Source organism: Streptomyces lacrimifluminis, assembly GCF_014646095.1.
Taxonomy (GTDB): domain Bacteria; phylum Actinomycetota; class Actinomycetes; order Streptomycetales; family Streptomycetaceae; genus Streptomyces; species Streptomyces lacrimifluminis.
The window spans coordinates 56,274-137,245 of record NZ_BMMU01000022.1; the positions used below are offsets into that span (position 1 = coordinate 56,274).

71 protein-coding genes and 1 pseudogene (1 of these 72 only partly in view) are annotated in these 80,972 nt (G+C 70.5%); 34 read left to right on the plus strand and 38 right to left on the minus strand.

Annotated elements, in window-relative coordinates; translation table 11 throughout:
* Together IEY89_RS28130 and IEY89_RS28135 are read right to left on the minus strand one after the other, a co-directional pair.
* Positions 1 to 654, minus strand: partial view of an MBL fold metallo-hydrolase gene (locus IEY89_RS28130; protein WP_189150309.1) — the 5' portion only. Its footprint begins 183 nt before the window's first position; the window shows 654 of its 837 coding nt (coding positions 1-654); the start codon lies at positions 652 to 654; its stop codon lies beyond the left edge, outside the window.
* Positions 655 to 981: 327 nt separating this feature from the next.
* Entirely contained in the window at positions 982 to 1,533 is a 552-nt protein-coding gene (locus IEY89_RS28135) for a DUF3455 domain-containing protein (RefSeq protein ID WP_189150310.1), read from the minus strand.
* Positions 1,534 to 2,191: 658 nt separating this feature from the next.
* Here IEY89_RS28135 and IEY89_RS28140 point away from each other — a divergent pair.
* From IEY89_RS28140 to IEY89_RS28155, 4 genes are all read left to right on the plus strand, one after another.
* Positions 2,192 to 3,127 carry a DUF5829 family protein gene (locus IEY89_RS28140; RefSeq protein ID WP_189150376.1) on the plus strand — a complete coding sequence of 312 codons (936 nt, stop codon included), beginning with the start codon at positions 2,192 to 2,194 and terminating at the stop codon, positions 3,125 to 3,127.
* Between the two features lie 325 nt (positions 3,128 to 3,452).
* The gene (locus IEY89_RS28145) at positions 3,453 to 4,511 is read left to right on the plus strand and encodes an ABC transporter substrate-binding protein (protein ID WP_189150377.1); all 1,059 of its coding nucleotides are present in this window, start codon (positions 3,453 to 3,455) and stop codon (positions 4,509 to 4,511) included.
* Positions 4,508 to 5,539 carry a FecCD family ABC transporter permease gene (locus IEY89_RS28150; RefSeq protein WP_189150311.1) on the plus strand — a complete coding sequence of 344 codons (1,032 nt, stop codon included), beginning with the start codon at positions 4,508 to 4,510 and terminating at the stop codon, positions 5,537 to 5,539. Before IEY89_RS28145 ends, IEY89_RS28150 begins: the two co-directional genes overlap by 4 nt.
* A complete protein-coding gene (locus tag IEY89_RS28155) occupies positions 5,536 to 6,627 on the plus strand; it encodes a FecCD family ABC transporter permease (protein ID WP_189150312.1) in 1,092 nt (363 codons plus the stop codon). Before IEY89_RS28150 ends, IEY89_RS28155 begins: the two co-directional genes overlap by 4 nt.
* 125 nt (positions 6,628 to 6,752) lie before the next feature.
* On the opposite strand, the gene IEY89_RS28160 is transcribed toward IEY89_RS28155, so the two are convergent.
* Positions 6,753 to 7,793, minus strand: coding sequence for an NAD(P)-dependent alcohol dehydrogenase (locus IEY89_RS28160; RefSeq protein WP_189150313.1), 1,041 nt, complete (start codon positions 7,791 to 7,793; stop codon positions 6,753 to 6,755).
* Between the two features lie 170 nt (positions 7,794 to 7,963).
* Here IEY89_RS28160 and IEY89_RS28165 point away from each other — a divergent pair, with 170 nt between their 5' ends.
* Positions 7,964 to 8,902, plus strand: coding sequence for a helix-turn-helix transcriptional regulator (locus tag IEY89_RS28165; RefSeq protein ID WP_229695449.1), 939 nt, complete (start codon positions 7,964 to 7,966; stop codon positions 8,900 to 8,902).
* 76 nt (positions 8,903 to 8,978) lie between these two features.
* Here IEY89_RS28165 and IEY89_RS28170 read toward each other — a convergent pair whose 3' ends face one another.
* From IEY89_RS28170 to IEY89_RS28190, 5 genes are all read right to left on the minus strand, one after another.
* Positions 8,979 to 12,242, minus strand: a complete 3,264-nt coding sequence (locus IEY89_RS28170) for a S8 family peptidase (protein WP_189150314.1) — start codon at positions 12,240 to 12,242, stop codon at positions 8,979 to 8,981.
* A 271-nt stretch (positions 12,243 to 12,513) separates the two neighbouring features.
* Complete coding sequence (locus IEY89_RS28175; protein ID WP_189150315.1) at positions 12,514 to 13,197, minus strand: ABC transporter ATP-binding protein; 684 nt, start codon at positions 13,195 to 13,197, stop codon at positions 12,514 to 12,516.
* A 194-nt stretch (positions 13,198 to 13,391) separates the two neighbouring features.
* A complete protein-coding gene (locus IEY89_RS28180; RefSeq protein WP_189150316.1) occupies positions 13,392 to 14,879 on the minus strand; it encodes an ABC transporter permease in 1,488 nt (495 codons plus the stop codon).
* 182 nt (positions 14,880 to 15,061) lie between these two features.
* Positions 15,062 to 16,333, minus strand: a complete 1,272-nt coding sequence (locus IEY89_RS28185; RefSeq protein ID WP_189150317.1) for a L,D-transpeptidase — start codon at positions 16,331 to 16,333, stop codon at positions 15,062 to 15,064.
* A 268-nt stretch (positions 16,334 to 16,601) separates the two neighbouring features.
* On the minus strand, positions 16,602 to 16,955 hold the full coding sequence (locus tag IEY89_RS28190) for a hypothetical protein (RefSeq protein ID WP_189150318.1): 354 nt from the start codon (positions 16,953 to 16,955) through the stop codon (positions 16,602 to 16,604).
* Between the two features lie 110 nt (positions 16,956 to 17,065).
* Between IEY89_RS28190 and IEY89_RS28195 the strand changes: the two genes are divergently transcribed.
* Positions 17,066 to 17,476, plus strand: coding sequence for a cell wall protein (locus IEY89_RS28195; protein ID WP_189150319.1), 411 nt, complete (start codon positions 17,066 to 17,068; stop codon positions 17,474 to 17,476).
* Between the two features lie 59 nt (positions 17,477 to 17,535).
* On the opposite strand, the gene hutH is transcribed toward IEY89_RS28195, so the two are convergent.
* The 3 genes from hutH to IEY89_RS28210 all read right to left on the minus strand — a co-directional run bounded on the left by hutH (position 17,536) and on the right by IEY89_RS28210 (position 21,305).
* A complete protein-coding gene (gene hutH, locus IEY89_RS28200; RefSeq protein WP_189150379.1) occupies positions 17,536 to 19,074 on the minus strand; it encodes a histidine ammonia-lyase in 1,539 nt (512 codons plus the stop codon).
* Between the two features lie 170 nt (positions 19,075 to 19,244).
* Complete coding sequence (locus tag IEY89_RS28205) at positions 19,245 to 20,402, minus strand: GGDEF domain-containing protein (RefSeq protein WP_189150320.1); 1,158 nt, start codon at positions 20,400 to 20,402, stop codon at positions 19,245 to 19,247.
* A gap of 84 nt (positions 20,403 to 20,486) precedes the next feature.
* Positions 20,487 to 21,305, minus strand: coding sequence for an enoyl-CoA hydratase/isomerase family protein (locus IEY89_RS28210; RefSeq protein ID WP_189150321.1), 819 nt, complete (start codon positions 21,303 to 21,305; stop codon positions 20,487 to 20,489).
* Positions 21,306 to 21,511: 206 nt separating this feature from the next.
* Between IEY89_RS28210 and IEY89_RS28215 the strand changes: the two genes are divergently transcribed.
* Positions 21,512 to 22,345 carry an MSCRAMM family adhesin SdrC gene (locus IEY89_RS28215; protein ID WP_229695458.1) on the plus strand — a complete coding sequence of 278 codons (834 nt, stop codon included), beginning with the start codon at positions 21,512 to 21,514 and terminating at the stop codon, positions 22,343 to 22,345.
* Positions 22,346 to 22,371: 26 nt separating this feature from the next.
* Here the strand turns inward: IEY89_RS28215 and IEY89_RS28220 are convergent, their stop codons facing one another.
* On the minus strand, positions 22,372 to 23,532 hold the full coding sequence (locus IEY89_RS28220; protein WP_189150322.1) for an adenylate/guanylate cyclase domain-containing protein: 1,161 nt from the start codon (positions 23,530 to 23,532) through the stop codon (positions 22,372 to 22,374).
* 214 nt (positions 23,533 to 23,746) lie between these two features.
* Positions 23,747 to 24,661 (minus strand): biotin--[acetyl-CoA-carboxylase] ligase, encoded by a 915-nt coding sequence (locus IEY89_RS28225; protein ID WP_229695450.1) that lies wholly within the window; start codon positions 24,659 to 24,661, stop codon positions 23,747 to 23,749.
* A gap of 121 nt (positions 24,662 to 24,782) precedes the next feature.
* Between IEY89_RS28225 and IEY89_RS28230 the strand changes: the two genes are divergently transcribed.
* The 4 genes from IEY89_RS28230 (at position 24,783) to IEY89_RS28240 (ending at position 27,630) form a co-directional block, all read left to right on the plus strand.
* Positions 24,783 to 26,387, plus strand: a complete 1,605-nt coding sequence (locus IEY89_RS28230) for an acyl-CoA carboxylase subunit beta (protein WP_189150323.1) — start codon at positions 24,783 to 24,785, stop codon at positions 26,385 to 26,387.
* Between the two features lie 39 nt (positions 26,388 to 26,426).
* Positions 26,427 to 26,636 carry an acyl-CoA carboxylase subunit epsilon gene (locus IEY89_RS28235; protein ID WP_189150324.1) on the plus strand — a complete coding sequence of 70 codons (210 nt, stop codon included), beginning with the start codon at positions 26,427 to 26,429 and terminating at the stop codon, positions 26,634 to 26,636.
* 201 nt (positions 26,637 to 26,837) lie between these two features.
* Positions 26,838 to 26,966, plus strand: a complete 129-nt coding sequence (mmpB, locus tag IEY89_RS41550) for a morphogenic membrane protein MmpB (protein ID WP_268240764.1) — start codon at positions 26,838 to 26,840, stop codon at positions 26,964 to 26,966.
* Between the two features lie 40 nt (positions 26,967 to 27,006).
* Complete coding sequence (locus IEY89_RS28240; protein ID WP_189150325.1) at positions 27,007 to 27,630, plus strand: nucleoside triphosphate pyrophosphatase; 624 nt, start codon at positions 27,007 to 27,009, stop codon at positions 27,628 to 27,630.
* Positions 27,631 to 27,649: 19 nt separating this feature from the next.
* Here IEY89_RS28240 and IEY89_RS28245 read toward each other — a convergent pair whose 3' ends face one another.
* Positions 27,650 to 28,111 (minus strand): hypothetical protein, encoded by a 462-nt coding sequence (locus tag IEY89_RS28245; protein WP_189150326.1) that lies wholly within the window; start codon positions 28,109 to 28,111, stop codon positions 27,650 to 27,652.
* A 423-nt stretch (positions 28,112 to 28,534) separates the two neighbouring features.
* Here IEY89_RS28245 and IEY89_RS28250 point away from each other — a divergent pair, with 423 nt between their 5' ends.
* Together IEY89_RS28250 and IEY89_RS28255 are read left to right on the plus strand one after the other, a co-directional pair.
* On the plus strand, positions 28,535 to 30,307 hold the full coding sequence (locus IEY89_RS28250; protein ID WP_189150327.1) for an acetyl/propionyl/methylcrotonyl-CoA carboxylase subunit alpha: 1,773 nt from the start codon (positions 28,535 to 28,537) through the stop codon (positions 30,305 to 30,307).
* Between the two features lie 224 nt (positions 30,308 to 30,531).
* On the plus strand, positions 30,532 to 31,107 hold the full coding sequence (locus tag IEY89_RS28255) for a TetR/AcrR family transcriptional regulator (RefSeq protein ID WP_189150328.1): 576 nt from the start codon (positions 30,532 to 30,534) through the stop codon (positions 31,105 to 31,107).
* A 57-nt stretch (positions 31,108 to 31,164) separates the two neighbouring features.
* On the opposite strand, the gene IEY89_RS28260 is transcribed toward IEY89_RS28255, so the two are convergent.
* Complete coding sequence (locus IEY89_RS28260; RefSeq protein ID WP_189150329.1) at positions 31,165 to 32,169, minus strand: DeoR/GlpR family DNA-binding transcription regulator; 1,005 nt, start codon at positions 32,167 to 32,169, stop codon at positions 31,165 to 31,167.
* 180 nt (positions 32,170 to 32,349) lie between these two features.
* Positions 32,350 to 33,798, minus strand: coding sequence for an NAD(P)H-quinone dehydrogenase (locus IEY89_RS28265; RefSeq protein ID WP_189150330.1), 1,449 nt, complete (start codon positions 33,796 to 33,798; stop codon positions 32,350 to 32,352).
* Positions 33,799 to 33,970: 172 nt separating this feature from the next.
* Here IEY89_RS28265 and IEY89_RS28270 point away from each other — a divergent pair, with 172 nt between their 5' ends.
* The 4 genes from IEY89_RS28270 to IEY89_RS28285 all read left to right on the plus strand — a co-directional run bounded on the left by IEY89_RS28270 (position 33,971) and on the right by IEY89_RS28285 (position 38,589).
* On the plus strand, positions 33,971 to 34,408 hold the full coding sequence (locus IEY89_RS28270) for a gamma-glutamylcyclotransferase family protein (RefSeq protein WP_189150331.1): 438 nt from the start codon (positions 33,971 to 33,973) through the stop codon (positions 34,406 to 34,408).
* 102 nt (positions 34,409 to 34,510) lie between these two features.
* The gene (locus tag IEY89_RS28275) at positions 34,511 to 35,335 is read left to right on the plus strand and encodes a purine-nucleoside phosphorylase (protein ID WP_189150332.1); all 825 of its coding nucleotides are present in this window, start codon (positions 34,511 to 34,513) and stop codon (positions 35,333 to 35,335) included.
* 154 nt (positions 35,336 to 35,489) lie between these two features.
* Positions 35,490 to 37,184 carry a phospho-sugar mutase gene (locus IEY89_RS28280; RefSeq protein WP_229695451.1) on the plus strand — a complete coding sequence of 565 codons (1,695 nt, stop codon included), beginning with the start codon at positions 35,490 to 35,492 and terminating at the stop codon, positions 37,182 to 37,184.
* Between the two features lie 187 nt (positions 37,185 to 37,371).
* Positions 37,372 to 38,589, plus strand: coding sequence for a putative hexosyltransferase (locus IEY89_RS28285; protein ID WP_189150334.1), 1,218 nt, complete (start codon positions 37,372 to 37,374; stop codon positions 38,587 to 38,589).
* A 58-nt stretch (positions 38,590 to 38,647) separates the two neighbouring features.
* On the opposite strand, the gene IEY89_RS28290 is transcribed toward IEY89_RS28285, so the two are convergent.
* Together IEY89_RS28290 and IEY89_RS28295 are read right to left on the minus strand one after the other, a co-directional pair.
* On the minus strand, positions 38,648 to 40,324 hold the full coding sequence (locus IEY89_RS28290) for a hypothetical protein (RefSeq protein ID WP_189150335.1): 1,677 nt from the start codon (positions 40,322 to 40,324) through the stop codon (positions 38,648 to 38,650).
* Between the two features lie 5 nt (positions 40,325 to 40,329).
* Complete coding sequence (locus IEY89_RS28295) at positions 40,330 to 40,977, minus strand: PH domain-containing protein (protein WP_189150336.1); 648 nt, start codon at positions 40,975 to 40,977, stop codon at positions 40,330 to 40,332.
* A gap of 336 nt (positions 40,978 to 41,313) precedes the next feature.
* On the opposite strand from IEY89_RS28295, the gene deoC reads away from it, so the two are divergent.
* The 3 genes from deoC to IEY89_RS28310 are packed head-to-tail and all read left to right on the plus strand — an operon-like array spanning position 41,314 to position 44,640.
* Complete coding sequence (gene deoC, locus IEY89_RS28300) at positions 41,314 to 42,273, plus strand: deoxyribose-phosphate aldolase (protein ID WP_189150337.1); 960 nt, start codon at positions 41,314 to 41,316, stop codon at positions 42,271 to 42,273.
* A gap of 5 nt (positions 42,274 to 42,278) precedes the next feature.
* Complete coding sequence (locus IEY89_RS28305; protein ID WP_189150338.1) at positions 42,279 to 43,715, plus strand: aldehyde dehydrogenase family protein; 1,437 nt, start codon at positions 42,279 to 42,281, stop codon at positions 43,713 to 43,715.
* Positions 43,708 to 44,640: an aldehyde dehydrogenase family protein gene (locus IEY89_RS28310; RefSeq protein WP_189150339.1), complete on the plus strand. Its 933-nt coding sequence runs from the start codon at positions 43,708 to 43,710 to the stop codon at positions 44,638 to 44,640. Before IEY89_RS28305 ends, IEY89_RS28310 begins: the two co-directional genes overlap by 8 nt.
* A gap of 128 nt (positions 44,641 to 44,768) precedes the next feature.
* Here the strand turns inward: IEY89_RS28310 and IEY89_RS28315 are convergent, their stop codons facing one another.
* Positions 44,769 to 45,176 carry a hypothetical protein gene (locus IEY89_RS28315; protein ID WP_189150340.1) on the minus strand — a complete coding sequence of 136 codons (408 nt, stop codon included), beginning with the start codon at positions 45,174 to 45,176 and terminating at the stop codon, positions 44,769 to 44,771.
* Between the two features lie 351 nt (positions 45,177 to 45,527).
* Here IEY89_RS28315 and IEY89_RS28320 point away from each other — a divergent pair, with 351 nt between their 5' ends.
* Positions 45,528 to 46,166 carry a uridine kinase family protein gene (locus IEY89_RS28320; RefSeq protein WP_189150341.1) on the plus strand — a complete coding sequence of 213 codons (639 nt, stop codon included), beginning with the start codon at positions 45,528 to 45,530 and terminating at the stop codon, positions 46,164 to 46,166.
* Positions 46,167 to 46,397: 231 nt separating this feature from the next.
* On the opposite strand, the gene IEY89_RS28325 is transcribed toward IEY89_RS28320, so the two are convergent.
* A complete protein-coding gene (locus IEY89_RS28325; protein ID WP_189150342.1) occupies positions 46,398 to 47,153 on the minus strand; it encodes a SigE family RNA polymerase sigma factor in 756 nt (251 codons plus the stop codon).
* Positions 47,154 to 47,417: 264 nt separating this feature from the next.
* Here IEY89_RS28325 and afsQ1 point away from each other — a divergent pair, with 264 nt between their 5' ends.
* The 5 genes from afsQ1 to IEY89_RS28350 all read left to right on the plus strand — a co-directional run bounded on the left by afsQ1 (position 47,418) and on the right by IEY89_RS28350 (position 51,374).
* Positions 47,418 to 48,095, plus strand: coding sequence for a two-component system response regulator AfsQ1 (afsQ1, locus tag IEY89_RS28330; RefSeq protein ID WP_189150343.1), 678 nt, complete (start codon positions 47,418 to 47,420; stop codon positions 48,093 to 48,095).
* Positions 48,092 to 49,681: an ATP-binding protein gene (locus IEY89_RS28335; protein ID WP_189150344.1), complete on the plus strand. Its 1,590-nt coding sequence runs from the start codon at positions 48,092 to 48,094 to the stop codon at positions 49,679 to 49,681. The genes afsQ1 and IEY89_RS28335 overlap by 4 nt, the downstream gene beginning before the upstream one ends.
* Positions 49,678 to 50,346: a hypothetical protein gene (locus tag IEY89_RS28340; RefSeq protein ID WP_189150345.1), complete on the plus strand. Its 669-nt coding sequence runs from the start codon at positions 49,678 to 49,680 to the stop codon at positions 50,344 to 50,346. Before IEY89_RS28335 ends, IEY89_RS28340 begins: the two co-directional genes overlap by 4 nt.
* 172 nt (positions 50,347 to 50,518) lie before the next feature.
* On the plus strand, positions 50,519 to 51,070 hold the full coding sequence (locus IEY89_RS28345) for a VanZ family protein (protein WP_189150346.1): 552 nt from the start codon (positions 50,519 to 50,521) through the stop codon (positions 51,068 to 51,070).
* A 94-nt stretch (positions 51,071 to 51,164) separates the two neighbouring features.
* Positions 51,165 to 51,374, plus strand: coding sequence for a PspC domain-containing protein (locus IEY89_RS28350; protein ID WP_189150347.1), 210 nt, complete (start codon positions 51,165 to 51,167; stop codon positions 51,372 to 51,374).
* Positions 51,375 to 51,457: 83 nt separating this feature from the next.
* On the opposite strand, the gene IEY89_RS28355 is transcribed toward IEY89_RS28350, so the two are convergent.
* Together IEY89_RS28355 and IEY89_RS28360 are read right to left on the minus strand one after the other, a co-directional pair.
* Positions 51,458 to 51,817, minus strand: coding sequence for an ATP-binding protein (locus tag IEY89_RS28355; RefSeq protein WP_189150348.1), 360 nt, complete (start codon positions 51,815 to 51,817; stop codon positions 51,458 to 51,460).
* A 129-nt stretch (positions 51,818 to 51,946) separates the two neighbouring features.
* Complete coding sequence (locus IEY89_RS28360; protein WP_189150349.1) at positions 51,947 to 53,167, minus strand: adenosine deaminase; 1,221 nt, start codon at positions 53,165 to 53,167, stop codon at positions 51,947 to 51,949.
* Between the two features lie 144 nt (positions 53,168 to 53,311).
* On the opposite strand from IEY89_RS28360, the gene IEY89_RS28365 reads away from it, so the two are divergent.
* Positions 53,312 to 54,073, plus strand: coding sequence for a dienelactone hydrolase family protein (locus tag IEY89_RS28365; RefSeq protein WP_189150350.1), 762 nt, complete (start codon positions 53,312 to 53,314; stop codon positions 54,071 to 54,073).
* 138 nt (positions 54,074 to 54,211) lie between these two features.
* Here IEY89_RS28365 and IEY89_RS28370 read toward each other — a convergent pair whose 3' ends face one another.
* Positions 54,212 to 55,162 (minus strand): LysR family transcriptional regulator, encoded by a 951-nt coding sequence (locus IEY89_RS28370; protein WP_189150351.1) that lies wholly within the window; start codon positions 55,160 to 55,162, stop codon positions 54,212 to 54,214.
* Positions 55,163 to 55,225: 63 nt separating this feature from the next.
* On the opposite strand from IEY89_RS28370, the gene IEY89_RS28375 reads away from it, so the two are divergent.
* Both IEY89_RS28375 and IEY89_RS28380 read left to right on the plus strand, forming a co-directional pair.
* Entirely contained in the window at positions 55,226 to 56,515 is a 1,290-nt protein-coding gene (locus IEY89_RS28375) for an MFS transporter (protein ID WP_189150352.1), read from the plus strand.
* A gap of 427 nt (positions 56,516 to 56,942) precedes the next feature.
* A complete protein-coding gene (locus IEY89_RS28380; protein ID WP_189150353.1) occupies positions 56,943 to 57,977 on the plus strand; it encodes a sigma-70 family RNA polymerase sigma factor in 1,035 nt (344 codons plus the stop codon).
* Between the two features lie 30 nt (positions 57,978 to 58,007).
* On the opposite strand, the pseudogene IEY89_RS40985 reads toward IEY89_RS28380, so the two are convergent.
* A pseudogene (locus tag IEY89_RS40985) lies at positions 58,008 to 58,259 on the minus strand (STAS domain-containing protein); the annotation flags it as partial.
* Between the two features lie 151 nt (positions 58,260 to 58,410).
* Here IEY89_RS40985 and IEY89_RS28385 point away from each other — a divergent pair.
* On the plus strand, positions 58,411 to 59,331 hold the full coding sequence (locus IEY89_RS28385) for an AEC family transporter (protein WP_189150354.1): 921 nt from the start codon (positions 58,411 to 58,413) through the stop codon (positions 59,329 to 59,331).
* Positions 59,332 to 59,386: 55 nt separating this feature from the next.
* On the opposite strand, the gene IEY89_RS28390 is transcribed toward IEY89_RS28385, so the two are convergent.
* From IEY89_RS28390 to IEY89_RS28425, 8 genes are all read right to left on the minus strand, one after another.
* On the minus strand, positions 59,387 to 60,670 hold the full coding sequence (locus IEY89_RS28390; protein ID WP_189150382.1) for a thymidine phosphorylase: 1,284 nt from the start codon (positions 60,668 to 60,670) through the stop codon (positions 59,387 to 59,389).
* 90 nt (positions 60,671 to 60,760) lie between these two features.
* Complete coding sequence (locus IEY89_RS28395) at positions 60,761 to 61,177, minus strand: cytidine deaminase (RefSeq protein WP_189150355.1); 417 nt, start codon at positions 61,175 to 61,177, stop codon at positions 60,761 to 60,763.
* Positions 61,174 to 62,436 (minus strand): ABC transporter permease, encoded by a 1,263-nt coding sequence (locus IEY89_RS28400; RefSeq protein ID WP_189150356.1) that lies wholly within the window; start codon positions 62,434 to 62,436, stop codon positions 61,174 to 61,176. Before IEY89_RS28400 ends, IEY89_RS28395 begins: the two co-directional genes overlap by 4 nt.
* Positions 62,433 to 63,563 (minus strand): ABC transporter permease, encoded by a 1,131-nt coding sequence (locus IEY89_RS28405; RefSeq protein WP_189150357.1) that lies wholly within the window; start codon positions 63,561 to 63,563, stop codon positions 62,433 to 62,435. Before IEY89_RS28405 ends, IEY89_RS28400 begins: the two co-directional genes overlap by 4 nt.
* Complete coding sequence (locus IEY89_RS28410) at positions 63,560 to 65,209, minus strand: ABC transporter ATP-binding protein (RefSeq protein ID WP_189150383.1); 1,650 nt, start codon at positions 65,207 to 65,209, stop codon at positions 63,560 to 63,562. Before IEY89_RS28410 ends, IEY89_RS28405 begins: the two co-directional genes overlap by 4 nt.
* Positions 65,210 to 65,446: 237 nt before the next feature.
* Positions 65,447 to 66,496: a BMP family lipoprotein gene (locus tag IEY89_RS28415; protein ID WP_189150358.1), complete on the minus strand. Its 1,050-nt coding sequence runs from the start codon at positions 66,494 to 66,496 to the stop codon at positions 65,447 to 65,449.
* Positions 66,497 to 67,206: 710 nt separating this feature from the next.
* Positions 67,207 to 68,235 (minus strand): BMP family lipoprotein, encoded by a 1,029-nt coding sequence (locus tag IEY89_RS28420; RefSeq protein WP_189150359.1) that lies wholly within the window; start codon positions 68,233 to 68,235, stop codon positions 67,207 to 67,209.
* 329 nt (positions 68,236 to 68,564) lie between these two features.
* Positions 68,565 to 69,821, minus strand: a complete 1,257-nt coding sequence (locus tag IEY89_RS28425) for an amidohydrolase (protein WP_189150384.1) — start codon at positions 69,819 to 69,821, stop codon at positions 68,565 to 68,567.
* Positions 69,822 to 70,136: 315 nt separating this feature from the next.
* Between IEY89_RS28425 and IEY89_RS28430 the strand changes: the two genes are divergently transcribed.
* Complete coding sequence (locus IEY89_RS28430) at positions 70,137 to 70,841, plus strand: class I SAM-dependent DNA methyltransferase (protein ID WP_229695452.1); 705 nt, start codon at positions 70,137 to 70,139, stop codon at positions 70,839 to 70,841.
* A 365-nt stretch (positions 70,842 to 71,206) separates the two neighbouring features.
* Here IEY89_RS28430 and IEY89_RS28435 read toward each other — a convergent pair whose 3' ends face one another.
* From IEY89_RS28435 to IEY89_RS28450, 4 genes are all read right to left on the minus strand, one after another.
* Complete coding sequence (locus tag IEY89_RS28435; protein WP_189150360.1) at positions 71,207 to 72,442, minus strand: hypothetical protein; 1,236 nt, start codon at positions 72,440 to 72,442, stop codon at positions 71,207 to 71,209.
* 98 nt (positions 72,443 to 72,540) lie between these two features.
* Complete coding sequence (locus tag IEY89_RS28440; protein WP_053745842.1) at positions 72,541 to 73,476, minus strand: N-acetylneuraminate synthase family protein; 936 nt, start codon at positions 73,474 to 73,476, stop codon at positions 72,541 to 72,543.
* 12 nt (positions 73,477 to 73,488) lie between these two features.
* Complete coding sequence (locus IEY89_RS28445) at positions 73,489 to 74,805, minus strand: acylneuraminate cytidylyltransferase (RefSeq protein ID WP_189150361.1); 1,317 nt, start codon at positions 74,803 to 74,805, stop codon at positions 73,489 to 73,491.
* 50 nt (positions 74,806 to 74,855) lie between these two features.
* A complete protein-coding gene (locus tag IEY89_RS28450) occupies positions 74,856 to 76,148 on the minus strand; it encodes a DUF6716 putative glycosyltransferase (RefSeq protein ID WP_373287303.1) in 1,293 nt (430 codons plus the stop codon).
* A gap of 222 nt (positions 76,149 to 76,370) precedes the next feature.
* Between IEY89_RS28450 and IEY89_RS28455 the strand changes: the two genes are divergently transcribed.
* The 3 genes from IEY89_RS28455 to IEY89_RS28465 all read left to right on the plus strand — a co-directional run bounded on the left by IEY89_RS28455 (position 76,371) and on the right by IEY89_RS28465 (position 80,218).
* Entirely contained in the window at positions 76,371 to 77,357 is a 987-nt protein-coding gene (locus IEY89_RS28455) for a glycosyltransferase family 2 protein (RefSeq protein ID WP_189150363.1), read from the plus strand.
* Positions 77,357 to 78,766, plus strand: a complete 1,410-nt coding sequence (locus tag IEY89_RS28460) for a polysialyltransferase family glycosyltransferase (protein WP_189150364.1) — start codon at positions 77,357 to 77,359, stop codon at positions 78,764 to 78,766. Before IEY89_RS28455 ends, IEY89_RS28460 begins: the two co-directional genes overlap by 1 nt.
* A 255-nt stretch (positions 78,767 to 79,021) precedes the next feature.
* Positions 79,022 to 80,218: an acyltransferase family protein gene (locus IEY89_RS28465; RefSeq protein ID WP_189150365.1), complete on the plus strand. Its 1,197-nt coding sequence runs from the start codon at positions 79,022 to 79,024 to the stop codon at positions 80,216 to 80,218.
* 89 nt (positions 80,219 to 80,307) lie between these two features.
* On the opposite strand, the gene IEY89_RS28470 is transcribed toward IEY89_RS28465, so the two are convergent.
* Both IEY89_RS28470 and IEY89_RS28475 read right to left on the minus strand, forming a co-directional pair.
* Positions 80,308 to 80,730 (minus strand): DUF7674 family protein, encoded by a 423-nt coding sequence (locus IEY89_RS28470; protein WP_189150366.1) that lies wholly within the window; start codon positions 80,728 to 80,730, stop codon positions 80,308 to 80,310.
* Positions 80,727 to 80,930, minus strand: a complete 204-nt coding sequence (locus IEY89_RS28475; RefSeq protein WP_189150367.1) for a DUF397 domain-containing protein — start codon at positions 80,928 to 80,930, stop codon at positions 80,727 to 80,729. The genes IEY89_RS28470 and IEY89_RS28475 overlap by 4 nt, the downstream gene beginning before the upstream one ends.
* Positions 80,931 to 80,972: the final 42 nt, after the last annotated feature.

The window sequence follows — 80,972 nt, forward strand, 5'->3', positions numbered from 1 at the left end:
CTCCGGGTCCCTGTCCCGCAGGAGCCGGAAGGTACCGAGGAACTTCTGGACATCCACGGTGTGCACCCACGGGCTGTCGATCGTGGCCCACAGCAGCTGTGCGGCCCGCAGGTCATCCACGGCGACCGCGCGGACGTCGTCAGCGTGTGCCAGTTCCGCGCTGGACATCGGCCCACCGAAGCAGTCGGAGCTGAAGCAGACGCCCGACCGGTCGTCGAAGAGGCCGACGGTGGCCGGGTTGTCGAACAACGGCGGTCTGAACCCCGTGAGGGTACGGTCGCCGACATCGAGACTCTGACCCGGATTGAGCAGATACAGACGGTCGAGCGGCAGCGGCCGCTCGCAGGACATGATCCCGGCGGAGAGAAACGTGGTCACGACACGTGCCTCGGGCGCCGCGGCGAGCAGGTCGAAGATGCCACCCGTGTGATCACGATCCGGGTGCGTGAGCCAGATCCAGCGCACATCCGCCGGATCCACCACGGAACCGACCGCCTCCAGGAAGTTCCGGTCGGGCAGCCCGAGTCCCGTGTCGATGACGACGGGCTGCGCAGCGAGCAGTACGAAGGCATTCACCGGCAGGTGTCCGATCCCCGGCACCTCAAGGCTGTCATTCAGAACTCTGATGTCCGGGCGAACCTTGTGAACCGACATATCGCATCTCCACATCCCCCCCGGGGAGTGATCGCGCCGCGGCCTGCTTTTCCATCGTCACCCTTTCCCCCAGGCATCGCATCCCGGCCACGACACCAGGGCGGACGCGGGACCGAAGGGCCACATGGCCAGCCAGTCGCTGCCGGTGGACAGGGACAGGGACTGCGCGGGATCTCGTTGCCGAGCGAGGATACGAAGGGCTTGCGGTGGGACTGGGACCGTCGCGGAGACGCGACGGTCCCCGGCGTCTGACGCTACCGGGGACCGCCGCCCTACGTTCCTTGCGTTCCTTCTGGCCGTGGAATCAAGGAAGTTGACGAGCCGTGACTACTTGGCGGGCTTGTAGAACGTGTACGTCGCGGAGTAGTGAACGCTCGTCTGGTCGGCCCCGGTGCAGGCGGTGGCGGGGGCGACGCCGCCGCGGGTGTTGAGACGCTGGATGTAGGAGACACCGGCGAAGACGCCGGTGCCGCGCGTGGCGGTGGACTGCAGGAGGAGTTCCGGGATCGTGCCGGTCTTGGGGGAGTTGGCGATGGCCGCGGCGTTGACCGCGCTGCCGTCCACCGTGGACACCCAGACGGGGCCGCGGGAGTGGAGGGCCACGGTGCGGCGGGAGTGGTCGTTCTTGGCCCAGAGGGTGGCGGCGGGTTCCAGCAGCTTCCAGGCGCCGTCGGTGCAGGTGTAGGTCTGGACGCCCTCGGCGGAGAAAACGCCGGTCAGCCTGGTGCCGTCGGGAACCTTCAGCGCGGCGGGAGCGTCGACGCCGGGGCGGGCGGACTGCGAGGGTGCGGCCTGGCCGGCGGTCGCGCTCAGGAGCGTGCCGGCGGATACGGCGACGAGAGCCGTGGTGGTGAGGATGAGACGCTTGGCGAGTTTCATCGGGTTTGTCTCCAGAACGTTTTCTGAACTCTGAACTCGGAAATCTGAACCAGGTCGTGGGTGCGGCACGGATGTCACGCATGCCCCTGTGCCGGGACTGTGCGGTTCGCCGACCTTCCGGGCACGGTAATCGGTCCTGCGGCCTCAGTTCCGCGCCGCCGTGTGAGGATCAGCTACGGGAAGATGAACAACTCGTGTGTACCACGGCCTAGTTGAGCGTGCTGACCGCAGGGTCCCCGGTTGGCGGGACTGCCCGGCGGAGATCATCACGTCTCACGAGTAGGGAGTATCGCCGTGCGGGTTTCTGCCGACGAGGGCCTGTGGGGCATGCGGACGGGCAGGCCGCCGCGCACTCCGGGCGTCCGACGTACCGTCAGGGCAACCTGGCACGGCCGGTTGCGGAGCCCGAAAGGACGGCGAGCGAGGCTTGGTGTGACGGGGAATCATCCGCCGTGTGCGTCACCGTCGATCGCGTGACGCCGCCGCGGGGCGAAGGCGATGACGGCCGCGATCAACGCGGACGTGGACGCGATGCGAACCGGTGACGGCCGCGACCGGCATCGCGACGGCTGAAAACAGCGCGCCCAGCGGTCACGAAAGTCAGACGCAAATCCTCCGCCCTACCATCGCTGACATGCTGCTTCGACGAACATTGCGGATGATCATGGTCATCATTGTGGCCCTCGCGGCGGGGGTGCAAGGTGGGGCCGCGAGCGCGATACCCGCTCGGGAGAAGCAACCCCCTTCGTCCGGACGGCAGTTGCTCTACTACAACCACGCCTACGGGGTGTTCGACCGGCAGACCGCCGACGCGATCGAGCATTCCGCGTACCTTCGGAAGTTCGCCGACTTCCAGGTCCGCACCACGACCGGGGCCAACGGCGAGACCTGGACCGGCCGGTATCTGATGGGCCGCGAGACCTACCTCGAACTGTTCGGCATCGGTGACGCACCGGGTCAGGACGGCACCCTCGGCTGCACCGGGGTGGGCCTGTCGACCGAGCGGGCCGGCGATCTGGCCACCGTCGTCCAGCGGTTGCGGGCAGCAGGAGTCAGCGACCCGGTCCTGTTCCGCCAGACGCGGGACTTCGGCGACGGCGTCCCGGTGCCGTGGTTCGACGCGGTCTCCCCCACCCTCCAGTACGACGCCTACGGCGCCTGGGCGATGGAGTACACGTCCGAGTACTTCGCCGACCCGCGCAGCAACACCGAGCCGGCCGCCTCCCCCGGTGACGTCGGCCGGGAACGCTATCTGCCCGACCTCTACCGCCACCACCTGATGCGGGACGTCACCTCGGTCCGCCTCGCGGTCACCGCCCGCGACCTCGCCAGTACCGTGCCACTGCTGCGGGCCGGGCGCTTCTCCGTCCGGTCGCTGGCGGACGGCGGCATCGTCGCGAAGGGCGGCGGCACCACGATCCGCTACGACGTCGTCGCGCGCGAACACGCGAGGATGCGCCGGGTCGAGATGTCCCTCAACCGGCCCGTGCCCTACCGGCACATGGAACGGCTCGGCCGTTCGACCCTCGTCGTCGGCCCGGGCGCCCACGCCGTGTGGACGTTCGACGACACCTACGGGACCGGACGACCGTAGGTCTCTTCCCGACGGGATCCCAGGGGTCCCGTCGGGAAGATTCGCACCCCGGCCAGGCCCCGCTGCCCCCGTTGTCCCCGCCGCCCCCGCTCCCGCACGGCCGCGTAAGGATCTCCAGACCGCGGCCGTGCGGATCCTCGGAGTACGCTCCCCGCCCGCCGTCGTTCGTGTTGACCTCGCGAGGGCGGCAGTAAGACGGGTCCGCCCAGTACGTGCCCCTCCACGTCACCACCCCCGGTCGGTACCGCACAGGAGACAAAGTTAAGGTAAGCCTTGCCTTAGCAATGCCCGAGTGACCGAACAGCAAATCAGCGGAGTGAACCCAGTGCGCACGTCGTCGAAGTGGCAGCCCCTCGTGGTCGCGATCCTCGCCGGAGGGCTGCTGACCAGCTGCTCCTCGGCCTCCGACAACGATGCCAAGGCGGCCGGCGCCGAAGCCCGCAACCCCGTCATCGGGGCCTCCGCAGGCACCGCCGACGGGCCCTCCGCAGCCCCCTCCGCCCTCGCCTCCGGCATGGGCTCCGACGTAGACACGGACGGCACCTTCCCTCGTACGGTCACGCACTTCAAGGGCTCCACCACCCTCAAGGCCGCGCCCACCCGGGTCGCCGTCCTCAGCACCGGGCAGCTCGACGACCTGCTCTCCCTCGGGCTCGTCCCCGCGGCCACCACCCGCGCCGGCAACGCCGGGATCGTCCCCGACTACCTCGCCGACGCCTTCCCGCAGGACAAGGCGAAGCTCGCCGCGATGACCGACGCGGGAACCCGCCAGGCGCCGAACCTCGAAACCCTCGCCGCCGTAAAGCCCGATCTCATCCTCGCCAACGACTCCCTCGGCGACCTCTATCCCAAGCTCTCCAAGATCGCCCCGACCGTCGTCACCGCCGGCAACGGCATCAACTGGAAGCGCGATCTGCTGCTCGTCGGGGAGGCGGTCGGCAAGGGACAGCAGGCCCGGAAGATGGTCGAGGACATCGCCGCCGACGCGGCGGAAGAAGGCAGCGGACTCGGCGCCACCACCGTCTCCATGGTCCGCTTCACCCCCGACCGCACCCGTATGTTCGGCGTCTCCTCCTTCACCGGGTCCATCGCCGTGGACATGGGGCTCGGGCGGCCCAAGTCCCAGCAGTTCAAGGCCATTTCGGAGGACATCGGGGCCGAGAGCATCGATGTCGCCGACGCCGACTGGATCTTCTACTCCGTGCAGGGCGACGCCGGCAAGACAGACGCCGAGAGTGTCGTCGCCGGGCCGCTGTGGAAGTCGATGAAGGCCGTCACCGCCGGGCACGCCGTCAAGGTCGACGACGACCCCTGGTACCTCAACGCCGGCCCGACCGCCGCCCGTCTCGTCGTACGGCAGCTCGCCGAGCGCCTCGGCAAGTGACCGCACGTACCGGACGTGCGGTACGTACCGCACGTGCAACGGCCACCGCCGTCCTCGTCCTCCTCCTCGCCCTCCTGGTTGTCGCCGGTGTCGCGCTGCTCAGCCTGGCCGTCGGTACCCGTGCCGTGCCGCCGGGTGCCGTTCTCGACGCGTTGCTGAACGGCGGGAACACCCCGGACGCGCTGGTCGTACGTTCGCTGCGGGTGCCCCGGACCGAGATCGGGCTCACCGCCGGGGCCGCCCTCGGGCTCGCCGGGGCCGCGCTGCAGGCCGTCACCCGTAATCCGCTCGCCGACCCGGGCATCCTCGGGCTCAGTCAGGGCGCGGCGGCCGGTGTCGTGATCGCCATCGCGCTCGGGCTCGCCAACGGCTTCGGCGGGTACGTCTGGTACGCCTTCGCCGGGGCCGTCGCCGCCGCCTGTCTCGTGTACGCCATCGCCGCGCGCGGCCGAGGCGGCGCCTCGCCCGTGAAACTCGCACTGGCCGGTACCGCCCTGTCCGCGATGACCGCCGGGGCCACCACCGTCGTACTGACCTCCTCCTCCGCCACACTCGACCAGTTCCGCTTCTGGCAGGTGGGCGCGCTCAGCGGGCGGGACGCCGACACCGTGGGGCGCATGCTGCCGTTCCTGCTCTGCGGGGCGCTGCTCGTGCTGGGCTGCGCCCGTGGTCTCGACGCCCTCGCGCTCGGCGACGACACGGCCCGGGCGCTCGGGCACCGGGTGCATGCCGTGCGGGTGTCCGCGGCGCTCGGCGCCACCCTGCTGACGGCCGCCGCGGTCGCCGCCGCCGGGCCGATCGCGTTCATCGGCCTCGCCGTGCCCCACCTGGCCCGACGCCTCGTCTCGGGCGGCCATCGCCATGTCCTCCCGCTGTCCGCCCTGCTCGGTGCCGCGCTGCTGCTGGCCGCCGACGTGGCCGGACGGGTCGTACGGGCCCCGGCCGAGGTCCCCGCAGGCGTCATGACGGCGCTGGTGGGCGTGCCGGTGCTGGTGGTGCTCGTACGGCGGAAGGTGGCGAGCACGTGACCGGCACGCAGGTACGGCAGCCCGCCCGGGGCAGCTCCCTGCCATCCGGGGTCACCGTGCTGCGGACCCGGCCGCACCTCTCCCTCCTCCTGCACCGGCGGTCCGCCGCCGTCTCCGTCGGACTTCTCGCGCTGCTCGCCCTGGTGATGGGGGTGTCGGCGTGCGTCGGGCAGACGTTCGTCCCGCCCGGGGAGGTGTGGGCGACCGTGCGGAGCGGGGGCGGGGCGCACGACCTCGTCGTCAACGAGCTGCGGGTGCCGCGGATCGTGCTCGGGGCGCTCGTCGGGGCCGCCCTCGGGCTCGCCGGGTCGCTCGTGCAGAGCGTGACCCGCAATCCGCTGGCCAGCCCGGACGTCATCGGGGTCGGGCACGGGGCAGCCGCCGCGACCGTGCTGGCGCTCACCACCGGGACGGTCGCCTCCCCAGGTGCCATGCCCGCCGTGTCCGTCGCGGGCGGGCTCGCTGCTGCCGCGCTGGTGTACGTGCTCGCCTGGCGCCGGGGGATGCAGGCGAGCCGGTTCGTGCTCACGGGGGTGGGGATCGGCGTCGCGCTCTCGGCGGTGGTGCAGCTCTACCTCGCCGACAGTGAGCTGGAGGCCGCCGAGCAGGTCAAGCTGTGGCTCACGGGGAGTCTCAACGGGCGGGGGTGGGAGCAGGCGGGGCCGCTGGGCGTCGTACTGCTGCTGTGTCTGCCCGCGCTGGTGTGGGCGAGCCGGGCGCTGCGACCGCTCGGGCTCGACGCCGACACCGCCGCCGCGCTCGGGGTACGGGTGCAGCGGACACAGCTCGGGCTGACCGTTCTCGGGGTCGTCCTCGCCGCCACCGCGACCGGCGCCGCCGGGCCGATCGGGTTCGTCGCGCTCACCGCGCCCCAGCTGGCCCGGCGCCTCACCCGCGCACCTCAACTACCGCTGCTGGGCTCGGCGTTGACGGGGGCGGTGGTGCTGGTCGGGGCGGATCTGGTGGCCCGTACGCTGCTGCCCCCACTGGAGATCCCAGTGGGGGCACTCACGGCGCTGGTGGGCGGCCCGTACCTGCTGTGGCTCCTGGCAGCCCCTGGAGGACAGGGGCGCAGCCCCGTCCTCTAGGGGCGCTGGGCTGTGTCGATATACGGCTCCGCCGCGACGGGGGTCCCCCCGCTCGAGCGAAGCCGAGAGTGAGGGAGCGACAAGCCACGAAGCACCCGCAGCCGAGTACGCGCACCCCGACGGAGTCAGATCGTCGCAGTGTCGATCACGAAGCGGTAGCGGACGTCGCTCGCGAGGACCCGCTCGTACGCCTCGTTGATCTCCGAGGCACTGATCAGCTCGATCTCGGAGCCCAGGCCGTGCTCGGCGCAGAAGTCCAGCATCTCCTGGGTCTCCTGGATGCCACCGATGCCGGAGCCGGCGAGGGTCTTGCGGCCGGCGATCACCGAGAAGAGGTTCAGCGCGACGGGCTCCTCGGGGGCGCCGACGTTCACGAACGCGCCGTCCGTCTTGAGGAGGGACAGATAGCTGTCCAGGTTCAGCGGGGCCGAGACCGTCGACAGGATGATGTCGAAGGTGCCGCGCAGCTCCTTGAAGGTGGCCTCGTCGCTGGTCGCGTAGTAGTGGGCGGCGCCCAGCTTCAGGCCGTCCTCCTTCTTGCGGAGGGACTGCGAGAGGACGGTGACCTCGGCGCCTAGCGCGTTCGCGATCTTGACACCCATGTGGCCGAGGCCGCCCATGCCGAGGATCGCGACCTTCTTGCCGGGGCCGGCGTTCCAGTGCTTCAGCGGGGAGTACGTGGTGATGCCGGCGCAGAGCAGCGGCGCGGCCACGTCGAGGGCCAGGCCGTCGGGGATGCGGACGGTGTAGCTCTCGTCCACGACGATCTTCTGGGAGTAGCCGCCGTACGTCGGCTCACCGTTCTTGTCGAGGGCGTTGTATGTGCCGACCATGCCCTTGAGGCAGTACTGCTCCAGGCCGGCCACGCAGTTCTCGCACTCGCGGCACGAGTCGACCATGCAGCCGACACCCACGTGGTCGCCGACCGCGAACTTGGTGACACCGGAACCGACCGCCTCGACGACACCGGCGATCTCGTGGCCCGGGACCATCGGGAAGATGGCCTCGCCCCAGCCCTCGCGGGCCTGGTGGATGTCGGAGTGGCAGATACCGGCGAACTTGATGTCGATCAGGACGTCGAACTCGCGGACCTCGCGACGCTCGATGGTGGTGCGCTCCAGGGGAGCCTTGGCGGAGGGGGCGGCGTATGCAGCGACAGTGGTCATGCCGGAGTTCTCCTAGGGGGATTTCGCACCCGGCCGCCTTCTGACCGGGTGCGACGTTCAGTCTGCCCAAGGTTTCCGCGTTCACCCAGTCCACGGTTCTGCGTACGTCCAGCGGTCCTACCACTGGCGGGGTCAGGCTCGTGTTCGTACGACCGGGAATACTGGACCCTATGGACGAACATCCCGATCGCGCCGATCGCACGTATCCGGCGGACGCCTCCGGGAACGGGCGGAGCACCGGTGGGGCTCTGGACCGGCGTGCCGAGCTCAGCGAGTTCCTGCGCACCCGGCGGGCCCGGCTCAAGCCGGAGGACGTGGGGCTGCCGGACTTCGGGCGGCACCGCCGGGTGCCGGGGCTGCGCCGCGAGGAGCTGGCCCAGCTGGCCGGGGTGTCCGTCGCCTACTACACGCGGCTCGAACAGGGCAACGGGCGGAACGTCTCCGCGGAGGTCCTCGACGCCATCGCCCGTGCCCTGCGGCTGACGGGCGCCGAGCACGCCCACCTCACGCACCTCGCCAAGCCGAAGCAGCACAAGAAGAAGCCGTCGGTGCGGGCCCAGGTCGTACGCGGGACGCTGCGGCAACTGCTCGACACGATGGACGGGGTCCCGGCGTACGTCGCGGGGCGGCGTACGGACATCCTGGCGTGGAACGCGATGACCGCCTCCCTCTTCGGGGACTGGGCCGAGCTGCCGCCGCAGGACCGCAACTGGGCGCGGCTGGTGTTCCTGCGGCCCGAGTACCACGACCTGTTCATGGACTGGGAGCAGAAGGCGATCGACATCGTCTGCCATCTGCGGATGGACGCCGGCTGCTATCCGGAGGACCCGAGGCTGTCCGCGCTGGTGGGCGAGCTGTCGGTGAAGAGCGAGGAGTTCCGGCGGCTGTGGGCGACCCACGACGTCAAGGAGAAGACCTACGGGGTGAAGCGGTTCCGGCATCCCCTGGTGGGTGAACTGACCCTGAACTTCGAGTCGTTCAGGCTCCCGGACGACAGCGACCAGACCCTGATCGTCTACCACGCGGAACCGGGTTCCCCCTCGGCGGAGGCGCTGCGGCTGCTGGCGAGCTGGGGCCGTGACGCGACGAGGGCGGGCGCGGGCGCCTGACCGGGCCGAAACGCACGGACGGCCGGCCGGGGATTTCCCCGGCCGGCCGTCCGCCAACACCTACGTCAACGGCGACCTACTTGCCGTAGTACGCGTTGTAGATCGAGATCGTCGACTTGTTGCCCTTCTTGTCGCTGATCTTCGCGTGGAAGGAGATCGCCGCCCCCTTCGCCGGGTTCACGACGGTGACCTTCCCGTTCTTCACGGTCAGCTTCTTCCAGGTCTTGCCGTAGTCGTACGACGCGTACACCGACAGCGACTTCAGGTTGCTGCCGCGCGCCGCGCCCTCGACGATGACCGGGAACGTCGCCTTCTTGCCCGCCGCGACCTTGTTGTCCAGGCCGACAGCAGCGTTGAAGCGGGCCGAGGAGACCGGGAGCTGGGCCCCGTCCTCCCCCGGCTTCTTGGAGCGGAACGTCCAGCTCGCGTCGACCCGCGTGGACGCCTGGGCGACCTTGACGCTGCGCTTGACCGACGTCGTCAGCTTGTACGCGGCGTCGCCCGCCGGAACCGTGAACGCCTTACCGCCGAACAGCGGGTCGTCGTTCGTGCCGACCTTCTGGCCGTTGCGGTAGAGCGTCGTCGTCACCGAGGTGAAGTCGGACGAGCCGGGGTGGCCCGCGCCGTCGGAGAACAGCGGCACCAGACCGTAGATGTCGTTGCCGTCACGGAAAACGCCGTACTCCGGAAGCAGACGCGGCCCGAAGACCGCGTTGTTGAAGGTGCGCGCGTATGTGCCGCCCGGCTTCACCGTCTGCGGGATCCCGAGCGTGTAGTAGGCCTCGGGGATCGAGAAGCCCTGTGCGTCCTTGCCCTTGAACTGGGTGAAGTCGAAGAGCCACTGGACCTTCTCACCGGTGGACACGTGCACCGTACGGGTGGCCGGCAGGGCCTGCTCGACGAGCGTGCCGAAGCCGACATCCTCGGGCAGGAGGGCGATCGCGCCGAGCCCACCGGTCTTGTCGGGTGATCCGGCACCGAGCCGGTTCGACACCGTGGCGAACTCGCTCGCCTTGAAGTGGCGGACCTTGTCGCCCTGGATCTTCTTGACCTTGGCGGTGGTGATCACGTCGTACTCCGCGCCCGCACCCTTGCTGAACTGGCCGAACCACTTCTGCGAGAGGCCGGTGACCTCCGGGCCAAGGTGGGCCATCCGCACGTTCGCGAAGGAGTCGAGGTTCACCTCGATACCGATGCCCGGCACGTCGTACAGGTAGCTGACCGTCACGCTCAGCGGCTTGGCGGCGGCGTCCGGCACCGTGATGTCCGCCGCCTTGGTGGTGCGGGCGTCGATCGTCACCGAGGTGTTCCTGGTGACCGCCAGCTTCGGCTGGACCACCCAGTCGAGGCCCGCACCGCCCATGTCGGGCCTGGTGAAGTCCTTCGCGATCCATCCGTCGAGGAGGTAGGTGCCCTTGGGCAGCCGCATGGTCGTGGTGCCGGTGGCGGCCGTCGGGACCTGGTAACCGCGGCCAGTGCCCAGGCCGGCGTAGCCGAGGAGGACCGTGTAGTACTCGCCCGTCGGCTGACCGGCCTTGTCGATGTGCTTGACGGTGACGTCGTACGACTCGACCTCACGGTTGACCGCAGCCGCCGTACGGACGCTCTGGGCGCCGGCCGTCGCCGTCACGTACGAGGAGTACGCGCCGTCGAGGGTGCCGCCCAGCTTGGTGTTGACGGTGTAGCCGACCGAGGCCGTGCCGCCCGCCGGGACCTTCAGGGTCGTCGCGGCCAGCTTGAAGAAGCCGGCCGGAGCGGCCTGGCCCTTCGGGTTGGTCGCGGTCGCCGTCAGCTTCAGCGTGACGTCGGTCGTGCCGAGGTTGCGGTACGTCAGCGGCTTGGTGACCGGGATGTCGTCGGTGTGCGGCCACGTCTGCGTGCCGAAGCTCACCGCGCCGGGGTCGGCGATCACGGTCTGCTTGATGGCCTTGTCGACCTGGATACGGCCCGAACCCTGCTGGAACGGCGTGTACTTGCCGCCCTTCGCGGACCCGGTGAGCGCGCCCTTGATCTCGGCATACGTCCAGTCCGGGTGCTCCTGCTTGAGGATCGCCGCCGCGCCCGCCACATGCGGCGTCGCCATCGACGTACCCGAGATGGAGACGTAACCGGCCGGGTTCTCGCCGACCTCCGCCTCGATGAGGCTGCCCTTGGCGGAGGCGGCCGATATGTCCACGCCGGGCGCGGTCACGTCCGGCTTGATGGCGCCGTCGCCGACGCGCGGGCCGGTGCTGGAGAAGTCGGCCAGCAGGTCCTTGTCGTCGACCGCGCCGACGGTGAGCGCCCTGTCGGCGCTGCCCGGCGAACCGATCGACTCAGGACCGGAGTTGCCCGCCGCGATCGCGAAGAGGATGCCCTTCTCGGCGGACAGCTTGTTGACCGTCGCCTCCAGCGGGTCCACCTCGGGGGTGTCCTGGCCGCCGAGGCTGAGGTTGACGACCTGGGCGCCCTGCTCGGCGGCCCACTCCATACCGGCGACGATGCCCGAGTCGTCACCGGAGCCGTTGTCGTCCAGGACCTTGCCGTTGAGGATCTTGGCGCCGGGTGCGACGCCCTTGTACTTGCCGCCCGACTTGGCCCCGGTGCCCGCCGCGATGGACGCGACGTGCGTTCCGTGACCGTACTTGTCGGTGGTGGTCGTGGCCATGGAGAAGTTCTTGGCCGCGATCACCTGGTTCTTGAGGTCCGGGTGGGTGGCGTCGACACCCGTGTCCAGGACCGCGATCTTGACACCCTTGCCGTCGTAGCCGGCCGCCCACGCCTTCGGCGCGCCGATCTGCGGTACGGACTTGTCGAGGCTGGCCTTGCGGGTGCCGTCGAGCCAGACGTGCGCGATCCCGGCGGCCGTTTTGTCGCCGTTGGTCACCGCGTCCCAGAGCTCGGGAGTGTCCTTCTGCGACGTCTGCACGGCGTCCGCGTTCAGGGACCTCAGCGTCTGGCGGAGGGTGCCCGCGTCACGGACATCGGCCCTGGTGGCGGTCGCCGCCCCCGAGTAGCCGACGATGACCTTCAGTCCCTTCTGCTGGGACTTGCGGGTCGCCTCCTTGTTCAACTCCGTGACGTCGAACAGCCGTTGGTCCAGCTTGCCGCCCGAGATCAGCCGGGCCGCGTCGGCCGGGATGACGAGCGTGTGGCCGTCGACCTTGCGGATCTGTACGGGTATCTTCTCGCGGCCGGCCGCCCGCTCCAGGCCGACGACGCGGCCCTTCGCGTCGACGGCGACACGGTCACCGGTGATCAGTGTGATGCGGTGCGTGGGCTTGAGCTTCTGGGCGGCGGCGCTGGTCACACGCTGCTGCTCGGCCTTCACATCGGCCTTCGCGGACGCCGGGCCGGTCATGCCCGCCGCGAGGGCAACTGCGGCCGCCGTGGCTACGGTTGCCGCACATGCTCTTTTTACTTCTGTGCGCAAGTCTCCCCCTGGAGCGCTGGCTGAAGTGCCGGGCAGTTCCCCGTTCACCCGGCTGGGGGAGTCCTGTACGCATGCGCGCACACCCCCCGACCGTGAATTATGCCGAGGGGTGATCAAGCGCTCAATAGTCTGGACGATTACGCATTGGCTGTTACGAGGCAGTTACGAAACCCTGCGGACTTTGCGGACCATGCGGGCTTTACGAACCGGCGTTCTCCTTCACAGTGATCTTCCCCTTACGGATGGTCGCCAGCCGCGGGGCCTTCTTCGCGATCGCCGAATCGTGCGTGACCATGATGAAAGTGAGCCCGAGCTCCTTCCACATGGTTTCGAGTACGTCCATGATCTCGTCGCGCATCGACTCGTCGAGGTTCCCGGTGGGTTCGTCGGCGAGCAGCACCTTCGGCTGCTTGACCAGCGCACGGGCGATGGCGACGCGCTGCTGCTGGCCGCCGGACATCTCCCCCGGCAGATGCCCGAGCCGCTCCCCGAGCCCCACCGACTTCAGCGCCTCGGCGGCCCGTTCACGCCGCTCCCGGCCTTTCACGCCGAGGGGTACGAGAGCGGTCTCGACGTTTTCCTGGGCCGACAGCGTCGGAATGAGATTGAAACTCTGGAAGACGAAGCCGATGTTCTCGCTGCGGACTTTGGTGAGGCGACTCTCGGACAGTTTGGCGAGATCTGTTCCGTCGAGGTCGATGCTGCCGTCGGTGGGGCGGTCCAGGCCGCCGAGCATTTGGAGGAGTGTCGACTTGCCGCCGCCGGTGGGGCCCTGGATGACGAGGCGGTCGCCGTCGGCGATGGTGAGGTCGATGCCGGCGAGGGCGTCCACGGTTTCCTTGCCTCGGGTGTAGCGCTTGGTTACGCCCTTGAGTTCGTACATGTGGGTGGCTCCTGGGTGAGGTTCGGGGTGGTGCGTCGTCGTTTGTCGGCTGCGGGCCGGTGGGGGCTGGTCGCTCCCCCACTCTCGGCTTCGCTCTGGCGGGGGGACCCCCATCGCGGCGGAGCCGCATATGAATGCAGCCCCGCGCCCCTGGGTGGGTCCAGCCCCCGTCGGTCGTAGCCGAACCCCGCGTCCTACTCCACTCGCCTCAGCGCGTCCGCAGGGCGCAGCCTGGACGCGCGCCAGCCGCCGAAGGCCCCGGCGATCAGGCCGCCCGCGACGGCCAGGCCGACCGCGAGGACGATGGTGGAGAGCGCGACGGGCGCGGTGAGCGCGACCGTCAGGGCCTGGGACGCGGCCTGCCGGCCGAAGCCGCCACCGCCACCGCCGGGGAAGCCGCCGGCTCCGCCGGGACCGCCGTTGCCGCCCGAACTGCCCACCTCCGCCTGGAGTTCCGGGCTGATCGCGGTGACGGCATACGCACCGGCGAGGCCGAGCGCGATACCGAGGGCGCCGCCCACCAGCCCGTTGACGACGGCCTCGCCGACGACCTGCCGGGTGACCCGGCCCGACTTCCAGCCGAGCGCCTTCAGCGTGCCGAACTCGCGCACCCGGCGGGAGACCGCCGAGGAGGTGAGCAGGCCCGCGACCAGGAAGGCGGCGACGAGCACCGCGATGGACAGCCACTTGCCGACGTTGGAGGCCAGGTCGGAGGCGGTGGACAGGGACCCGGAGACGGTGTCGGCGAGATCGGCGGACGTCGTGACGGTCGTACCCGAGATGTTCTTCTGGATCGTCGACTTGACCGCGCTGATCTGCTGGGAGTCGGTCGCCTGGACGTAGATCGTGGTGACCTTGTCCTTGGAGTCGCTGAGGGTCTGGGCCTGCTTCAGCGGGATGTAGAGGTTGGCCGCCGCGTCGCCGCTCTCGGGGGTGGCGATACCGATGGCCTTGTACTTGACGCCCTTGATGGTGACCGTGCTGCCGACCTTGAGCTTCTTCTCCTTGGCGTAGGAGGCGTCGACGACCACCACCTTGGCGTCGGTCTCGGAGGTCGTGAAGGTACGGCCGCTGGTGATCTTCGAGGAGGTCAGCGGGCCGAGGGCCGGCTTGGTGACGTCGGCGCCGTACACCGAGTAGTTGTTGACGTCGAACTCGGCGCCGCCGCCCTCGACACGCCCCTGCGGAGACCCTGTTGAGCCGCCGCCGGGGAATCCGCCGCCCTGGTTGCCGCCGTTGCCCTGCTGGTCCTGCTGGAACTGGCCCTGGCGGAACTGGCCGCTGACCTTGATGACCTGGAGGCTCAGTCCGCCGACGGCGTCCGAGACGCCCTTCTGTGTACCGACCTTGGAGACCGTGGAGGCGGCCAGGGTCTGGAAGCCCTGGACCATCACCCGGTCGCTGCTCTGCTCCGCGTCGGAGTCGTTGTCCTGCGCGTCGAACTGGAAGCGCGGGCGCTGGGCGTCGCCGCTGCCGGTCTGGGCCGCGGCGGCCTTGGTGACGGTCATGTCGGTGCCGAGTCCGTACAGCGACTCGAGAACCTTGTCCTGCGCCTTCGACATGCCCGAGGACACGGAGGTGACCACGATGACCAGGGCGATGCCGAGCGCTAGCCCGGAGGCGACGACGAGTGCCGCTTTACGGCGGCGGCGCAGTTCGCGCCTCAGGTAGGTGAAGAACATGGCCGCAAGCTAGGTACACCGCGTGATGACGGGATAAGTCCTGCATAAGAGATGCATGAGAAGCTTGTGATCGGCATCGGAAACCGGCGTCAACAGCCTTGGGAAACGCAGAGGGTGGCCGCTCGCAGGAGCGGCCACCCTCGTCACACGGGGAGTTGGTGGTCAGGTCGGATCAGACCGGATCAGACCGCCGAACCCGCCTTCCAGTCCGCCCAGTTCATGTTCCAGCCGTTGAGTCCGTTGGCCGGGTCGACGGTCTTGTCGCCGGTGTTCCGGACGTCGACGACGTCACCGATGATCGAGTTGTTGTAGAACCAGGCGCCCTCGGACTTCGAGTCGTTGGCACCCTTGGTGTCGTTCAGGCCGACGCAGCCGTGGCTGACGTTGGCGCTGCCGAAGGTCCCGTCGGAGCTCCAGTAGTTGCCGTGCACGAAGGTGCCGGAGGTGGTCAGCCGGATGGCGTGCGGCACGTCCTTGATGTCGTACTCGCCCTTGCCGTCGTCGTCGGTGAAGCCCACGGTCGCGCCGTTCATGCGCGTCTCCTTGAACATCTCCGACATCACCATCTTGCCCTCGTACGTCTTGTTCTCGGGCGAACCGGCGGAGATCGGGATGGTCCTGACGACCTTGCCGTCCTGGGTGACCTTCATCGTCTTCGTCTTGGCGTCGACGATGGAGACCTGGTTACGGCCGATCTTGAAGGTGACCGTCTTCTGCTGCACGCCGAAGACACCGCTCGCGCCCTCCACGCCGTCGAGCGCCAGCTTCAGCGTGACGGTGGAGTTCTCCTGCCAGTAGTCGTCGGGCCGGCAGTCCATGCGGGTGTCGTTGAACCAGTGGCAGACGATCTCCTGCCCACTGGTCGAGGAGACCGTGACGGCCTTCTGGACGGCCGCCTTCTCGGTGATCGCCTTGTCGAAGTTGATCGACACGGGCATGCCCACACCGACGGTCGAGCCGTCCTCGGGAGTGAAGTAGCCGACGAAGCTGTTCGCGGCGGCGACCGTGGTGAACGAGGCGTTCTCGTGGGCGGCACGGCCCTTCGCGTCCGTCGCCTCCGCCGTCACCTTGTAGGTGGTGGCGCGCTCCAGCTGGGCGCTCGGCTTCCAACTGGTCTTGTCCGCCGATATCTCACCGGCGACAGCGGTACCGTCCGCCGTCGTCATCTCCACGGACGTGAGGGTGCCCTTGGTCACCGCCACCCGGGCGGCGTTGTTGATGGAGGCGTTGTTCGAGCCGTCCCCTGGCGTGATCTTGATCTGGGCCTCGGAGGTCTTCTCGGCCGCCGCCTCGTCGGCCTTGGCCTGAGAGGTGTCGGTGCCGCTGTCGCCCTTGGAGGCACTGTTGCTGTCGCCTCCGCTGCACGCAGAGAGCACCAGCACGCCACCGAGCAGGGCGGACGCGGCCATCAGACCCTTGCGCCGCCTACTGTCCGTCTTCACACGCTTCTCCATCGTTGCCGAATCCCCAACCAAAACCAGCGAGGGTCCCCGTGCGGAACCCGCAAATCCCCGTAACACGCTTCAACGCTACGACCGGTTCGTCCCGTTCCACATTCACTCGATGTGTGGGGCACACCACGTCGCCTGGGTCACAGGGAGCTGTCCGCTCATCCCGTACTCCACCGGGTCGCGTGGTGCCACTGCCGGTCACTGCTTCTCCTGAGACGACGAAACCCCGGTCGGCGGTTGCCGTCCGGGGTCAGGTTTTTCCCCAGCCGTGTCAGCCGCCTACCCGCTCCCCGACCACTTCATCGCCGTCCGCCTCATCATCCTCGTCCAGATCCCAATCCGGCGAATCCGGGTCGTAGTCGATCTCCTCGCTGCTCCAGGAAGCCTGCGCCAGTTCGGTCCCGGGCACCTCACCGACCAGGTCGAACGGGTCCACGAGGTACGCGAGCGCCTCCGCGGTGTCTTCCGTCACAGTGTCCTCGGCGTGCACCCGCTCGTCGGCCGGCATCTCGGTGTCGGCGGCGATCCGCTGCAAAGCGGCCTTCGTCAGGGCGTCCACGTCGTCGACCTCGACGACCAGTTCCACGCGAAGTCGTACAAAACGTGATGTCTCTGATGTGCTCATGGTCGGAGAGCGTACGGCTCTCGGCTCCCGCAACTTTCCCACGACCCGCGCCTTTCATTAGCATCGGGGTCACGGCCAATTCGCCAGCGCCACAAGGGGATCGATATTCCGTGTCATCCGCACGTCGATCGTTGTTGACCGCCACCGCCGCGGGCACCCTCCTGGGTGCCCTGTGGTTCGTCCCGTCCGCCAACGCGACGGCCGAGAAGTCGGTGGAGCAGCGGCACAGAGCGGACACGTCCATGTCCACGATGTCGGAGCACTCCCGGCAGATCTCCATGACGAGCACCACCAGGGCCGTCGGCGCGAACGCGAGGACGAGTACCCGTACCAGCACGAGTACGACGGCCACCACGGCCACCGCCACGACGACCTCGGACTCGGGCGTCGACGACGGCACCCGGCTCGCCGACACCGGCAGCTTCAACACCACGCCGTACGTCGTCGGCGGCACGTTCTGCCTCGGTATGGGCGCCGGGTTCGTGGTGTATTCGCTGCGGCGGGAGCGCCTGGGCTTCTGAGCGGGCCGGGGCCCTGTCCGGCAGCACCGGCAGGGCCCCGGCCCGCTGACCGCGAACGCCTACCGCAGCGGCCCGGTCACCGGCTCCACCGCCGCGACCAGGTGCCCGCCCCGCACGAACGCGTCCGCCGCGGCGAGGTCGGGCGCCAGGAACCGGTCCGGCCCCGGCCCCTCGACGCCCGCCGCCCGTACGGCGTCGATGACGGCCCGGGACGCGGGCGCGGGCGCGAGCCCCTCCCGCAGCTCGATGGCACGCGTGGCCGCGTACAGCTCGACGGCGATGATCCGGGCGAGGTTGTCGACGGCGGTACGGAGCTTGCGCGCCGCCGACCAGCCCATCGACACATGGTCCTCCTGCATCGCGGAGGACGGGATCGAGTCGGCCGAGGCGGGTACGGCGAGCCGCTTCAGCTCGCTGACCAGGGCGGCCTGCGTGTACTGGGCGATCATCAGTCCGCTGTCCACACCGGCGTCGTCCGCGAGGAACGGCGGCAGCCCGTGCGAGCGGTTCTTGTCGAGGAGCCGGTCCGTGCGCCGCTCGGCGATGGATCCCAGGTCGGCCGCGGCGATGGCGAGGAAGTCGAGGACGTACGCCACCGGAGCCCCGTGGAAGTTCCCGTTGGACTCGACCCGCCCGTCGGGCAGGACGACGGGGTTGTCGACGGACGAGGCCAGCTCCCGCTCGGCGACGAGCCGCGCATGCGCCATGGTGTCGCGTCCGGCGCCGGCGACCTGCGGGGCGCAGCGCACGGAGTAGGCGTCCTGGACGCGCGGCGCGCCGTCCTGGTGATGCCCGGTGAGTTCCGAACCCTTCAGCACGGCAAGCATGTTGGCGGCGCTGGCCCCCTGACCGGGGTGCGGCCGGATGGCGTGCAGTTCGGGTGCGAGCACCTTCTCGGTGCCGAGGAGGGCCTCCAGCGAGAGGGCGGCGGTGACGTCGGCGGACTTGTAGAGGGTGTCGAGGTCGGCGAGGGCCATGATCAGCATGCCGAGCATGCCGTCGGTGCCGTTGAGGAGGGCGAGGCCCTCCTTCTCGCGCAGCTCGACGGGCTCGATGCCGTGCGCGGCGAGGAGTTCGGCGGCCGGCTTCACGACCCCGTCCGGCCCGTCCGCGTCGCCCTCGCCCATGAGCGTGAGGGCGCAGTGGGAGAGGGGTGCCAGGTCGCCGGAGCAGCCGAGGGAGCCGTACTCGTGCACGACCGGGGTGATCCCGGCGTTGAGCAGGTCGGCCATGGTCTGCGCGACCTCGGGCCGCACGCCCGTGTGCCCCGAGCAGACGGTCTTGAGCCGCAGGAACATCAGCGCCCGTACGACCTCGCGCTCGACCCGCGGTCCCATGCCGGCGGCGTGCGAGCGGACGATGTTGCGCTGGAGCCGGCCCCGCAGTTCGGGGCTGATGTGCCGGCTCGCGAGGGCACCGAACCCGGTGCTCACGCCGTACACGGGCTCGGGCTTGGCGGCCAGCGCGTCGATGATCCCGCGGGCCTTCGAGAGAGCGGCGACGGCCTCCCCGGACAACTCGATCCGGGCCCCGCCACGCGCCACGGCCAGCACGTCGGCCGCGGTCGCCCCGGACGTCCCCACCACCACAGTGTGCATATCCATATTCAGGAGCGTACGCAGTGAATTCCAGGATGTCACTACCGGGTGGCCGGTACACCCCTTACCTATCCAGCCCGCCCGGCGATCGAGGACAAGGCCCGTTCAGGGCCGGAGCGGGGGTCTGGGGGCGGCAGCCCCCAGTGACGCCCACACGAACACCCCGAACCTCACGCCCGACGCCCACGGAACCGCCGCCGCTCGACGACCGCCTCGCCGGAGGGCTCCTCGGCGAGCCGGACGACCGGGTCGTCGGGGCCCTCGCGCCCCGCGACCACCGGCCGGTCCGCGTGGACCGCCTTCGCCCGGTACTGCGCCGCGTCGGCGAGCCGGAACAACCGCCGAGCCGTCCGCACCGGCCCGATCGCGTCGGCGGTCGACGCGATCCCGCACGCGACCCCTTCCCCCAGCTCCAACTCGGCCGCGCGACGGCACAGTTCGTCCGCCGCCCGGACCACGTCGTCGACAGGCGCACCGACCACCAGCAGACAGAACTCGTCACCCCCGAGCCGCGCGGCGAGGGCGCCGGGCAGCATGGCCCCGCACAGCGACAGCACCGACCCGAACCGTTCGAGGAGCCGGTCGCCGACCGCGTGCCCCAGGGTGTCGTTGACGCGTTTGAGCCCGTTCAGATCGCAGACGACGAGGCTGACCACCGCGCCGTCCCGCCGGTGCCGCTCGATCGCCTCGTCGAGGTGGGCGTCCACGGCACGCCGGTTGGCGAGCCCGGTGAGCGCGTCGGTGAACGCGAGCCGCCGGGCCTCCTCCAACCGCTCGGTCTGGGCGATCCCGGCCGCGACGACGGAGGCCAGGACGGTGGCGAAGTCGGCGTCGGCACGGCCGAAGACGGGGGCACCGACGGGCCGGGCGACATACAGCTCACCCCAGGCCCGGCCGTGCAGCACCACGGGGGCGACGACACAGCAGCCGCGCCCCCGGCGCCGCAGGGCGGCGACACGCTGATGGCAGTACCCGGGGCGGCCGGCCGACGACTCGTGCGCGGGCCCCTCGGCGGTCTCGACCCAGGCGTTGGGCTCACCACCGCCCGCCCACCGCTCGTGCAGGAACTCGGTGATCTCCGGGAACTGGTGCACGGGGTAGGCCTCCGCCTCCGGGAACTCCTCCTCGTCGGCGGCCCGCTCCCCCACGTTCACCAGAACCCGCAGCCGCCCCAGCTCCCGTTCCCAGACCGACAGCGCGGCGAAGTTCCCGGCCAGGGCATGACAGGCGCCGAGCGCGGCGGCACGCCAGGACTCGCGGGAACTCTGCGCCGCGGCCATGCCCTGCGCGAGCGTCACGACGGCATGGAGCCGGCTTTCCTCACCCATTGATCCAGATTAGGAAGGTTTGGGCGGAATGAGACATCGAGAAAGCGAGCAGAGTCCCTTTCAAGGTCGCCGGAGGCGGGAAAGCTACTCCCCCGGCCAGACGGGCGCCCTCTTCTCGGCGAACGCCGCGACCCCCTCCGCCCGATCGCCCGAGAAGGCGACGGAACGCCACGCGGCGTCCTCCACCTCAAGCCCCGCCCGCAGATCCAGCCCGAACCCCAGCCGCAACGCCCGCTTGGCCGCCCGCACCCCCACCGGGGAGTTCGCCGCGATCCGGGACGCCAGTGCCAGCGCCTCCTCCCGGTCGCGCCCCGTCTCCACGAGTACGTCCAGCAGCCCCAGCTCCCGCGCCTCGCCCGACTCCACCCGCCGCGCGGTGAAGATCAGCTCGGCGGCCCGCGCCGCGCCCACCCGCCGGGGCAGCAACTGCGTACCGCCACCCCCCGGAATCACGCCCACGGACACCTCCGGCAACCCCACCACCGCCGTGGAGTCCGCGACGATCAGATCGCAGGACAGCGCCAGCTCGAACCCACCCCCCAGCGCGAACCCGTGCACCGCGGCGACCGTCGGCATCGGCAGCTCCAGTACGCCGGTGTAGGCACCCCGCGCCACCGGCCGCTGCCGGACCAGTTCGGCGTCGGACATCGAGTTCCGTTCCTTGAGGTCGGCGCCGACGCAGAACGCCCGCTCATGGGTGGAGGTCAGCACCACCGCGCGTACGTCACCGTCGGCGGCCAGGGCGGCACACGCGCCGGCGATGGACCGGGCCATGGCGGAGGAGACCGCGTTCATGGCCTTCGGCCGATCGAGGACCAGCTCGGCGACGAACCCGTGCCGCCGCACCACGACGAACTCCCCGAACCGCTCCTCCGACCGCCCCTCGACCCGTTCCTCACCCATGACACCCTCCTGGTTAACGCAGGTTAACTACGGCCGCCCCGATCATCGCAGCCCGCCCACGCCCGGGGGAAGAACGGACGGAGAAGGGACCCTCTCCTCGTTCGGGTGACATGGCACCGATCTCCTGAAATCTCCCTCCCGGGAGCGCATAACGTGCGCACCGCCACGGCGCACCCGGGGCGCGAGCGCAACGGGGAGGGATCGCGATGACGGACACGACGACAAGGCCGGTCGGGACAGGCACACCAAGGCACGCGCAGGTCCCGCCACAGGCCCCGTCCCGCATCCCAGCGCAGTACCAGGCCCCCGCCCGGCCATGGACCCCTCCCCCGCCTCCTTCCGCGCCTCCGGCGTCCGAGGCCCCGCCGACGCCCCTCCTCAACCGCCCCCGGGGCCGGCACCGCAAGCCCCGCCCCCGCAAGGTCCTGCTGGCGGCGGGCGGCTTCGCGCTGGCCGCCGGGGTCCTGAGCCTCGTACGGATGGCGCCCGACGGCGGAATGGGCGTCGGCAGGGCCCAGGCCCAGTCCGACCTGGACACCGACATGAGCGCGGACTCGAACGCTGACTCGAATTCGGACGGGGGCGCCTCGGCCGACCGCACCGGCGACACGGCGTCCGACGTCGGTGGCATCCCCACGGCGAACCCGTCGGCGAGCGCCCCGATGGGCGGCGCGACCTCCGTCCCGACCACGCCCTCGACCGCGCTTCCGACGGCTCTCCCGAGCACGACCGGCCCCTTGCGGCCCTTGCCCCTCGGCGCGCTCCCCACGGCCCTCGGGCCCGCCGCCGACGCCACCACGATCCCGCAGCACCCCAGCACGCCGGCGCCCGTCACCCCGCCCGGCCAGGTGCGGCCGGCGGCCCCGGCACCAGTGGCGCCTCAGCCCCAGCCACAGCCCCCGCAGCAAGGGGCACCGGCCCCCGCGCCGACGCCCGAGCCCCCGCAGGCCCCCGCACCGGCCCCGCAGCCCTCGGCGCCCGGCGGAGTGTGCGTACCGCTCATCGGCCTGTGCGTGGACGCGCTGAACCACCGCCACTGAGCGGAGGGGAACGCGCGCGGCCGGTCCTACGCGACGGGACCGGCCCGCCGGGTCAGCAGCCAGGGCTCGACCACGCCGAGCCCGCGCACGGGCCGCTGCCACATCGGCTGGAGCGCGAAGCGGTACACCGGCGGCTCCTCGCCCTCCTTCTCCGCGGTGGCGGCGGCCTCGGCCGCCTCCGCCTCGGAGGCGGGCGCGTCCCCGGTACGGATCAGCTCCTCCGCGAACGCCGCGTCGACGAGCACGGCGTCCCGCGGCGCTATCGACGTCAACCGCGAGGCCAGATTCACCGTCGACCCGAACACATCACCCATACGGGTGGTCACCGTGCCGAAGGCCATCCCGACCCGCAGCTCGGGCATCGTCTCGTCGTGCGCCATCGTCTCGATCAGCCGCAGCGCGATCTCGGCGGCCACGCCCGGCTCGTCCGCCGCGTACAGCACCTCGTCGCCGAGCGTCTTGACGAGCCGCCCGCCGTTCGCCGCCACCAGGTCGGCGGCCGTGGTCTCGAAGGCCTCGACGAGTTCGCCGAGCTCCTCCTCCTCCATACGCCGGGTCAGCCGCGTGAACCCGACCAGGTCGGCGAAGCAGACGGCGAGCCGCCGGTCGACCATCTCCTCGTCGTCGGCGGCCTGCACGACCCGCCCGGTCGCGGCGGCGAGCTGGCGCCGCCAGACGTACACGATGAACTCCTCCAGCTCGGGCAGGAGCAGCTCGATCAGCGGGTACGTCACCTCGGTGCGTGTCATTCCGGGCTCGGGCGGCTCGGTCAGTCCCTCCAGGAAGGAGTCGATCTGCCACTCGGCCAAACGGGCGGTGGTCTGCCCGGTGGAGCGCGCCACCTGCACGGCCATCGCCTCGCTCAGCAGCCCCGCCTCGACGAGACCGGCGAGCCGGCGCAGCGCGAGGACGTCCGCCTCGGTCAGCGCCTTGGCCTGCCCGATGTCGGCGAAACCCATCGCCCGCCAGAAGCGGGACGCCAGCTCCATGGAGACACCGGCACTGCGGGCGGCCTGAAAGGGCGTGTAGCGCCGCTCGGCGCCGAGGATGAGCTGTTCGAGGCGCAGGGCGAGCGGGTCTCCGCCGGTGTCGGCGTCATGGGGGACCCCCCGGTCGAGCGAAGCCGAGAGTGGGGGACCGTCCACCCGGCTGCCCGCCGTGTCGGAGCCCGTGTCGTCGACGGTCACGCCTGCTGCCCTTCCGATCTGTCACGGTCAGATATCGACCGCCCTCAACGATACGGCCTCGCTCCGCCAGGTCCAGCAGGGACGACCTACCCGGTGTTGGTGTGACCGTCACTGGGGGCTGCGCCCCCGGACGGGCTGAAAATGCCGCCCGGCACCGAGAACTTCGAGGGCGCCCGTAAACGGACGGGATAACGGGTGGGCGGGGGGAAATTCCTTAGGCCGGCCGCAGGTGCACCACATCCCCCGCCCCCACCGGCTCCTGCACCCCCTCCTCCGTGGCGAGCACCAGCCTTCCGTCCCCGTCCACGGCAACCGCCTCGCCCACGATGGACCGGTCCCCCGGCAACTCCGCCCGCACCGTCCGCCCCAATGTCGCGCACCCCGCCGCATACGTCTCCTGCAGCCCCGACAACACGGGATCCCCCTCCACCGACCGCCACCGCACGTACCACTGCTCCAGCGACCGCAGCACCGCCCTCAGCAGCGGATCCCGGTCCGTCCCCACCGCCCCGGCCAGCGCCAGCGACCCCGCCGTCGGCACCGGCAGCTCGTCCTCGCGCAGGGTGACGTTGACGCCGATGCCGATCACCACCCCGTCCGCGCCGGACCGCTCCGCGAGGATCCCGCCCGCCTTGCGCTCCGCGCCGCCCACGTTCACCAGCAGGTCGTTGGGCCACTTGAGGGACGTATCGACGCCCGCGGCGCGTGACAGTCCCGTGGCCACCGCGACCCCGGTGAGCAGCGGCAGCCAGCCCCAGCGGGCCACCGGGACCTGCGTCGGCTTCAGCAGTACGGAGAAGAACAGCCCGGAACGGGCGGGCGCCGTCCACTGCCGGTCCAGCCGGCCGCGTCCGGCGGTCTGCTCCTCGGCGAGCAGGATCAGACCCTCCTCCGCCTTGCCCGCGCCCGCGAGGGCGACGAGATCGGCGTTCGTGGACCCCGTACTGCGGACGACCTCCACCCCCGACCAGAGCCCGCCCTCCCGGACCAGGGCCCGGCGCAGCGCGACGGCGTTGAGCGGCGGCCGGTCCAGGTCGGACCAGCGCCCGTCGCTTCCCGCCGCACCCTCCGGTCCTGCTGCGCCCTCGGTGTTGTCTGCGTCGTTGTCTGCGTCATCTCGCGGCGTCATGCAAGCCACACTAGATGTGGTAAACGCCGCACTGCCGATGGGTAGGCCCGCCACTACGCTACGGATGAGTAGCCAACCCCCCCTTCTGAGCACGTCACTCTTTGCAGGGAGCCGCATCCCGATGGCCGAGCCGGTACAGCCGCAACAGATCGACATCCACACCACCGCGGGCAAGCTCGCCGACCTGCAACGCCGCGTCGAGGCGGCGACGCACGCCGGATCGGGACGGGCTGTCGAGAAGCAGCACGCCAAGGGCAAACTGACGGCCCGTGAGCGGATCGAACTGCTCCTCGACGAGGACTCGTTCGTGGAGCTGGACGAGTTCGCCACGCACCGCTCGACCAACTTCGGGCTGGAGAACAACCGCCCGTACGGAGACGGTGTGGTGACCGGTTACGGCACCGTCGACGGCCGTCCGATCGCCGTGTTCTCGCAGGACTTCACCGTGTTCGGCGGCGCGCTGGGCGAGGTGTACGGCCAGAAGATCGTCAAGGTCATGGACTTCGCGCTGAAGACCGGCTGTCCGGTCATCGGCATCAACGACTCGGGCGGCGCCCGTATCCAGGAGGGCGTGGCGTCCCTGGGCGCGTACGGCGAGATCTTCCGCCGCAACACCCATGCGTCCGGGGTCATCCCGCAGATCAGCCTGGTCGTGGGCCCCTGCGCGGGCGGAGCCGTGTACTCCCCGGCCATCACCGACTTCACGGTCATGGTCGACCAGACCTCGCACATGTTCATCACCGGCCCGGACGTCATCAAGACGGTCACCGGCGAGGACGTCGGCTTCGAGGAACTGGGCGGCGCCCGCACCCACAACTCCGCCTCGGGCGTGGCCCACCACATGGCCGGCGACGAGAAGGACGCCATCGAGTACGTCAAGCAGCTGCTGTCGTACCTGCCGTCCAACAACCTCAGCGAGCCCCCGCTGTTCCCGGAGGAGGCGGACCTCGCCGTCACGGACGAGGACCGCGAGCTGGACGTCCTGATCCCGGACAGCGCGAACCAGCCGTACGACATGCACACGGTGATCGAACACGTCCTGGACGACGCCGAGTTCTTCGAGACCCAGTCCCTTTTCGCGCCCAACATCCTCACCGGGTTCGGCCGGGTGGAGGGCCGGCCGGTCGGGATCGTCGCCAACCAGCCGATGCAGTTCGCGGGCTGCCTCGACATCGACGCCTCGGAGAAGGCGGCCCGCTTCGTCCGTACGTGCGACGCCTTCAACGTCCCGGTCATCACCTTCGTGGACGTCCCCGGCTTCCTGCCGGGCGTCGACCAGGAGCACACGGGCATCATCCGCAGGGGCGCGAAGCTGATCTACGCCTACGCCGAGGCGACCGTCCCCCTCATCACGGTCATCACCCGCAAGGCCTTCGGCGGCGCCTACGACGTCATGGGCTCCAAGCACCTGGGTGCCGATCTCAACCTCGCCTGGCCGACCGCCCAGATCGCCGTGATGGGCGCCCAGGGCGCGGTCAACATCCTCCACCGCCGCACGATCGCCGAGGCGGAGGCGAACGGGGAGGACCTGGAGGCCGTCCGCGCCCGCCTGATCCAGGAGTACGAGGACCACCTCCTCAACCCCTACATCGCGGCCGAACGCGGCTACGTGGACGCGGTGATCCTGCCGTCCGACACCCGCCGCCAGGTCGTACGGGGCCTGCGCCAGCTCCGTACGAAGCGCGAGTCCCTGCCGCCGAAGAAGCACGGCAACATCCCCCTCTAGACCGTCCGGACCGACCGCTCAGACAGTTCAGGAGCCGTTGTGAACATCAAGGTCGTACGGGGCAATCCGACCCCCGAGGAGCTCGCCGCCGCCCTGGCGGTGGTCCGAGCCCGCGCCGTGGCGGCGTCCTCCACGGCACCTGGCACCCCCGGCACGAAGGACGCGTGGTCGGATCCGGCAAGGATCACCACCCAGCACCTGCCCCACCCAGGTCCGTCGTCCTGGGGCCGGACCTACTGGCCAGGCTGAGCAACCGCGCCCCCGACAGGGGCGCGGGGCTGTATCGATATGCGGCTCCGCCGCGATGGGGGTCCCCCCGCTCGAGCGAAGCCGAGACTGGGGAGGGAGCGACCAGCCCCCGCCGGCCCGCAGCAAACGATGCGCATAGCGGGGGCAAGTTGAGTACGCGTACTCAGGCGCCCCCCACCCGCCAAGCCCCACGCTAGTGGAATGCTGTGGTCCGACCCCGAGAACGAGCCGCCGAAGGAACTGCGCGACGCGCAGCAGATGCTTCGGCGGCTCGGGTTTCTCATGGCGCTGGCGATGCTGCTCGCGATGATCGTCCTCGGCGTGCTGTAGGACCTGTCCGGGCCCCGTACCCCGCCGATACCCTGGCCGCATGACCGATGATCAGCCGCGCCGCCGTCTCGTGCTCGCCTCCCAGTCCCCCGCCCGGCTCAACCTGCTCAGGCAGGCCGGACTCGACCCCGAGGTGATCGTCAGCGGGTTCGACGAGGACGCCGTGACCGCGCCGACCCCCGCCGAACTGGCCCTCGCCCTCGCCGAGGCCAAGGCCGCCGTGGTGGCCGCACGGCCCGAGGTGCACGGCGCGCTGGTGATCGGCTGCGACTCCGTCCTCGACCTGGACGGCGAGGCGTACGGCAAGCCCACCGACGCCGAGGAGGCCACCGCCCGCTGGAAGTCGATGCGCGGCCGGGCGGGCACCCTGGAGACCGGGCACTGCGTCCACGACACGGCGACGGGGCGCTCCGTCTCGGCCACCGCGTCCACCGTGGTCCGCTTCGGCGAGCCGACGGACGAGGAGATCGCCGCGTACGTCGCCTCGGGCGAGCCCCTCCACGTCGCCGGAGCGTTCACGCTCGACGGCCGCTCGGCGCCGTTCATCGACGGCATCGACGGCGGCCACGGCAACGTCATCGGCATCAGCCTGCCACTCGTACGCAGGCTGCTCGCCGAACTCGGCGTCGGAATCACGGAGTTGTGGACGCCCCGGGAGAAGTAGCCGGGGCGGAGGGAGACGCTCAGGGGGCGGTGGGGGTCGGCTGGGGCGTCAACGGGGAAGTGTCCTCGGGGGGCTCGGTCGCGGTGGGGTTCTGCTTGTCGTACGTCATCAGCAGGAGCACCACCAGCGTCAGCACCACGATCATGGCCAGGAACGCCGGCACACCCACCAGCCCCCAGACGAACGCGCCCAGCAGCGCGTGCACCACGGCAACGCTGATCAGCAGGATGCGGCCGAGCCCGGCCGGGGAGCGGTCACGCCAGGCGACGAGCAGGGCCACCACACCGCACAGCGCGAAGTAGGCGCCGAACAGCACACCGCCGACCTTCGAGGACACGGCCATCATGTCCGGGTCGAGGCCGGCGAGGGACATCTTCTGGCGGCCCACCACGATCCCCAGGAACCAGTTCAGCGCGGCAATACCGAACGCCTCCACGAAGAGGACGATCGCGACGATCCATGCCACCGGTCTGCGGACCACCGGCCCCCACCCACTTTCGACTGCGCACGGTCGCCGCTCAGGCGCCGCACGAGCAAGGCTGCTGTTACCACTACTACGTTCAGTTCGTACTACGTTCGGTACAGCGCGAACGCTACTAACGGGTAAACGCGCGGACAAGGGTTCGGCGGAGGTTCCTCGGCGGGCAGCGAATCATTGGGCCGTTCGTAGGGAGTCCACAAAGAATCCGCGTGGGCCGCAGCACGCTCTCACAGAGACCTTGACCACATCAGGGGGCTAGGGTTTCCCGATGGAGTCCCGCGTACATAGGTGCGACAAGGGATTTCACGGGTAGGGCGAGCCTCGCATCACGCTCCGTGTGGGCAAGCTCACCAGTGGGGACGGGTCGATGCGCCGTGTCGGCAGTCCCTAAACTCGGCTTGTTTCAAGGAGGGAGCCTCAATCGTGCGCAAGGTGCTCATCGCCAACCGTGGCGAAATCGCTGTCCGCGTTGCTCGGGCCTGCCAGGATGCCGGGATCGCGAGCGTGGCCGTGTACGCCGACCCCGACCGGGACGCACTTCATGTGCGTGCCGCGGATGAGGCGTTCGCTTTGGGCGGTGACACCCCGGCGACCAGCTATCTCGACATCGCCAAGGTGCTCCAGGCCGCCAAGGACTCAGGGGCGGACGCGATCCATCCCGGATACGGCTTCCTCTCGGAGAACGCCGACTTCGCCCAGGCCGTCATCGATGCCGGTCTCACCTGGATCGGCCCGCCCCCGCAGGCCATCCGCGACCTCGGCGACAAGGTCGCCGCCCGCCATATCGCCCAGCGTGCCGGGGCACCCCTGGTCGCCGGCACCCCCGACCCCGTCTCCGGCTCGGACGAGGTCGTCGCCTTCGCCCGGGAGAACGGCCTGCCCATCGCGATCAAGGCGGCCTTCGGTGGCGGCGGACGCGGTCTGAAGGTCGCCCGGAACCTCGAAGAGGTGCCCGAGCTGTACGACTCGGCGGTCCGCGAGGCGGTCGCCGCCTTCGGACGCGGCGAGTGCTTCGTCGAGCGCTACCTCGACAAGCCCCGGCACGTCGAGACCCAGTGCCTGGCCGACTCCCACGGCAACGTGGTCGTCGTCTCCACGCGTGACTGCTCGCTCCAGCGCCGCCACCAGAAGCTGGTGGAGGAGGCTCCGGCACCGTTCCTCTCCGAGGCGCAGGTGGCGGAGCTGTACTCGTCCTCCAAGGCGATCCTGAAGGAGGCCGGCTACGTCGGCGCCGGAACGGTGGAGTTCCTGGTCGGCGTCGACGGCACGATCTCCTTCCTGGAGGTCAACACCCGTCTGCAGGTCGAGCACCCGGTCACCGAGGAGGTCGCCGGCATCGACCTCGTGCGCGAGATGTTCCGTATCGCCGACGGCGAGGAACTCGGTTACGGCGACCCCGAACTGCGCGGTCACTCCTTCGAGTTCCGTATCAACGGCGAGGACCCCGGCCGCGGCTTCCTGCCCGCCCCGGGCACCGTCACCACCTTCGCGCCGCCCTCGGGCCCCGGTGTCCGCCTCGACGCGGGCGTCGAGTCCGGCTCGGTCATCGGTCCCGCCTGGGACTCCCTGCTGGCCAAGCTGATCGTCACCGGCGCCACCCGCGAGCAGGCCCTGCAGCGGGCCGCCCGCGCACTGGCCGAGTTCCAGGTCGAGGGCATGGCCACCGCCATCCCCTTCCACCGCGCGGTGGTCGCCGACCCCGCCTTCGCGCCCGAACTCACCGGCTCCGACGCCCCGTTCACGGTCCACACCCGGTGGATCGAGACCGAGTTCGTCAACGAGATCCCGGCCTTCGCCGCGCCCGCCGATGTCGAGGTGGACGAGGAGGCGGGCCGCGAGACCGTGGTCGTCGAGGTCGGCGGCAAGCGCCTGGAGGTCTCCCTCCCCATCTCGCTGGGCATGTCCCTGGCCCGCACCGGCCTCGCCGCCGGTGCCAAGCCCAAGCGCCGCGCCGCCAAGAAGTCCGGCCCGGCGGCCTCCGGCGACACCCTCGCCTCCCCGATGCAGGGCACCATCGTCAAGGTCGCCGTCGAGGAGGGCCAGGAGGTCAAGGAAGGCGACCTGGTCGTCGTCCTGGAGGCCATGAAGATGGAACAGCCCCTCAACGCCCACAAGGCCGGCACCATCAAGGGCCTCGCCGCCGAGATCGGCGCCTCCCTCACCTCGGGTGCACCGATCTGCGAGATCAAAGACTGACCGTACGACGTCACAAGGCGCCCGGTGGACTGAGCGATCAGCCCACCGGGCGCTTCTTGTTCCTGGCGTACGGTGCGCGCAGCGCCCGTACGCCAGGAGGGGCGCGGGGAACTGCGCGACCAGCCCCCACCGGGCCCGCACCCGGCAAACAACCGCATCCCTACGGCGACCGGCCAATGGCATGCTGAACCCACGGAGCACGTACAGGAAGGGCAGGTGACCCCATGGCCCAGCCGCCGGCAGGCCTCCGTGCGGACGCCCGCCGCAACTACGAGCGCCTCCTCACCGAGGCACGCTCCGCCTTCGCCGAGCACGGGACGGACGCCTCGCTGGAGGACGTCGCACGGCGCGCCGGCCTCGGCATCGGCACCCTCTACCGCCACTTCCCCAACCGGCACGCCCTGTTGAGCGCCGTCTTCGAGGACGCGGTGAGCGACCTGCTGGCCCGCTCCCGCGAACTGCTGACCGACCCGGAGCCGTGCACCGCGCTGGTGACCTGGCTGCGCGAGATCGTCACGCACGCCGGCGAGTACCGCGGCCTGGCACGGGCGCTCATGTCGGTGTCGTACGACGCCGACTCGGCGCTGGCCAGGTGCAGCAACCCGATGCGGGAGGCGGGCGCGGCCCTGCTCGCCCGCGCCCAGCGGGCCGGCACCCTGCGCACCGACGTCTCCATCGGCGACCTGCTCCAGCTCACCAACGCGATCGCGCTGGCGGCCGAGGAGACCCCGGACGACCCGGACCTGGCCGACCGCCTCCTGACCCTGACACTGCGGGGCCTGAAGGCCGTACCCGGGTAACCCGGTTCGTACGGCCCGATCCTGACGGCCCGTTCCCGGCGACCCGTCCTACGAAGGTCAGCGGCGGCGGAGGTCTGCCACCCGGGCCCGTTCCCGCTCGCGCTCACCGGGTCCGCCGGGCTGCTCGCCCAGCATCGTGCCGCGCAGCGGATGGCCCGCCGCGCCACCGGGGAGCTGTCCCCGGCGCGGGTTGGGAAGCGGTACGTCCCGGCGCTGCTGGCGTCCCGGGACGTGCTCACCGCCCTGTTGCCCGTTTCCCGAGGAGTTGTTGCCCGAGCCCGACGATCCGGCCACGGCGATCTGCACCCCCTGGTCGGCCAGGGCCTGGAGTTCCGTACCCGCGCGGTCGTCGTGGACGGGCGGTTCGTCGGTGACGAGACGGGTGATCACATCCGTGGGCACGGTCTGGAACATGGTGTCCGAACCGAGCTTGGTGTGATCGGCGAGCACGACGACCTCGGCGGCGGCCTGCACCAGCGCGCGGTCGACGGACGCCGACAGCATGTTGGAGGTGGACAGTCCGCGTTCGGCGGTGAGCCCGCTTCCGGAGAGGAAGGCCTTGGACACCCGCAGCCCGTGCAGGGACTGCTCGGCGCCGCTGCCGACCAGGGCGTAGTTGGAACCGCGCAGAGTGCCGCCGGTCATCACGACCTCCACTCTGTTCGCGTGGGCCAACGCCTGGGCCACCAACAGGGAGTTGGTGACGACGGTCAGCCCGGGGACCCGCGCGAGCCGGCGTGCCAGCTCCTGCGTGGTGGTCCCCGCCCCGACCACGATGGCCTCGCCCTCTTCGACGAAGCTCGCGGCGAGGTCGGCGATGGCCGTCTTCTCGGCGGTCGCGAGATGGGATTTCTGCGGAAAGCCGGACTCTCGCGTGAACCCGCCCGGCAATACCGCACCGCCATGCCGGCGGTCGAGGAGTCCTTCTGCCTCCAGTGCGCGCACGTCCCGCCGTACGGTCACTTCGGAGGTCTGGACGACGCGGGCGAGCTCACGGAGCGACACGGCTCCATTGGCACGCACCATTTCGAGGATCAATTGACGACGTTCTGCAGCGAACACGAAACTGACAGTAACCCCAACGACCGTCTGCTTTCAGCAGTTTGCGCCGAATAGCAGAAGTTGTTCACATGGGGCTACGGGAAGTGGTATACGCGCCTATCTCCCCTGCCTATGCCGCAGGAATGGGCCGCACACCACCGTGACCAGCGGGAAGTCGCTCCCCTCGCCGCCTCCCGGCCGTCAGGCCTCGCCCGCCGCCTTGCGCGTGTGAAGCTGCCGGGCGACCTCGGCGATCGATCCCGAAAGGGACGGATAGACCGTGAACGCGTTCGCGATCTGCTCGACCGTCAGATTGTTGTCGACGGCGATCGAGATCGGGTGGATGAGTTCGGAGGCGCGCGGCGACACGACACACCCGCCGACGACAATCCCGGTGCCCGGCCGGCACATGAGCTTGACGAAACCGTCCCGGATCCCCTGCATCTTCGCGCGCGGATTGCGCAGCAGCGGCAGTTTGACGACCACGGCCTCGATCTTGCCACCGTCGACATCGGCCTGGGTGTAGCCGACGGTCGCGATCTCGGGGTCGGTGAAGACGTTGGAGGAGACGGTCTTCAGGTTGAGCGGGGCCACCGCGTCGCCGAGGAAGTGGTACATGGCGATACGGCCCTGCATGGCGGCGACGGACGCGAGGGCGAAGACGCCGGTCACGTCACCGGCGGCGTACACACCCGGGGCGGTCGTCCGCGACACCTTGTCGGTCCAGATGTGCCCGGAGTCACGGAGCTTGACCCCGGCCTCCTCCAGGCCCATCCCGGCACTGTTGGGAATCGCGCCGACGGCCATCAGACAGTGCGAGCCGGTGATGACACGCCCGTCGGAGAGGGTGACCTCGACCCGGTCGCCGACGCGCTTGGCGGACTCGGCGCGGGAGCGGGCCATGACGTTCATGCCACGGCGCCGGAAGACCTCTTCGAGGACGGCGGCGGCGTCGGGGTCCTCACCCGGCAGCACCCGGTCGCGCGACGACACGAGGGTCACCTTGGACCCGAGTGCCTGGTAGGCGCCGGCGAACTCGGCGCCGGTGACACCGGACCCGACCACGATGAGCTCCTCGGGCAGCTCGGTGAGGTCGTAGACCTGGGTCCAGTTGAGGATGCGCTCCCCGTCGGGCTGCGCGTCGGCCAGCTCGCGCGGGTGTCCGCCGGTGGCGATCAGCACGGCGTCGGCGACGAGCGTCTCCTCGCTGCCGTCCACGGCGCGTACGACGACCTTCCGGGAGCCGTCGATGCCCTGCATGCCGTCGAGCCGACCGCGCCCGCGCAGGACGCGCGCACCGGCCCGGGTGACGGAGGCGGTGATGTCGTGCGACTGGGCGAGGGCGAGGCGCTTCACCCGTCGGTTGACCTTGCCGAGATCGACACCGACGACGCGGGCGGCCTGCTTGTCGGGTGGGGTGTCGTCGGCGACGATGATCCCCAGCTCCTCGTACGACGAGTCGAAGGTGGTCATCACCTCGGCCGTGGCGATCAGGGTCTTCGACGGGACGCAGTCGGTCAGCACCGACGCCCCGCCCAGACCGTCGCAGTCGACGACGGTCACCTCCGCGCCGAGCTGCGCTGCCACCAGCGCCGCTTCGTAGCCGCCGGGTCCGCCACCAATGATCACGATCCGAGTCACATACCCCATTGTCCCGTACGCGCCGAGGTGCCGACGCCCCGGGGCCGCCGCACGGGTCCGGGGCGGGCATCAGGGGGACCGCCGACGGGTCCGGCGCGGGCGGGGGCGGACACCTGTACGGGTACAGAAGGGACGTGTGCTGCCGGAGTGACGGCCGTGTCCGCTGCCGTACTCTCGATCCATGTCGCTCTACGCCGCCTACGCCGGCAATCTCGACGCGCGGCTCATGACGCGCCGCGCACCGCACTCGCCGCTGCGCGCCACCGGCTGGCTGACCGGCTGGCGGCTGACCTTCGGCGGCGAGCACATGGGCTGGGAGGGCGCCCTCCCCACGATCGTCGAGGCACCGCGCTCCCAGGTCTTCGTCGCCCTGTACGAGATCGCCCCGCTCGACGAGGACTCGCTGGACCGCTGGGAGGGCGTGGGCCTCGACATCTACCGCCGGATGCGGCTGCGCGTCGACACGCTGGAGGGCGAGGAACCGGCGTGGGTGTACGTCCTCAACGGGTACGAGGGCGGCCTGCCGTCGGCCCGGAACCTGGGCGAGATCGCCGACGCGGCGGAGTCGGCGGGGGCGCCGCACGACTATGTGATGGAACTGAGAAAACGTCCCTGTTGAGGGCCGTCGGCCGGGTGCCGTTGGAAACGACAAGACAACGATCGCCCTCCCGCAACCTCCGTCATCTACGCGCGTAGGCTCGAACCGGATACCCTCATGCGCGTGAACGCATCTCTTCTTCCGGACGACATCCAGGGCGACCCCTACTCCGCCGCCGACGCCGCTGCCGCGCGCCTGCGGGAGCTCACGGGCGCCGAGACCCACGACGTCGCCCTCGTGATGGGCTCCGGCTGGGCACCGGCCGTGGACGCCCTGGGCGACCCCGAGGCCGAGTTCCAGGTCACCGAGCTGCCGGGGTTCCCGCCGCCGGCGGTCGAGGGCCACGGCGGCAAGATCCGCTCGTACCGGATCGGTGACAAGCGCGCGCTGGTCTTCCTGGGCCGCACGCACTACTACGAGGGGCGGGGCGTCGCGTCCGTGGCGCACGGTGTCCGTACCGCCGTGGCCGCCGGCTGCAAGACCATCGTCCTGACCAACGGCTGCGGCGGCCTGCGCGCCGACATGCGCCCCGGCCAGCCGGTCCTGATCAGCGACCACATCAACCTCACGGCGACGTCCCCGATCGTCGGCGCGAACTTCGTCGACCTGACGGACCTGTACTCGCCGCGGCTGCGTGCCCTGTGCAAGGAGATCGACCCCAGCCTTGAGGAGGGCGTGTACGCCCAGTTCACGGGCCCGCACTACGAGACGCCGGCCGAGATCCGGATGGCGCGGGTCATCGGCGCGGACCTGGTCGGCATGTCGACGGTGCTGGAGGCGATCGCGGCGCGGGAGGCCGGCGCCGAGATCCTGGGCATCTCGCTGGTGACGAACCTCGCGGCGGGCATGACGGGCGAGCCCCTGAACCACGAGGAGGTCCTCCAGGCGGGCCGCGACAGCGCCACCCGCATGGGCGCCCTGCTGACCCAGGTCCTGGACCGCCTGTAACGCTTGGTCCGCCCCCGCCCCCTCATTTCAGCCCGTCTGGGGGTCCCCCCTCTGGGGGAGATTGAGGACGAGCGCGTTCAGCGCGAAAGAGGGGTCTGGGGGCGCAGCCCCCAGGTACAGGATGGGACGGGCAGGGGCGGCGGGGGCGAGAACAATGGGCCCGCACCCGACCACGCACCGCACCGCACCGCAAAACCACAACGAGAGGCACGACGTGCACGACGACGAACTCATCGCACGCGCCAAGGCGTGGCTGGCCGAGGACCCCGACGCCGAAACCCGTGAGGAACTCGCCAAGCTCATCGACGCCCAGGACCTCCCCGAACTCACCGCCCGCTTCACCGGCACCCTCCAGTTCGGCACCGCGGGTCTCCGCGGCGAACTCGGCGCCGGCCCCATGCGCATGAACCGCTCGGTCGTCGTCCGCGCCGCCGCCGGCCTCGCCGCGTACCTCAAGGCGAAGGGCCGAACCGACGGCCTCGTCGTCATCGGCTACGACGCCCGCCACAAGTCGGCCGACTTCGCCCAGGACACCGCCGCCGTGATGACCGGCGCCGGTCTGCGCGCTGCCGTCCTCCCCCGCCCCCTCCCCACCCCCGTACTGGCGTTCGCCATAAGGCACCTCGGCGCCGTCGCGGGCGTGGAGGTCACCGCCAGCCACAACCCGCCCCGCGACAACGGCTACAAGGTGTACCTGGGCGACGGTTCCCAGATCGTCCCGCCGGCGGACGCGGAGATCGCCGCCGAGATCGACGCCGTACGCGCCCTCGCCGACGTCCCCCGCCCCACCACCGGCTGGGAGACCCTCGACGACACCGTCCTGAACGCCTACCTGGCCCGTACGGACGCCGTCCTCACGCCCGGCTCCCCCCGTACCGCCCGCACGGTCTACACCGCGATGCACGGCGTCGGCCTGGAGACCCTCCTCGCGGCCTTCGCCCGGGCCGGTTTCCCCGCCCCCGAACCGGTCGCCGAACAGGCCGACCCCGACCCGGACTTCCCGACCGTCGCCTTCCCCAACCCGGAAGAGCCCGGCGCGATGGACCTCGCCTTCGCGAAGGCCCGTGAGACGAACCCGGACCTGATCATCGCGAACGACCCGGACGCGGACCGCTGCGCGGTGGCCGTACCCGGCGGCGACGGCTGGCGCATGCTGCGCGGCGACGAGGTCGGCGCCCTCCTCGCCACCCACCTGGTCCGGCACGGCGCGCGGGGCACGTTCGCCGAGTCGATCGTCTCCTCGTCCCTCCTGGGCCGGATCGCCGAGAAGGCGGGTCTGCCGTACGAGGAGACCCTGACCGGCTTCAAGTGGATCGCCCGTGTCGACGGCCTGCGCTACGGCTACGAGGAGGCCCTCGGCTACTGCGTGGACCCCGAGGGCGTACGCGACAAGGACGGCATCACCGCCGCGCTCGCCATCACGGAACTCGCCTCCGAGCTGAAGGCCGAGGGCCGTACGCTCCTCGACCTGCTCGACGACATCGCGGTCGAGCACGGTCTGCACGCCACGGACCAGCTCTCGGTCCGCGTCGAGGACCTCTCGGTCATCGCGAACGCCATGCGCCGGCTGCGCGAGCGGCCCCCGACCGGCCTCGCGGGCCTGCCGATCACGAAGGCCGAGGACCTGACCCGGGGCACGGAGACACTCCCGCCCACGGACGGCCTGCGCTACACGCTCGACGGCGCCCGCGTCATCGTCCGCCCCAGCGGTACGGAGCCCAAGCTGAAGTGCTACCTGGAGGTCGTCCTCCCGGTGCCCACGCACGCGGATCTCCCGGCGGCCCGCGCGAAGGCGACGGACCTGCTGGAGACGATCAAGCGGGATCTCTCCGCGGCGGCGGGCATCTGAGCCGCAGCCCGGCGGACGTACAGGAATCCCGCACCGAACCCCTCACCCTCGATGGGGTGCCCCCGACCGGAGGCACCCCATCGAGTGATTTGCGCACGCTCGCTGACGCGCGCTCCACCACGGACCCCGCCCCCGGGGAACGGTGACCGGGTATATCGCCCCGTCGCCCCGTACCTGGAGCCGCCCCGTGTCCTCGACGGTCACCCGGCCGAAGCCCGCCCCGACCGCCACGACCACCGCCCCACCCGCCCGGCGCCCCTTCCCGGCCCTCCCTGCCCTCCTGACCCGCCGAATCCTCCGGGCCTTCCGTCACGCGGCCCCCGCCCTTCTCGCCTACACGGCGGTCCGCGTCACCGGCCTGCTCCTCCTCTCCCTGTGGGCGCACCGCCAGCACCACGGCGTCTGGCCGATCCTGGCCACCCAGTGGGACGCCGACTGGTACCTGGGCATCGCCGACCACGGCTACCCGCGCACCCTGGGCACCGCCCACGACGCGGGCAGCCTGGCCTTCTTCCCGCTCTACCCGGCCCTCGTCAAGGCGCTCGCCGTCCTCACCCCGGGCACCCGGGCGAGTACGGGTCTGGCTCTCGCCGTCGTCGCGTCGCTCGTCGCCGCGTGGGGCGTCTTCGCGGTCGGGGAGCGCCTGCACGACCGCCGGACGGGCATCCTCCTGGCCACGCTGTGGGCGGCGTTCCCGGTGGGCGCGGTCCAGTGGATGGGGTACACGGAGTCCCTGTTCACGGCGCTGGCCGCCTGGTCGCTGCACGCGGTGCTCACCGGCCGCTGGCTGTGGGCGGCCTCGCTGGCCGTTTTCGCCGGGCTGACCCGCCCCACCGGGGTCGCCGTGGCCGCCGCCGTATCGCTCACGGCACTCGTTACCCTCCTCCTCCGCCGCCGCTCGCCCTCCCTCCGTGTCCTCACGGCCGCCGTCCTCGCCCCGCTCGGCTGGCTCGGGTACGTCGGCTGGGTGGGCCTGCGGCTGGGCCGCTGGGACGGCTACCTCGTCGTACAGCGCCTGTGGCGCCAGGACCTGGACGGGGGCGCGCTGACCCTGCGCAGAATGCGGGAGCTGCTGATGTACGACTCGACGCCCGAGCTGTTCCTGGTGATGGTGACCGCGGTCCTGCTGGGGGCGGCCTGCCTCTTCGTCCTGTCGGTCCGGGACCGCCAGCCCCTCCCGCTCCTGGTCTTCACGGGCGTTCTGCTGGCGATCGTCCTGGGCAGCGGCGGTGTCTACTACCCCCGCGCCCGCTTCCTCGTCCCGGCCTTCCCGCTGCTGCTGCCCCTCGCGGTCCATCTGGCCCGCGCCTCCCGCAGCTTCCGCGCGTGCGCGATCACGGCGGCGGTGGCGCTGTCGGCGTACTGCGGCGCGTACATGCTCCTGGTCTGGCCGAGCGCGCCCTGAGGTCTGCCCGGCGGACCATGCCGGAGCCGCGGGGCCCGGCGCGCCCGGTGCCGTGCTCTCAGCGCGCCGCCACCAACGCCACCACCCACACCGCCGCCAGTACCGCGGCCGACGGCCAGAGCGGCCGTCCCCGTTCCGCCTCGCCGCTCTCACCGGTCGGCCGCAGTTCGGGGTCGAGGCGCATGGCGGTCAGTTCGGCGGCCAGGGCGTCGTACGGGTGGGTCAGCCCCCGGCGTCGCTGGAGCCGGCCCCAGCGGGGCGCGAAGACCGACCAGGCGCCGTCCTGCCAGTCGATCTTCAGTTCCAGCGACCGGCGGCGTACGAAACGGAGGCCGTCCCAGGGCACATGCCGGGGCCCGCGCAGCCCGTTGATCCAGATGCCGGACCGGTCGGCGGTGACGCGCCAGGCGAGCTTCATCGAGACGTTGGCCGCGCCGAACAGCCCGAGCAGGAGGAGGAACACCAGCTTCCACGTCGAGTGGTCGGGCTCGTAGATCCAGTCCAAGGCCAGCCACAGGCCCCACAACACGACAAACGCGGTGCCCAGCCAGTCCAGCCACCCCGCCCGCCAGCGCCGCACCGTGCCGGGCATCGCCTGTTGCCCGGCCAACTCCCGCCCCTGAAGCTCCAGTTGGAAGCTGTCCGCGACGTGTTCGCGGTGCCGGGCGACGCGCCTGCGACCCGCGTCCGGCGACAGCGGCCGGACCGGCCCCGCCGACCACTCCGTGAGCGGCGGCTGCTCGGGATCCTCGTCGGCGCTGACGACGAGCACCTCGGCGCCGTCGAAGGGAGCGCCGTAGAGGACGGCTTCCCGGACCGGCCCGAGGGTGTCGTCGTCAAGGCCGAGAAGCACCCGCCGAAGCTCGTCGTCACCGTCCCCACCGGCCTCGTCATCCCCGTCCCCGTCGCCCTCGTCACCGTCATCGTCGTCGTCCTCGTCGAAGGAGGTGAGATCGACGGTGAACAGGGGCCGCTCGGCGGTGAGATCGTCGGCGGCGTACACCTCGGTGGCGCCCTGGGTGTCGTCGCGTACGAGGACGCGCAGCACCGGCACCGGAGCTCCGCGCAGCGCGCCCGCCCGCTGCCGGCCGAGCCATGCCGAGGCCAGCGCGGTCACCCCGAGGCCGACCAGGAAGACGGTGACGACCCAGGCGCCCTCCTGGTCCTCGGCCGAGCCCCAGAGACCGGCGGTGCTCCCGGTCAGCACGCCGAGCGCGAGCACGACGAACCCCAGCGCGAACAGCAGCCGCCCACGCCGTACGGGCGCCTCGGTGCCCGGCACGAACGCGGCGACGCCCCCGGCGGCCTCCACGGCCCGCTCCAGCTGCTCACCGCGCGCTCGCAACCGTACGGCCACGACAGCCCAGGAGCCCAGCACGACCACCACGCCGAAGCCGGTCAGCGCCCACGACTTCGAGGAGGCCTCCGCGGCGAGGGCGAGCAGCAGCAGGGGCGCGCCGACCCACACGAGCTCGGGCCGGGCGAGCACCCACAGCACGTACACCGCGAACCCGGCCGCGACGAACGGCCACAGGCCGCCGGCCATCGCCACCAGGGCGCCGACGCACAGCACAAGGGTGGCGAGTCCGGCCGCGACCGAGCGGCGCACCCGCAGGAAGGTCCAGCGTGGCGGCAGCGCGGCCGACCAGCCCGCCGCGCGAGCGGTGGTCCAGTCCTGACAGCCGTCGGGTATGGCGGCGGAGGGCAGCCGCAACGACTCGTGCGGGAAAGTCACGCCGGTCAGCCGACCGCGAGCAGAATCGCCAGCAGAACCGCACCCGCGGCAGCGGGCGCCATGATCTCGTACGCCCATTTCACGGTCACCTCGCCCTGTGAGGTGACCGCCTCCGCCCGGGCCTCCCGCAGCCGGTCCAGGTCGTCCATGATCTGGTCGGTCTGCGCGCGGGTCGGACCGGACGGCACCAGGGACGTCCGTCCGCCGGCGCCCCCGGCCTCGCGGTTCTGCCGCAACCTGGCCCGGTTGGCGCGCTTGCGGGCACGCAGCGAGACGGGGACGGCCCAGAGCTGGTACTTGGTGCCGGACTCGACGACGACCTCGTTCGAGTAGCCCGACCGGAACCCGGCGACGGTCCCCCAGGGCAGCACGATGATCCGGAACGGGTTGCGCACGCGCAGCCGGTGATCGTTGGCCAGCACTGCGGGCCGCAGTGTGAAGGCGATCACCAGCGGTACGGCGAGGAGCAGCGCGGCGAGCGCCAGCCACGGGGTCCGCCCATGGCCGACGAACAGCGCGTCGGCGCCGAGCCAGGCCGCGATCCCGAGCAGCAGCACCCCGGCCACGAGGGCGGAGGGTGAGCGGTGGACCCGGTCGGGAGACACGGATTGCGTAGGGCCCTGCACGGGCGACGGTTGGTCCGGGGTCGTCATGCCCCCGATTCTGCCCGACACTCCGAACACCGCCTTCCCAGGCCCGGGCGTTTCAGCCCGTCCGGCGTTTGAGGACGAGGCCGTCCAGGCCGATGGGGGGTCCAGGCCGATGGGGGGTCCAGGCCGATGGGGGTCCAGGCCGATGGGGGTCCAGGGGGCACAGCCCCCTGGCGGGGCCGAAGGGGCGGAGCCCCTGGGGATGGGACGGGTAGGGGCGGTGGGGGCGAAACAAACGGGACGCCCACCCCCACCCACCCCACCCCCACAACCACACCGCCCGGCGATTTCCCGGGGCTGTACAGCCGCTACGCGCGTAGATATGCTCGGCTTGTGACCATGCCCACCACTGCATCCACCGCACTCCCGCTCAAGGACGTGACCGCGTCCGACAGCACGCTGCGCCGCTACCTTCACGGGCTGCCCGGCGTCGACGCGGTCGGCCTGGAGGCGCGCGCCGCCTCCCTCGGCACGCGTTCCATCAAGACGACCGCGAAGGCGTACGCCATCGACCTCGCCATCTCGATGGTCGACCTGACGACGCTGGAAGGCGCGGACACGCCCGGCAAGGTCCGGGCACTCGGCGCCAAGGCGGTCCGCCCCGACCCGACCGACCGCACGGCCCCCGCCACGGCCGCGGTCTGCGTCTATCCCGACATGGTGGCCGTCGCGAAGGAGGCCGTCGCCGGTTCCGCCGTCAAGGTCGCCTCCGTCGCCACCGCCTTCCCCGCGGGCCGCGCCGCCCTCGGCGTGAAGCTGGCCGACGTGCGTGACGCCGTCGCCGCCGGTGCCGACGAGATCGACATGGTCATCGACCGCGGCGCGTTCCTCGCGGGCAACTACCTGAAGGTGTACGAGGAGATCGTCGCCGTGAAGGAGGCCTGCGGGGCGTCCGCCCGGCTCAAGGTCATCTTCGAGACCGGTGAGCTGTCGACGTACGACAACATCCGGCGCGCCTCCTGGCTCGGCATGATCGCCGGGGCCGACTTCATCAAGACGTCCACCGGCAAGGTCGCCGTCAACGCGACGCCCGCGAACACCCTCCTGATGCTGGAGGCCGTACGCGACTTCCGTGCGCAGACCGGCGTCCAGGTGGGCGTGAAGCCTGCCGGTGGCATCCGTACCACCAAGGACGCGGTGAAGTTCCTGGTCGTGGTCAACGAGACCGTGGGCGAGGACTGGCTCGACAACCACTGGTTCCGCTTCGGCGCCTCCTCGCTGCTGAACGACCTGCTGATGCAGCGCCAGAAGCTGGCCACCGGCCGCTACTCCGGCCCCGACTACGTGACGGTGGACTGATCACCATGGCATCCGTTTTTGAGTACGCCCCGGCGCCCGAGTCCCGCGCCGTCGTCGACATCGCCCCCTCCTACGGCCTGTTCATCGACGGCGAGTTCGTGGAAGCCGCCGAGGGCAGGGTCTTCAAGACGGTCTCCCCCTCCACCGAGGAGGTCCTCTCCGAGGTCGCCCAGGCGGGCGAGGCCGACGTCGAGCGTGCGGTGAAGGCCGCCCGCAAGGCCTTCGAGAAGTGGTCGGCGCTGCCCGGCGCCGAGCGCGCGAAGTACCTGTTCCGTATCGCCCGCATCATCCAGGAGCGCTCCCGCGAGCTGGCCGTCCTGGAAACCCTGGACAACGGCAAGCCCATCAAGGAGACGCGCGACGCGGACCTCCCCCTGGTGGCGGCCCACTTCTTCTACTACGCGGGCTGGGCCGACAAGCTCGACCACGCCGGCTACGGCACGAACCCGCGCCCCCTCGGCGTCGCGGGCCAGGTCATCCCCTGGAACTTCCCGCTCCTGATGCTGGCCTGGAAGATCGCCCCGGCGCTGGCGACCGGCAACACGGTGGTCCTGAAGCCCGCCGAGACGACCCCCCTCTCCGCCCTCTTCTTCGCGGACATCTGCCGCCAGGCGGGCCTGCCCAAGGGCGTCGTCAACATCCTTCCCGGGTACGGCGACACGGGCGCCGCGCTCGTCGCGCACCCGGACGTCAACAAGGTCGCGTTCACCGGGTCGACGGCCGTCGGCAAGGAGATCGCCCGCACCGTCGCCGGCACCCGCAAGAAGCTCACCCTGGAGCTGGGCGGCAAGGGCGCCAACATCGTCTTCGACGACGCCCCCATCGACCAGGCCGTCGAGGGCATCGTCACCGGCATCTTCTTCAACCAGGGCCAGGTCTGCTGCGCGGGCTCCCGGCTCCTCGTGCAGGAGTCGGTCCAGGACGAGTTGCTCGACTCGCTCAAGCGGCGCCTGTCCACGCTCCGCCTCGGCGACCCGCTGGACAAGAACACGGACATCGGTGCGATCAACTCCGCCGAGCAGCTCGCCCGGATCACCTCGCTCGTCGAGGCGGGCGAGGCGGAGGGCGCCGAGCGCTGGTCCCCGGCCTGCGAACTCCCGTCCTCCGGCTACTGGTTCGCCCCGACACTCTTCACGAACGTCACCCAGGCGCACACCATCGCCCGCGACGAGATCTTCGGCCCGGTGCTCTCGGTCCTCACCTTCCGCACCCCGGACGAGGCCGTCGCCAAGGCCAACAACACCCAGTACGGCCTGTCGGCGGGCATCTGGACGGAGAAGGGTTCGCGGATCCTCGCCGTGGCCAACAAGCTGCGCGCCGGCGTCGTCTGGTCCAACACGTTCAACAAGTTCGACCCCACCTCGCCCTTCGGCGGCTACAAGGAGTCGGGGTTCGGCCGCGAGGGCGGTCGCCACGGCCTGGAGGCGTACCTCGATGTCTGATCCCCGAGTGGACACACGACCGGACGCACGGTCGGACGCGCGTCTGTCCGTCTTCAAGACCTACAAGCTGTACGTGGGCGGGAAGTTCCCGCGTTCCGAGAGCGGCCGGGTGTACGAGGTGAGCGACGCTAAGGACAAGTGGCTGGCGAACGCGCCCCTGTCCTCCCGCAAGGACGCCCGTGACGCGGTCGTCGCCGCGCGCAAGGCGTTCGGCGGCTGGGCCGGGGCCACGGCGTACAACCGCGGCCAGATCCTCTACCGTGTCGCCGAGATGCTGGAGGGCCGCAGGGAGCAGTTCGTCCGGGAGGTCGCGGACGCCGAGGGCCTGTCGAAGCCGAAGGCGACCGCCCAGGTCGACGCGGCGATCGACCGCTGGGTCTGGTACGCGGGCTGGACCGACAAGATCGCCCAGGTCGTCGGCGGCGGAAACCCGGTGGCGGGGCCGTACTTCAACCTCTCCTCCCCCGAGCCGACCGGTGTGGTGGTCGTCCTCGCCCCCCAGGAGTCGTCGTTCCTTGGCCTGGTGTCGGTGCTCGCCCCGGTGATCGCCACCGGCAACACGGCGATCGTGGTCGCCAGCGAGAAGTCACCGCTTCCCGCCCTCTCCCTCGGCGAGGTGCTGGCCACCTCGGACGTACCCGGCGGAGTCGTCAACATCCTCTCCGGCCGTACGGCGGAGATCACGCCGTCCCTGGCCGCGCACCAGGACGTCAACGCGATCGACCTGGCGGGCGCGGACGAGGTCCTCGCGAAGGAGCTGGAGATCGCGGCGGCCGACAACCTCAAGCGCGTTCTCCGTCCACAGACTGTGGACAGCGCGCAGTGGTTCGCCACCCCGGGCACCGAACGCATGACCGCCTTCCTGGAGACGAAGACGGTCTGGCACCCGACGGGTTCTTTGGGCGCGTCGGGTTCCTCCTACTAGGCCGGCCGCAGGCCACCCAGGAGGGGCGCGGGGCTGCATCTTTTTTGCGGCTCCGCCGCGGGGCGCGACCAGCCACGACGCAGTCGCGCCCGGCATCGGTCAGCAGCTCCCCGCCCCCCTCCCCCACCTCAACCGCCCAAGACCCCCAAGGCCTCCCCCAGCACCGGAATGCGCCCGATCGACTGCGCCTGCGCGACAGGCCCGGTCAGCATCTGCGAAGCAACCGGCTGGAAGTCGGCGAGCTGGGTGGCCACGCCGTTGTCGAGCGGGTCGACGCCCGTACCGGCGAGGGGGTTGGGCTTGAGGCCCTGGACCGGCCCCGTGACATAGCCGACCGTGCCGGTGAGCGCCGCGAGGCCCGACTGCGGGTCGATGTTCCCCAGCGAGGTGGGGCTGGTGCGCATGACGTCCACCGCGGGTCCGCCCTCGGCGGCGGAAGCCGTCGCGGCACCCGCCCCCAGGGCCGCGCCGGTGGCCGCGAGGGCGATCAGGGCGCGCTGGGCGGTGTGGTTCTGGGGGGACGTTCGTCGTGCCATGACTGGTGGCCGCCTTCTGGTGTGTTGAGTAATCAGGACGACACGAAGAGTAGTAGCTGCTCGCCAAGGAGGACGAGGCCGGAGTAGCTCGATCGTGTGACGGTCGACTTCCAGGCTCGCGGCTCGCGGTGCCGTGGACCGTTCGCGTTGGCGTGGTCGTGCGACCTGGGACACCGGGTACGGCGCGTGGGGCCCCTCTGGGGGAGTGCGGGGCCCCCGCTCCACCGGAGGATGGCGAACGGACTCAACTCCCGCTCGGTCCACAGAAAACGGCAGTCGCGGTGTGACGCACCTTCCAATGCCGACCCGCGGGGTCGGCAGGGGGCGCCCGATGCCTCACACTGGTGTCTCGTGACTTCCCACCTGCCCATACCCACGCGAGTCGTGCTGCTCTGCGGCCCTTCAGGCTCCGGCAAGTCCCTCCTCGCGGCCCGTTCCGGTCTCCCGGTCCTGCGGCTCGACGACTTCTACAAGGAGGGCACCGACCCGACGCTGCCGCAGGTCCTGGGAAGCACCGACATCGACTGGGACCACCCCGAGTCATGGGACGCGGACACGGCGGTCGCCGCGATCACCGAGCTGTGCCGCACGGGTCGTACGAACGTCCCGGTGTACGACATCTCGCTGAGCGAACGCACGGGCGAGGAGAGCGTCGAGATCGGCCGGACCCCGCTCTTCATCGCGGAGGGCATCTTCGCCGCCGAGATCGTCGCGCGCTGCCGGGAGGAGGGCGTCCTCGCGGACGCGCTCTGTCTGAGCCGGGGTCCGGCTCGGACGTTCCGCCGACGCTTCCTGCGGGATCTGCGCGAGGGCCGTAAGTCGGTGCCGTTCCTGGTGCGCCGCGGCTGGCGGCTGATGCGCGCCGAACGTTCCATCGTGGCCCGCCAGACGGCCCTGGGCGCCCACGCGTGCGACCGGGACGAGGCGATGGGCAGACTGGCGGACGCGGCGGCGGGCCGCCGCACCCAGCCGAGCACGGCAGCCTCCTGACCCCCGCGATCACCCGGCACACGCCGCACGCACACGCGCGCAAGGAACACACGCACACGAAAAGCGGGACTGGACGGACCCCCCGGCCCTCCAGTCCCGCTTCTTTTGTGCTTCCCCCGTGTGGTGCCACCCCCGCGGCCCCCCAGCCCCGGTGGTGTTCCCCCCTGGTGATGCTCCCCCGTGCTTCCCCCCGTTACCGCTCCCCCGTCGAGCGGTGCTTCCCCCACACCCTCAGGCGACAAGCTCCCCGAAGGATTCCTCCTCGTCACGGCCGAAGCTGAGGACCTCGTCCTCACGCATCCGGCGGAGCGACCGCCAGATGCTGGACTTCACCGTGCCGACACTGATGTCGAGGATCTCCGCGATCTCCGGGTCCGTGCGGCCCTCGTAGTAACGAAGGACCAGCATCGTCCGCTGGAGTTCGGGGAGCCGGGCGAGCGCCTGCCACAGGACCGCGCGCAGTTCCGTGCCGCGCATCGCGTCCGTGTCGCCGGCCGTCTCCGGCAGTTCCTCGGTCGGGTACTCGTTCAGCTTGCGGCGGCGCCACGCGCTGATGTGCAGATTCGTCATGGTGCGGCGGAGATAACCCCCGACCGCCGCCTTGTCGCTGATCCGCTCCCAGGCACGATACGTCGAGAACAACGCGCTCTGGAGCAGGTCCTCGGCCTCGAAGCGGTCACCGGTGAGGTGGTAGGCGGTTGCGTACAGGGAGGCGCGGCGCTCCTGGACGTAGGCGGTGAACTCCGCCTCCGACAGCGAACGACGCTCCCCCGTGGACTCCCTGTACGCGGCCCCCGTAACCCCCGTGGCACCGCTGCCGCTTCCCCCGGTGTGTGCGTCAACCACCGACATGTACGTGGTGTGCTGACGCCCGGTGCCGCGAACGCACCCCCGCCCGTTCACGGCACCGGACTTCTCGGTGGTCCGGGTGACGTCGTGCAGACGCGTGATCACTGCGTTCGCGCTTGTGCTGTGCAGCGTGCTCATCTCGCGCCCCCCGTCGTGGACTTCCCGGTGTTCGGCTCGGTTCCTGGTGCTTCCTTGCCTGTGCCGAGAAGCTTGCCCACGCCACTTCATGACGGTGTCCGCCGACTGTCACAGGCGTGCAACAGGGCCCTTTCTCAGGAACAGCACGGCGAAGAACACAGGAAGGTCACAGAAGGACGCGGTACGGGCCCGCCGACACCCCGAAATCGCCCGACAAGCACCTGACAGTCGCAGCCCGGCCCGGCCATGGGCCAGAATGCATCCGTGCCTTCCCTGTTGCTGATCGAGGACGACGACGCCATCCGTACGGCCCTGGAGCTGTCTTTGACCCGCCAGGGCCACCGGGTTGCCACCGCTGCCACCGGTGAGGACGGTCTGAAGCTGCTGCGTGAGCAGCGGCCGGATCTGATCGTCCTGGACGTGATGCTGCCCGGTATCGACGGATTCGAGGTGTGCCGGCGCATCCGGCGCACGGACCAGCTGCCGATCATTCTGCTCACCGCGCGCAGCGACGACATCGACGTGGTCGTCGGACTGGAGTCCGGCGCGGACGACTATGTCGTCAAACCGGTGCAGGGGCGGGTGCTCGACGCCCGTATCCGGGCCGTCCTGCGGCGCGGGGAGCGGGAGTCCAGCGACTCGGCGACCTTCGGTTCGCTGGTCATCGACCGGTCGGCGATGACGGTGACGAAGAACGGCGAGGATCTGCAGCTGACGCCCACCGAGCTGCGGCTGCTCCTTGAGCTGAGCCGGCGGCCCGGTCAGGCGCTGTCCCGGCAGCAGTTGCTGCGACTGGTCTGGGAGCACGACTACCTGGGCGACTCGCGGCTGGTGGACGCGTGTGTGCAGCGGCTGCGCGCCAAGGTCGAGGACGTGCCGTCGTCACCGACGTTGATCCGTACCGTCCGCGGGGTCGGCTACCGGCTGGACTCGCCTCAGTGACGAAACCGCAGGACAAGCTCCGTGGCTGGGCCGCGGCGCGCAAGGCGATACTTTCCGGGCTGCGCTTCACCAGCCTGCGGCTGCGGCTGGTCGTGGTCTTCGGCCTGGTGGCGCTGACGGCGGCCGTGTCGGCGTCCGGGATCGCGTACTGGCTCAACCGCGAGGCGGTGCTCACGCGTACGCAGGACGCGGTGCTGCGCGACTTCCAGCAGGAGATGCAGAACCGCGCGGGCGTGCTGCCCACCCATCCCAGCCAGGACGAACTCCAGCACACGGCGGGCCAGATGGCCGCCAGCAGCCAGCGGTTCAGTGTGCTGCTGGTCGCGGAGGACGAGAGCGGGCGGACGGTGGTCGGCAACTCCGGGGCGCTGGACCCCTTCTCGCTGGCGGACGTACCCGAGTCGCTGCGTACGGCGGTCGGCAAGGAGCAGTCGATCACCTCGAACAACAAGTACCCGTACCACCTTTACTGGCAGCGGATCATCGACGGCGACAAGCCGTACCTGGTCGCGGGCACGAAGGTGATCGGCGGCGGTCCGGCCGGCTACATGCTGAAGTCGCTGGAGCCCGAGGAGAAGGACCTCAACTCGCTGGCCTGGTCGCTGGGCATCGCCACCGGCCTCGCGCTGATCGGCTCGGCGCTGCTCGCGCAGGCCGCCGCCACGACCGTGCTGAAGCCGGTGCACCGTCTCGGTATCGCGGCCCGGCGGCTCGGCGAGGGCAAGCTGGACACGCGGCTGCGGGTGTCGGGCACGGACGAACTGGCCGATCTCGCCCGGACGTTCAACCACACGGCGGAGGCGCTGGAGACACGGGTCGCCGACATGAGCGCCCGCGACGAGGCCTCGCGCCGGTTCGTCGCGGACATGTCCCACGAACTGCGTACGCCGCTCACCGCGATCACCGCCGTGACGGAGATCCTGGAAGAGGAGCTGGACGCGGAGACCGGCAGCGTCGACCCGATGATCGAACCGGCGGTACGGCTGGTGGTGAGCGAGACCCGGCGGCTCAACTCCCTGGTGGAGAACCTGATGGAGGTGACCCGCTTCGACGCGGGCACCGCCCGGCTGGTCCTCGACAACGTCGACATCGCCGACCAGATCACGGCCTGCATCGACGCGCGCGCCTGGCTGGACGCGGTCGAACTGGACGCCGAGCGCGGCATCATGTCGCTGCTCGACCCGCGCCGCCTGGACGTCATCCTGGCCAACCTCATCGGCAACGCCCTCAAGCACGGCGGCTCGCCGGTACGGGTGTCGGTGCGCGCGTCCGACGAGGATGCCGACGGCGGCGGCGATCTGCTGATCGAGGTGCAGGACCACGGTCCGGGCATCCCCGAGGACGTCCTGCCGCACGTCTTCGACCGCTTCTACAAGGCGAGCGCCTCCCGCCCCCGCTCCGAGGGCAGCGGCCTGGGCCTGTCCATCGCCCTGGAGAACGCCCACATCCACGGCGGCGAGATCACCGCCGCCAACTCCCCGAAGGGCGGCGCGGTGTTCACCCTGCGGCTGCCCAGGGACCCGTCGGCACTGACGGAGACACCGGCCGAGCCGGACGGCGCGAACGGCAACGGGGAGGGCGCGTGACGAACGTACGGGGCGTACACGGCGAACGAGGCGCACGGGGCGTGCGCCGCTGGCCGGCCGTCCCGCTCCTCGGGGCGCTCGCCGTACTGCTCGCCGGATGCGGGATCCGGGCCACCGAGGTCCCGACGGACTTCGGTCCGGCGCCCTCCCGTGTGCCATGCTCCCTCTCCGACGCCTCCGGCTCCTCCGCGCCGGACGTCGCCGCGGAGACATCCGCGGGCGTCCCGGTCCAGGTGTTCCTCCTGTGCGCCTCCCAGCTGGTGACCGTCGACCGCGCGGTGCGTGTCCCGGACGGGACGGCGGAGGCGGAGCGGCGCGTACTGGTGGCCCAGGGGCTGCTGGACGAGCTGGCCAGGACTCCGCCGACGAGCGAGACCGAGGCCGGCTACACGACGGACGTACGCGGCGGGATGAGCGTGAGCGGTCCCGGCCCGAGGGACCCCGAGGACACCCTGCGCCTGAGCACGCCCCCGGCCGACCTCGCGTCGTACGCCCTGGCCCAGATCGTCTGCACGTTCTCCGACTCGGCCGCCGCCGAGGAAGACGGCTCCGTCGTCCTGGGCGGCCCGGAGACCGGCCCCCTGCGCCGGTACGCGTGCACACCGGAGGTCCGCTCCCGGCCGGGGGCCCAGGTGCCGCCGTCGTCGGGCGTGGACAGCGGCTGAGCGCCCCTCTTAGGGGCGCGGGGAACTGCGCCACGAGCCCCCACCGGCCCGCGGCCAAAGACCCACCCACCCCCCGGAGGGCGCCGCACAGGCCCCCGTGTGGCACACGACTCACTCGCCTGCACGGGGGCAACCCGGAACCGATCGTGCCGATGGCCGCGTCTTGGGGGGCGTGCAGCGTCATGGCTCGGTCGGCGAAAGTGCCGCCATTCGCATCCGTACGGCGGGAGGTGTCCTCCTCGTCGCCCATCTCGCGCTCGTCGCCTGGTTCACGCTGCGTCCGCTCGACGTCCCGTGGCAACTGCCCGCCAACCTGCAGCCCTTCGCGAGCCTACGGGCCGATCTGACCCTCGGCTGGCAGGAGGCGACCAGGCGCATCGCGCAGGGGCTCGCGCTGCTGGCTCCGCTGGGTGTGCTGCTGCCGATGGCGGGCGGCCGGCTCCACGTCTCCCCGCTCGCCTCGCTCGTCCGTACGGTCATGGCCGGTGCGATGATCTCGCTCGGCATCGAGCTGTTGCAGACCGGCGTGCCCGGTCAGGTCGTGGACGTCGACTCGCTGCTTCTGAACACGGTGGGCGTGGGCCTCGCGCATGTCGCCGTGGTGCCCGCCGTACGGTCCTGGCTCCGCCGCAGGAGCGACCGCAGACGCCGGACGACCGTCCGCACGGAGGACGCGACTCAGGGTAGGACCCCGACGATTCCCAGGGTCGGGATCGCCCCGTAGAGCGACGCTTCGTCCGTTGTGCGTCCGTAACGTTGAGTGCAGATGAGGCGACCGGAAAGGCCGGTCCCCTCGCCGGACTCACCGAGGAGACGCCATGACCGCCCTTGCCCGCCCCACCAACGGCCGCATGATCGGCGGAGTGTGTGCCGCGCTGGCACGGCGCTTCGGCACCTCCGCGACGACGATGCGCGTGATCTTCGTGCTCTCGTGCCTGCTGCCCGGCCCGCAGTTCCTGCTCTACATAGCCATGTGGATCCTGCTGCCCTCCGAGAAGTACGGGACCAAGGCCCACGCCGCCTGGTAGACGACCCGGACGACCGGCCTGTACGCCGCTGGGGCGCACCCCTGATGAAGGGGTGCGCCCCAGCGGCGCGTTCACGGGGTGGGTCAGCCGAGCGGAATGCCGTTCACCGGGAGGCCGTGCGTGGGCAGGCCCTGCAGCGGGAGGCCACCGAGCAGACCGGCGACCGGCGCGGTCGGGCCCCCGGACAGCACCTTCGTGACGGCAGGCTGCGCGGCGGCGACGCCCGCGCCGACGGCGCTCTGTCCCTGGGCCACGGCCTCGGCGGCACCCGGCAGCGCCTTCGACGCGCTCTCCACGGGCAGCGTCTGGGTCACGGAGCCCAGCGCGGCGGAGTCCGGGAGGGCGGGAAGGGCCGGGGCGGCGTTGGCGGCACCCGCACCCGCCGCGGCGAAGGCGGCACCGAGAGCGGCGACACCGAGGGTCTTGGCAGCAGACTGCTTCATGGTGAATGCGTCCTTGAATGCGAGACGGGGATATGAGCGGTCCACGACCGTAAACACGAGGAGCCACCCGCCGCAAACATCGAAAAGCGGCCGAGTCGTACCGACCCGACCGCTTCCCGGACCCCTGGATCAGCCCTGCGTCTCGACAGAACCGCTGGTGGAGACGGCCTGTCGGAACAACCATTCGGATTTCAGCTCGGCGTATCCGGGCTTGATGACGTCATTGATCATCGCCAGTCGTTCATCGAAAGGAATGAATGCTGACTTCATAGCATTGACCGAGAACCATTGCAGGTCGTCGAGCGTATAATCGAACGCTTCGACAAGGTGCTCGAATTCCCGGCTCATTCCGGTACCCGACATCAGGCGGTTGTCGGTGTTCACGGTCGCGCGGAAGTGCAGCTTGCGCAGCAGCCCGATGGGGTGCTCGGCATAGGAGGAGGCGGCGCCGGTCTGGAGGTTGGAGCTGGGGCACAGTTCGAGGGGGATGCGCTTGTCCCGTACATAGGAGGCCAGGCGGCCGAGTTTCACCGAGCCGTCGTCCTGGACCTGGATGTCGTCGATGATGCGCACGCCGTGGCCGAGGCGGTCGGCGCCGCACCACTGGAGGGCCTGCCAGATGGAGGGGAGCCCGAAGGCCTCGCCGGCGTGGATGGTGAAGTGGTTGTTCTCGCGCTTGAGGTACTCGAACGCGTCGAGGTGACGGGTGGGCGGGAAGCCGGCCTCGGCACCGGCGATGTCGAAGCCGGCGACGCCCAGATCGCGGTACCGGTTCGCCAGTTCGGCGATCTCCAGGGAGCGGGCGGCGTGCCGCATCGCGGTGAGCAGGGCACCGACCCGGATGCGGTGACCGTTCTCCCGGGCCCGCCTCTCACCTTCCCGGAAGCCCTCGTTGACGGCCTCGACGACCTCTTCGAGGCTGAGCCCGCCATCGAGGTGCTGCTCGGGCGCGTACCGCACCTCGGCGTAGACGACGCCGTCCTCGGCGAGGTCCTCGGCGCACTCGGCGGCGACCCGGACGAGGGCGTCGCGGGTCTGCATGACGGCGCAGGTGTGGGCGAAGGTCTCCAGGTACCGCTCCAGGGAACCGGAGTCGGCGGCGTCGCGGAACCAGGCGCCCAGCTTGTCGGGGTCGGTCTGAGGCAGTTGGGTGTAGCCCGTGTCGCGCGCCAGGTCGACGATCGTGCCGGGGCGCAGGCCGCCGTCGAGATGGTCGTGCAGCAGGACCTTGGGGGCGCGGCGGATCTGGTCCGGGGTGGGACGGGGACTGGGGCTGGGACTCGGGGTGCTCACGCCGGTCGCGCTCTGGGTCGTCTTCCGACTCGTCGTCCGATCACTCTGGCTCGTCATTTCCGCACTCTAACTCCTACGCGCGTAGATCACCTGTTCCCCTCCTCTCCTTTCTCCCTCTCTTCGCCTGTACGTTTCCGCCGATACGTAACGGTGACCACAAGGACGGGTGGCGTACACCGATGCTTCTGACACTGTTCTGCCATGGCACACCAAGTGACGCCGGTACGACAGGCCCGGCTCGGTAAGGCGCTGGGCCCGGAGCCGACGTCGGTCAGCGGCGTGGTCCTGCTGCTTCCCAGCGGTGACGAGGTGTCGTCCCGCAGGCCGTCGCCCATGCTGGCAGCCGCCTCCGTAAGGACGTTGGGCCGCCGGCTCGCCCGGGCGGGCCGTACGGACGGACTGGCCGTGCATGTCGTCCACTACCGCTACCGCGGCTGGAACGGCAGCGAGGCGCAGCTCGCGCACGACGCGCGATGGGCCGTCGACGAGGTCGTACGACGGTACGGCGACGTCTCCGTGTGCCTCGCCGGCGTCGACATGGGCGGGCGGGCGGCGCTGCGCGCGGCGGACCACGAGGCCGTCAACTCCGTACTGGCGCTGGCGCCCTGGCTGCCCGAGGACGACGTGGCGGCGCCGCCGGAACCGGTACGGCAGCTGGCCGGGCGGCGGGTGCTGATCGTGCACGGCACGAACGACGAACGGACCGATCCCGAACTGTCGTTCCGGTTCGCGGCGCGGGCGAAGAAGGCGAACCGGGACGTCTGCCGGTTCGAAGTGCATGCGGACGGGCACGGGTTGCACCAGTACCGGCAGGAAGTGCACGCGCTGGCGGAGGACTTCGTGATGGGGGTGCTGTTCGGGCGGGGGTTTTCCCGGCCTGTGCAGGACGCGCTGCTGGCTCCGCCGCCGCTGGGGTTGCGGATGCCGTTGGCCGCAGGGTTCGGTGGGTCTTTGCGGCGATAGGTCTCGGGGGTTCTGCTTGAGTTCGGAGTGCCGGTTGTCTGTGACTTGTCGCGCCCACGCGGCGGAGCCGCACATGTCACCGCCCCGCGCCCCCAAAGGCAGGGCGTCGCCCTCGGGCGGGTGACAGGTTGCCCGTGTTCAGGGCAGCAGGTTGCCCTTTCTTGCCAGGAGGAACTTCTTGAAAGCGGCCACCGGCGGGGTGTCCGGGTGGCCGTCCAGCCACGCGACACCGATCTCCCTCGCCGCTCTCGGCGAGGTGACCGTCAGTTCCGCGACTCCCGGGCGGGGGACGGCCGGAGGAGGCAGGAGGGCTACGCCCAGCCCAGCGGCCACCAGGCCCCTCAGGGTTTCCGCCTCCTCTCCCTCGAAGGCGATGCGGGGGCGGAAGCCGGCCTGCTGGCAGAGGTCGTCGGTGATCCGGCGGAGGCCGTAGCCGGGTTCCAGGGTGACGAAGGTTTCCTCGGCCGCCTCGGCCAGGCGGACTCGTCTGCGGGTGGCCAGGCGGTGGTCGGCGGGGACCACCAGGCGGAGTTTCTGTTCGTCCAGGCGGCGGGCGACCAGGTCGGGGGCGTCCGGGACGGGCGAGGTGAGACAGAGGTCCAGTTCGCCGGAGCGCAGGCGTTCGATCATGGCCTCGCCGTAGTTCTGTACGAGGGTGAACCGGACGCGGGGATGGTCGGCGCGGAAGGCGTGCAGCAGGCCGGGGACGGTCTCGGCGCCCATGGTGTGCAGGAAGCCGAAGGCGACCTTGCCGGTGGCGGGGTCGGCGTCGGCGCGTACCTCGTCGGCGGCCCGCTCGATCTCCGCGAGGGCCCGTTCGACGGAGGCGAGGAACGTACGGCCCGCGGGGGTGAGGGAGACGGTGCGTCCCCGGCGGGCGAACAGCTCGACACCCAGGTCCTGTTCGAGGCGGACCATCGCCCGGGAGAGCGTCGACTGCGGGACCTGCATCTCCTGGGCGGCGCGGGTGACGTGCTCCGTGCGGGCGACTCCGGCGAAGTAGGAAAGGCGGGGGGCGAGGGCGGTGACGATGTCTTCCGTGTCACTGGACGGTGACAGGCGAGCTGCTGACCTCTGCTGATGCACCATGGGAACGATTATGGGGTTTCCGTGCATTGGACGGATGAGCGGGGGCGTACGTAACTTCGAGGCATGCCTGCTGCCAGTACCGGGGCGTCCACGACAGTGGCCGCCGCCTCTTCCTCACGTCCTTCGGTCCCCTCGCTCCCCGTCGTCGACTCCCGTATGGCCCCGGGTGGGCCCGGCTACCGGCGGATGAGCTTCGCGCTCTTCCTCGCGGGCGTCGCGACCTTCGCCCTCCTCTACTCCACGCAGGCACTGCTGCCGTTGGTCTCCGGCGAGTTCGGGGCTGCGGCGAGCGACGCGAGCTGGACGGTGTCGGCGGCGACCGGTGCGCTGGCCCTGTTCGTCCTGCCGATGAGCGCGCTGTCGGAGCGGTTCGGGCGGCGTACGGTGATGACCGCGTCGCTGGCCGTGGCGGCGACGGTCGGGCTGCTGGTCCCCTTCGCCCCCTCGCTGGGCACGCTGATCGCGCTGCGGGCGGTGCAGGGCGCCGCGCTGGCGGGGCTGCCCGCGTCGGCGACGGCGTATCTGGCCGAGGAGGTCCGCCCGAAGGCGCTGATCACCGCGATCGGTCTGTTCGTGGCCGGCAACAGCGTGGGCGGGATGAGCGGCCGGGTCATCACGGGCTGGGTCGCGCAGGAGTGGGGCTGGCGGGCCGCGGTCGCCGTGATCGGCGTCCTGGCCGTGGGCTGCGCGGTGGCCTTCCGGCTGCTGCTCCCCGCTCCGCGTCACTTCCGGACGGGCTCGCTGCGTCCGCGGGTCCTGGCGCGCACGGTCCGTACGCATTTGACGAACCCGTTGCTGCGACGGCTGTACGCGATCGGCGCGCTCTTCATGACGGTGTTCGGCGGGGTCTACACGGTGATCGGGTACCGCCTGACGGAGGCCCCGTTCGGCCTGCCCCAGGGCATCGTCGGCTCGGTCTTCCTGGTGTACCTGGTGGGTACGGTGTCGGCGTCGACGGCGGGGAGGCTGGTGGCCCGCCTGGGGCGCCGGGGCGCTCTGTACCTGGCCGGCGGTACGACGACGGCGGGCCTGCTGCTGTCCCTGTCGGACACCCTGGCGCTGGTTCTGCTGGGCCTGGTGCTGATCACGGCGGGGTTCTTCGCGGGCCACGCGGTGGCGTCGTCGGCGGTGAGCCACACGGCGAAGGAGGGGCGGGCTCAGGCGTCGGCGCTGTACCAGTCGGCGTACTACATCGGCTCCAGCGCCGGCAGCACGTTGGGAGCGGTGGCGTTCCACGCGGGTGGCTGGTCGGGGACTGTGGGGATGGGGCTGCTGGCGGTGCTCGGCGTCGTGACGGTCACGGTGATGGGGTCGCGGGCGGCACGGAGTGTGCGGGTGGCTGCGGCGGCTTGACCCGGGGCGTTCGTTGTCCGGCGTTCACAGGAGAACGCGTGTCCAGCCCGGGTTTTGTTTCCCACCCACCCGCCCGTTCACCGTCTCTCTCCAGCCCGGGCGTCCCAGCCCACCCGGCGACCCGAGGACGAGGCCCGTTACAGCCCGGGTCTTGTTTCCCACCCACCCGCCCGTTCACCCTCTCCATCCCGCCCGGGCGGTACCCCTCCAGCCCGTCCGGCGTTTGAGGACGAGGCCCGTTCAGGGCCGACAGCGGGGGTCTGGGGGCGGCGGCCCCCAGGGTTGGGAACGGGTAGGGGCGGCGGGGGCGAAAACCCTTTCCACCTGCACCTTTACCCGCTCCCCGGGCCATTGTCAGTGGCCTGCGCTAGCTTCTTCGTGTTGGGTCGCGATGAGGCGACGAAGGCAGCCATGGGGTGGGTTGGCGATGGGTGACGGTACGGCTACTGCGACAGACCTCGACGTACAACTGGAGCGGTACCGCGTCGAACTGACCGGGTACTGCTACCGGATGCTCGGCTCCTCCTTCGAGGCCGAGGACGCCGTGCAGGACACCATGGTCCGCGCCTGGCGCAACCATGAGAAGTTCGAGGGGCGCTCCAGCCTCCGTTCCTGGCTGTACCGCATCGCCACGAACGTCTGCCTGGACATGCTGACCGCCGGCAACAAACGCGCCCGCCCCATGGACCTCACCGAGTCCACCCCCCTCGCCCGGGCCGCCCTCTCCCCGCGCCCCGACAACACCTGGCTGGAACCGATGCCGGACGCCCGTGTACTGCCCACCGTCGAGGACCCGGCGGAGGCGGCCGTGGCCAAGGAGTCCGTGCGGCTCGCCTTCATGGCCGCCCTGCAGCAACTCCCCGCGAAGCAGCGGGCCGTGCTGATCCTCCGCGAGGTGCTGGCCTGGAAGGCGAGCGAGGTCGCCGAACTCCTCGACACCTCGGTCGCGTCCGTCAACAGTGCCCTCCAGCGGGCCCGCGCGACCCTCGCCGAGCGCGACCTCACCGGCGCCGACGCGACCGTCTCCAACCCGCTCGACGAGGAGCAGCAGAAGCTCCTCGAACGCTACGTCGCCGCGTTCGAGGGGTACGACATGACGGCGCTCACGGCGCTGCTGCACGAGGACGCCGTCATGACGATGCCGCCGTTCGACCTGTGGCTGACCGGGCCGGAGGACATCACCGGCTTCATGACGACGCTCGGCGCCGCCTGCGCCGGCTCCCACCTCGTGCCGGTCGCCGTCAACGGCCTGCCGGGCTTCGCCCAGTACAAGCCGGACGAGGAGACGGGCGGCTTCTCCCCCTGGGCGGTCCAGGTGCTGGAGATCTCAGACGGCCGGATCACCGGGTTCCACTGCTTCCTCGACACCAAGCGCTGGTTCCCGCTGTTCGGCCTCCCGCTCTCGCTGCCCCTCGACCTCGACGTCGAAGCTCAGACCGACCAGGTCCAGGAAGGCGAGTAGGGCGGGCGCCGGGTCCCGGAGGCGTATCCGGCCGCCGGCCCGGCGGGCAGCCAGCTGGAGCCGGGCCAGCAACTCCACCGCGCCCAGCCCCGGCGGCCCCAGCCCCGCCACATCACACACCACGACCGGGTCACGACCACCACCGCCGCCGGTCCCCAACAGGGCACGCAGGTCCTCGCACAGCCCCGTCACCTCCTCACGGGTGACGGGGCCGGCCAGCACGAGTACAGCGGGTGTCATGGCGTCCACGAACGGTAGACCGGACGGACGGCCGTAACTCATCGCCCACCCCCACCTCTCCCCATCGCCCACCCGTTGAGATCACTTTGACTCGTCCCCCTCCTCCCCGGAGGGTTGCATGTATGTCCCACGAACCGACCCCGCCCGCGATACCCCACGGCCTCCCTTCCTCCCGGCCCGCGAAGGAGGCGCTGTGCAGGGGGTGCTGACCGGGTTCGCGGTGATCGCGGTGGTCATCGGCGTCGGTTACGCGATCGGGCTGCGCGGCTACCTCGGGGACAACGGACGCGAGGTACTGACCAAGCTCGCCTTCCATGTCGCCACCCCGGCCCTGCTGTTCACCACGCTCGCCCGGGCCGACCTGTCGGTGATCTTCTCCAGCCGGCTCCTGGTCACGGCGCTGAGCACGATCGCGGCGGCCAGTGTCTTCGTCGCGGTGGGCGTCGTACGCCGCTGGGGCGCCGGACGTACGACGATCGGCGCTCTCTGCTCCAGTTACGTCAACTCCGGCAACCTCGGTATCCCGATCGCCGTGTACGTGCTGGGTGACGCCTCGCTCGTCGCGCCGGTGCTGCTGTTCCAGACGATCGTGGTCACACCGATCGCGCTGACCGTCCTCGATCTGACGAGCACCGGTGAGAAGGGCCCGCTGTGGCGGCAGTTGATCACACCGCTGCGCAACCCCGTCGCCGTCGGTTCGCTGTCCGGGGTGCTGGTGTCGGCGACGGGGATCGGCGTCCCCGCGCCCGTCCTGGACCCGCTGACCCTGATCGGCAACATGTCCGTCCCGGCGGTGCTGCTGGCCTTCGGGATCTCGCTGTCCGGCAGCACCTGGCCGTTGCGCGGTTCCGAGCGGACCCCCGTACTGCTGTCGGTCGCCCTGAAGTCGGTGGGCCAGCCGGTGGCCGCCTGGGCGCTGGGCGCGGGTGTCTTCGGTCTGCGCGGCGCGCCGCTGCTCGACGTGGTGGTGACCTCGGCCCTGCCCGCCGCCCAGAACCTCTTCACGTACGCGGGCCGTTACCGCGTGGCGGAGACCCTGGCCCGCGAGTCGATCCTGCTGTCGACCGTCCTGGCCGTACCGGTGCTGGTGGTCGTCGCGGCCCTGCTGGGCTGAGCGGTAGGGCGGGGAGGGGACGCCAGAGCCCCCTCCCCGCCGTACCGCTACCGGCTCAGGCGATCCGCTCCAGCACCACCGGCGCCGCCGCGAAGTCCGTGGCCGCCGCGCCGATGTCGTAGGACCCCTCGACCGCCTGGAGCGCGTACTCGAAGCGTTCCGGGGTGTCCGTGTGGAGGGTCAGCAGGGGCTGGCCCGCCGTGACCGTGTCGCCCGGCTTGGCGTGGAGCTCGACGCCCGCGCCCGCCTGCACCGGGTCCTCCTTGCGGGCACGCCCCGCGCCGAGCCGCCAGGCGGCGACGCCGACGCCGTACGCGTCCAGGCGGGTCAGGACGCCCGAGGACGGGGCCTTGATGACGTGCTGCTCCTTCGACGTCGGCAGCGGGGCGTCCGGGTCGCCGCCCTGGGCCGCGATCATCCGGCGCCACACGTCCATCGCCGAACCGTCCGCCAGCGCCTTCGCCGGGTCGGCGTCCTTCACGCCGGCCGCTTCGAGCATCTCGCGGGCCAGGGCGATCGTCAGTTCGACCACGTCCGCGGGGCCGCCGCCCGCCAGGACCTCGACCGACTCCCGTACCTCCAGCGCGTTGCCGGCCGTCAGGCCGAGCGGGGTCGACATGTCCGTCAGCAGGGCGACCGTCCTCACCCCGTGGTCAGTACCCAGACCCACCATCGTGGAGGCCAGTTCCCGCGCGTCCTCGATGGTCTTCATGAAGGCGCCCGTGCCCACCTTGACGTCCAGGACCAGGGAGCCGGTGCCCTCCGCGATCTTCTTCGACATGATCGAGGAGGCGATCAGCGGGATGGCCTCGACCGTGCCGGTGACGTCCCGCAGCGCGTACAGCTTCTTGTCGGCCGGGGCGAGGCCGTCGCCCGCCGCGCAGATCACCGCGCCTGTGCTGTCCAGGACGCTCAGCATCTCCTCGTTGGAGAGCAGCGCCCGCCAGCCGGGGATCGACTCCAGCTTGTCGAGTGTGCCGCCGGTGTGGCCGAGGCCACGGCCCGAGAGCTGCGGCACGGCGGCCCCGCACGCCGCGACCAGGGGGGCGAGCGGGAGGGTGATCTTGTCGCCCACGCCACCCGTGCTGTGCTTGTCGGCCGTCGGGCGGGACAGGGCGTCGAAGTTCATGCGCTCGCCGGACGCGATCATCGCCGCCGTCCAGCGGGCGATCTCGCGGCGGTTCATGCCGTTCAGCAGGATCGCCATGGCGAGCGCGGACATCTGCTCGTCGGCGACCACGCCGCGCGTGTACGCGTCGATGACCCAGTCGATCTGCTCGTCACTGAGTTCACCGCGGTCCCGCTTGGTGCGGATGACGGAGATGACATCCATGGACAGGAGCGTCATGGCTTTCCTTCCGGTGGTTCTGCGAAACTGTGCGGCCCCCCGGAGTGGGTGCTCGACCAACTCCGGGGGGCCGTACGGGAGTTACTTGGTGAGATGGTCCGGGCCGAAGGCCTGGGGAAGCATCTCCGAGAGGGGCAGGATGCCCGCCGGGGTCTCCAGCAGCAGGCTCTCGCCGCCGAACTCGTACAGCAGCTGCCGGCAGCGTCCGCACGGGACGAGGATGTCGCCCCTGCCGTCCACGCACGTGAAGTGCGTCAGCCGGCCGCCGCCCGTGAGCTGGAGCTCGGAGACCAGGCCGCACTCGGCGCACAGGCCGATCCCGTACGACGCGTTCTCGACGTTGCAGCCCGAGACCGTGCGGCCGTCGTCGACCAGGGCCGCGACACCGACCGGGTAACCGGAGTAGGGGGCGTACGCGCGGGACATCGCGTCCCGGGCCACCGCCCGCAGCTTCTCCCAGTCGACCGGTTCGGCGTTCGCGGACTCGGTCGCCGTCACTTGCCCTGCCCCCTGCGGTACGGCATGCCGTCCGCCTTCGGCATTCGCAGGCGCTGCGCCGAGAAGGAGAGGACCAGCAGGGTCACGATGTAGGGCGCCGCCGTCACGAGCTGGCGGGGAACCTCGTCCGTGTCGGCGTACCAGAAGAACATCACGGCCGAGATGAGCGCGGTGATGACGGCGGGAACGTACCGCTTCTTCCACACCAGGTAGGCCGCCCCGAACACCAGCAGGATCGCCAGCAGCAGGATCAGCGCGTGCACGTTGGTCGTACCGCCGCGCAGGTTGAGGCTGTCCGTGTAGCCGAACAGGCCCGCGCCGAGGGCGAGTCCGCCCGGCATCCAGTTGCCGAAGATCATCGCGGCGAGGCCGATGTAGCCACGCCCCGCCGTCTGGCCGTCGAGGTAGACGTTCGAGGCGACGATCGACAGGAAGGCGCCGCCGAGGCCGGCGAAGCCGCCCGAGATGATCACGGCCAGGTACTTGTACTTGTAGACGTTGACGCCGAGCGACTCGGCCGCCACCGGGTTCTCGCCGCAGGAGCGCAGACGCAGGCCGAAGGCGGTGCGCCACAGGATCCACCAGCTGGCGGGTACGAGGGCCACCGCGATGACCGTCAGCGGGGACAGGTCCGTGACCAGACCGCCGACGAGACCCGCGATGTCCGAGACCAGGAACCAGTGCTTCTGGTTGAGCGTGTCCAGCCAGCCCGACAGCCCTGGGATGTCGAAGGTGCCCAGCGAGTCGATCGGCGGGGACTGCTTGGAGGAGCCCCCCGGAGCCTCCTCGAAGGTGAACTTCGAGAGGTAGCGGGCGGTGCCCAGGGCAAGGATGTTGATGGCCACACCGGAGACGATGTGGTTGACGTTGAAGGTCACCGTCGCGATGGCGTGCAGGACGGCGCCGAGGCAGCCGCCGAGGATGCCGAAGGCGATGCCCACCCACGGGCCCCACTGGTACCCGGCCCAGGCGCCGAACCAGGTGCCGAGGATCATCATGCCTTCGAGGCCGATGTTGACGACGCCCGCGCGCTCGGCCCACAGACCGCCGAGGCCGGCCAGGCCGATCGGGACGGCGAGCCGCAGGGCCGTGGACATCTGGCCGGTCGAGGTGATGCCGTCGGCGCCCGTGATCAGACGCACGACCGATGTCAGGACCAGCACACCCGCGATGATCAGCAGGAGTACCGGGAGCGAGATCCGGCGCTTGCCCTTGCCGGGCTGCTGCGCCTGCGGCTTGGCGATGGTCTGGGCGCTCATCGGGCCGCCACCTCCTTCTGGGTGGTGTTGTTGTCGGCGGCGGCTGCGGCCAGTTCGGCGCCCACCTGACGCTGCTGGCGACGCAGGCCCCACTGACGTACGGCCTCGTACGAGATGACGACCGCGAAGACGATCAGGCCCTGCATGATGGTGGCGATCTCCTTCTCGTACGCGACCGGGGTCGCGTAGTCGAGGGCGGGGGACGCCTTGTCGAGGAAGGCCCACAGCAGGGCGGCGAACGCGATGCCGCCGGGGTTGTTGCGGCCGAGGAGGGCGATGCCGATGGCGGTGAAGCCGAGGCCCGCGGGGAAGCTCAGGCTGTAGGTGTGGACCTCGCCGAGCAGCAGCGGCAGGCCGGACATGCCCGCCACACCGCCGGAGATCAGCATGGAGATCAGCACCATGCGCTTGGCGTCGACGCCGGAGGCCGCGGCGGCGGACTCGGACTCGCCGGTGGCGCGCAGGTCGAAGCCGAAGCGGGTGCGGTTGAGGACGGCCCAGTACAGGATGCCCAGGAGGACGGCGAGGAAGACCAGGCCGTAGATCTCGCCGACGTCCGCGCCGAGGTCGATGCCCGGGAACCAGCCGGACTCCTTCATCACGCCGGTGGTGTTGTTGTTGCCGACCTGGACGCCCCAGTTGTCGGAGAGCATCAGCCAGCCGATGAGGCTGGTGGCGATCGCGTTGAGCATGATCGTCGCGACGACCTCGCTGACGCCCCGGGTGACCTTCAGGATGCCCGCGATACCTGCCCAGAAGGCGCCGGTGAGCATGGCGACCAGGAGGAGCAGGGGGATCTGGAGGAAGGACGGCAGCGACACGTTGGCGCCGACCGCGGCGGCCATCATCGCGCCGAGACGGTACTGGCCGTCGACGCCGATGTTGAAGAGGTTCATACGGAAGCCGAGGGCGACCGCGAGGGCGGCGATGTAGTACATCGACGCCTGGTTGACGATCAGGACCTGGACGTCGGAGAACGACGCCTGTTCCAGCATCAGGCCGTACGGCTCGAACGGGTTGCGGCCCGAGGCGAGCAGTACCACCGAGGTCAGGGCGATCGCCGCGACGAGCGCGATGACCGGCCCGGCCACCGCGAGGAGCAGCCGCTCCTTGTCGAACTTCTTCATCGGGCCTCGTCCTCCGGGGCGGTGTCCGCGCTTGCTTCCGGGCTTGCTTCCGCGCCGGCTTCGGTGCTTTCGCCGGTGCTTTCTTCGACGTGCTCCAGGTGACCGGTCGCGGCACCTGTCATGGCCGAGCCGAGTTCTTCCGGCGTGATGGTGGCCGGGTCGGCGTCGGCGACCAGCCTGCCGTTGTAGATGACGCGCAGGGTGTCCGACAGGCCGATCAGCTCGTCCAGGTCGGCGGAGATCAGCAGCACGGCCAGGCCTTCGCGGCGGGCCTCGCGGATCTGGTCCCAGATCTGCGCCTGGGCGCCGACGTCCACACCGCGGGTGGGGTGGGCGGCGATCAGGAAGCGCGGCTTGTGGGTCATCTCGCGGCCGACGATCAGCTTCTGCTGGTTGCCGCCTGACAGGGAGGCGGCGGTGACGTCGATGCCGGGGGTGCGGACGTCGTACGCCTCGACGATCCGGCGGGTGTCCTCCTGGGCGCCCTTCGGGTCGAGCCAGAAGCCGCGCTTGCCCTTGCTGTTGGGCTTCTCGGTGACATGGCCGAGGATGCGGTTCTCCCAGAGCGGGGCTTCGAGGAGCAGGCCGTGGCGGTGGCGGTCCTCCGGGATGTAGCCGACGCCCTGTTCGCGGCGCTTGCGGGTGGGCCAGGCGGTGATCTCGTCGCCGGCGAGGGCGATGGTGCCGGAGTCGGCGCTCCTGAGGCCGATGAGGGCCTCGATCAGCTCGGTCTGGCCGTTGCCCTCGACACCGGCGAGGCCGAGGACCTCGCCCGCGTGGATGGTGAACGTGATGTCGTCGAGGACGGCCCGGCCGCCCTCCGCCTCCAGGCGCAGCCTGTCGACCTGGAGCACGGGGCGGTCGGTGACCGTGGACTCACTGGTCTCGGGTGTCGGCAGCTCGCTGCCCACCATCAGCTCGGCGAGCTGACGCGGGGTCGTGTCGGCGGGGACGGCGGTGCCGACCGTCGTACCGCGCCGGATGACGGTGATCTCGTCGGCGACCGACAGGACCTCGCCCAGCTTGTGGGAGATGAAGATGACGGCCAGGCCCTCGGACTTGAGTTCCCGCAGGTTCTCGAAGAGGGCGTCGACCTCCTGCGGGACGAGGACGGCGGTGGGCTCGTCGAGGATGAGGGTCCTGGCGCCCCGGTAGAGGACCTTGAGGATCTCGACGCGCTGACGGTCGGCGACGCCGAGGTCTTCGACGAGGGCGTCCGGGCGGACGCTGAGGCCGTAGCGGTCGGAGATCTCCTTGATCTTCCTGCGGGCGCCGCCGCCGATACCGTGGAGCTTCTCGCTGCCCAGGACCACGTTCTCCAGGACGGTGAGGTTGTCGGCGAGCATGAAGTGCTGGTGGACCATGCCGATGCCGCGCGCGATGGCGTCGGCGGGCGACGAGAAGGCCACCTGTTCACCGTCGACCGCGATGGTGCCCTCGTCCGGCTTCTGCATGCCGTAGAGGATCTTCATCAGGGTGGACTTGCCGGCCCCGTTCTCGCCGACGAGGGCGTGCACGGTGCCCTTGTTGACCGTGAGGTGGATGTCGTGGTTGGCGACGACACCGGGGAACCGCTTGGTGATGCCCGTCAGCTCGACCGCGGTCGTCGACTGAGCGGTGAGCGGAGGGCTGCTGGACGCGTCGATGGCGCACTCTCCTTGAGAAGGGGGCCTCTCTACGCGCGTAGCGCCCCTGCTTTAAATAGTGCCCGGACCTGATCGGACTTGATCATTGAATGATTGATCCGTACCGATCCGTTCCGAGCATTCTGCCGCGCGAACGGGGTGCGGATCGACCATCCTCTCCGCACCCCGTTCCACGGCCGTAACGCTGTGATTACAGCGCCTCGTGGACCACGCTCAAACCCCTGGCGCCTCCTGGCGTCAGGAGGTCTTGACCTTGATCGAACCGTCCTTGATGCCGGCCTCGGCCTTCTTCAGCGCCTCCTGGAGGGTGGCGTTGTCCTTGAAGACCGGGTTGGAGTCGGCCAGGCCGACACCACCCGAGGCGAGGTCGGCGCGGACGACGCCGGTCTCGGGCTTGCCGTCCTTGACCGACTTGGCCAGGTTGTAGACCGCCCCGGCGACGTCCTTCAGGGCCGACGTCAGGATCGAGTCCTTGTACTTGGCCAGCGCGTCCTGCTTGTACTGGTCCGAGTCGACACCGATCGCCCAGATCTTGTTCGCGGCGGCGGCCTTGATGACGCCCTGGCCGGAGAGACCGGCGGCGGCGTAGATGACGTCCGCCTTGCTGTCGATCATGCCCTCGGCCGCGTTCTCGCCCTTGTCGGGGCTGGCGAAGCCACCCTCCTGCGCGGTCTCGGTCAGGTACTGCGACTTGACCGTGACGCCCTTCTTGGTGTCCTCGACGCCCTGCTTGTAGCCCGCCTCGAACTTGTGGATCAGCGGGATGTCCACACCGCCGACGAAGCCGACGACGTTCGTCTTGGTGGTGAGGGCGGCCGTGACACCGGCGAGGTAGGAGCCCTGCTCCTCGGTGAAGACCATGTCGGCGACGTTGTCGGCCTTGATCTGCTCGTCGTCGACGACACCGAAGGTGACCTTCGGGAACTTGGCCGCGACCTCCTTGACGGCGGGCGCGTAGGCGTAGCCGACGCCGATGACCGGGTTGTAGCCCTGCTTGGCGAGCTGCTCCAGGCGCTGGGCCTTGTCCGCGTCGGACTCACCGTCCTGCGGCTCGACGGCCGTGCTCTTGTAGCCGAACTCCGCGTCGGCCTTGTCCATGCCGGCGGTCGCGGCGTCGTTGAAGGACTGGTCGCCCTTGCCACCGACGTCGTAGGCGAGGGCGAGACCCTTGCCCTTGCTGTCGCTGCTGCTGGAGGACGAGGAGGACGAGCTGCCACAGGCAGAGGCAGTTACGGCGAGGGTGGCGGACGCGATACCCGCAACCGCGATTCGGGACAGCCGGCGCATGGGACGAGACTCCTTTGTGCAAGCGCCTACCAGGCGCAGGTTCCGCCGCAGCGTAACGCGCGTAGACCAGACGGAAAACCCCAACTGTCCGGTCCGTTATCGAGCTGTGGCCGCAGTCGCGGCCCACATTACGGACAGGAAGGCTCCCCTCGCGGGAGCCAAGCGGCGTATGTGCAGGAACGATGCCCGGCCGGGCGTACCCAGGGCCGCCCCAACACCCCGGAGAGCCGGCCCGGGCCGCGGGCCGTGCCGGGTCTCGAACCCGTCGAGCCGGGGCGGTTCGAGCGGCCGGTGAGGCGGGCGACCGGCGCGCGGGAACTCCGGGTGCGGCAGGCCCCCGGCGGCGGCCCCCGCGACCACAACCGCGTCGAGGGGGAGGGTGGCGTCCCGCCAGGTCGTGTAGCGGATCAAGGCGCCGGAATCCCAGGTCATCGCCGCATCGGCGCGGTTCGGAGCCGCGCATGGCGCTGACGGCAGAGCATCTGCTGCGCGACCCGGGAGCCGTGTCCCATGGGTGGCCGACGCGCGGCCGACCGGACGCGTCGAGCAAGGTCGCTCACCCCACGAAGCGGGACACGAGCAGGGGGAGGCGGAACGAGTCCCTTTCCTCCGTACGACGAGCAGCGCCCCGACCGCGGGGCCGGGGCGCTGCTCGTCGTACGGGTCCGTCGCGCCGACGTCAGGTCACGTCCGCGAAACCGACGACGGGGTCACTTGGTGTTGACGGTGACCTTGCCGTCGATGATGTCCTGCTTGGCCTTGTCGACCGCGGCCACCACGTCCGTCATCGCCTTGTACTTCGGGTTGGTGTCGGCGAACCCGACACCGCCCGAGGCGAGGTCGGCGCGCACGACGCCGGACAGCGGCTCGCCCTCGTACACGGACTTGGCCAGGTCGTAGACCGCGCCGCCGACGTTCTTCAGGGCCGAGCCGAGGATGTGGTCCTTGTACGCGGCGAGCGCCTGCTGGCTGTACTGGTCGGAGTCGACGCCGATCGCCCAGATCTTCTTGGCCGCGGCCTCGGAGATCACGCCCTGACCGGACAGACCGGCCGCTGCGTAGATCACGTCGGCGCCGGCCTCGATCTGGCCGCTCGCCGCGTCCTTGCCCTTGTCGGGGCTGGAGAAGCCGCCTTCCTGGGCCGTCTCGGTCAGGTACTGCGACTCGATCTTGATGTTCGGGGTGATGGACTTGGCGCCCTGGACGAAGCCGGCCTCGAACTTGTGGATGAGCGGGATGTCCACACCACCGATGAAGCCGATGTGGTTCTTCTTCGTCGCCTTGGCGGCGGCGACGCCGGCCAGGTAGGAGGCCTGCTCCTCGTGGAAGACGAGGTCGGCGACGTTCTTCGCGGTGACCTGCTCGTCGTCGATGACCCCGAAGGTCGTGTCCGGGAACTTGGCGGAGACCTCCTTGACGGCGGGCGCGTAGATGTAGCCGACGCCTATCACCGGGTTGTAGCCCGCCTGGGCGAGCTGGGTGAGGCGCTGGACCTTGTCCGCGTCGGACTCGCCGTCCTGCGGCTCGATGTCCCGGCCGCCCATCTTGAACTCCGTGTTGGCCTTCTCGAAACCCGAGTAGGCGGCGTCGTTGAAGGACTGGTCGCCCTTGCCCCCGATGTCGTAGGCGAGGCCGATGCCCTTGCCCGTGTACTTGCCGGACTCGTCGTCGGAGCCGCCCGAGCTGGTGCTGGACTCACCGCAACCGACAGCCGTGAGGGCGACGACCGCGACGGTCACCGCGGCTTGGGAGAACCGAGTCCTCCGAGAAATAAGACGCACAGCAGGCACCCCTTCATCCCCACGGCACCGTCCCCGGCCCGCTTACCCGATGCGCCACCTGCGGCGGCGATTGCGGCGCACAGTAACGCGCGTAGAAAGGGAGGGGAACGGGGTTTCGAGAGGCCGTTATCGATTCGTGCCGAGGGGGGTTACGTTTGCCCACGCACGGTTACGGCCGAGTGAAACAAAGGGACGAAGGTATCTGGAAGGGACACGCAAGAGGGCATCGCACCGGGCGCCTGCGAGTACCCCCTTCGCGGCCGCTCCTGGACCAGGCCAGGCTCTGGCTAGGCCTGCCGCTGCTGTCCGTCGATCAGCGCGGCGGCGGTGAACAGTTCCACACCGACCGTGATCGCGTACTCGTCGGCGTCGAAGTCGCCCTGGTGCAGATCGCGTACTCCCCGCTCCCCCGGCCTGCGCACGCCGAGCCGGGCCATCGCGCCGGGCACGTGCTCCAGGTACCAGGAGAAGTCCTCCCCGCCGAGGCTCTGTGCGGTGTCCTCGACGGAGTGGAGGCCACGCCGGGCTGTCTGGGCGTCGCGCAGCAGTTCCGCGACCTCCGCGTCGTTGACGACCGGCGGCACACCGCGCACGTAGGTGATCTCGGACTTGGCTCCGTACAGGCTGGCGATCTCGTCGACGGCCGCGTGGACGAGATCGGGCGCCTGGTGCCAGGTCTCCAGGTCGAGGCACCGTACGGTCCCGGAGAGCTCGGCGTGCTGCGGGATCACGTTGCAGGCGTGCCCCGACTCGATCCGCCCCCAGGTCACGGAGAGCCCGCTGCGGGCGTCGACGCGCCGGGCGACGAGCGCGGGCACGTCGGTGGCGACGCGGGCGGCGGCGGTGACGAGGTCGGTGGTGAGGTGGGGGCGGGCGGTGTGGCCGCCGGCGCCGTCGAGCGAGACCTCCAGCCGGTCGCAGGCGGAGGTGATGGGACCGTGGCGCAGCCCGATCCGCCCGGCGTCGACCCTCGGGTCGCAGTGCACGGCGATGATCCGGCCGATCCCGTCGAGCGCGCCGCACTCGATCGCGTCGGCGGCGCCGCCGGGAAGCACCTCCTCGGCGGGCTGGAAGAGCAGCCGCACCGGCCGCGGCAGAGCGCCCTGCCGGTGCAGTTCGGCGAGGACGAGCCCGGCGCCGAGGACTACGGTCGTGTGCACGTCGTGCCCGCAGGCATGGGCGCGGCCGGGCACGGTGGAGCGGTACCCGCACTCACTCTTCGTGTCCGGGATGGGGAGGGCGTCGATGTCCGCGCGCAGGGCGAGCGCGGGCACAGCGGCGTCGCCGCCCTGGCCCTCGGGGTCTCCGCCGACGTCACCGATGTCACAGATGAGCCCGGTTCCGGTGGCGAGCACGCGCGGCCGCAGGCCGGCCTTCTCGAGCCGTGCCTTGATCGCGGCGGTGGTGCGGAACTCCTGGTTGCCGAGCTCCGGGTGCATGTGCAGGTCACGTCGGAACGCGACGAGTTCGGCGCGCAACGCCTCCGGCAGTGTGCCGGGAAGCGCGGCTTCCCCGGGGAGATCGGCCTCGGACTCTCGGGACATCAGTTGGTTCACCCTCTGAAGGGTAGGACGCCCGGGCGGTCGAATGACCCACGATCAACAAAAATTCAACCTGTCAGGGGAGAAAATTCGACCGCCGAAGGCATATTCGCGAACTGGTATGGGTAAACTCGCGGCCTTTTCGCGCCAGCCACTTCCGTCCACCTGCGTCCAGGTTGCCACGCCGTCCACAGCGTCGCCGGAACTGTCCACCTACCGAAACGGCCGGGGTCACGGCACATGAACATTGGCCCACAGTCTCCGCAGCCCGCGTAATCGCCCCTTCCGCCGGACCGCCCCCCGGTAACGTGCACCCCCGTGACCGCCCCGAACCAGGCGTCCGTGACGGACTCCATACAGGCCGCCGTACCGGACTCGCCGGACTTCCTCCACGCCACCCGCGCGTCCTACGACGCCATGGCCGCCGACTACACGGAGCGATGCGCGGACCACCTGGCGGACCTTCCCCTGGACCGCGCCGTCGTCGCCGCCTTCGCCGAGCTGGTGCGGGCCCAGGGTGCCGCGCCCGTCGCGGACATCGGTTCCGGGCCCGGCTGGGTCACCGCGAGACTGCACGCCCTCGGCGTCCCGGTCTTCGGCGTGGACCTGTCCCCGCGCATGGTGGCGCTGGCCCGCCGGGCCCACCCCGGACTCCGGTTCCACGTCGGCTCGATGACGTCCCTGGACCTCCCGGACGAGACCCTGGGCGGAGTCCTGGCCCTCTACTCGATCATCCACGTCCCGGACGCCGCCCTGCCCACGGTGTTCGCGGAGTTCCACCGCGTCCTGGCCCCCGGCGGCCACGTCCTGCTCGGCTTCCAGACCGGCCCCGACGACGGCCACCTGCGCCTCACGGAACGCTTCGGCCACGAGATGTCGCTGGACTACTGGTTCCGTACGCCGGACAGGGTGGCCGAACTCCTGGCCAAGGCGGGCCTGACCCTGCACGCGCAAACGGTCCGCGAGCCCTACGAGGACGAGACCCGGCAGCGCGCGTACCTGCTGGCGCGCAAGCCGGTGTAGCCGGGCGCGAGGGCTGCGCGCGGCGGGGAAGGAGCGCACGCCGGTCCGCCCGCTCCGGGGTGACGGACCGTACGACGAGGCCGACTCACCCGTGTGCGCGCACCGGGGGATCGACGGCCCGCAGGACGAGCCGAGGTCTTCGGACCCGGGAGACGGCGGCCCCGTCCGTTGGTCCGGCCCGTCCGGGAACCCGAGTGGGTCGGTGACCGGCCGTACCTGACCGGCCGTACCTGACCGGGCTCCGAAGCCTTGTGGGTCCTGCCGGACCCGGAGGACGACGAGGTCCGTGTTGCGGCAAGGCCTCGTGAGGAGCCTGCCGCGTGGCGTGACGTGACGCTCGGCGGAGACGGGGAACGGAACGGGCGTCAGCCCGTCGCCTTCGCTTCCTTCGCCGGGCGGCCCGACTCCGTCGACACCCGTTCCACGTCCCGGGCCGACCCGGTGACGCCCGACAGGAACCCCTGCGCCCGCGGTGACGCGTTCGCGGTCAGCCAGGCCGGGTCGATGTCGCAGACGGCGACCTTGACGTTCGTGCCCGCCAGGGCCAGGGGGAGGGTGTGGACGACCGTCGAGGGGAAGCTGAGGATCGTCCGGCCGATGGGGCCCCGGCGGGCGATCAGCTCCAGGGGGAGGTCCGGGCGGACCACTTCCAGCCCCGTGCAGGCCGCCAGGTCGTGGAGCTTCTCGGCGCTCTCGCGTCGGTGGGCGAAGTAGCGCGTCACGCCGTGGGCCTTGGCCAGGGTGCGGACGGCGTCGCGGTAGCGGTCGGCGTCGACCACGCCCGTCTCGACGAGCGACGTGCCGACCATGTCGGCGCCCTCGGAGATGAGCGGGGGGCCGAAGCGGGAGCGGGTCCAGGCGAAGTCGTTGGACGTGACCTCGACGCCCTTGGGGGTCTCCTCGATCGGCATCGAGGAGAAGACCTCGACCCGGCGCCTGCCGCCCGGGGTCAGCCGACGGCGTGCCTTCGACGACACCGGGATGAACAGCAGGTCCCGCGCTCCGGGGCGCTGCGCCTTGCGGTGCCAGCGCACCAGGCGCTCACCGCGCGCGAGTTGGGAGACGAACTCCATGGTCGCCGTGCCGTCGTCGACGACGACGAGGTCGCGGGCCTTGGTGATGTTCAGGAGTACCTGTACGTAGCGGGAGAACGGGTCCCCCATGACGATCCGTTCCGTCCTGCGCAGCAGGGGGGCGAGACCGCCGATCGTGCGGAAAGGGGCCGATGTTCCGGCCCGGGCGTCCTCCCAGCGGACCTCGTGGCCCTCCTCGCGGGCGAGCTCGGCCATACGGCGCAGCTGGCCGCGGGTCATCGGGTCGACCGGGGAGAGGACCACCAGGGTCAGTCCGCCCCGGGCAGGTTCCCGGTGGACCGTCGGCCGGCTCTGGCCCCTGCGCCAGCGGCGCGACGCCTGTCCGGGGACCCTTCCGAAGCGTTTGCCCTTTTTGCGGGCGGAAACGGCCGGCGCCGGACCGCCGGCCCCCTCCGGGCTGAGCGCATGCGCATGCACATGCGCCCATTCCAGCACGTTCAGCAGCTGGACCGGGCTCTCGACGAAGGCGAGAGTGTGGGGGCCGGTGGTACCGGCGCGTGGGCTCATCGACGTACGACCGTCGCTTCCGTGAGTACGGACTGGGGAATCCGCGTGGACGACAGTGGTCACCGGCCTGCGCCGGTGAAGCCGCTGAGTGATGCGGATCAGGCGGTGACGGGCTCGCCCGCCGCAGCCGCGATCTCCGCGTCGGCGATGACGCCGGAGACACGACGGAGCTTCTTCATCGGGCCGATCTCGGACTCGTAGACCTTCTTGACGCCGTCGCCGAGGGACTCGGAGATGGTGCGGATGTCACGGACGAGACGGGTCAGGCCCTGCGGCTCGACGGAGGCGGCCTGGTCGGAGCCCCACATCGCGCGGTCGAGGGTGATGTGACGCTCGACGAAGGTGGCACCGAGGGCGACCGCGGCCAGCGTGGTCTGCAGGCCCGTCTCGTGGCCGGAGTAGCCGATCGGGACGTTCGGGTACTCCTTCTCCAGCGTGTTGATCACGCGGAGGTTGAGCTCCTCGGCCTTCGCCGGGTAGGTGGAGGTCGCGTGGCACAGGAGGATGTTGTCCGAGCCGAGGACCTCGACCGCGTGACGGATCTGCTTCGGGGTGGACATACCCGTCGACAGGATGACCGTACGGCCGGTCTTGCGCAGGGCGACGAGCAGCTCGTCGTCCGTCAGGGACGCGGAGGCGACCTTGTGGGCCGGGACGTCGAACTTCTCCAGGAACGCGACGGCCTCGGTGTCCCACGGGGAGGCGAACCAGTCGATGCCGCGCTTCTTGCAGTGCTCGTCGATCTGGCGGTAGTCGTCCTCACCGAACTCCACACGGTGGCGGTAGTCGATGTAGGTCATGCGGCCCCAGGGGGTGTCGCGCTCGATGTCCCACTGGTCGCGCGGGGTGCAGATCTCCGGGGTGCGCTTCTGGAACTTGACCGCGTCGCAGCCGGCTTCGGCGGCCACGTCGATCAGCTTGAAGGCGTTCTCAAGGTCACCGTTGTGGTTGATGCCGATCTCGCCACAGATGTAGACGGGCTGGCCGGGACCGGCGGTCTTCGAGCCGAACGAGCGCAAGCGGGTGGAGGTCATTCTGGGGGTTCCTTACTTCTTGTTGAGGGGGTCGAGAGAGGGGCCGAGGATCCAGCTGGCGATCTCTCGGATCGCGCCGTCGCCGCCGGGAACGGTGGTGACCGCGCGTGCGGCGCCGCGCACAACGTCGTGGGCGCTCGCGACCGCCACGGGCCAGCCCACGAGGGCGAAGCACGGGAGGTCGTTGACGTCGTTGCCGACGTAGAGCACGCGCTCCGGCGCGATGCCCTGCTCCTCGCACCACTGCTTCAGCGCGAGGTCCTTGCGGTCGATGCCGTGCAGCACGGGCAGCTGTAGCTTCCGTGCGCGGGCGGCGACGACCGGGTTCTGTTCCGAGGACAGGATCAGCAACTTGAGGCTGCTCTTGCGCAGCGCGGCGATGCCGAGGCCGTCGCCGCGGTGCACGGAGACGAACTCCCGTCCTTCGGAGTCGATCAGCACCCTGTCGTCCGTCTGGGTGCCGTCGAAGTCGAGTACGACCGCGTCGATGTCGTCGGCGGTCGGGAGGGCGCCGGGGCGGTTCGCGTCGAAGAGCGTCGCGAGGGCCCGGGCGCGGGCGAGGTCGTGCGGGTCGTCGATCTCCAGCACCCGGGCCGGGTCGGTGCGCACGGGTTCGGTGTGACCGAAGAAACGGTGCTTCGACCGGCGGAAGCCCGTCGCGTCCATGGCGTAGACGGCGCCGGTCTCCAGGAGGTCCTGGGGGCGGTCCTGGCGGCGGGGCCGGAAGGACTTGTCGTGATTCACACCATAGCCACCGCCGACGGTCACCGTTTCGGTGGCCACGGAGCCGGTGCCGCCCTCGACGGCCGTGCGCTCGCCGCGCACCGGCTGCGGGTCGTCGGCGGCGTCGCGCCAGATGAAACCGTGGAAGGGGGCGACGGTCAGCGCGCTGTCCGCGCCGTTGTGCACGACCGCGTTGACGACGCCGTCGACGTCCTCGCGGATGATGAACGGGCTGGTGCACTGCACGAGCAGGACCACGTCGACCTTGGCGCCGTGCAGCGTCTCGTGGGCGTCCATGGCGTGCAGGACGGCGGCCTCGGAGGTCGCGGTGTCACCGGCGATGGCGGCGGGGCGCAGCACGACCTCGGCGCCGGCCTGGCGGGCGGCGGCGGCGATCGCCTGGTCGTCCGTGGAGACGACGACGTCCGTGACCAGCTTGGCGGCGAGGCACTCGCGCACCGCGCGGGCGACCAGCGGGACCCCGCCGACGGGCAGCAGGTTCTTCGCAGGCACGCCCTTGGAGCCCCCTCTCGCGGGGATCACTGCGAGCACGCGGGGCCGCGCGGTCGCTGGGCCCGCTTCCGGGTTGGACTCCGGGTTGGACATTGCCTGTACTCCTTGACGCTCTTCGCGTGCTCGACGGGGGATCCGGTGGGTCACAGCTCCCCCATCCGCCGGATCACGGGCGCGACGCGCTGCACGCCGTGCCGGTAGGCGCCGCGGGCCGCGCGACGCACGATCTGCCGCACCGCTCCCGGCTCCTTGTCGGAGGCCGGCGCCCCGGGGAGCGGAACGCCGTCGGGGCCGAGGTGGTGCCGAGCGAGAATACCCGGCAAATATCCGGGAGCCGTCATCGGTGTGTAGTACGGGGCCAGGGGCGGAAGCTTCGAGGATCCCAGAAGACGGTCGATCCTGTCGCGTGCGGCATCGAAGGCCGTCTCGTACGAGCCATCCGCGGCGACGCCCTGACGGTCCACCCACTCCGCGTCGGGTACGGGCTTGTGGCCCGCGTCGAGCTGGTCCCAGGAGGCAAGGCAGCCGGAGCCGATGAAGTGGTGGTTGCCGAGCGCCTCGCGCACTCCCAGGTCGCTCAGCACGACGGTCGGGATGCTGCGGTGCAGGGACTCCAGCGCGGCCGTGGAACTGATCGTGACCAGCAGGTCCGTGCGGTCCAGGACCTCGCCCATGTGCCCGTAGACCAGCTTGAAGTTCGGCGGAAGGTCGGCGCGCTGGGCCAGTTTCTGGTAGGGCAGTTCCTCGATGTGCGTGGTGTGCTCGCCGGGCTTGGAGCGCAGCTTGAGCAGCACCTCGCGCTCGGGGTGCAGCCTGGCGTGCTGCACGAGCCGGTCGAGGAGATACGTACGGTCCTTGCGGCTCTCCGGGACGGAGGGCTGAGCGGCGAACACCACCGTGTACGGGTGACCATGCTCACCTGTGTAAGACGCGCCGCCCAGGAACGGGAGTGCGACTTCGGTCACAGAGGACGAATCGGCACCGACTCCGTCGTACACGGCCTTGAAACGGTCGGCGTCCTGGCGGGAGTTCGCGAGGACCAGGTCGGCGCCGTGCCGCAGCAGGAGTCCGTCGGCGAGCTTCTCGTAGACGACCCCGACATAGCCGGTGACGACGACGGGGCGCAGTGCCGTGTCGTCCCACACCTGGGCCAGGCCGTGCAGCATCGCCTGGACGCCGCCGCCGACCAGGGCGAGCACGAGGATGTCGTACGGCTCCTCCTGGTCCATGGCCCGCAGGAACTCCAGGGCGGTCACCTCGCGGAGCGAGTCCGCCCTGACGCCGACCTCCTGGAGCTGGCGGGCGGTGGGGGTGGCCCGGCCTCTGAGGAGGTAGCCGTCAAGATGAATGTCGGAATTATCAGGAGAAATACGGCTGGCTGTGAGCGCACCCCATTTCCACCGAGTGTCGGAATCGGCGAGGACGGCAACCCTCATGGGGCTCGTGGTACTGGCTGGCACGCCCAAGACCTTAAGCCGACATGGGGGGCTTCCACCCAATCCCAAGGCAACAAAGGGTTAACAAAGGGTCGCGTCGACTTGAATCAAGACGCCAAACGTGCAGAAACCCCCTTGATTCACCGGGCGGACACATGTAGTTCACCCGACATCAAACCCCGGGTAAAGTGACACCACCGGAGAGGCTCTAACCTCGGACTCGTGGTCAAGCTCTCCGTCATCGTGCCGTTCTACAACGTGCAGCATTACGCGCCCGACACTCTGAAGAGCCTGCGCGCCAACGCGCGCGAGGACTTCGAGTTCATCCTCGTCGACGACTGTTCGCGCGACGAGACTCCGGACATCCTCGCGCGCGCAGAGCGCGAGCTGCCGGGCGCCGTGCTGGTCAGCCACGAGAAGAACGGAGGCCTGGCCACCGCCCGCAACACCGGTATCGACAAAGCGCGTGGCGAATACCTCACGTTCCTCGACGGCGACGACTGGCTCGCGCCCGGCTATTTCCCCCAACTCCTCGCCGCTATTGAGGACTTGGGCTGCGATTTCGTTCGTACGGACCATGTCCAGTGCACCAACAGGGCGCGCGCGATCCATCGGGTCCCGCACGGCCGGCGCGGGGTCGTGATGTCGCCGCGGGACGCGATCCTGCCCACCGACCGCACCACCTCCGTCGACTACGCCTACGCCTGGGCGGGCATCTACCACCGCCGGCTCGTCGACCGCGGCATCCTGCACTTCACCGACGGACTGCGTACGGCGGAGGACCGGCCGTGGATCTGGAAGCTGCACCGGGAGGCGGAGTCGTTCGCCGCGGTGGGGCTGCTCGGCGTCTTCTACCGGCGTGGGGTCGCCTCCTCGCTCACCCAAATCGGTGATGTTCGCCAACTCGACTTCATCCGGGCCTTCGACCAGGTCATCGAGGAGACGGCCCGGGACCCCGAGGCGGATAGGCTGCTGCCGAAAGCAGTGCGCACCTACTGCGCGATCATGGCTCATCACCTCGGAGCGATCGAGAGGTTCGAACCCGCCGTGGCCCGAAAACTGCGCTCCCTGAGCGCCGCCGCGCTGAAGCGGATGCCGCAGGACGTGCTCGCGGAGGCCATCGACTCGATGGACGCCCAGCGGGCCACCCGACTGCGGAAGGTGCGGCGCAGGCCCGTCTCCGCGTCCGCCGGGACGGTGTCCGTCTGATGTCCGCCACCACCGAGACGCGCATCCCCCAGACCCGCGGCAACAGGACCCGTACCACTCAGATCTTCTGTGCGTCGACGCTGTACGGCGCCGCCACGCTGGCCGCCGCCCTCGACGCCGGGCTCTTCGGTCCGGCCGACCGCAGACTGCTGCTGATCACCAACAACGCGGCCAACCCCGAGATCACCCCCGGGGTCGACACGATGTCCGGTTTCGACCGGGTCAGCGGGCGGTTCGACGAGGTCCTGTCCTGGAACGAGACGATCGCCCCGTTCCACCCCAGCGGCTGGGGCCCGCGCGCCGACGACGTCCCGCTGTGGGAGCGGCATCTGCGGCTGCTGTGGAACCTGGGCGACGACAACATCCAGCTGGCCGTCGAGTCCGTGCAGGTCAACCCGGCCCTCGCGCTGTGCCAGCTGTTCACCGGCGCACCCGTCGACGTCTACGCGGACGGCCTCATAAGTTATGGCCCCACGCGCGACAAGATCGACGCGCTGGTCGGCACCCGCATCGGGCGCCTCCTCCACCTCGATCTCGTCCCGGGCCTCACCCCGCTGCTGCTCACCGAGTTCGGCGTGCCCGCCGAGCTGGTGCCGTCCGAGGCGTTCCTGAAGGTGCTGGGCGAACTCGCCGAGGCCGGGGACGAGACGGTGACCTGGGAGAGCCTCCCGAAGGACCAGCCCGCACTGCTGCTGGGCCAGTACCTCTCCGCGCTCGGCATCCTCACCCCGCACGAGGAGGAGGAACTGCATCTGCGCATGGTGCGCGGCGCCGTCGCGGCCGGACACCGTTCACTCGTCTTCAAGCCGCACCCGACCGCACCCGCGGCCTGGGCGGGGTCACTGGAGAGCGAGGCGAAGAAGCTCGGCGCGGAACTCACCGTCCTGGACCGGCCCGTGCTCGCCGAGGTCCTCTTCCAGCGGCTGCGTCCCGCGCTGGTCGTCGGCTGCTTCTCGACCGGCCTGTTCACGGCGGCCGGCCTGTACGGCATCCCGGTCGCCCGGGTCGGCACGGACACCGTGCTGGAGAAGATCACGCCGTACCAGAACAGCAACCGCGTGCCCCTGACCATCGTGGACGTCCTGCTGCCGGACCTCGCGGACGCCAAGGCCGTCACGAAATGGTCGATGCCGTCGGACAAGCAGGTCGGCAAGAACCTGGCCGGACTCGTCAAGGCGATCGGCTTCTGCATGCAGCCCCGGATCTATCCACGGCTGCGCCCGGAGGCGGAGAGCTACCTCTCCAAGCACCTCACCGAGCAGACCTGGCGCTACTTCAAGCGCCGCCGTCTGACCTCGCTGGCGCTGCCCGGCGCCCTGCCGTCCCAGCTGTCGTTCATCCCGCGCAACGCGACCGTGCGCCGGATCGCACGCCGGGCACGGGCGTTGAGCAAAACGGTGAAGCGGTGAAGCGGTGACGGGGAAGCGGTGACAACGGGAACCGCGAAGATTTAATCTGCCAAACGCGTCGTCTCCCGGTTCGTATACGGACGGGTGGCGACGCGTCGGCGTCCGCGTGCATCCATCCGCGTCCGTCATGCGTCAATGAGCTGACCGGTTGTTCATCCGTGAGAGTTCTGTGCTACCTCTTTTGCTTGCCCCTGACTCTCCTGAGTTGTCGTCGATGAGTCAGCTTCTCTTGTCCCAGCTGCGAAAGGCCAGCCGATGACCGCGGCCGACCAGACCATGGCCCCTCCGCTCCCGGCTCCGCCGCCGGGCCCGCGGTCCGGGAGTGCCGAACCGGCCGTTCCGTCCTCCGCCGAGGGCAAGAAGGCCCGTCCGGTCAGCCGGCTGAGGGCGCTGGACGGACTGCGGTTGGTGGCCGCGCTGATGGTCTGCATGTACCACTTCGCCGGCAAGAACGGCACGGTCGCCGAGTCCTGGAACCAGTCGCCAGGTGTGATGTTCCCGACCCTGTCCCAGTTCGCGACCTACGGCAGCCTCGGGGTGCAGTTCTTCTTCGTCATCAGTGGCTTCGTGATCTGCATGAGCAGCTGGGGCAAGACGCTCGGCGACTTCTTCCGCTCACGCATCGCCCGTCTCTACCCGGCGTACTGGGTCGCGCTCGTCATGGTCACCGCCGCCTCGTTCCTGATGCCGGTGGTGGTTCACCATGTGCGCGCCGACGAGTTCCTGCTCAACTTCACGATGATGCAGCAGCCACTGGGCAGCTCGCGTGTCCTGGGCGTGTGCTGGACCCTGTGGGTGGAACTCAAGTTCTACGTGCTGTTCGCCCTGTTCGTGGTCTGGAAGGGCGTCACCTACCGCCGGGTGGTGACCTTCTGCATCCTGTGGACGCTGGCCGGCGCCTTCGCCCGGGTCGCGGACAACCCGCTGATCTCGGAACTCACCTTCCGCGACCACGCCCCCTTCTTCATCGGCGGCCTGGCCCTCTACCTGATCCACCGTTACGGCAGCGACCTGCTCCTGTGGGGCATCGTCGGCATGTCGTTCCTGCTGGGCCAGCGCTACTCGGTGACGGCCCTGTGGCACCCGGGCGCGCAGGGCGACTTCTCCCGCAACCCGTACGTGATCCAGCTGATCGTGCTGCTCGCCTTCGCCTCCGTGGCGGTGGTGGCGCTGGGCTGGACGCGCTGGGCGAACTGGAACTGGCTGACGATCGCGGGCGCGTTGACGTACCCCTTCTACCTGATCCACGAGCACCTGGGCTGGTTCTTCATCCGGATCCTGCACCGCGGCTGGGGCCTCGACCCGTACGTCACGATCCTCGCGTCGGTAGCGGGCCTGCTGTCGCTGGCCTGGCTGATGCACAGGTTCGTCGAGAGGCCGTTCGGCTCCCGCCTGAAGCGGACGATGACCCTCCAGTCGAAGAAACTGGGCGAGAAGCTGAAGCAGTCGTAGCGGACAGCGGACAGGGTGTGGATGCGGAGAGGCCCGGGGTCGGAATTCCGACCCCGGGCCTCTCCGCATCCACGCTCGTTGATCTGTCGTCAGCGCATCCAGTCCGGTGTCGGGACACCCGTGAACTCGTTCCAGGCCAGGCAGTGCTCCCGGGATTCGGAACCCACGTACTCCCAGACCGCCTGAAGATCGAACCCCTCGTCCCAGGCGTTGAGGAGCGCCTCGAAGAAGCCCGTGGCGACCGCCGTGCTGTCGTGTTCGCTGCCGGACGCCTGGACCTCCTCCAGGATTCCCAGCACCCGTTGCTTCTGCTCGGAGGTCTGCTCGGCTGCATGGTCGGCGAACACCGTCGCCAGATCAGCCAGGCGGAAGGTGAACGGCGGGACGTCGTCCGGGTCCGCGTCCTCGAAGCCTCGCCAGTACACGACACCGGCACGGTCCTTGGCTGCCAGTACGTCGCTCACGCCGAGAAGATCACCGAACCAGGCCGGGGTCGAGAAGCTGGTGGTCACCGCACTGGCCCCGCCTCGGCCTTGGCGCCGGTGAGGAAGGCCTGCCAGCTGCCGGGAGCGAAGGTGAGCATCGGGCCGCCGGCCTGGTCCTTGCTGTCGCGTACGGCTCGGCCGCCTACGGCACGGGTGGCAACCTCAACGCAGTTGTTCTCCTGTCCGGAGTACGACGACTTCCGGAAGGGGCCAATCGGCTCGGTCACGATGTGTCTTCCTTGATGGTCCGCAGTACGCGCCGGATGAGT

Bases quoted from the DNA above. Each gene is read 5' to 3' on its own strand.
- IEY89_RS28135 (WP_189150310.1), bottom strand. From the start codon at position 1,533: ATGAAACTCGCCAAGCGTCTCATCCTCACCACCACGGCTCTCGTCGCC.
- IEY89_RS28140 (WP_189150376.1), top strand. From the start codon at position 2,192: ATGATCATGGTCATCATTGTGGCCCTCGCGGCGGGGGTGCAAGGTGGG.
- IEY89_RS28160 (WP_189150313.1), bottom strand. From the start codon at position 7,793: ATGACCACTGTCGCTGCATACGCCGCCCCCTCCGCCAAGGCTCCCCTG.
- IEY89_RS28165 (WP_229695449.1), top strand. From the start codon at position 7,964: ATGGACGAACATCCCGATCGCGCCGATCGCACGTATCCGGCGGACGCC.
- IEY89_RS28170 (WP_189150314.1), bottom strand. From the start codon at position 12,242: ATGACCGGCCCGGCGTCCGCGAAGGCCGATGTGAAGGCCGAGCAGCAG.
- IEY89_RS28175 (WP_189150315.1), bottom strand. From the start codon at position 13,197: ATGTACGAACTCAAGGGCGTAACCAAGCGCTACACCCGAGGCAAGGAA.
- IEY89_RS28180 (WP_189150316.1), bottom strand. From the start codon at position 14,879: ATGTTCTTCACCTACCTGAGGCGCGAACTGCGCCGCCGCCGTAAAGCG.
- IEY89_RS28185 (WP_189150317.1), bottom strand. From the start codon at position 16,333: ATGGAGAAGCGTGTGAAGACGGACAGTAGGCGGCGCAAGGGTCTGATG.
- IEY89_RS28190 (WP_189150318.1), bottom strand. From the start codon at position 16,955: ATGAGCACATCAGAGACATCACGTTTTGTACGACTTCGCGTGGAACTG.
- hutH (WP_189150379.1), bottom strand. From the start codon at position 19,074: ATGCACACTGTGGTGGTGGGGACGTCCGGGGCGACCGCGGCCGACGTG.
- IEY89_RS28205 (WP_189150320.1), bottom strand. From the start codon at position 20,402: ATGGGTGAGGAAAGCCGGCTCCATGCCGTCGTGACGCTCGCGCAGGGC.
- IEY89_RS28210 (WP_189150321.1), bottom strand. From the start codon at position 21,305: ATGGGTGAGGAACGGGTCGAGGGGCGGTCGGAGGAGCGGTTCGGGGAG.
- IEY89_RS28215 (WP_229695458.1), top strand. From the start codon at position 21,512: ATGACGGACACGACGACAAGGCCGGTCGGGACAGGCACACCAAGGCAC.
- IEY89_RS28225 (WP_229695450.1), bottom strand. From the start codon at position 24,661: ATGACGCCGCGAGATGACGCAGACAACGACGCAGACAACACCGAGGGC.
- IEY89_RS28230 (WP_189150323.1), top strand. From the start codon at position 24,783: ATGGCCGAGCCGGTACAGCCGCAACAGATCGACATCCACACCACCGCG.
- mmpB (WP_268240764.1), top strand. From the start codon at position 26,838: ATGCTGTGGTCCGACCCCGAGAACGAGCCGCCGAAGGAACTGCGCGAC.
- IEY89_RS28240 (WP_189150325.1), top strand. From the start codon at position 27,007: ATGACCGATGATCAGCCGCGCCGCCGTCTCGTGCTCGCCTCCCAGTCC.
- IEY89_RS28255 (WP_189150328.1), top strand. From the start codon at position 30,532: ATGGCCCAGCCGCCGGCAGGCCTCCGTGCGGACGCCCGCCGCAACTAC.
- IEY89_RS28265 (WP_189150330.1), bottom strand. From the start codon at position 33,798: ATGGGGTATGTGACTCGGATCGTGATCATTGGTGGCGGACCCGGCGGC.
- IEY89_RS28270 (WP_189150331.1), top strand. From the start codon at position 33,971: ATGTCGCTCTACGCCGCCTACGCCGGCAATCTCGACGCGCGGCTCATG.
- IEY89_RS28280 (WP_229695451.1), top strand. From the start codon at position 35,490: ATGGGCCCGCACCCGACCACGCACCGCACCGCACCGCAAAACCACAAC.
- IEY89_RS28295 (WP_189150336.1), bottom strand. From the start codon at position 40,977: ATGACGACCCCGGACCAACCGTCGCCCGTGCAGGGCCCTACGCAATCC.
- deoC (WP_189150337.1), top strand. From the start codon at position 41,314: ATGCCCACCACTGCATCCACCGCACTCCCGCTCAAGGACGTGACCGCG.
- IEY89_RS28305 (WP_189150338.1), top strand. From the start codon at position 42,279: ATGGCATCCGTTTTTGAGTACGCCCCGGCGCCCGAGTCCCGCGCCGTC.
- IEY89_RS28310 (WP_189150339.1), top strand. From the start codon at position 43,708: ATGTCTGATCCCCGAGTGGACACACGACCGGACGCACGGTCGGACGCG.
- IEY89_RS28315 (WP_189150340.1), bottom strand. From the start codon at position 45,176: ATGGCACGACGAACGTCCCCCCAGAACCACACCGCCCAGCGCGCCCTG.
- IEY89_RS28325 (WP_189150342.1), bottom strand. From the start codon at position 47,153: ATGAGCACGCTGCACAGCACAAGCGCGAACGCAGTGATCACGCGTCTG.
- IEY89_RS28350 (WP_189150347.1), top strand. From the start codon at position 51,165: ATGACCGCCCTTGCCCGCCCCACCAACGGCCGCATGATCGGCGGAGTG.
- IEY89_RS28355 (WP_189150348.1), bottom strand. From the start codon at position 51,817: ATGAAGCAGTCTGCTGCCAAGACCCTCGGTGTCGCCGCTCTCGGTGCC.
- IEY89_RS28360 (WP_189150349.1), bottom strand. From the start codon at position 53,167: ATGACGAGCCAGAGTGATCGGACGACGAGTCGGAAGACGACCCAGAGC.
- IEY89_RS28365 (WP_189150350.1), top strand. From the start codon at position 53,312: ATGGCACACCAAGTGACGCCGGTACGACAGGCCCGGCTCGGTAAGGCG.
- IEY89_RS28370 (WP_189150351.1), bottom strand. From the start codon at position 55,162: ATGGTGCATCAGCAGAGGTCAGCAGCTCGCCTGTCACCGTCCAGTGAC.
- IEY89_RS28375 (WP_189150352.1), top strand. From the start codon at position 55,226: ATGCCTGCTGCCAGTACCGGGGCGTCCACGACAGTGGCCGCCGCCTCT.
- IEY89_RS28380 (WP_189150353.1), top strand. From the start codon at position 56,943: ATGGGTGACGGTACGGCTACTGCGACAGACCTCGACGTACAACTGGAG.
- IEY89_RS28400 (WP_189150356.1), bottom strand. From the start codon at position 62,436: ATGAGCGCCCAGACCATCGCCAAGCCGCAGGCGCAGCAGCCCGGCAAG.
- IEY89_RS28405 (WP_189150357.1), bottom strand. From the start codon at position 63,563: ATGAAGAAGTTCGACAAGGAGCGGCTGCTCCTCGCGGTGGCCGGGCCG.
- IEY89_RS28415 (WP_189150358.1), bottom strand. From the start codon at position 66,496: ATGCGCCGGCTGTCCCGAATCGCGGTTGCGGGTATCGCGTCCGCCACC.
- IEY89_RS28425 (WP_189150384.1), bottom strand. From the start codon at position 69,821: ATGTCCCGAGAGTCCGAGGCCGATCTCCCCGGGGAAGCCGCGCTTCCC.
- IEY89_RS28435 (WP_189150360.1), bottom strand. From the start codon at position 72,442: ATGAGCCCACGCGCCGGTACCACCGGCCCCCACACTCTCGCCTTCGTC.
- IEY89_RS28440 (WP_053745842.1), bottom strand. From the start codon at position 73,476: ATGACCTCCACCCGCTTGCGCTCGTTCGGCTCGAAGACCGCCGGTCCC.
- IEY89_RS28445 (WP_189150361.1), bottom strand. From the start codon at position 74,805: ATGTCCAACCCGGAGTCCAACCCGGAAGCGGGCCCAGCGACCGCGCGG.
- IEY89_RS28450 (WP_373287303.1), bottom strand. From the start codon at position 76,148: ATGAGGGTTGCCGTCCTCGCCGATTCCGACACTCGGTGGAAATGGGGT.
- IEY89_RS28460 (WP_189150364.1), top strand. From the start codon at position 77,357: ATGTCCGCCACCACCGAGACGCGCATCCCCCAGACCCGCGGCAACAGG.
- IEY89_RS28465 (WP_189150365.1), top strand. From the start codon at position 79,022: ATGACCGCGGCCGACCAGACCATGGCCCCTCCGCTCCCGGCTCCGCCG.